Source organism: Pelatocladus sp. BLCC-F211, from assembly GCF_041928655.1.
Taxonomy (GTDB): domain Bacteria; phylum Cyanobacteriota; class Cyanobacteriia; order Cyanobacteriales; family Nostocaceae; genus Pelatocladus.
The window spans coordinates 1-84246 of record NZ_JBHFLM010000159.1 but is presented as its reverse complement, the minus strand read 5'-3'; the positions used below and the strand labels follow the sequence as shown (position 1 = coordinate 84246).

Sequence of the window (84246 nt, the reverse complement as noted above, 5' to 3'; positions counted from 1 at the left end):
GTTGGGTTACTCTGCGATCAGCCGCGCAGGGCGCGTCTACGTTCCTCAAACGCCAGGTGCTACAACTCTTGGGACCCCCGCAACGCACTGGCTCCCCAACCTACGCTAGTTTTAGTTTTTAGCCTTAACTGAACCGTATTGCTTTATCTGTTAGATGAACTGGGGCGCTAGGATTCGAACCTAGGGATGGCGGGACCAAAACCCGCTGCCTTACCACTTGGCTACGCCCCATCGCGTTTTCGCTGTTTAACAATATAGCAGTTTTAGCCATGGTTGTGTCAAGTGGTTTCATCCAAAATTTTTGAGGAGTGGGAATTGGGTATTGGGGATTCTCAAGCGCGGAGACGCACTCACGTTCCCAGAGAAAACGGAAGGGAGACAAAACATTAAAAATACCTACGGTAGACGCGTAGCGACTTCACAGAAGTAGTCGCTACGCGTCTATGCGTCTACAAAATAAAAAATCTTTATTGAATACGTGAATGCGTGACTTGTTACGTCATCAACCACTAATAACAAACATTAGAGCAATGCTTGATTTGTGCCTGTGGGATTACAGTTGACATTCTTGAAATCTGGCTGCAATCTAAATGTGTGCATCCAGCAATTTTGGCTAGTTCCAGTGTCATTTACAAGGGGAAAACTAGAAGTATCAAGTTAAAATCAAATGTTCTTGATTATCTGTAGCTTGAGACTAGTTGTTCATCAAATTGTGCCTAGTTTGTAGTCAGCGCTTTAGCACTGATTTGAGTGATAAATCGCTCACTACGAACCTTCCAAACTTAGTTTGGCAAAGTACTAGTTGTCAGTTGAATGTTTACTCTGTGAACAAGATTAAAATTGTATATAAATTTTATTTATAAATCACATAGTTATGCCTTTTAGTCGGTCAGGGATGAACCTCAGTGTTATTTATGACTTCGTCATGCAATTGATCTTCACTACACCGACGTTCCAAAAGCATAAAATACATGACTTTCGAGGATTTATTTGTGGGCGGGACTATGTATTTGAGCCTATAGATGGTTTAAAAAAAGGTTATATGACAGCCCAGTGTAAAGGCGTCAAGCGTGGCGACTGGATTATTTTAGAAAATGATAGTCGCTTTTATCGATATCAAGTTGAGGAAATTGATTACTACTCAGAACCATCAGATATGTGGATAGCTTTACTGAGTCAAGCTGTGGTTGATAATTTTTAATTTTACAAGTAGTCGCTTGTAAATTATGAGTCAATACGGTTCAGTTAAGAAGAAATGTAGGTTGGGTTGAGTGCAAGCGAAACCCAACCAAGCCTTGATAATGTTGGGTTACTCTGCGAGAAGCCGCGCAGGGCGCGTCTACGTTCCTCAACCCAACCTACGCTAGTTTTAGTTTTTAGCCTTAACTGAACCGTATTGAATTATGAGTAGCATTACCCTTAAAATTTAATTTTGTCATGCCTCCGTTTCTATTCTCAAAAAAGCCAGGAATAGCGAAGACTTCTAGAAATTTACTTTTTTTTTGATTTAGTGAAACTTTACTCAAGATTAACGTGATTGTGTTTTTTTGATGAATTTTAAGTATATAGCGGCTATGATGTATATTATGGTATGAGAAAATACGTAAGCATCTTCCGCATTCAGGGTTGTTAATTTACCAGATATCTACCACTGCAAAATTTGATAACGCAGTTTTACGGTAAAGTCTCACAATTTTATACCAGGGTTAAGAGTAAAAGTAAAACTTGGTTCATAGTTTAAAGGTAAAAAAATACTTTAAAACCAAAAAAACAGTTACCCATAACTGTATCTTTGTTTTTGCGATGGATACCAATGGTAGATAGATGTGTGTGTTTGGAGCCGATACATAGAATTAGAGTTCAGACTATGGTTACTTGTGTAAAATTTTGAGCAATTTCTGCTTTTTTTACGCAAATATGCTGTTTTCTTGAGCTTGAAAATATAGTGACGTTTTAACAAACACAATTGCATTCACAAAAACAGCCAAAGGAAAATGAGAGAAGATGAACTCCAAAGCAGTAAAGCGAAAAATTTCAGAAAATTCAATCATTGTGGCATCTGTTGAGCAAATTTCCTCTGATCTGGGAGGTGAAGTTGTGATTCTCAATCTGAAATCTGGTATGTATCACGGTTTGAATGAGGTAGGATCACGGATTTGGAATTTGATTCAAACACCCACAACGGTGAAGGATATTAAAGCGGCGATTGTGGCAGAGTACGAAGTCGAAGCCAAACAGTGCGATCGCGATTTGCTTGCATTGCTTGAAGACCTTCTAGCTGCGGAACTAATAAATATTCAAAATGAGGCTACTGTTTAAATTTTTGAGGTTTGATGCAGGCGATCGCCACTTATTAATCATGACTTTAATTTTACTAGCGGCTATGCGCCTGGGGCTGTGGTTACTGCCGTTTCGCACTCTCTTAAAAGTGTTAGCAAAAATCAGTCAACCAGTCCATCCCCAAGCTACAAACCAAATATCCATCGGCAAAATTGTCTGGGCCGTAAACGTAGCTAGTCGTTACATGCTTGGTGTCAAGTGTTTAGCTCGTGCTTTGACTACGCAAGTTCTGATGAATCAATACAATCACCCTTGTCAACTGCGTATTGGTGTCGCCAAAGACGAGTCAGGAACTCTAGAAGCTCATGCTTGGATAGAACATCAAGGAAAGATTGTAATAGGTAATCTTAGTGACCTTTCTCGCTTCATTCCCTTGCCAACGCTAGAAGGAGTCAAGTTATGAGCGGGATAATGGGCATTTACTATCTTGATGACCGTTCTGTAGAGAAGCAAGACCTAGAAAAGATGGTAAATACTCTATCTCATCGTGGCCCTGATGGTGCAGATATATGGCATGATGTGAATCTGGGTTTTGGCCATAGAATGTTGTGGACTACTCCCGAATCCTTACTAGAAAAGTTACCTCTAGTGAATCAAGCTGGTGATTTAGTCATTACAGCCGACGCCCGGATTGATAATCGTGAAGAATTATCATCTATATTACAAATCAATAATTGCCCCCTCGACAAAATTACCGACACTCAGCTGATATTGGCTGCTTATCAAAAATGGGGAGAGCTATGTTCAGAGTATCTGCTTGGTGACTTCGCTTTTGCTATTTGGGATAAAAAAAAGCAAACACTTTTCTGCGCTAGAGACCATTTTGGGGTTAAGCCTTTTTATTATTACTATCAATCAAGTCAAGAGTTTATATTTGCCTCAGAAATCAAAGCACTCCTATGCTTGCCACAAGTACCACGCCGTCTCAATGAGATTAGGATTGCTGACTACTTGGCATTGATGATGGAAGACCAAACTATCACCACTTATAAAGATATACTGCGACTTCCTCCTGCTCATAGTATGGTGGTCAGTCAATCAGGAATACAACAATGGTCTTACTGGTCACTTGACCCTGAGCGTGAAATTCATTTAGCTGATAACGAAGCTTACGCCAAAGAATTTCGGCAAATATTCACACAAGCAGTAGAGTGTCGCTTACGTAGCGCCTTTCCAATCATCAGCCAACTGAGTGGTGGCTTGGATTCTTCTGCTGTTACCTGTGTAGCGCGGAATCTACTTGCTGAAGCCGGAAAAACCCCACTAAACACCATTTCAACTATTTTTGACAAAATTACTGAATGTGATGAGCGTCCTTTTATCAATGCTGTACTAGAACAGGGAGGATTTATTCCTCACTATGTTCATGGTGATGAGTTTGGCCCTTTGTCCGACCTAGATAGTATTTTTCAGTACGAAGACGAAGCTTTATTGGGTCCGAGTCACTTCTATCCTTGGATGGTTTATCGGACAGCCAAAGAACTGGGAATGCGGATTTCCCTGGATGGTTTTGATGGTGATACTACGGTTAGTCACGGTATAGCTAGACTCACCGAATTAGGACGTCAAGCTAAGTGGAGAACTCTGATCCAGGAGGCTAAGGCTATTGCGGTACATCATAATGTTTCGCCGTACACAGTATTTCGGGGTCATGGATTACCATATCTCCAGGATTTGGTAAAGAAGTGGCAATGGATAGAGTTTGTTAAAACCGTACAGTTGATTCATAAGCATTTTGGTGTTTCCCGGAAATTGTTGATTATCAATTATGGAATTAAACCTTTCTGGGAACAAATACGACTATTTTGGAGGAAACAAAACAGACAAAAAACATTTGTTGATTCGTCTTTGCCTGAGACTCCTTTAATTAAGCGTAACTTTGCTCAACGAATTCGTTTGGATGAACGGATTCAAACGTTAGACCCTCTACGCAAAGCGCCCCTGACCTTAAGAGAGGAGCATTGGCGTAGCTTAACTCAAGGAATACTAGCCTACACCCTAGAACAGATGGATCAATATGCAGCTATGTTTTCTCTGGAAGTTCGTCATCCTTTCATGGATAAGCGACTCATAGAATTCTGTGTAGCATTGCCTTCTGAACAAAAACTATATCAAGGATGGGGGCGGATGATTATGCGTCGTGCTTTAGACGGTATTCTGCCGGAGACAATACAGTGGCGTGGTGGAAAAGCAGACTTGTCACCAAACTTTAACAATGGCTTACTCAACCGCGATCGCCAAATTCTCGATCAGGTGATGTCCCAAAAAATCAAACACCTGGAAAAATACATTAACTTAGATTTTCTGCAAACAGCCTATCAACGTATACTCTCGGCAGACAATCAAGCCAGCAATGATGATTGGATGACAGTTTGGCAGGCAGTCATCTTGGCATCATGGCTGGACTTTAAAGGATTGGCACCCTAATTTTCACAACTTGGCAAATGTGGATTTACAGACACTTTTAACATTATAGTCACCGTAAATCCAATTAGCCGGTTGCATCACCACAAGTTTGAAGAGAATAGGCTAAACAAAAAAGGAGTTACAGCGATGAAGAAAACCTATGTTGCACCAATGCTAATTGCACACGGGAATGTAGAAACAATCACTAACTTTTCTGGCAAACAGACACGGAAGGATTTCGTATTCTTCAATGGTGATAACAATGCTGGTCTTTCTGGACCAGTAAATATTAATGGTAGCCTGGGTTCGGAGGACTTTTTTGCGGCTCCATGTAAGGAAAATCCAAGTAGATGTCAATAATAGTCACTGCATACTTGATAGCAAACTAGATCCATCAGACTGGATAAATGAGTGTCACTGACTTAAGAGCCTAGAAGGAAATTTTCGATGTAAATTACTTGAGCTTGAACTTGTAGCCTTACACTTACTTGGCAAGCATGAACATCTGTTACTTTTAGGGGCTTAAGTAAGTAACGCAAGCCTACATGCTGACAATATTTGCTGTGAGTCTTCTTAGGTTTGCAATTTAGATGAGCAGCATGTAGGCTTTTCCAATCTCAAATCTTGGCAGGTTGTAGCTTAGGAAGTTTGGTATAAATCATTAACTATGAAAATACCGTAAATTCAAGTTTCCGACAGACTTTGGTTACAGATACCCCAGTATCTATAACCACTAAGCTACGCTGTAAGTCCAATCGAGGTGTTCTACCTTCAACAACTACTACATACATCAAATTTACACTCAAAATCAGGAGATATATCATGAAAAGTGCATACAGCACTCCCACCCTCACTGTTCATGGTGATGTTGCCGAAATTACGCAAATTCTTGGTAGTAAGGACAGGGTAGATTTTCTGTTTTTCACTGGCGGTAATAGTTCCGTATCTGGTAATAATGACATCGGTTCAAGAGATGTATTCTGCAATGGTAATAGTCTTGAGAATCTGGGGAATTGCACATCTAAATAGTTCTACCACAGCAGAATATTGAAATTCAAGCAGTAGAAATTATTTGGACAGATGCAAACACAAAGAACATCAAGTTTGTTTTTTTGTTAAGCAATTAAGCTAAACTAATGTAGAAAAAAACAAATTTGATATTGCAGCTAATAGATAGTCTACTAAGAGTAAAATTTTTCCTGTTGTTAGGGAAAAATTACAATTTAGTAGGTTGGTTGAGGTTACTAAGCTCAATAAATTTTGATTGGGTTTGAATACCGTTAAATCCAACCTACTTTTACTTATTATCTAGGCTTGTCATTGCATAGATACATGTGCTTGGTTAATAGTATTAAATATTTTTTAGATTGCATTTGATAAAACCATAATATGAAATTATTTAAAGCCTACAACTTGTGTATTGCTTCTGAATTATCACTTCCCGAACTGATTGAAATTGAGGGTGAACCAGATGTAATTGTGCGGTTTGGCAAAGTAGATCATGCAAATACAGTACAACATGATGGAGGCAAAAATTTTGTTGGAGAAATACCAGAAGTATGTAGGTGCTTGATTCAAGGCGGACAGGAAATCGTTATCAATCCTTTACCGAATGTGGATGAGGCTCTACTTCGCACTGTACTTTTAGGTCCTATATTGTGTGTACTTCTGCGACAAAGGGGTTTGTTAGTTCTACATGCTAGTTGTATTAGCATCAATCACAAATGTGTGGCATTTATGGGTGGTTCCGGTTGGGGAAAATCGACCTTAGCTACTGCTTTTCACAACCAAGGCTACGATGTTTTAACCGATGATGTTATGCCCATGCAAATAGCAGCAGAACAAGTGTTGGTATTACCTGCCTATCCTCAATTTAAAGTGTTTCCAGAAGCTTTGAGTTCCTTGGGACACGATACCAAAAACTTATCACCAATTTATCAAAATGCATCAAAATTATCATACAAATTTACTCATGGTTTTCAGCAAACTCCGCTACCGCTACAACGGATTTACGTGTTAGATAAGGGAAGTGAACATCTAATTAGCAAAATGCAACCTCAAGAAGCGTTTTTAGAATTGATACGTCATACTCGTGCTATTAGTGTACTAACAGAAAAAGAGTTTGTTGCTAGCCATTTACGTCTTTGTGGCGAGTTAATTAAAAGTGTGAGTTTCTGTCGTTTTGCTCGCAAACCTTCTTTAGAAGATTTACCAAATTTAGTGAAGTTAGTTGAGGATGATATTACCCGAATAACAGCAGATAATGACATTAGTAATACTCTGAAAACTTCCTCTGATTATTCATTAGCTACCAAATCTTGAATTCACAGGGTCTTGATAACTTGAAGAGCAAATTTCGTAGTGCAAATATTATACTAAATCATTTAAGTAAAACTCTAAGTCTTGTCTGGACGGCTTCTGGCTACTGGACTGTAGCTTGGATGATAATGTTATTAGTGCAAGGATTACTTCCAGCTATTTCCATTACTTTCACTCGTCAGGTAGTTGATAATCTAGTAGTAGTTGCCGGAAATGGTATTTCTGGGGCAAGTGTTCAGAAGATTTTGATTCCAGTGGCATTTATGGCGGGTATCATGCTGTTGGGAGAGTTTTTAAATAGTTCTGGAGAATGGATTCGCACTGCTCAATCAGAATTGGTAAATGACCATATCACGGCTTTGATTCATGAACAGTCAGTGGCTGTAGATTATGGTTTTTATGAATACTCAGAATATAATGACAAACTTAATCGGGCCAGAGAGGGAGCAACTGGGCGATCGCTAGCATTGTTAGAAAGCATTGGGAGTTTGTTGCAAAATAGTGTCACATTGTTGGCGATGGCAACAATCTTAATTCCTTACGGTATTTGGCTACCTACAATATTAATTATCAGTGCTTTTCCTGCGTTTTACGTATTAATGTATCTCAGCAAAATTCAATATCAATGGTCACAAAGGACAACAACTGACCGTCGCTGGCTGATGTATTATGATTATCTACTCACAAACAGTTCTACAGCCGCAGAAGTAAGATTATTTGATTTTGCTAATTATTTCCAATCTTCTTACCAAATTCTACGTCAACGACTTGTCAAAGAACAATTTCATTTATTAAAACTGCAAACTATAGGTCGCTTTGTTGCTGCCATCATTGCACTGATCATTACTGGTGGGGCGTTAGCTTGGATGGGACGGCAAGTATTACTCGGCATTCTAACTTTAGGAGATTTAGCTCTATTTTTCCAAGTATTTAATCAGGGACAAGGTATTGTTAAAGAGTTATTGAGCAATATCGGAAAAATATATCGTAATAGCTTATTTATCGGTAATTTATTCGAGTTTTTACAGATCCAGCCGACCATTGTAGATCCTGAAAATCCAGTTTCTATACCTAGAAAACCTCAAAAAGAAATTCGATTTCGACAGGTTACTTTCCGCTACCCTGGCACTACAGAAGCTGTGTTAGAGAATTTTAACCTGACGATTCCTGCTGGCAAAATTGTGGCGATCGTTGGTGATAACGGTGCAGGCAAAAGTACACTAATTAAGCTTTTGTGCCGTTTTTATGATCCTGAATCAGGAAAGATTGAATTAGACGGTATCAATTTGCGTGACTTCGCTGTCAAAGAATTTCGTAGATTAATTACTGTTTTGTTCCAATCTCCTATTCCTTACTACACCACAGCAGGTGAAAATATTGCTCTGGGAGATATCACAGAATTATCAAATCAGACAGAAATTGAATCCGCAGCCCAAGCATCCGGTATTCATGATAAGATTATGCGCTTACGCTTGGGTTACAACACGATGCTGGGTAAGTTGTTTCCTGATGGAACCGATTTAAGCGGGGGTCAGTGGCAACGTCTGGCGCTAGCACGGGCATTTTTCAGACGCGCTCAAATCATTATATTAGATGAACCCACAAGTGCTATGGACCCCTGGGCTGAATACGACTGGTTAGAACGTTTCCGTACCTTAGCAGAAGGTCGTACTGCTGTTGTGATTACTCACCGTTTTACTCTGGCGATGCAGGCAGATATTATTCACGTGATGCGTGCTGGTCGGATTGTGGAGTCAGGGAATCATGAGCAACTATTGACTTTAGGCGGACTTTATGCTCAGTCTTGGCACACACAAATGGAGTCCAGTTCGAGTCAGAAAGTTGAAAACAGGATTGCTTAACAAACTGAAAATCATAGACTTATATCAAGTGAACAAAAGCAAATGCAAACTCTACCAAAGTTAAATACCCATATTTTAGGTATAAATGTTTCTCCTGAAATGCAGCTATTGCTTTGTTGTGCTTCTACTCAAATAGATGCAGCCAAAACCGAACAAATCAAAAGTTTGATTCAACAAGCAAATTTAGACTGGCAAAAGATTACCAGTAGTGCATGGAAACACGGTTTGATGCCACTTTTGTATACTAATTTGAATGCGATCGCATCAGATACTGTTCCAAAAGATGTTCTCAATCAACTTCGCAACCTTTTCTACACAAATGCTCAACGCAGTTTAATGCTGACTGGGGAACTTGTGCAACTCCTGCGCCTATTGCAAGAAAATGGAATTTCAGCTGTTCCTTATAAAGGGCCTGTTTTAGCAAATTTATTATATGGAAATATTGGACTGCGTCAGTTCTGTGACTTAGATATATTGGTGCAACAACAGGATGTTTTAAAATTCAAAACCCTGCTCATGTCTAGAGGATACAGACCAAAAGTTCAATTGACAGAAGCTGAAGAAATTAATTATTTAAAAGATAAAAGTAAGCATACTTATAACCTTATAAATGATAGCAAGGGAATAATGGTGGAAATTCATTGGCGAATTACACCACGCTATACATCTGCAATTGAAGTCAAGTATGTTTGGGAAAATCTCCATTCATCTAGCCTTGGCGGCATGAAAATCTACACTTTCTCGGCAGAAGATTGGTTACTATTACTCAGTAACCACGCATCAAGACATCGTTGGGAAAAGCTCAGTTGGTTAGCTGATATTGCAGAATTACTGAGACAGAACACCGAAATTAATTGGGAAAGAGTGATTCAAAAAGCTAATGATTTTGATTGTAGAAGAATGCTTTTTCTTGGTCTTTTTCTCACACGCCAGTTAATAGGAATAAATTTACCAACAGAAGTTATTAACAAAATTAATAATGATCAAAAAGTTACAAAATTAGCTTCAGAAATTAGTCTAGATATACTTAGTCAAAATAATACTAATCAGAAATTTATGCAAAATACTCGCTATCATATTCAGGTAAGGGAGCGTTTGCAAAATAAGATTTTGTACTTAGAATTATTCTGGCGTTGGTTAATCAGAGATAAAAGTGTTTTACTCGATGAATAGTATAATAAAACGAGAAAAAAAGTAATTTAAAAGATAAAATTTCAAAAATTTATCTTGATAATTCATGTTTCAGCCTTTAATTGTCTGTCTGCTTCTATATCCAATTGTGCGTGATAAAAGCGCGAGTGCTTTAAAATTTGCAACTCGTGCCATCGCATACCAATTAACATAGCCATTGAAAGCATATAACCAGGTTCTTCTAGCTGAGTGAAAACGAAACCATAAATCAACACAGTCAGCATTGTAAATTTGCAAAAGTCATCCAAGCAAATTCGGCGCCAGACGATAGACGCCAGATATAAATAAGCTCCTAAACCTGCAAATCCAAAATCTCCCCAAATACCAGCCCAACTCCAAAGCGGAGCGAAAAAGCTAGAGTCTAACCAAGAAAATTCACTCCAAGCATCCCAAACAGCCTGACTAGCAGGATGGGTAGTAGCACCCAATGGTTTCAATAAAAATGAGTAGTCCTTTAACATCCATCCGCCTAATCGTCCAACTGTGTGACCTGGGCCAAGACCAAGCAACCAATTTAAGGGTGATTTATAAAATGTAGGAATAATTCTAATTGGTGCTGATTTAAGTAATGTTGCTTGACCATCAGGACCATAAAGTTCTGGTCTGATCCAAGTATTAAAAGCGCTAAATGCTTCTACATTTTGTATGCACCACCACAGCCCGTAACTTATTAAAATTGCAGCGATCAAATACTGTATGGTTTTTCTCAGGTCTTGTAATTTAATCATGATCAGTATAAACCAAGCTAGCAGCCAGACTAAAAGCACCTGTTTAGCGTCTGCAAATAATAACTGAAAAAAGGCAGCCACAATCATGGAAGATCGTAGCAATATTGGAGCAGTCTTGGCACTGATTAAATAATACAAACCAAAAGACATAGATACAGAAGCAGCGACAACATGACCGGAGCCTGTCAGATAGAAAACTCCTTGAACATTGTCTGTTGGTTGCATTTCAGTGACATTCAAAATGCCGACGATGATCAGAAAATGCTGGGCAATAGCTAAGAAAATATGAAAACAACCGAAGCGTAATATCCAAGTTCTAAATTTTTTAAAGCTTTCTTGAGAAATAGGAATACAAATTATTGCCAGTAAGACTAGAAATGGCTCACTCAGCAACATCAACGATAAGAATATATTAATTAGCCCAGCTTTATTTAAAAAGGCGCTGGCGGTCATCATTCCCAGTAGAATTAAAAAACCAAATAAAAGTGCTTTAGCAATTGAAATTTGGTTTTTATTTCTTATCTTAGTTTTAGTGACTACAATTCCACAAGCGATGGGAACGATTAGGAAGTGAACAAAATTGATTGGCGCGGGGAAACCAATAGAATTAAGAATCCGGGGGAAAAAAGCGGTAGCAAAAGCTAGTATGATCAGAAACGAATTTTTAATGTATCCTTCTTGTTTTTTGTAAACTCCTATTCCAACCTTCATCTATCCCCCTGAATTTACTTAATATTTGCAACCAAAGTTTTGCATCTTAGTATAAATTTCCATGAGTCTTTGGTAATTTTTCTGGGCTGTGTACTTTGCTTCAAACTCTGCCCTTGCTTCCTGGCGCATATCAGCAAGCTTTGTTGGATTTGCTAAAATCCACTCTACCTGGGTGATTAAGTCATTTGCATCACCAGGACGGAAATGAAGCCCAGTTCGACCAGAATCTATCAATTCTGCTACAGCACCGATATTGGCAGCAATCACGGGAGTGCCTTTAGCAAACGCCTCGACTGCAACACGCCCAAAGGTTTCATACCATTTGGAGGGAAAGACCAAAAACATTGCTTCTCCCATCAAATCATGCACTTCTGACATTGCTCTGCGTCCTAGCCATTCTATATAAGAATGCCTTTTGACAGCTGCTACCACTTCGTGAGCTAAAGGGCCATCACCTACAATTTTGAGAGGTATTTGTAGACCGAGATGTTCCCAAGCTTTTAACAGGGTATCTAAACCCTTTTCCACAGAAAGTCTACCTACAAACAGAGCATAACCACCACTTCCGTTACCAATCGCAGGTTCGGGACTGACAAAGTTTGGTTTGACCACAATTTTATCTGCTGGCAGACCACCAGCAATAAATTTCTGACGAGCAAACTCAGTCAGAGCGATGTATAAATCCACCGTCTTGACCCAAGTACTCATCAGTCTATGCACAGTCAGCATTGTCGCAACACCAACACTTGCTACTTTGCTGTTGCGATAACAACCATGCAACACTCCTGGATAGGGAACAGATAGCCCCAAGCAGTCTTCACAAATATTGCCTTCGCGGAAAAATAAAGCGTTGGGACACAGAAAACGGTAATTGTGTAGGGTCTGGACTACAGGTACTTTCTGTGCTTGGGCTGCATAGTAAACTGAAGGCGAAATCAGGGGGAAAAAATTCTGGACGTGAACGATATCACAGGGCTGTTGTTGTAACATATGCCTGACAGTGTGATAAGCTTCATCTGACCAAACTGTTTTGGCGGCAACATTTAGCTTACTCAATTTGGTAACGCGATCGTTATTTTCTTCGTAGACATCAACTTGATGCCCCATCTCTCGTAAAAGTTTGACCTCAGCCTCGTGGCACTCGTCTTCTCCGCCGCGAATCTGGTAGCTATTGTGGATACTTAGAATATGCATACGAGGTTATTCCCACAATAGACTAGTTGGAGTTTAGTAATATCTGTTCAGTCTGAGGAGTGCGACGTCCGGCAATTTCTTCATAGAGTTGAGCTAGGGCTGCACCCATCACTTCTCGGTCAAACACCTCTTTGACTCTGGTTTGGGCGGCTTGGCTCATTTGACTTCTCAGTTCTGGATCTTGCGCTAAAAGGATCATGGCTGAAGCCAAATCCTGTGCAACTTGTTCAGGTGTGTGAGCAGGAACTTTAAAGCCTGTAGCGGATGTAACTTGCACAGTCGGTCCTCCTAAATCCAGACACAAAACTGGACGACCTGCTGCCATTGCTTCCAAGCACACCCAACCACCAGAGTCGTGCAGGCTGGGGTGAACCAAAGCAATACAATCACTTAATTTTTCTAAGCTTTGCTCTCGTGGTAGCCTACCCCAAAATTTCACCTTTTCGGCAATTCCCAGTTTTTCAGCCAGGTTTTGCAGGTTTTGACGCTCAGGCCCATCACCTAGAATCCAGTACTCCGCATCTGGTAGATTAGCTTTGGCAAAGGCATGTAATCCCAGGTGAAAACCTTTCCAGTGTAAGAGTCTACCCATACTAATAAATCTCACGGTAGAGTCAGTGGGCATAGGAAACTGAGCAAGATTGAGAATTTCTTCTTTGGGTAAACCTGATTCGCAAATCACTTCTACCTTATTGACACCCATTTTGCGAATACGTTTAGCTGTATCTTCTGTTGTAGCTCGGACTACAGCACTTTTTTTGGCAGTCAGGTAGACAAATGGATCAAGTTCACCCACGCGGCGAATCAAGCTGCGTGCAGTTTCGTAAGCTTTGGCACGCAGACTAAAATCTTGCCAAAAAGCTTTTGGTGCAGATTCTCCACCACCGACTGGCCCCCAAATAAAGGGTACAGGCAACAGTGATAGGAAACTGGGATTAGAATATTTCACAAAGGTGACATGGTGAATCGCATCAAAGCCAATTTGGCGATGCAGGCGACGGGCAACAAAATATGCTTGAATTTGCCAAAGATAGTAGTGAATTTGCATCGCCCCTGATTGGTTCCAACGCCAGAGGCTTCCCAGGATAGGTAAATTGAAATATACAAAGTGCAAGTTGGGAACTGGGTTACGAGCTAATTCTGCTTCAATAATGTCACCACTTTCATCAGGTCTAGTCAATACCCAGACCTCATGGTATTTGGCGACTTCTCGTGCAACACTCCAACCTACACCAGGCTCAGAACCCCTACCCGGTTCACATGAGTATGCAGATATCAGGATTTTCATACATTATTTCCCTCTATAAAATATCAAAATTTCAAAACACTCAAAATCACCACTATGAGCGGTTGGAGGTGAGCAACAGGTGTTGATACTCTTGCAGTGCTTTAGAGGCGATCGCATCCCAACGCAAATATTCAAGCGCATAGCGTCGTCCGTTGAGTCCCATTTCTTGCCAATGGGTGCGCCGTTCTAATAATTTCATCAAGCCTGCTTTGAGAGAGGATGGCTCTGGTTCGACGACAATACCACACCCACTAGCCTCAACATGTGGTGCAATACCAGCAACTTCGGAAATCAGCAGTACCCGACCAGCCAGCATTGCTTCTATGGCTGCTAAACTAAAACCTTCAAAACGAGAAGGAATACAAAAAATATCGTGTTTTGCAATCAATAAAGAGGGAGATTTGTTGTAATCAGGTTCTAAAAAAGTTACTCTCTCTGACAATCCGAGTTTATTAGTCTGTTCTTGTAGTGCTTTTTTATCTCCCCAATCGGGACCTTGAATAGTAAGTTGAAAATCTGCCACCCTGACAGTTTCTGCAAACCCATCTAGCAGAATATCTAGCCCTTTATTATAAGAATCTAATCGACCTAGAAAGAATATTTTTGGTTTACTATTTTGTTCCCATTTAATAGTCGATTCAGGATAGACATCATCAGGAAAAAAGCCGTTAGGTGTAGCGATAACCGGCGTATGAATTCCCAAATTTCTTAACCATTGAGCGTGACGAATATCTAGAATTTGTACAGCTTGTGCTTGCTTGAGCATTCGTTGCTCTAGTAGATACCAGTATGGCAATTTCAGGTATGCATTTTTCTTAAAAATTGATGGATGATATGGATCGTGGGGTGCGACTATATATGAAATATTTTTTTTTCTTAAAAATTGCGATAATGAATAAACACTACGATGAAATATACCATTGAGGATGACAAGGCTATCGCGAGATAGATTGTTGATATAATCTTTTAAGCCAGTTGCTATCTTGAAAGATGGATGCTTATGTTTGTCATTTGCAAAGCACTCTATTTTGTAGCCAGATTGAGCCTGAAAAGAACTGCTAGCTACACCTTCACACAAAACTGTAACATCCACGCCACAGCTAGCTAATCCAGAAGCCAGACCGTGTACAGCTTTTGTGGTTCCTTCATTGAGATTGTCACCCTGAGGAGGGAAATGTTTGAGGTACAGATAAAGTTTCATTTGGTTGCTTCTGCAAGAATATTAGCAACTGTTTGTTATTTGATTAAAATTACTTCTAAATTCCATGCTGGAAAAATCCGTAATGGAGATTTTTCATAATAATTCTGCATTCTTTTATTTAAATTTATGATTGGCTCTAAAAAAATATTGTAAAAATAAGCAAGTCTTTTTTGGAAATAAAGCTTTATTGATTCGATTTTGGAAAAATGAAAATCAAAATAATATGATCTTTCATCTTCTAATATGAAATAACGAAAGGTATGTATTGAAAAATAACGATGATGGGTGGGATCGGCATAAGCATCACTTGAAGAAAAGTGTGGAACTCTGATAGTAACTTTTCCTCCAGGTTTCAAAATCCGATGGATTTCTCTTAACACAGGAACATATTCAATATGTTCTAGCACATCTTGACATAAAACTTCGTCAAATGCATTATCTTCAAACGGTAGTGGAATTGATGTAAGATCGTGGACAATATCAATACCAGGAAGTTTTACGCAGTCTAAATTAATCCAGCCGGGTCGTATATCTTTTCCACAACCAAGATTCAGTTTCTTCATCAAATTCTCCTCACTTCGTTTGTAAAGATTAGTGCAGCAATAATCAACTATGCTTGTGCTGCTTGTAATACCTGCTGGGTAAGTTTAGCTGTGCGTTCCCAAGTAAAATGCTCGCTTCGCGCTAGGCCTCTAGAAATTAAAGTTTTCCTCAGAGTATCGTCTTCTACAGCAAGGCGAATACCCTCACTAATAGCTTCGACATCATAAGGATCAACTAACACTCCTGCATCACCTACCACTTCTGGAAGCGAAGTGACAGTAGATGTAACTACTGGAACACCACAAGCCATAGCCTCAAGAGCAGGGAGACCGAAGCCTTCATAAAGGGAAGGAAACACCACTGCTATGGCGCCCCGATAATATGCTGGAAGTTTTTCTTCGGGAATAAAGCCTGCAAAGACTACTTTGTCTTGCAAACCTAGTTGATTAATTCGTTCAATAATTGTGTTATCCGGATCACCAGACAGCATCAGCTTTACTTCTTGGCTGATTCCTGACTGTGCAAAGGCAGTCAATAGGCGTGGTAAATTTTTATGTGGTCTGCGGTTTCCCACGTAGAGAAGGTAAGGATAGCCAGGTGTATGGCGATCGCCACTAGGAATGAATTCTGCTCCGACTCCGCACCCAACGACAACAACCTTTTCTTCTGGTAAATCCGCCCATTCGATAATTTCCTGCTTGGAAAATTCTGAACAAGTCAGGACACAATAGGCGCGTCGAGCTGCTGGGCGCACTACATAGCGAAAGTAAGGTTGCATTAATTTACTTGCTTCTTCTGGGAAACGCAGAAGAATGAGGTCATAAATAGTAAATACAAAATGTACAGGACTCCATAGAGGTGGGTTAAAACCAGGGTTAAAGTAAACTTTTGGTCGTAAGTTGATCAACGACCAAGTTTGCCACAAAATGTCCAAACGGTGAAAAGGGTAAGGAGCAAACCCTGGAGGCAGATGTTTAGCCCCTTCTAAGCGATTTGTCATCTCATGGGCAAAACGTCCAATACCATGAGAGCCAATCCAACGAGTATCAATTAGTATTGAAGAATTTGCAGACATTGTTCTCCCTTTAAAAAATTTTTCTAATTGTTTAATTAATTGATAAAACTTCTATTTCAATGCTAACTTTTCATAAACTTCAGCAACTTTTTCTGCTGTTTTTTCCCAAGTAAATAACTTAACTCTTTCCAGCCCCTTTTTGACTAATTCCTGATAATAGACAGGGTTATTTTGTAGATGGTAGACGGCATCTGCGATCGCTTGTTCATCAGTGGGATTAACTAAAATTCCAGCATCACCTGCAACCTCCGGCATAGCTGAGACATTTGAGGTAATCACCGGGGTTCCACAAGCCATTGCTTCTAGGATTGTGATTCCAAATCCTTCATAGAGGGAAGGTGCCATTAAGATATCAGCGGCGTTGTAAATTTGCACCAGAGTTGACTTGTCTGGCTTTCCTAGAAAGCTTACATGATTTTCTAAACCTTGACTCTGGATAAATTTTTCATTATCTTCTGTAAATGGTGAACCTACTCTCCAAAAATGTATAGGTACATCTTTTTCTTTCAAGATTTTTACTACTTTCAGAATGGTATCAATATTCTTGCGAGCAAAATTCCCCCCTACGTTGAGTAGACAAGTTGTTTCTGATGAAATTCCCTGTTTCTTACGAAAAGATTCCGCTTGATTTTTGTTGGGCAAGGGTTTAAATATAGACTCAACGGCGTTGGGAATTACAGTAATACGTGTCGGCTCAATATTTAATATTTTAGTTGTATCTTTAGCTGTTTCAGAAGAAACGGTAATAATGTGATTGGCGTGCTGCATCGATTGCACAGAATGAAGCCACAAACTGTTACTAACTAGAGGAACTTTCACAGAACCTTGAATATGCTCGCTGTAGAAATAGTTGATTAAGTCGTGACAGGTGACAACAACTGGTTTGCCTTTATTTTTTAACCAATTAACGATATGACCTTCACTATGGTCGATGATATGAAATATATCTGCTGTTTGTTTATTAATTTGATTAGGAAAACCCCAGAAACGTTCATAGTATTTTTTGACTCTGAGAAACAAAGAATGATTGCTTCTATCAATCGGACGGGGTATTAGTTCAATAATTTCCCAATTTGGTCTGACGGTTTTGAGTCCTGAAATTAGACCATCGGCATAAACATCCATACTAAAATTGGGCATTGAACGCGCAATCACTACACGCATTACTATCTCGCTTGTATATTGTAGAACTTGATCAAAACTAATTGTCGAACATAGTATTTTCGCAAACCTCGGCAAAATTTTCAGATTTGCACAAAGAAAGCAGAGATTTTATCAAACAGCAGCTAACCCTTCTTTTTTCTGATTGAGCAGCATTTTCCAACAATTGATTAAGCGTTCTGCGATTCGTTCATGGGTATAATGCTGATTGACTCTGGTTATTCCGTAGCATCCTACTTCTTGATGCCATTGTGGTTCGCAAATCATGCGTTCTAGGATTGCTGCCAATCTCTGAGCATCTCCTTCTGGAAACACCAAATCAGAACGCCCAATGACGTTGGGAATTTCGCCAGAACTGGAACCAATCACTGGCACACCCATCGCCATTGCTTCAATTAATACATGACCAAATTGTTCTTTCCAAGTATCAGTGGTGCGTGAGGGCAGAACCAAAACATGAAATTTGCTAAGTTCCTCTGGTGCTTGATCGTGGCGTACTGACCCCCGCCACATAACTAAATCGTCAACCTGTTGTTTTTGTGCCTCTTGTCTCAGTGATTCTTCGTAGTAACCGGAACCACAAAGAATAATCTGAGACTTGAGTCCACGTTCTCTCAGAAGCCGAGCGGCTGCAAATATGGTATCAATACCTTTTTCTGGAACCAATCTTCCGAGAAAACCGATACGAAACTCTTGATTGTTGTCTGCTTCAGATAAGAGCGGACTGAATAAACTAGTATCTACTCCCATCTGAGGCATAACTTCCATCAAGCCAGTGTAACCCCAATGACGCAGCAAATTTGCTCCATCCTGATTGCCAGGAAGTATTAACTGCGAGGTATTGAGGACAAATTGGCACACCCAGTGGCGCGGTTTTGGTAGGATACGTTCCATGTTTTCCCAACCAAATACGACTAGTGGCTTACTGGTGAGTCGGCTCCATACTGCTAACTCAAAAGCACAGAGGGAAAAGACTTCTTCCTCAACTTGCACTAGATCGGGTTGAAAGTCATTGACGACTTTCCAGATTTGCCAAGGTGCATAAATGTGAGCGCCACCGCGACCTGTAAATAATACAGGTGCGGTATAAATTTTGATTTTGGGGTAGGGTTTTTCGACTTCAAAGAAGCGATTCCACTCCAGAGCTTTCCAATTACTAGGAGTTAGCAACCCTACTTCAACTTTACCGGTTTCGGCGATCGCATTCAATTTTCCCTGGTTCACTCCTACTACATAGGTGTGACTGATAAAAAGTACGCGTAGGTGTGAGTCCGTCATGAATTTGTTGTTTTATACTATACTACGGCTATATATAGCTGAATATTGTTTCGGCATACTTTCCAGCTGAGTGTTGTTGAGCAAAATTTCTAGCAGTCATCGAATCGAAAAATCTTTCTGGCGATTCCTGCAAAAACCGAGTTAAACCTTTGGCTACTTCACTTACTACTACCGAATTGACATTAAGACCTAATTTGTAATGGCGTGTCCACTCGCCCATCAGTCCGTAATCACTACATAAAACAGGTTTTTGAGCAGCAGCAGCCCGAATGAGAGTATTGCTTGTTCCTACATGGCGTTGATGGGTAGTCAATACCACATCCGATATCTGGAAATAAGACTGAATTTCCTTTTCCATGACAAACTGATCACGAGTGATGATTTGTACTGGTAGAAGCTGAGAGAGTTTAGTGATTTGAGCTTTTACTTTTGGTTTATCTGCGCTGCTGATACAACCAACTAGCAGCAAACAAAGTTTTTGGGACAGATGGAGCGGTAGCATCGCCACTGCATCTAGAACTTGATGAATGCCTTTGCGCTCATCTATAATGCCAAACATCAGAAATACCAGACGACCTGGTTCTATTCCTAAGTTCGCTTTGAAAGAATTAGCCTTAAATTCCCTATTGGGATAAGTTTGTACTGGATCGGGTAAGTAGACTACTTGGGTATTGCTGTTAGATTGGTTGAGGTGCTTGACTGAAAACTGATCTAGGCTAAATAGAGTTTTAAACTGGGGATGGCCTAGAGCTAGAGAAATGTGAACATGTTCTTGCAAATGGCGGATGTGATCTTTGCGAGAAAGAGTAATACCTTGAAAATCTCCATAGTGAAATCTCGGTCGGAAGTAGATACCAGAAAAAAGACAAGGGAGCTTGCGCCGTAACACAACTGATAACTGAAAGGTATCAAAGTACATTAACAAGCATTCTGTAGTACCTAGATTTTTGGCATACCGACTCATGAGGCTCCACTCGCGCAAAGCCCGTGTTTTGCGCCGCGCAAAGGTAGACCAAGGACCAAGGTCAGACTCTTCTTTGGCTGTAATGGGAACAAAACGCAGGCGATCGCTTCCATAAGTTGCTGCTAATTCCACTACGTCTTGATGTTGCTGCAAAAACTGGGGCATAACTACGATATCCATGTATCCTGGTAAGTTATGTTCACCCCAGTAGCGAATCAAATGTTGAATGAAAGCACCGTGATGACCACCACAAGACATATCAAACAGCATGATCCGACGCCGACTGAGTGCTTTGTGCTTCAACTGTGGCTCTGTTAGCTTATAAGATGTTGTCATCTTTTATCCTCTTGAGCGACTGTTTTTAGCTAAATTGCGCTTGTGGCAACCGCATTGTTTAACTTATCAAGTATATAAAAAATGTTTGCTGGTAATTACTTTATTTGGTCAATTTTGTTGACATCAAGCTCACCACAAACTTCAATCTTTCAGCAACTTTTATATATTCAATTAGCCCTGGTATTGCTTTTGAATCATTAAGTTACTCAAAAATTGGTTTTTTATATCCTGTAGATAATAATACATTATTATACATTGCAGTTTGATTTTTTCATGCCAAAAAATCGAGTTTAAATAAGTTTGTGTAATCACACTATTCTCCAAATCATTATTTCCGGTTTGCTGATTCCAGCACATACCAACAGCAAATATTTTATTGGCAAATTTACTAAATTGTGGAAATTCTTGTTTAATCCACAAACCAGTAAATAAATATTCCCTAGCTTGCATATGTTTTTTATCCTTCCTCAAAGTTCCCATGTTGCTGTTATGTATCCTTTGAAGTGTCAGATCATTCTTTAAGATGAAGCCTTTACTTAGTCCACTAGCCATGAATTTGACATAATGATCACTACCTGGCATTTTTTTGGTTGTAGGCATGGGAAGAATTTTTTCTAAGAGCGATCGCCTAAAACATAGTGCAGACGATGGAGGAAGACAAGGAGGAATTTTACCTGCTTTGATTATTTTACGAAAATCACACTCATGAGATATATAGTTATTTGTTGTAGTAAAATTTAAAGGATTACAATTTTCATCAACTAATTTAATACTATGAAAACACCAACCAATTTCTTCAGAAGATTCAAAAATTTTGACAATATCAGCTATTTTATTCGGTAAAAATACATCATCAGAATCTAGAAAGCAAATGATGTCGCCTCGGCTAGCAGCAAAACCTGTATTATAATTTGATGGTTGTCCACCATTTTCTTTAAATATGGGTAATATTTTCTCACCATAATTAGTGATAATTTCTCTCGACTTATCCTTTGAGCCATCATCTACAACAATAATTTCAATATTTTGATAAGTTTGCTTCAGAGCGCTATCAATTGCGTCGCCTATGAATTTTTCATAGTTATAGTTAGCAATCACAATACTAACTAAAAGTTGGTCTTTCACATTCTACTCCTTTGCAATTAATCAGGTGAGACTGTTTAGCAGTTTTGCTTTTGTTCTTGTAAAGATTTGATCTGGATGTTTTGCAATAAACTTGATTCTTTCCAGATTTCTCAATAGTGTATATTCAACTGTCACTAGAAAACGTTGGAATGGTGGAAGATTTTTGCGATAAGCTTTGAGTAAGCGGCATATCCGAGGTAAAGTTTGATTATTTTTCATATCATCAACAGTCTTGGTACCTTCTAGCCTGCGATGATTACCCCAAATCTCATCTACATATTTTACGTTTGCTACTTGCACCGCTCTAAATATAAAATCAATATCCATTGCATAATGTTCATCAAGTTTATACAAACCTATTTTTTGATGTAGAGAAGTATGATAAAAATAAGCAGCAGGATTTGCTGGGAATGGGTTTTTCCAAGGTCCTACTAATAATTGTGCTAGTGCCATATTTTTAGGCTTATTAATATCCTCAAGCTCTCCAGCATCATTCCAAATATTGCAATTAGCGACAAGAAAACTTGGTTCAGAAAGTTGTTGGAAATAGTCTAATACCCGATTCAGAACATTAGGTTCATAATAGTCATCTACATTTAAAAAACCTAAAATCTCTCCCTTTGCCATTGCAATACCTTTATTCATTGCATCTGACTGTCCCTTGTCAGGTTCCGAAATCCAGCGAATGTGTGGATATTTATCTGCATACTGTTTGATAATTTCTACAGTTCTATCTTTAGAACCACCATCGACGATGATATGCTCAATATCGGGGCAATTTTGGTCAATTACTACTTTGATGCAGTCTTCAATGAAGCGATCGCCGTTATAAACTGGGGTAATGATGCTGAACATGTTTATATATATTTGGAAATGTTAATTTTACGACTGAAATTAAGATGAATTGGTTGATTAAGTGCTTGAGGTTGAAAGTTCTTGGAGGCAATCAATAAAACGTTTTTCTGCTGATATAGGACGCTCCAACATCACAGGTGTATCCAAATTTTTAAATAACAAATTTGCCATCTCATGTTTATTGTCATAACAATAAATACCCGGATAGTCAAAAGCACTTCTACAAGTATTACTATTAGCAATTACAGGAATACCAGCAATAATCATTTCGGGAATACGAGTTAGGGCGCCAACTCCTGCCTTCTGATGTACTAATACTGCTTTAGCATTAATTAAGAGGTGATTTAGTTTTTTTTGTTCCACTGCTCCATGAAGAATAAATTTTGGACTTTTACAGTATTCTTGAAGTTTTTCTGTACCATAACCAGCAATATCAACTTCACAATCCAACAGTGTCTCGATTTCAGATAGCCACTGAATTTGTTCAATCATTCCCAAACGTGTAGGTGGGTTTTCAGCTGTTCCTACAATTAAAAATCTCCGCGGTTGTGAATTTTTTCTACTCTGCCTAATTTCTAGCAAATTTGATAATATAGATTTTGGTGGATAGTAAGGTAAAAAATCAGCATTTATTCCACGTAACTTAAGCAACCACTGCTCCTCACGAGAAATACAAAAGATTGCATCTGCTTTTGCAAGATGATAAATTTCACTTTCTAAACTGTCTGGTAAATATTTCCGAGTTAAAGGATCTGCGTGATCTGTTACCAAAGATTCAATATTATGGGGAAGGGCCAGTATCTTAAAGCCAAATTGTTTTGCGACGTAGGGTGCAATATAGTTTTCTGTTGCTTCCCAAACTAGGGCTTTTGCACCTTGATGTTCAGTCAAATACTTGTGATAGATATGATACTTTTGACCACAATCACCAATAACTTTATAGGAGGGAAATATTTTAAGTTTATATTTTGCTATACAATTGATACCACTAATATATTTATCTAATTTAGGAACAGGTGTAATTTTAATATCGTTAGCTTCTGAACCTGATAGATTAACTAGCTCTTTAATTTGAGCAGTTCTACGATGTCCACCATCGCCATTAGGAATTCCTGCAAATTTAGAATTGTGCAATATTGCTTTTATCATCTAAATATATATCTCCAAGACAAGATATTCACATATTTATCACTATTTAAGAGTGCAATGTTTATAATCAATACTAATCAATTTAATATTTTTGCTACTTTTGCCTTGAAGCTAGGCAATAACTCTTGACGATTGCTTGAAAAATATTTGAGTTTTTGCCATACCTTGGTTCTATAAAGTTTAGATTTTATAAATATTTTCCATTGCATGACTAAGGGCAGTTGTTTTCGATAAGCCTTTAATAGTTGTTTTGCACGATGGATACTCTGACCATTTTTCATATCAACTACTGTTTTAGTGTCCTCCAGTAATCGATAATTTCCCCAAGTTTCATTTATATAAGTTACTGTCGCTGCTTGAACTGCCCTAAGTAAGAAATCTAAATCCATTACAAAATGTTCTTCAACTTTGTAAAATCCTATTTTTTCATGTAGTGACTTATGATAAAAATAGGCAGCTGGATTTACTGGATGAGGATTTACTTCAGCACCTAGTAATAGTTCAGTAAACTTTAATTTAGCTGGCTTATTGATAAAAATTAGCCTACCTTCATTATCCCATACGTTACAGTTGCCAACTAGTAAACTTGGTTCTGTTAATGTCTTAAAGATTTCTGAGACTCGATTTAATACATTTTGCTCATAGTAATCATCAACATTCAAAATAGCTAATATTTCTCCCCTAGCCATTGCAATCCCTTTATTCATTGCATCTGACTGACCTTTGTCTTTTTCTGAAATCCATTGGATATGGGGATACTTCTGTGCGTACTCTTGAATAATATCTACAGTTCCGTCTGTTGAGCCACCATCAGAAATGATGTGTTCGACATCAGGACTGTTTTGATTGATTACAACTTTTATACAAGATTCTATGAATTTTTCGCCGTTGTAAACTGGGGTAATAACACTAATCATGATTCAATGTGTTTGAGAGGATAATTTTTTTGATGTTGAAAAATTCATCAAACTATTTTTTGTACATCGCCTTGTAGTATTTTGATACTTACTAAATCATCAGAATGAATCGAAAATAATTTTGTTCCAATTTAATAAAAATTTTGTATAGTTAAAATTTATCTTTCATTAATGATTTATTAAAAATTTTCTAAAATATTGTTGTACAAATCAATGTACCGTTTCGCCTGTAATTCTAGTGAATATTCCTCAAGGGCGATCGCTCGACATTTTTGACTAATTTGATCAGGTTTTATACAGCTTTTTTCATCCACAGACTACCGCCGGTATTGCGTAAACATAAAGGAATTTTACGCTCAAGTTCATCTTGATAGAAATGACCCATAAATGAGTTAAAGTATAAAATATTAAAAACGGAATTGTATTGAAGAAAAGCTCTCAAGAAGTAATTTTCATTCCATGCTCTTCCCTCTTCAACCCACTCTTTTGGATACTCGAAGGAACAAAAAACATCGTGAAAATGTACGATTACTCCGGGCTTGAGTCGAGGAAGGATCTCAAAGATGATATGTGCAACATCACTGCCAATTTTAACTACGTGTGACGAATCCACAAACAAAATATCACCTGCGTTTAGCATTTGAAACAATTCAAGTTCAACTTCTTGAACTGGTTTTTCAATCACTTTATGCTGATGCTTATCCTTTTCGTTTAATAAACTATAAAGTCGTTCAGGGTAAGGTTCGATAAACGTGAAATTTGTAACGTTAGCCAGAAAAGTTTCGTTTGTGTCCAACATAACTGCTGAGGAAAAACCAGAGCCAATCTCAATCACTTTTTTAGGCTTGAAATGACGTAGCATAGCATATAAGATGATTGCGTCTGAGTAGCAGAAAAATTGATTTTGGTAGTAATATCGGCTAGATGTACTTGGTTGTTCTGGAAAAGGTAATTCCTCATAGTAGAGAGCAAGTAACTCAAGCATTTTGAGTTGCTCTTCTTCTCTTAAGTCTATGCTAGGAAATTCCTTTTTATTTTGAAAAATTAAATCCTCTTTTTCTAGCACATCACTAAGATTGGGAATAGGTGAATAGAAATGACCAGGTGGAAAAGTGCGGAGAAAAGGAGAGGTGTATAACTTATCAATGTCGTAACCCTGTTGAAAAAAAATAGACAACTTACGAAGTCCAGGAATATTACCGACTAATGCTTTAACTTTGTTCATGTTATCTGTTTATAATTAAGACAATGGTTTATAAACAAGTGCTATATATTGAGAAATAGTCTAGAAATTTTGTTATTTCTAAAACTACTTACAAGCTATTTCCTCTGAATTTTGCAAAATTTGGTGATACAAATCAATGTATCGTTTAGCCTGTAATTCTAGTGAATATTCCTCAAGGGCGATCGCTCGACAATTTTGACTCATTGAATCGCGTAAACTTGCATCCTCCAATAGCTCTACAATTCCTTGGCAAAAATCATCAGTATCTTCTGGTGTGGCTAAATAGCCTGTGATTCCTGGACGTACCAAATCAGGAACACCACCTATTTTGAATGAGACCATCGGAGTACCACAAGCCATACTTTCCTGTAGTACCAGAGGAAGATTATCAGCACGAGTAGGAAAAATAAATAAATCTGCGGCAGAATAAGCAATAGATTTCAAGCGATCGCTGCTTACATAACCGAGATTGACCGCAGCTATTCCCACTGCTTCCGAAAATTTGTCATCACTATTACCTAAAGTTAACAATACTGTTTCAGCTTTGAGAGAAGCAGGTAATTTTTGCAGTGCTTTCAATAATAAATCTCCTCCCTTACGGGAATCCGTCAGATTGTCAGCACCAAACATTAATACTTTTTTATTCACAGGTATATCTAGCACAGAACGACATTGTTCTTGCTCTAATGGTTGATATGCTTGTGTGTCAATACCGTTAGGGATATGATAAATAGGAAAGTGGTTTAGTATACTTTGCTTGGCTTCCTCTGTTAGCCAATTACTGGGAGCGGCGATAGTCAGGTTTGAGCGGCTGTAAACCCAGCTTTTAAGTCTCCATTCAATATTGGTGTTATCTCTAACAACAGCAGGATAGCTATCTAGATGAGGACATTTACCGCAACCATTTTTCCAGCGACTACAATCATAGCTATAGGCGCAATGACCAGTAAAGCTCCACATATCATGGAGGGTAAAGACTGCTGGTTTGTTTTGAGTTAATGTTGGAATTGCCAGATAGTTGAAATAACCAGTGTGCAGGTTGTGAAAATTAAGAACATCTGTATTTTTGTAGAAACTGTGCTTGGGAATATCAAAGCTACTGATATAGTTGAGGGAGTTCAAGCCAAGACGTGAAGTAATACGTAAGAGTTGTTTCTCAATACGGTGGTTGCTTGGCATTGTGGCCACACAATCACTGTTAGTTTTAACTGTACCCACAAGTAGTCGTGAATCTACACCTTGAGCTAGCAAGCCTTGATGTAGTCGATAGGCTGCGATCGCAGCTCCACCAGCAATATCAGATTGGTTGATATGTAAGACATTCATGGTGCTGGCTTAATTGCTTCTACAAAGATAGAGTCTGGTTTATAAACTGTGCCATCAGCTTCTGTATCTAAATTGAAATCGACCCAGCCTGGAATATAGCTTTCAATTGCAGTTCGTTGAATAATATTTTGAAAACCACATTTCTCTAAAAGAATACTTAGGGAATAACGGTCATACATCCATTGGTGAACCTCTCCACCCTGACGGAATCGTCCAATTTGTAAAGCATTGTATTCATGACCAAGTAGAATCTTGAATAGTGACTCTCGGCGGTACTCTCGACAGCGCAAAAAGCGGTAAATCTGTTTTAAGAAGTACTTTGGTTGAGTTTCTGATGTTTGCTGAGATTTTTGCTTGTATTGATGTCCAGCTTCTATCAAACTTTTGGCTTCGGTACCACTACGTTTAAGAATAAATTCTTGATTAGGTATATTTTTTTGGAGGAGATATTTTGCCATATTTCCTCCAGGTTCGTTTCTCACAGTTTGATCATACATTTCTAGTAATGTCCATTCGTAGTTAGCTGCCCATTCTTTATCACCTAAACTAGTTTGTTCTAATGCTAGTAAATATGTTCGAGCTATTTGCTCTAAATCAGGCACTGCTACTCGTAAAATACCTTGTGGACGTAGGACACGATAACATTCTTTCAGAAATGAATCTGCGGCAGTTTTAGAAAAATGTTCAAGCAAATGGGAGTGGTAGACAACATCAAAGGAAGCATCAGGAAAGCAAATACCTTGAGTGAGGTTGTGAGCAATCACATCTTCGCCTGTCGAGATAAAATTTACGTTTGTCCATTCAGGATGAAAACGACGACCACAACCAAGGTTTAGATAGTTCATTTTTCAAAAACAAAAACGCAGAATTGTATATTTACACTTAATTTAGTCAAGAAATACTCTGTTTAAAATTAGTTACTCCAAACCAAAGTTTTTTTCATTTTTTGTTTTAACTTATCGACATATTGATGCATAAACTGACGTAATTTCCCAGGTAGGGTATCTGCATCTCTCATACCTTGACCACCAAAAACATAGTTAAAAGTATAGGCGTCAGCTTCTTGATGCCTAACAATAAATGGAGGATGAGTTACTTCCCAAATATTTGTTGTTGCCAATCTTGATATTGGACTATCAGCCACTGTATGAGCAGCATCTTCTCGGTTAAAACCAAGATTTGAAACAAGATTTTTATTAGGTGTTATTATCAAACCATTTTGAGACCAGCAGGCATATGTCCATTGATAGTCCCAAGTATCTATGACTTGAGGATCTACATACATTTGCTCAAGTATGTCTGTCCAATATTTTTCTTCGTATGGATCTTCACAAATATACTTAAGTAATCCTGCTCTCTTAAACTCAGGCCAAGTTTTCATGTAGTAATCATAATGTTGCCAAGCTCTTCTCCAAGAAGCCCAACCCCAAGCGTGCATATATTTTGAGAAGTAATAACTATACTCATTGCGGTTTTGCTTCTGGAAGTTATTACCCGTAATATGCATAATTCGATCATCATCTCGATATCGCTCTAGTAGGGTTTGACAAAAATGAAAGAAAGATGCAGTAGGCAGCGTATCATCTTCTAGAAAAATTGCTTCTTCAACTTGTGAAAAAACCCAATCAAACCCACTGGCTTCACGGCGTCCACATCCCAAGTTAGTATCTGAAAAATTAGTCAAAACCTCGCAATCCCAATCTACTTTTTTAATGACAGACCTAGTTTTCTCACATTTTTCAGCTTCTTCAGGAAAGCGTGGACCATCTGCAATTACAAATAGTTTTTTAGGTTTAGCTTGGGCAATAGCCGCAAACACTTGTTCCGTTAAATCAGGGCGGTTAAAAATCAGGAAAGCTACAGGAGTTGATAAAGACATCGGTTTCTCTATTGAAAAAAATACAAAAACTTAAACTTAATTTGCTTTGAATTATTTTTTATTCTGAATATGTCTTATTTTGCATAAAATAAAGATGAGAATACTTGGCAATATAATAAATAATCACTGTTATTTTTATAAATCAAAATAATGGAAATAGACATAATAACTCAATTGAAAATAAATCATAATAAATAGTTGTGATTATTTATGGCAATTTTTGTAGACCAATTAGCTTTTGCTAAAATCTTACAGTGACTTGGAAGACCAGAACTACCTGTACCAAAGAAATCACCACCATCTACATTTACAGAGGCAGCATCTTCAATATAATCTAGTATTTCTGTGTCAGAATGTGATATGAAAATAGAAAATCTATATGATCCATGAGTCAATAGTAAATTGTTTATCCCACAAAAAATATAACCTTTATCAGGATTTAAACTAACATTACTTTTGGTGAAATTAGTGCGTAATAACAGGATTCTGTTACCCTTTTCATCAAAAATATCCAAACTGACAACCACATCTTTCAGAGCAATCCCTGTATTATTTAAATAGCCAATCTCAAAATAATAATCCTCGCCAGATTTGAGAGAACTTTCTTGTATTCCTTCTGAATTTAATATTCTGAAACTGGAAGCTCTAACTCTACCAGAACCACTGCGATCAGTTCTTTGCCATAAAGGTGTCATTTCACCAAGACTATAAGCTTTTTCAAGATAAGCTCTAACAGCTTGCTCAGATGTGCCATCTATAGATATTGTTCCTGATTCAAGTAAAATGCCCCTAGTACACAAGGATTCGACAGCACTCATTTGATGGCTCACAAATATCACTGTTCTTCCTTCCTTACCTACATCCTCCATCTTCCCCAGACATTTCTTCTGAAACTGAGCATCTCCCACAGCTAGCACTTCATCAACTATCAAAATCTCTGGCTCCAAATGCGCTGCAACAGCAAACGCAAGACGCACATACATACCAGAGGAATAGCGCTTTACTGGTGTATCTAAAAACTTTTCAACTTCAGCAAAATCAACAATTTCATCAAATTTTCTTTTAATCTCTGCCTTACTCATCCCCAAAATTGCACCATTGAGAAAAATATTTTCTCTCCCTGTCAATTCTGGATGAAAACCTGTCCCAACTTCTAATAAACTAGCTACTCTTCCATTGATTTTGATTCTTCCGTTCGTAGGTTCCGTAATTCTGCTGAGAATTTTCAACAGAGTAGATTTCCCAGCGCCATTACGCCCAATAATCCCTACTCTATCACCCTGCTTAATCTCAAACGACACATCCTTTAAAGCCCAAAATTCTTCACGACTTGGACTATAGATTTCCTTCCCAGAAGGCTTGAGAAATTTTTGACTCAGTGATTTTGCTCCATTACTGATAACTTCCCGCAAAGATTTGTACCTGCTTTGTCCTTCTTGCTGATGACTCAGGACGTACTTCTTACTTAGGTTATCAACCCGGATTACAGTATCTGACATTTGCTTAACTCCTACTTCAACCACATACCTAAATTACGTCAGCAAAAGTACGTTCCATCTTGCGGAAATACCAAATACCGCTTCCTAGAAGTAGAAACACAATCACCAGAGATAGTGCAAACCCAGGAACATATACCTGCGACTCCCCACCCAAAATTGCCCAACGGAAACCATCGATTACTCCTACCATTGGGTTAAGGGAATACAACAAGCGCCATTGTTCTGGGACAATCTTGCTGCTAAAACCGACTGGAGAAATATACAGACCAAACTGGACGATAAAAGGTACTATGTAGCGGAAATCTCGATACTCGACAGTTAAAGCCGCTAGCCATAATCCCACCCCCATCGAGGCTGCAAAGGCAATGAGAATAAATAGGGGTAGTGTAAGAATGCGCCAATCAGGCACAAAGTTGTACCAAGCCATCAACCCCAGCAAAATAATGCCAGAAATCATGAAGTCTACAAAACTAACGATTACCGCCGAAGTTGGCACAATCAAACGCGGAAAGTAGACTTTAGAAAGAAGGTTGGCATTGCTAATTAAGCTGTTACTGCATTCACTTAGCGCACCAGAGAAAAACTGCCAAGGTAACATTGCCGCATAAACTAGAATTGGGTAAGGTGTATCACCTTCACTAGGAAGCTTTGCCAAATTACCAAATACAACGCTAAATACTATCATTGTCAGAAATGGGCGAATCAATGCCCAGGCCATGCCAATGACAGTTTGCTTGTAGCGCACCAAGATATCACGCCACGCTAGAAAGTAGAAAAGTTCTCTGTATTTCCACAGGTCTTGCCAATACTGTCTTTCAGTGCGACCCGCCTCAATAGTTAGTTCGTTTGTCTTCATCTACTTATCCGTGTGTGTTACATCAACTTGAACAAAGCTTGCTAGTGTGCAGCTTAGGTGACTTAACATTTCAGAAAAAATACTGTTTTTATTTGCCCCTTCAGTTACTTCTCTTAGGAATTCTCATATCAGGAAATATTTTGTAATCTATACCAGAGTCTTTCCGAAAAAAAATCTACTGAAGCAGATTTTCGCCAATTCAGTACAACAACACGAAAACACGAAATAAATAGCGACAGAACAATGATTATTTTTGGGCAGCTAGTTTTGAGGGTTCGTAGTAAGCACGCTTGGTGCTTAAAAATTTAGGACTAAAGTCCTGACTACGAACTTGATACGAACTTGAGTGGAGGTTGAACAGGAACTCTAGGCCGAGAATTTGATTTGGTCATACAACCTCCCTTGGGATCGGAATTTTCCTTGCAAGAATGGAAAAATGAAAAAGCTAGTTGGTCACAACTACTCAACTCTCCATCCCAAATAACGTTCGCGAATATGAAATGGAGTACTAAACGAACTCGACATCAATAATTGCTTCAAAGCCAGCAATACGAAGGGTGGGATTGTCGTCATATAGCGATTCCAAAGGCGCCGGGGTTCTTGAATCCATCTATATAACCATTCAAAACCTAAATCTCGCACCATTCGGGGCGCTCTTTTGTGAATCCCTGCATATACGGGAAATACCCCACCTAAGCCAATCATCACTGCCTGAATTTTACCCTGATGCTGATCCATCCACCTTTCCTGTTTTGGACAGCCTAAAGAAACAAAGACTATGCCAGCGCCACTGGAGTTAATCTTTTGGATCAGGGCTTCATCTTCTTTGGCAGTTAAGGGACGAAACGGTAAGGGTTCCATGGCAGCAATTTTTAAGTTAGGATATTCAGTCTCTAACTTTGTTCTCATACGAGACAAAATTTCGGTTTGAGAACCCAGAAAAAAAACACTTACATTAAGTGTTTGAGCTAGCTGACATGATGCTTGTAGAATATCCATTCCCGCTACACGGTCTTGGTATCGCGCTCCTTGTAGCCTCATCATCCACACTAAAGGCATACCATCAGGAGTGACTAAATCTGCATTATGCAGTATGCTAGCGAACTCTGGATTCCAATGAGCTTCCATGAGCATATGCACATTGGCTACACATACAGTCTTGCTCGTGCGCGCGATCGCCCACCTCAAGATTGTCTGTATTTGTTCATCAAAACGTAAGGCAGTAATTGGGAACTCCAGCACTTTCTGAGTAGGTAGAAAAGTTCTTCCTACCATAAGTCACTCCTTGTGTCACAGATAAAATCAAATAACTACATAACCATCCCCAACGTATAAAACCTCAAGCTTTGACTAAAAGTTTAGCTTTTGAAATACTTGGGAGTAACGTAGGTAGTTAACACATGGAGATGCAATGGTTATATACAGTAAATTACTGCTTCCCTGGTAATAATTTAATCAAGCTATCTGTATATTACCTTACTCCACATTGATACCTTGTCAGTAGCTTTTTAGTAAACTTCATACTTTCTTCATATTTGCTTTAAATTATTTTTGCAATCATTAATGAAGATTCTGTAAAAGCAAAACAAATTCTTTATGTAAAAACTATTACTGAGCAATCACAACAATTTTTTTGCTGTCTATACTACTTGTTATATGGATATTTGTCAGAAGTTAATTTATTTGAATCTGTAATTTTTCTTGTTAAGCAAAATATTGGCTAATTGATTGATCGCACTGTGCTAGTGCAATAACTGTCACCTATTAACACAAAACTAACAACTTTGTTTTTTATTATGCTGAGAAAGCCCAAAAAAAAAGGGGGAAGCTAACATTTTCTTCCCCCGTTCCCTGATTGTTATTCTTATTGATATCGTTGTCTGTCTTCAGCCTGCGCCTTAGCATCTGCTGCTGTTTCTTCAATTGTCGTTTTCTTGCAGAACCGCCTTTACCTTTATCATTCCTCCCCTCTCGACGAGGAGATTCCCATCTTTTGAGCCTCATAAATAATTTCCTTATCTGAAATAAAAACTCAATTTTTGATTACAAAATAAAACTTGTACTTGCCCTCTGCCTATAACCTGATTTGACAGCTTGTAGTACTATAATATAGTATAATTCATTTTTCTTGAAAGCGTCAAATTCAAATAAAATGTTTTTAGATTAATCTATACTTGCTTTGTGAGAATAAAGTCAGAAATATCACTACAATACTAAGTTGGGTCAGTTGTGTAAATTCCAGTCTTTAACTGTTACAGCTAGATTCACTTACTATTAATAAGTAGTTTTTTAAGTAAAAATCACACAATAACTTTTATCGAAAAAACACTTATATAAAATATAACTTGACAAAAGTATTTCTCAAGAGTGTGAAGTTTATCTGCTCTAAGCAGTATTCAAAATGTCGCAGATGGAATCCGGATAAAAACAAGAGAATCACGCACGAAATATATACTTTTATTTAATTAATAACTTAATTAATATAAGCTTTATAAATATCGTCTAATTTTCTGCTTCCATAGTTTAGCCTGGAATGCGCTACTATGAAGCTCTGCTTTCGATGGAGGTAGGATTAGTATCGACTAGAAATAAGTGCGATCGCAAGCCTGCATATTAAAGACTCCTACGAAAAAGAAGTTAAAATTCTTATACAGACATCAACTCTACATCATTTTTGCAGATGTCTCTTATTTACTATCTAAGTGGGCAGGAGGAGAATCGAACTCCTATGAGCGCAAGCTCGCCACATTTTGAGTGTGGTGCGTCTACCAGTTTCGCCACCCGCCCTTAATTGGCAACTTCACCATTATACTCAATTTTTTGATTTTGCAACAAGTTTGGCAAAAATTTTTTTGAGATGGCGTAAAACGAGCAGAAGGTAAGAGTCAACCGATTTTGGATTGACCCCACAGATAAATTTTAAATCAAAATTTAATCTTTTCTTAAAAATTGTCAGAATACTGATATGATGTCTACATGCTAATGGGAAATTTGACATCATCAGTTTTTATGCAACATTAAAGGTGCGATCGCATAAATATTACAAAATTAAGCCTATTGACTTCGCTGAAGATTCAGTAGAATGGTAATTTTTGCTAGCCTGTCAATTTCATTGCAGGTATTAACTTAATACTATTAAAACATTGGAACTATCGTGTGATCTCACCGTCTGATTTCAGTTCCTAAAACCGGTTAATCATTCCTTTAACTTTTTCGGATAACACTGAGATTTATTCCGGATCTACTGAGATAAATCTGAAAATCTGTGCAAGTAAATTATATGAATAACAAGATGAGATTACGCTTTTTATTACTTAGCGTCGTCAGTATTGTGTTGCTATCTTCTCCAATCAAAGCTGCTAGGTTGCAATCTTGGAACTTCGATCAGGCACGAAATCAGCTACATTTAACTACTGATTCTGGAGTTCAACCAAGAGCTTTTTTAATTAAAAATCCAACAAGACTTGTACTAGATTTACCTGGAACAAATCTCAATCGTGATACAGTTCGCCAAAATTTGGGTTCAGCAATCAAAGAAATTCGGATCGGACAGGTTGATGCTAAGACTACCAGAATGGTAATTGAATTAGCTCCTGGTTATACAGTTTCTCCAGATAAATTACTGATTAAAGGAGATTCTTCTTCCCACTGGATAGTAAACTTTTCATCTGTTGAACGTGTAAGTTCTAACAATTCATTTGAGCAAGTTGCAACTAATAAGTCTAGTGAAGAACAGTTTCCTATTCAGATAGGTAATGCTTCTTCCTTTGTTGGAGGAATTCGTTTAGGTCAAGATATATCCCAGTTAAATACTCAAGTTAAAGCATTGATGGCTCGCTATAGCTATCTTCAACCAGGAATGTTCTTTCTAGATTTGGATACAGGTAACTATCTAGATTTGAATGGAGAAAAGGTCTTTCCAGCTGCTAGCACCATTAAGTTTCCAATCTTAGTAGCTTTGTTTCAGGAAGTAGACGCGGGTAGAGTCAAACTGAATGAAACTTTGGTCATGCGTCGTGATTTAATGACTGGAGGTTCAGGAATATTGCAGTACAAACGCCCAGGAACTAAACTGAGTGTTTTAGAAACTGCCACTAAGATGATTACCATCAGCGATAACACTGCAACCAATATGATTATTGATCGTTTGGGTGGTAAGGCTAGATTAAATCAGCGGTTTCAAAGTTGGGGACTGCAAAATACGGTGATTCGTAATCTCTTAGGCGACTTTAAGGGAACCAACACAACTAGTGCAAAAGATTTAGTCAGACTAAGTGCTTTGCTGAGTAATAATCAGTTACTGAATGATGGAAGTCGTTCCCAAGCATTGGATATCATGCGTCGTGTCAAGAACAGAAGCTTATTACCAGCAGGTCTTGGTAAAGGTGCGGTAATTGCTCACAAAACAGGTACACTTGGGATTATTCTTGGAGATGCAGGTATTATTCAAACATCAACAGGTAAGCGCTACCTAGCTGGAATCATGGTTCGCAGACCTTTTGGTGATAAAAGAGCAAAGTCTTTTATTAATCAAGTTTCTCGATTAGTTTATAGCTATATAGAACAGAACAGCGTCAATGCATCTACGACTGCGCCACAAAAACTTTAACAGTTATCAGTTATCGAAGGTTAGGAGCAGTTTTTGACCATCGCAACAATTTAGTTAATACCCCAATTACCAATTACCCATTACCGTTTGTGGGTTAGTTTGGCGATCGCCAATTCAAAATAAAAAATTAAAAAACGAAAGTCGAGGTACACCAAACCTATAAACTGCAACAAGCAGAAAAAACTCTTTGAGGAGTCATTAATCAATAGTCCAGTGTCAAGTGTCTCGATTTTTCACTATTGACCATTGACTAATGACCAATAATTATCTGCCAAGGAGAACCAGATGACAGACTTTCAAGATTTTCTAAGACATCAATATGTTTATGTAGCGACGGGAGAGTTTAAACCAGGTAAGTTTGAAGAAGCCAAGCAGCTTTATGAACAGGCTGTCTCAATGTATACTAAAGGCTTCCAAAAAGCATATCTCTTGCAACAACCAGGGACTGACAAAGGTATCGCGGTTATTTTTTGGGAAAATATCGGTGATATGGAAGCAAACCACAGCGAAGCTTACCAAAATATCTTAAAAAAGATAAGTCACTTGTTTGCTCACAATCCAACCATCTCTTACTATGAACTCGTTTGTGAAATTGAACCAGCTTTAGATCAACAAATTCCGGTTCACTGACAAAAAATTTAGTGTAAGCAATTTCTGTAGATAGCGATCGCCCCCATTTCTTAGCTATATTTTCGGCTATGGTGGGCGATCGCTAAATTCACACTAACTTTTGTTCTGTATCCAAAGTTAACATGAAAAACCTTGAGTAAGGCTAGCCATAGCTAGCATTACCCAATTCAATAGACATCTCCAATAATTAAATATGCGTTATCCAGAAACCTTGTAGAGACGTAGCAGTGCTACGTCTCTACATTCTTTTTCACCAGATGTCTAATAGTTCATTCTCTGGGCAGTAGAGAATAAATCGTCAGTGTAATGATGTAATGAGGAGCGACCTCAAAAGGGCTTAGTGATCTCACCTGAGACCAAAATCTAGGGAGTAGTAGTAGTGGTAGGAGAAGGACTAGCAGGTGTAGTGGTAGTAGTAGCGGGTGTAGTGGCGGTAGCGGGTGGAGTGGTAGCGCCAGTATCACTGGGTTCGGCGGGAGTAGTGGTGGTAGTAGAAGGTGTTTCACCACCACCATTGCAGGCTCCGAGAGTAGCAGCTAGACCAAGTAAAAGAGCAAAACCAAAGATTTTTATTTTCATAACTCCTCTGTCACCAAATGCGGCAAAAACTATTTTAGGCCTGTTGAATAAGATACCTCATTTGTTGCTTAATTTTAATAATTTTTAGGTTAGATATTTTAAAGTCAACTTTTTGCTTTTTAGTTTATCCTAGAAAGCTAATTCTAGACATTCTAATTCACTGAGTAAGGAAAAATCGTAACAAACTATCTGTCCAAATCAACTTGGCACAGTACTAGTTTCTACTCTAACTACATTAAAATAAGCGTAACTTTTTATAATTTCTCATATTCTACCAAAAAAACAGCTTCTAGACAATCTCTTGCCGTTGCTACTTTGGGTTGCCATACTTACTAGGAATCGGGGATTGGGGATAAGGGGCAGGTGGGGTCCCCTCTGGGGAACTCGGGCCCCCCACTCCCCTCAAGGGAGTGGGGGCGAAGGGGCAACGGGGATCGGGGATCGGGCATTGGAAAGAATTTTGGATTTTGGATTTGCGATGCGTGGATTTCAATCTAAAATCCAAAATCTCAAATCTCAAATTTCTTGTCCCCCACTCCTCCTTGTCTTCCTTGTCCCCCACTCTCCCTTGTCCCAACTCACACAAAAAATATATATCTAAAAAATTATGGCTGTTGCTCGCAAATCAGATGTTTCTGCAAAACGCAGTTGGTTCCAGCGAAATTCTCTGATGATTAAAAATTCATCCACATTCCAGCAATCTAGATCAGCAGGAACTATCACAGACAAAACCTTCTCTCCTCCTGTTTCCTCTAGAATATCTAGGCGTTCGTCTGCCAAAAAACCAGTATCTACTTCTACACCTGTCCCAGATTTAAACAAACAAGGAACTATTCCGATGTGGTTGTTACGCTTTTATGCCATAAATCGTTATTCAGGAATTGTGGCATTTGTTTTAGTGGCAACCACCCTGGTAATTTATGGTTGGACTGTATATTCTCAACAACTTTGGAGTCAGTCATATCGGAAACTGCAAACCTTACAGCGAGATGAGCGACAATTAACAACAACAATCGAAGTGCTAAAAAATAAAATGGCACAGGAAGCACAAACACCAGGAGCAGGATTGGTATCACCATCTCCCGCAGGGGCAATTTTTTTGCCTCCAGTACCAGAGGATTCTAACTCGTCACCATCTACCACAACTACTCAATCAAACTTTCAACTACAAGAGCCAAACTCTGAACCACTGGGATATTAAAGTCAATCGATTTTGGATTGACCCCGACCACTGCTTGGGTGCAGGGCTTGAAGATTTTAAATTGACGATTTTAGATTTGTTCCGCCCACAAGGGGCGGGGCTTGAACCGAAAAAATAATCTAAAATCCAAAATCCAAAATCTAAAATTGGCACGGTCAATAGTTATTGGTTGTTGGTTGGTAGTTAGTAGGTAGAATAACCAACAACCAACAATCAACAACCAACAATCAACAATAATTATGCAAAAATCACCAAGTAGAAGAAGATTCAGAAATCTTCCGAAGACAGAATCACAAAAGCGAGGGCGTCAGAGAACAAGACGAAGATTTCTACCTGCGTTTACCTTGAATAGCGAACCGCAAACACCCAATCTTAAATACCGACTGCTAATTGTTTGGGCTGTATTAATTGTTGCTGGATTGGGACTGAGTCTGAAATTGTATAATTTGCAAATTGCACAAGGGCCTAAGCTGAAGGAGAAAGCGCGAAACCAACAAATGGTCAATTTGCGACCTTTTGTACCTCGTCGCCAGGTCATAGACCGCAATCGAACTGTACTGGCCATAGACCGACCAGTGTATACTGTCTACGCCCATCCCAAACTATTTAGTAAATCTAACCAAAAAGTTGCAGAACTTCTGGCGCCAATTGTAGATAAAGACGTTACTGAATTAAAGAATAAATTTGACAATAAAAAAAGTGGTATTTTACTGTCGTCGGCAATGCCTGAAGAAATTGCCAATCAAATTTTTGCATTGCGCCTCAATGGTCTAGAGTTGATTCAAAAATACTCTCGATTTTATCCACAACAAGATTTAGTGGCAGAAGTAGTTGGTTATGTTAATCTTGATCGTCGAGGTCAGGCAGGGGTGGAATATAGTCAAGAGAAATTATTAGAACGCTCCGTGCAAGCAGTGCGCTTAAGTCGGACTGGTAACGGTTCGTTGATGCCAGATTATGCGCCAGATGGATTTCCTCATTCTGAGGATCTACAATTACAATTGACAATTGATAGCCGCTTGCAACGAGTCGCTCGTGCTGCACTCAAAGAACAGATGGATAAGTACAGTGCTAAACGTGGGGCGGTAATTGTCATGGATGCTTGGGATGGTTCCTTACTCGCATTAGCTTCTTTACCTAGCTACAATCCCAATGAGTATTCCAAAGCTGATATTTCGCTATTCAAAAACTGGACTGTAGCTGATCTCTATGAACCCGGTTCTACCTTTAAGCCTCTCAACGTTGCGATCGCTCTCGAAAATGGTGTAATTACAGCTAACGATACTTTTAATGATTCAGGTTCTATTCAAGTAGGCGATCGCACGATCAAAAATGCCGAGAACAAAAGCTACGGACGCATTAATATTGCCCAAATTCTTCAACATTCAAGTAACATCGGCATGGTGCAAATTATCCAACGTTTGCAGCCTTCTGTCTACTACGGTTGGTTAGAAAAATTAGGATTAGGACAAGCTGTGTCTACAGATTTGCCCTTTATCGTAGCTAGTCAACTCAAAAGTCAAGAAAAATTTATCGCTTCACCCATCGAACCAGCAACGACTTCCTTTGGTCAAGGCTTTTCCTTAACACCATTGCAACTAGTACAAATGCACGGGGCATTAGCCAATGGTGGAAAATTAGTCACACCCCATGTAATTAAGGGTCTGGTCGATAGCAAAAACCAACTACATTATACACCAACAATACCCGAACCACGACAAATTTTTTCAGCCATCACCACCCAACAAGTAGTAGAAATGATGGAAACAGTTGTGGATGAAGGAAGCGGCAAAGCCTCACAAATCCCAGGTTATCGGATCGCAGGCAAAACTGGCACAGCCCAAATCGCAGGTCGCTCTGGAGGTTACGTAAGTGGTGCATATGTTACTAGCTTCTTAGGTATCATGCCAGTAGAAGCACCTAGATATGTAGTACTAGCTCTAGTAGATGAACCAAGAGGTGTCAATATATATGGTAGTACTGTCGCCGCACCCATAGCAAAAGCAGTCATGGAAGCATTAATTACCATTGAACAAATTCCACCAAGTCAAGCAATTAGGCAATAGTCAATAGACATCTGGTGATAATTAAATATGCGTCAGCCAAAATCCTTGTAGAGACGCGAAATTACCCTGCGGGAACGCTAAAAGCGAACGCGTCTCTACTCTTCCCGTCTCCCCCTTGGGTAGAATATTTGAACTACTGCTTAATATTTTCTTTATAACTGTAGAAAGAGGTAGAGAAAGCTACTAAATGAGAACCTAAGTGTATATGAAATGTAAGTCATTAACACTGATTGCAAAGCAATTAAATCATCCATGCAAAGCAACTTAGTAGAATTTCCTCACGCTTTTGCAGTGGGAGAAAGCGAGTATATAGAAGTAACAAAAGCTACTAATTATCAATCTGCTGAACAACAATTTATAGAATTGCTGGCAATAGATAATTTAGACAAAAAACTGGAGAAAGAACCTACACTCAGAAGTGAGTTTGAAAATGCACTTTTTGTGGCAATTAACGCCGCTTATCAAAATGATTCTAGTGATGATGCGGCTCATAGCTTTCTCCAACGTATACTTTACCGAATAAATCGCCTAAATTTATTTTGGTATGACGATTTACGGCATTATACGAATGAGCGATCGCTCTATTTATCTCAGATACGCAATCAAATAGAAACTGCTTGGCAAAAATGGGAACTTGACCAAATCGACGTGGTAGGATTACAAAGATTGGATGTTAAGCAAGCACTTATTGAGCGTGCTGCTGAAGATTTAGATCCACCACTATCTCCAGAAAGCCGTTATCTGCGTGAACAAATGAGTGAGGCTGGCTATCGACATTTGTTGGCTATTGCTTCATTTGACGGCTTAGTTGAAGGTAGTCGCCTTTCTCGCATTCTGGGCGGTACTGCTAATGAAGTGCAATGTACACTCATACGGGTACTACTAGAAGAATACGGCAATGGTCGCCTCTCTCGCAAGCATTCGACATTTTTTGCTCAAATGCTGAACGAATTCAGTATGAACACCGAACCAGAAGGATATTTTGACTTAGTACCTTGGCAAGTATTAGCTTGTGCCAACCACAACTTTTTGATGACAGAATGCAAGCGTCATTATCTGCGTTATGCTGGTGGGTTAACATACTTTGAAGTGGCTGGCCCTGCGACTTACAGAAATTATCTTGCAGCAGCGCAACAACTGAGATTATCGGATGCAGCAATGGGTTATTGGGAGTTGCATATCCGTGAAGATGAACGTCATGGTCGTTGGATGTTAGATGATGTGGCTTTACCTTTAGCAGATATGTACCCTGAACTGGCGTGGGAAATAGTTTTGGGGTACGACCAAGAAAAAATCATGAGCGATCGCGCAGCTAAAGCTGTTGTGCAAGCTATACGTCAAGCAGAACAAACTGATTCTTAAAATTCATCTCTGCAAGACGCTTAATAGTTTTATTTACATTTTGCAACCAAGTAGGTAAAGGATATGCCTTACTTACAGATATTCTATTTTCCTAATTTCACACACCAATGAAAGACATATTTTTCTGTCCAGAAGAATCTAACTTCTATGCAAATTGTTTAGAAAATTTTGCTCTCAGAAATTGTCAAAAATCTGAATGTATAGTTGAATTTGGCTCAGGAAATGGTAGTCCTGTCATCAATTCTCTATTGAGAAATAAATTTGATGGCATGATCCAAGGATTTGAATTAAACACCTCTGCTTGGAAAGCTGCTAATTCAACAATTGACGAATACAATCTTGCTCATAAATACGTCATTCACAACTCATCTTTTTTTGAATCCTCTCAACCAGAAGCGGAGTATCTTGTTGCCAATCCACCCTATATTCCTGCACCAGATAATGATATTTACATGCCACTGTTATTTGGGGGTATAGATGGAGCCACAGTTACCAATGAACTTTTGTCCCTTGACTATGAAAATGTTGTACTTTTAATTTCTAGCTTTTCCAATCCTAAAAGTACAGTAGATCATGCAAAAGCAAATGGTTATTGTGTGAGTAGTTTTCTGATTTTACCCTTGCAATTTGGCTATTATAGCTCTGAACCCAAAGTCAAAAAACACATAGAAGAATTACGCAAAAATAAAATGGCTTTTTATTCGGGCAATTATTACTTCTTAGCTGGTGTTTTATTCAAAAAATTCCAAGCAGTTAAAGTTGATTTATCTGATGAATTAATTCAAGCAATGACAAGCTTGTAAATATAAAAAAATGGTGCGTGCTTATAGGCAAGCACACACCATTGTTTATCTTAAAAATACAGGTACAAGTGAACAAGTACTGCATATGATAGAGGCTGTAAATCCCGTTCCTTTTTTTGTTGATGAAATGACTTAACCCGCTACAGGTTCCAACAACTGAATGTTAGAAAAGATAAATTCTTGAGTTGAGGGTTGGTTTTTGGTATCGGTGCTGATAAACCGACGATTCATAATAAAATAATTCCCAACCTTTTCATATTGATCGTCGAATTCACTTCTACCACCTTTTTGTTCACCTGTTTGCGGGTCGTGGTATACGGAATCATAGGTGTGAGGTAAGTAGCCTTCCGCAGTTTCATGAACGCTAAAGGTGTTGATTGTGACAACAACGCCGTGGATATGGCGGTGAACCAGGCTAACTATGTTATTGCGGACTTTGTATTTGTCGCCTATGGACTTACCACCAAGTATAATTTCAACTGCGCCTGTTTCATCGGTGTCACCATAGCTAAAAGTATTTGCACCATGGGTTTCTTCAAAGGTACGACGGACACGATGAACAGCTATTTCCCAAGCTTGATTATTAATCGCCTGTTTGGCTTGCTCATCTTCTACATCAAACACTTCTGCTTTGAGATTAGGGCTAACCTGAATTTTGCCTGTAAACACCTGATCATCTTGTTTGTAAGTGATATCTGCGGTGTAGCCAGGAAAATTTTTATCCCAAGTGTATCGGTTTTCGTAGGCAGCCCGGAAGAGTTCTTGAGCAGATACTTGTGTTGCAGTCACTGGTTTCTCCTATATTTGTTAGATTATGTTAGTTTTTTAGCTTTGCTGCTATTAGTTAGCATAGAAGTAATTCTCAAGCCCGCCTAGTCCCCAAGTGGGTACACTCTATGGTTAGTTCTCTCCACATTTTACTTGATGCGATCGCCAAAACTAATAATGAACAAGAACTGCTACTTGCTGTCAAGAACACTGTCGGCAAGCATTTTGGTGTCGAACGTTGGGGTCTATATCTCTCTAATGACCTGTCTACAGCAGAAAATATTGAAGTGCAAAAAATTCCAGAGGTCTGTTTAGAGGGAAATCCGATTGGGCGCTATGTAGTTGAACGCCATGCACCTGCCCATGAACAATTGATTTTAGCACCAGGAGACTGGCAAGATATTTGCCCACGCGATGATCACGCCCACGTCATGAGTGGGCCGATTGTCTGTGATGGGCGTTTGGTAGGAACACTCAATCTCGCCCGCGCTGATGGTCATCCTCCCTTTGACGCGAACGATTTAGCTGATTTGAGTGCTTTGTGTTTACATTTGTCAGCCAAACTTGCAACTCTCAGAGCAAAACCAAAAACCTTCAATTCCCCGTTAGTTGGTCGCCTGACACCACGAGAGTTAGAAATTGTCGAGTTAGTAGCTCAGGGGTTAACTAATGGGGAAATTGGGGAAAAGCTTTTTATCACCCAAAATTCGGTGAAGCAAGCGTTGAAGAGAATGTTTCGTAAGTTGGGGGTTTCAGCGCGAGCGGAGATGGTGGCAAAGTTGCAGGATGTGATTCTATAGTAATTAATCTCGGCGATTTCCAATCGCCAAGGCTTTTTAATTTCGAGAATACTATATTTTCAATCTTTTCTTTTGTGTGAGCAGAAAGCGATCGCATCCTCACAGCAAAACGCGATCGCTATTATTTCAGTTCTACATAAAGCTTCTTTCCTAAAGCCTTTGCATATTTTTCTAGTGTAATTATACCCACATCTTCGGCATGATTTTCTATGCTATCAATTGTAGAGATATGCAAATTTAAACGATGAGCTAAATCTTCTTGTGTCATTCCTGCTGCAATTCTTGCTTGCGCCAGCAATACTCCTATTTTAAAACTGGCATATCCAGAATCAAAATCTTCAGCAAATTCAGAGTCCGTTTGCTTGCGCTTGGCAATATATTTTTCTATATCATTCATCATTTTGTTTCCTGCTTACATAATCTCGTTTTCGCTGTTCTGCTAATTCAATCTCTTGAGATGGTGTTTTTTGTGTCTTTTTCGCAAATCCGTTTGTTAAAATAATCAAATTATCCTGAGCAAAAAAGCCAAGTAGACGAAATGTATTACTACCAACGTTAACTCTTACTTCCCAAATATCATCAGTGTTTACCAATTTCTTAAAGTATTGACTTGGCACAGAATCTATTTCTTGAATTAGGCGTAAAACCCAAAGCACTTTTTGCGCTTGTTTTCCAGATAAAGAATCTAGGAATTCTTCTATCGGACATCTTTCTGAATCTGTGCGATAAAAAATAATTTCTCTCATTCAATGATTTATAATTTCGCTGAACAAATATATCTATAGTTCATTAAAATTACCATGATTCTCTCTACCTGTCTTAATTGCTTCTAGTGTTTGTGCTGTATTGATAGCAATTTATTGGCGTCGTTATCCCACCTATATTTATATAAATCAGTTTTAGTCGCAACTTTTGCTCTTGGCTAGAAAGAGCCTCTACATACTTGACTATTCTTTGAAAAGATACTGATTTGCTCATCGAGAATTTTAATGACTCTTAAAAAGAGAATATTCTTGATCTTAATCTTTTTTCTTTATAGCAGAAAGCGATCGCATCCTCACACCAAGACGCGATCGCTCTATTGTATCGTTTGTAGTAAGGACTTTAGTCCTTAAATATTTCAGCGCTAAAGTCCTTACTACAAACAATTGGTCTTAGGTTACAGCATAAGCACCAGAAAAGACTTTTGCTTGCTTTGATTTCACGTAGACGCGTTGACCCTCTTGTAACTCAAGCCTGCGGAACTGTTCCCGACTGAGGAATGCATTGATTCTTTCACCAGATTGCAAAGCTAACTCGGCTCGAATTTCCCAACCTAGATGAATGATCCGATCAACTATCACAGAGGTAGTATCGTCGCTTGCTTCTATTTCAATTAATATATCATGGGGGCGTAAAAATACTTTGTCGCTGGGAGAAACTCTATCTCTGTTGGGTGCAATACCTGCATTACCTGGTAAAACATTCACTGGGCCGATAAAGCTCATCACAAAAGGTGTGGCTGGGTTGTCATAGATGTAAGCTGGGCTACCAACTTGTTCGACCCGTCCCTGATTCATTACCACGATTTCGTCTGCAACTTCCATTGCTTCTTCTTGGTCATGGGTGACAAATACAGTAGTAACATGGACTTCGGAATGCAGATTACGTAACCAGGTGCGTAAATCCTTGCGGACTTTGGCGTCTAATGCTCCAAAAGGTTCATCCAATAATAGAATGCGTGGTTGCACAGCTAGCGCCCGTGCTAAAGCTACTCGTTGTCGTTGACCCCCGGAAAGCTGAGAAGGATAGCGATCGCCAAATCCCCTTAACTGTACCAATTCCAAAAGTTCCTCGACTCGTTGGCGAGTACGTTGTTTGTTAGCTTTACGCAGTTCCATTGCAAAGGCGATATTCTCTCGCACTGTCAGGTGTTTAAACAGCGCGTAATGTTGAAAAACAAAGCCAATGTTACGTTCCTGGACGCTGCGATGGGTAGCATTTTCGCCCACTAACCAAATTTGACCTGCATCTGGTATTTCCAACCCAGCAATCATCCGTAGTAAGGTAGATTTTCCGGAACCAGAAGGCCCCAGTAATGCTACCAGAGATCCGGTTTTAATTTCCAAACTTACATCGTCAACTGCACGGAAATTACCATAGTGCTTAGAGACATTTTCAACTGCAATACCCATAATTACTTTATTTTGCTTAAGTATCTGTATACGTAATTCTAACTACTGTTTGCCTAGCAATATTTAGTATTTTTATAAAAAACTAAACTTTACTGTATTGCTTGATACAAAAAACTCTAAATAAATATTTTGTAAGATAGATTGCCAAACATAGATATAAACCTCGTCCATCTTGAAAAGAGGAGTTTTTCAAAAAGGACATTATGTAGGTTGGGTGGAACGGAGTGTAACCCAACCTACAAAACTACAGTTCTCAAAGTAGACGTGGTTTAGTATGTTAGCGCTTTGCTTGAAAATCTTAAAAAACAATCCCCGATCCCCGATCCCCGTTCCCCATTCCCCATTCCCCATTCCCCGATCCCCGTTCCCCGTTCCCCGTTCCCCGATCCCCGTTCCCCATTCCCCATTCCCGATTCCCCATTCCCCGTTCCCCGTTCCCCGTTCCCCGATCCCCAATCCCATTTGTAATTTTGATTACAACTATTTGTTACAAAAAAGTCCTCTATTGAGAGATTCACGATTGGAGGATTTATTAGATAAATTGCTAAGGAGTTGTTGCGATTCCTTGTAAGTGAAGGTTAGTCCTTCATGAAAATCCTGTTAGTTGAAGACGATCTCTCTATATGTGAATTTCTCTGTGCCACACTGACCGCCTATCGATACACAGTCGATATTGCAACGGACGGTAAACTTGGTTTGGAATTAGCTCTTCAAGGAGAGTATAGTGTCATCTTGCTTGATGTTATGCTTCCTAGACTCGATGGGTTAAGCATATGTCGTCAATTACGTGATCGCAGGTGTCAAACTCCAATCCTGATGCTGACAGCAAAAGATGCAGATGAGGATGTTGTCATGGGTCTGGATGTGGGAGCAGACGATTATGTGACGAAGCCTTGCGAAGCTTCTCAACTAATAGCGCGAATTCGTGCTTTGTCGCGTCGTCAAGTCAATGCAATGTCTTATTCAGTATTGATGTGGGGAAATCTGTGTCTCAATCCAAACTTGATACAAGTAACCTATAAGCAACAACTCATTGCTCTTAGCCCCAAAGAATATAGCTTACTGGAGCTTTTTTTACGGCATCCTCAACGGATCTTCAGCCGTAGCAACATTATTGATCATCTCTGGTCAATTGATGAATCTCCTACAGATGCTGCGGTGACAAACTTGATTAAAGACCTGCGACGTAAACTCAAGAGTGCAGGGATGGTGGAGGAGCTAATTGAAACAGTGTATCGCTTGGGATATCGGTTAAAGGTAGCGCCACAGAAAGAAAAACAAGAGGAAGCAGAAACAAAACAGCAGGAGCCAAGTGATCCAGAGCAAGAAGGCTTAGTATTGATTGAGGAGGCTACACAGGAATTTCAGGCTTCCTTACCAGAACGAATTAAAATTTTGGAAACCGCCGCGCGATCGCTCCAAGTTGATTATTTCGATTCTGTACAACGAGAGCGTGTAATAGAGGAAGCACATCGATTGGCTGGTGCTTTAGGGACGTTTGGATATGCCAAAGGGTCAGAGTTAGCGCGAGCGATCGAACACCTATTTAGTGATCAATCCGAGTTAGGAGAACAGCAATTTAACCAATTTCTGCAATTGTTAGCACAGTTGCAGCAAGAAATATTTCCTCCACCAACCACCCCACCCAGTCCCAAAGTCATGATTGTTGATGATGACCCAGTGCATCTGAAAACACTAGCACTTTTGTTACAACCTTGGGGACTTAAGGTGACATGTGTTGGCAATCCGGAGCAGTTTTGGCAAGTGCTAACTTCTACTGAGCCTGATCTGTTGCTGTTAGATTTGGAAATGCCTACCTTTAATGGAATTGAACTATGTCGTGTGGTGCGGCAAGATTTAAAATACGCAGATTTGCCGATAATTGTTGTTACTGCTCATACTGGTATTGACTCCATTCAACAAGTCTTTGCAGCCGGAGCAGATGAATTTATTAGTAAGCCGATTGTTGATCCAGAACTAGTAACTCGTGTGTTGAGTCGGATTGAGGGAGCCTCGCGAGTACAAGGAGCAAGATTAACCCGTATGCAGCAACAACTGCTGCAATCTCAGCAACAGCAATTGCAAATATCTCAAGGAAAAGCCAAGATAGATTCATTAACTCAAGTTGCGACTCGTTACCATTGTGATGAATTCCTCGAACGGGAATGGCAACGCCTGATCTATAAACAAACTTCACTCTGTTTAATAATTTGTGATATTGATCATTTTCAAACTTATAACGATCGCTATGGCTATCAAGCCGCCAATAGTTGTTTGCAACAAGTAGCTAATACAATTCGCCAATGCATTGACCGTAGTCATGATCTATTGGCGCGATCCGGTGGAGACGAATTTATGATTGCTTTGTCAGATACAGGCTTGGTTAGGGCGTTGCAGGTCGTAGAGCGAATTCAGCAAGCGATCGCAACTCTAAAAATTCCTCATCAATGCTCTTCTACCAATGGCTACATGACATTGAGTTTAGGCATCACAGGTGGTATACCAAGTCAAGATAAATCTTATAAAGATTTGATTGCGATCGCCAAGCAAGCTCTTTATACTGCAAAAGCAAGAGGATTTAATACCTACTGTTTATATTCGTTGTAAGTTAAAAATGTAAGTTAAAAAAATTTACTTTTTAGTTTCCCTATTTGACATGGCTATAAGAGGATCTCTCAAAAGCGTGATGAAGTTGTATTTTGACCAACCATTCCGAGCAGGGTACAGAGCTTCTCCCCCTAACCCCCAATTTGGGGGAATGGGGGCTGTGGAATAAATCCAAAATAGACATCTCCGAAAAAGAATATCAAAGCCTTGTGCAGTCAGGGTTGATACCTGATTTCTGGAGATGTCTAATCGTTCGACTGAGCGCTCACGGCGAAGTCCAAAATCCAAAATCTTCAACCCACAGGATTTATCCTGTGGTCAATCCAAAATCGGATGACTTCTCAGACATCCTCTAACAATCAAATTCTAGAAAAGCGCCAATTTTCTTGTGTATAGAATAGTTCAGTGAACATGATCACATTCTTATCACACTTAATCGTTGAAGCAGAGAAAGCGCGAGTTTTGGGACAAGTAATTGCAGCAGAAGAATATTATGAGCAAGCGATTGACGCAGCGAAAGCAAATGCTTATTTAGAAGAAGAAGCTTTAGCGTATGAATTAGCCGCTAAGTATTATCTAGAACGCGGTAGATCAAGGTTTGCTCAGAATTACATGCAAGAGGCGCACTATGCTTACACACGCTTGGATGCAACAGCAAAAGTCAAGGAGTTAGAAACAAAATATCCACAGCTACTATTTGAATTACCATCAGCTAACAACAACACTTCTAAGCGCTCAACCAGTCCCAAAGTCAGCAGTAGCTCATCAGTAGAAGCTTTGAAACTACTAGAGGCTGTTACTAGAGCAAATATCGCTATTTCGAGCGAAATTAACCTAGAACAGCTACTCAGAGTCTTGATAAAAATCCTGATTGAGAATACTGATGCACAAACAGGCTATTTAATTTTGTCTTCCCCAACAAATTTAGAAAATGGGGAAGAATGGAAAATAGTAGCCTCTGGCATTATAGATACCGAAGCTAGCGAAGATACTTTGGGAAAACCTGTCCTCAAAATCAGTGTGCAGTCTCTTCCCATTGATGATCATCTCCCGAAATCAGTGATTAATGATGTCATCCACACTTTAGAAAATGTAATTGTGGATGATGCTAGCTGTGAGGATAAATTTATTCATGATCCTTATATCCAACAACATCGAACTAAATCTATCTTGTGTGTGCCACTGCTCAATCAAGGGAAACTGATTGGAATAGTATATCTGGAAAATAATCTTACTAATGGAGTATTTACAAACAAGCAATTAGATATATTGCAATTATTATTTGCACAGGCAGCAATTTCGATTTCTCATGCCAAAATATATAGTCAATTGCGTAGGAGAAAAAAGCAATTACGCGCCAGGGAAAAGCGAGTAAATCAGATTCTCGATGCCATACCTATAGGGGTAACTGCACATGATCCCACTGGAAAATTCATTTATAGCAATCTGAAAGCACGGGAATTACTTGGGATTCCAGCTCCAATCGAAATCACAATAGAGCAGTTGTCAGAGGTTTTTCAAGTTTATCAAGCAGGAACTGACCAGCTTTACCCGATCGAGCAACTGCCTATTGTACGCACTTTTGCGGGTGAATCGGTGAAGATTGATGATATGGAATTGCGTCAAGCCGATCGAAATATCCCTCTGGAAGTTTTGACAGTTCCAATTTTTGATGAAACAGGCGCAATTATTTATGCGATCGCGGCTTTTAGGGATATTACCGAACGCAAACAAACTCAGAAACTCTTAGCCGACTACAATCACACTCTCGAAACTCAAATTGCAGAACGGACAAAAAAACTACAGCAGCAAAACGAAATTTTACAAGCTTTGTTTGATCACATTCCTGTGATGTTGAAACTTCGTGATCAAGCAGATCAAACGTTAGTCATTAACCGAGAATATGAGCGTGTTCTTGGTTGGACTTTAGACGAGATGCGAGATGTTGAGTGGTTGACAAAGTGCTATCCCGACACGGAACAACGTCAACAAGTGAGAGAACATATTCAAGCGGCGACTGGAAAATGGCAGGATTTCCGAACAAGGTGTAAGAACGGTCGCTATATAGATACGACTTGGGCAAATATTCGCCTCAGTACAGGTCAAATAATTGGCATTGGACAAGACATCAGCGATCGCAAGCAACTAGAAAAGGCTTTGCAAGCATCACAAGCGAAACTCAACGATATTCTGAACTCCGCAGGTGCTTCAATCGCCAGTTTCCGCGTTTACCCTGACCGTAGTTGGGAGAATGAGTATCACTCTCTGGGTTGTGAAACCGTTTTTGGTTATACTCCCCAGGAATTAACTCACGAACTTTGGTTATCACGAGTTTCTTCAGAAGATTTAACAGCCATTACTGAACATGCTTTTACAGCGATCGCCCAAGAACAAGCAATTACATTCGAGTATCGCTTTGCCCACAAAAATTGCTCTCTGCGTTGGATTGCACACACATTAACCTCTCGCTGGGATCAAGCTGGGTGTTGCTGGATAGTCACTATGGTTGGAGTTGATATTACTGCTCGCAAACAAGCCGAAATGGCGTTGCGAGAAAGTGAAGAACGATTTCGTGAAATAGCAGAAAATATCAATCAAATTTTCTTTGTCTGGTCTGCTAATTCCGAACAGTTTCTTTATGTCAGTCCTGGGTATGAAAAAATTTATGGATTGAGTTGTGAGAGCCTCTATCAAAATCCCAAATCTTGGCTAAATTTAGTACACCCAGATGACCTGCAATCAGTATGGCAATCTCTGAATCAACAGTCTCAAGGTCAGCCTGCTCGGCGTGAATATCGGATTATTAAATCCGATGGCACAATTCGTTGGATGTTTGCCGAAGTGTTTCCAATTTTTGATCCAGCTGGAAATCTTTTACGCTACATCGGATTAACAGAAGATATCACTGAACGTAAACGCATTGAAGATGCTCTGCGCCAACGTAAGCAAGAATTTCGGACATTAGTGGAAAATGCCCCAGATGTGATTTCTCGCATAGATCGAGACTATCGCTTCCGCTATATCAATCCTCGTGTCGAGACAGAAACGGGCATTGCAGCAGCACAATGGATCGGTAAGACTGAGTTAGAAATGGGTTTTCCTGAAACCATTGTCAACCCATGGCACGCGATCTTAAATCGCGTCTTTGAGACAGGAGAGGAACAAATCTATGAAACCGAGTTTCCCTCTCCTGAAGGAAAACAGTATTGGTTTTGTCGTCTGGTTCCAGAATTGGCTGAGGATGGTTCGGTTGAGACTGTTCTGAGCATTGGGCGCAATATTACCGAGCGTAAACACACAGAAGAAGCCCTGCGAGAAAGCGAACAGTTTTTACGGAGTATATATGAAGGCACAGCAGCTGCAATTTTTATCGTTGATGTCCTAGAAGATGGCAGTTTTCGTTATGTTGACATTAACCCCGCTCATGAGTGGATGTCTGGACTTTTACCCTCAGAAATTGCTGGTAAAACCCCTGAGCAGATTTTCCCACCAGAAGATGCACAGGTGATTAGTGCGAGGTTTGTTGCTTGCACCACAACCAGAAAACGCATCACTTATGAAGAACGTCTGTTAATCAAAGGCAAAGAAACTTGGTGGATTAATGTTTTAACTCCAATTCACAGAGAAAATGGACAGATTTATCGTTTAATCGGCAGTTGTTTCAACATCACAAGACGCAAGAAGTTGGAGCATTCTTTGCGATCGCAAGCAGATCAGGAACGCTTGCTGATCACCATTACGCAGCACATCCGTCAATCACTGGATTTGGAGCAAATTCTGGCGACTACAGTAGTTGAGGTACAAAGAACTCTCCAGGCTGATCGAGCATTGATTTTCCAGTTAAATCAGGATGGTTCGGGACAGGTGATTAAGGAAGCTGTTGTTCCAGAGTATCCCGTTACAGAGCAAATGCGCTGGCGCGATGAGCCTTTGCCCGATTATTGTTATGATTTCTATCGTCAGGGTAATCCTCGCATCGTACCAGATGTGGCAATATATGATTGGGTGGCATGTCTGTCTGAGTTTTTACAGCAAGTCAATGTCAAATCTAAAGTGGTTGCGCCCATTGTTCAAACCTTAGAAGACTCCTCAATTAGGGTTTGGGGATTGCTCATAGTTCACGCCTGCTCAGACTACCGCCAGTGGCAAGCATCTGAAGCAGAGTTTTTGCAGCAAATCAGCAATCAGTTAGCGATCGCCCTTCATCAAGCAAATCTCTACCAGCAGTTGCAAACTGAACTAGCTGAACGCAAGCAAGCCGAAGAATATTTGCGTGAGAGCGAAGAACGCTTCCGTAAGGCTTTTGATGCTGCACCAATTGGTGTGGCATTAGTTTCACCGCAAGGACAATTCCTCATGGTGAATCATTCCCTATGCGAAATTGTCGGATACACCAAAGCAGAAATACTCAATCTCACCATGAGGGAGATCACCCATCCCGATGATTTAGAGGCTGATTTAGAACTCATGCAAAAATTGTTGGCGAATGAGATTCGTGTTTATCAGGTAGAGAAACGATATTTACACAACCGAGGAGATACGATCCATACTCTCTTAAATGTATCGCTTGTCAAAGATCAACACAGACGACCATTGTATTTTATTGCTCAAATTCAAGATATTAGCGATCGCTACGAAGTGGATCGGATCAAAAATGAATTTATTTCGATTGTGAGTCACGAACTCCGCACCCCATTAACGGCTATTCGCGGTTCTTTGGGAATTTTAGAAACCGGTGTCTTTGATCATGAACCCGAACAAGCCAAAGAAATGTTGCAAATAGCCTTTAATAATAGCGATCGCCTCGTGCGTTTAGTCAACGACATTCTTGATCTCGAACGACTAGAGTCTGGCAAAATTCAACTTGTGATGGAAACATGCGAGATCGCTAATTTAGTACAGCAAGCAATTGAAACTGTGCAAGCGATCGCTAACGAAGTCGGCGTTAAAATTTCCGTCATGGTTCCAAATGTGCAAATTTCGGCAGCAGCAGACTCAATTATTCAAACATTAATCAATCTGTTAAGTAATGCGATTAAATTCTCACCTGCGGGTAGTACTGTTTGCTTGAGTGCAGAGTTGCTGAGTCCAGAAGAGGACGCAGGGATGGGGGGACAAGGGGGACAAGGGGGACAAGGGGGACACGGGGGACACGGGGGACACGGGGACACAGGGAATTTCGATCAATTACTCTCCGCGTCCCCGCGTCTACCACTCCCCGCGTCTTCTTCCCACACTCCCCAATCTCCCAAAATCCTATTTAAGGTTCGCGATCACGGACGTGGTATTCCTCCAGAAAAGCTGGAAAGCATTTTTGGACGCTTTCAGCAAGTAGATGTCTCTGATCGTCGTCAAAAAAGAGGAACAGGGCTAGGATTAGCCATCTGTAAGAATATTGTTCAGCAACACGGTGGACGCATTTGGGTAGAGAGTGTGTTGGGAGAAGGAAGTACATTTTATTTCACATTGCCAATCACTAGGGAGGAGGCATGAACAAACGTATCCTAGTTGTAGACGACGAAAAAGACATCCGTAGAGTGGTTCAAATCTCCCTGGAAAATTTTGCAGGCTGGAAAGCAGTCCTAGCTGAGTCAGGAGAGGAAGGGTTACTCAAAGTCAAGACTAGCAAACCTATAGACGCTATTCTCTTGGATGTGTCTATGCCAGATATGGATGGATTTCAGGTTATTGATCGCCTTCGCTCGAATATCGCAACACAATTCATTCCAGTGATACTGCTTACAGCTAAAGTGTTACCGAGCGATCGTCAACGCTTTTCCAAGATGGGAGTTGCTGGTGTCATCACCAAACCGTTTGATCCCATGACTGTTTGGAAACAAGTGACTGAAATTTTGGGCTGGTAGGAGAGGACAAGGGGAGCCACTGCGCCCTTGCGGGTTAAGAGCGTTGTAGCACGTGGCGTGGACAAGGAGGACAAGGGAAGGGGGAGGGAGGATTTTGATCAAGAATTTTGTGGAATGGTATGACCAAACCATAGATTTTATTCAAAACTAACCATAAACCTCGTCCATCTTGAAAAGAGGAGTTTTTCAAAAAGGACATTATGTAGGTTGGGTGGAACGGAGTGTAACCCAACATTAACCAGACTATAATGTTGGGTTTCGCTGTCGCTACACCCAACCTACAAAACTACAAAACTACAGTTCTCAAAGTAGACGTGGTTTAGATCCTATCTAAAGAATAAATATTAGGTACTCTTATACGGTGCTTATAAGTGTCTTACTTTTCGGTTTTATGCTCTGTCTTGAGTGAGTTCAATCTTGGAAAAACCCAGTGTCAGAGTGTAATATATCTTCCAAATCTGCTTTTAGGTGCGCTCTTAAACGCCCCAAAGTTAATTTAATCATGCCCCGCAAGCTGATTTTGCTTATCGATCACGAAATTTCTATCCGAGCGATTTTACAAGTTTGCTTAAATCGTCTTGGTGGTTGGGATGTGCTGTCAGTTTCTTCTCTTCATCAAGGGCTTGAAGTTTTAACGATTAAAGAAGCATTATTGCTCAGAAAACCTGATGCTATTGTTTTGGATGTGCCAATGCTGGAAACAGATAGTCTTGGGATTATTCAAAAATTTATCACACATCCACTCATTAATGATATTCCAATTATTTTGATCACCGCAAAAGCAAGTTGGTTTTCGCGTCAACAACTGCAAGAGATGAATATTGTTGGAGCGATCGCCAAGCCTTTTAACCCGACCCAACTACCAGAACAAATAGCTGAACTACTTAAATGGAAATCTGATTAAAATTAAAATATATTGATGATTATTTCATAATAATATTATTTTTAACTTTTTTTATTAATTACTTATTTCCTGCTTATTTTTGGCTGCTAAATTGATCATAGATTTGGCATGATCATCTTTTTAAACTGTCTTTTGGTTAATTAGTTTGCTAGGTGTAATTAACCTGATTTATGACAGTTTAGAGATGACTTTTTTTCATGCGAAATCAGAAATAAGTAGAACGGCGTAAATAATTAAAAGTTTGTAGTAAGGACTTAAGTCCTTACTACAAACTAGATTTCGATAATTTTACATTACTTCACATAGTTTGGTTTTTTGAAGTCGTTCTACTTACATTTAATACATTACTTTTCATTAGGGGTATCTGCAATGGACAAGCTAATTTCATCTTTTAATCAGCTAACTGAAAAATTGCTTTGTAACAATGAGGAAACGCAAATGCAATTGCTGCATGATTCCCCAGACAAAGAGAATATTAATGACTGCGATGACTATGCTCAACAGGTAACGGTTGATCTTACTCAAGAATATAAGGACGATGCTGAGTTACTAAATATTTTCCAGCAGGCGGTGCTTATGCGAATACGCAACGCAAACAAGATTGTTGGTTTTACCAACATTCGCCAGTTCAAACAATAAAAAGACTGGGAATTGGGGTGAGTGATGGGGATATAGGGAGATTTCTGATAGATTCTCCCCGTCACCGCGTCTTTAATGTCTCCCTTGTCTTCTTCCGAATGCAAGTGCGTCTCCTTTAGGAGAATCGCTGTTACCTATTTTCAAACTAGGGCTTTTTATCAGGTTACTAAAGTGTTAATTATCTTGTCACTAAGTCCTAAGCTAGTTTAACATTATCTCAATATTAAGTATCATAATATTTGCTGTATTTAATTGCAAACTTGATTGCAATTAATACCTTGATAATTAAAAATTTAAGTTGAATATTAAAATGGTGATATTCACTAGTAAAATTTTTTCTTATAAGAGATACTTTCCTGATAAGTAACTTGAAATTGTTTAGCAAACTCCCAAGCCAAAATCAGTTTGAAGTAAAACCTAACAGACAGGCTAACAGATTGACGATATTACAGATTAGCGCTAGTATTAATGCTTTCATAAGAAAAACCCCAGTGTAACTGGGGCTGGTTTGAACGTTTCCTATGTCACTATAGTCACGTAGTGATTATTCCGAAACAGTGAATTTCACCTATAAAGATGGGTAAAAATTAACCCCGGTCACACCGGGGTTAATTGTGAGACTAGTGCTGAAAAGAGTTATAAACAAAGGATATAACGGCATTTTGCAGCAAAGACCTGAAGTGTATCAAATATTTTTTTGTCATTTTTCAATAAAATCTCAACACGAAAAAATGACAAACCATAGCATATGGTTATCGTACACAGCCGATACAACAGCGAAATCAACAAAAGTAGACAAATCAAAGTTTGGAGGGTCTAGGAGGGATGTGAGGGTGTGAGGGTGTAATGCCAATTCTCCAAAAGATGGCTACAGATGATGACACAAAGACGCGGAGATTGATCTGTTGCGAGATTATAGACAATTTGTATGAGAGGGAAGAAGAATTTTTATAAATTTCATATCTTTGAAATTTAAAACCGTTTTTTCTAAAAGCGGAAATTTTTAACTGAAGCGTATTGAGATTTAACGCAGAAGATTTTTAATTTTTAATACTAAAGTGATGATCATGAGGATCTTTTTCTGAGTTGTAGGGTGATACCCCTCATCAATTTGCAAATATTCTTAGAATATTAACCAAGTACTTATAAGTCATATTCTTCTATTTTTTAGCAAAACTATCATGTTATTTTGTCCTTATAAATTTATTATTTTACTCTTATTTTTATAAGCTAGAATGAAACTGAAAATCAATAATCAATGTAGTTTATAGTTTAATCTAAATTTAATTTAGAAACAAAGAGTCTGATAAATGATACGCATTAGAAAACTTGATGACTATAATTTGATTGGTTATTATCCAGCTATACAACTAGTGTAATATCAGCCAGTAATATTTCAGCTTAATTGTCTTATTTGGCATGAAATTGAGTCAATGAGCCATAGGTTTTGATGTCTGGAGTGAGCCGTGAGGAGCAATTAAACCTCTCAACCAACACCATTAGATACGGTCATACGTTATGAAAAATCCTGCTGAAAATCCTATTGACCTAATTGTTGCTAGATTTGGAAATCAAGAACAGGCTGTTGAAGTGCTTGAGGAACTAAAGCACCTCAAACAGGAAAGAATGGTCGGGCTTTGGAATGCAGCAGTTATAACTAAGGATGAAAATGGTAAGCTGTTGTTCAAAGAAACGGTTCAGACAGTAGGAATCAAACGGAGTTTAGGTATTTGTGGGATATTAGGGGCTATTATCGGTATTTTGGCTGGTGGACCGATTACCGGTATTGTGCTGGGTAGCGCATCTAGCACTCTCACCGGAAAATTCATCGATTTGGGCTTTGACGAACAAGAACTTAAGGAAATCGGTTACTCTCTGGGTGCTGGTAGTTCTGCCATCATTGCCATTATTGAACACAAGTGGGTCAGAGAACTGGTTGATACCCTCACCGAATTAGAACCCAAAATTACTTGTCAGCGTCTAAAGGACGAAGTAGCTATGGCGATCGCTATTGATGCTGATTTTGAGAACCTGACAGTAATAAATAGATGAAGGAACCTATTCCTGCTCGCAAAACACCTAATATCCAAACCGAACTTGCCAAAGAGCGCAACCGAGCTGCCGCTGAACGCACACTCATGGCATGGATTCGCACCAGCCTTACCCTGATCAGCTTTGGTTTTGGGATTGATGTCATCGTCAGTGCTATCCGTAGCTTTCAAGTTGTTCGAGACATCAATCCTGTACGTCTTTCTCGCATTTTAGGTCTTGCTTTCATTGGCTTGGGTATTTATGCCATGATCATGGCAATGATCCAACACCAGCAAGAATTGTATCATATTCGACGCGACGAGGAATATCTCTACACTCCCCGTCACTCTCTAGCATTGACAGTTGCGATCGCTCTAGTTTGCATTGCTGTCTTTGCGTTTATTGGTATTTTGATAAGTGCATTCACTCACAAACATAGCATGTAGAGACGCAAAATTACCCTGGGGGATCTTGCTACGCGTCTGGTACAAATTTATATGTATCATGATTAACGTGAAATGTTATCAATATGTGAGTTTGAGTCCCTCTAAAAAACCGACTACTACCACTAACGAATTAGCAAAAGAGCGTAATCGCGCTGCTGCTGAACGCACATTGACAAGTTGGATTCAAAATTGCTTATCTTTGATTGGTTTTGGTATCGCCTTTGATCGCATTTTGAATGCGCTGAATGAGTCGATTCCCAAACATAATCCACGTATGGCTATGCAACTGACTCACATTATTGGCTTGAGCGCGATCGCTTTAGGCATTTTCCTGTTAGTTTTGGCAATAATTGGATACTTAATCAAAGTCAAATCATTAGAGCAAGAGGAATACTCATATAAATCAACTTATATTGTTAATTTATCTGTCTTTGTCGTTTCTGTGATTTTATTTGGTTTGGTTACACTAGTTGCTGTTTTTACTGTAATTTCCTCGCAATAGTACTTATCTTTAAGGTAATTTTCTGATTTTGATTCAGTCGCCTTTAGTCCTAATGGTAAATTATTAGCCACTGATGATATACCCATAGACCCTGAAATATGAGTTACATTTTGGCATTAGATTTAGGGACAACAGGCAATCGTGCTTTTGTGTTTGATGCTCTTGGCAAAATTGTTGGGCAAGCATACAAAGAACTCACACAGTATTATCCCCAACCGGGATGGTTAGAACATGACGCCGAGGAGATTTGGCAAGATACTTGTTGGGTAATACAAACTGCGATCGCCAATGCCAAAATTATCCCTAGTGAAATTGTGGCAATGGGAGTCACCGTACAACGGGAAACCTGTTTAATTTGGGACAAAACCACTGGAAAACCTCTACATCAAGCGATTGTTTGGCAAGATCGTCGCACTGCTCCTTTGTGTAATCAATTACAAGCCCAAGGTTATGGTGATGAGATTTACGATCGCACTGGTTTAGTTATCGATGCCTATTTTTCCGCTACAAAGCTCAGATGGCTGCTAGATCATGTCGCAGGTATTGATCTCAAAAATGTTTTAGCTGGGACAATTGATACCTGGATATTGTGGAAACTCACAGGTGGAAAAATTCACGCTACCGACCACAGCAACGCCAGTCGGACAATGCTGATGAATCTGACAAGCTGTACATGGGATGACACTTTACTGGAATTATTGCAAATACCCGCTCATATCTTGCCCCAGATCCAACCCAGTTTAGGAAAATTTGGTGTGACTGATAGCACTTTACTCGGTGCGGAAATTCCGATCACTGCCATTTTGGGAGATCAACAAGCAGCTTTATTTGGTCATGGATGCGATCGCCCTGGTTTAATGAAATGTACTTACGGCACTGGTAGTTTTTTAGTTGCTCACACTGGCTCAGAAATTGTCCGTTCTCAAAATCGGCTTATTTCTACTGTGGCATGGACACAAATTCGTAATGGTAGTTTAGATGTGGGCTATGCCTTGGAAGGTAGCATGTTTACCAGTGGGGCGTGTATCCAATGGTTGCGGGATAGCATGAAGTTGATTAAATCAGCTGCCGAAACAGAAGCGATCGCTAATCAAGTTACAGATAACGGTGGTGTATATTTTGTTCCAGCATTTAGTGGATTGGGCGCACCTCACTGGGATATGAGCGCCAGGGGAGCCTTTTTTGGCATTACCGCCGCCGTCCAGCCACAGCATTTAGTCAGGGCTGTCTTAGAAGCGATCGCCTACCAAGTCAAAGAAGTTGTGGTAGCCATCAGTGGGTCTTGCAGTGCAGCAGTAAATAAATTAACAGTAGATGGTGGAGCCTGTGAAAACAACTTCCTCATGCAGTTCCAGGCAGATGTGTTAAATATATCAGTTCAACGTCCAGTGATGCGTGATACTACCGTGCAGGGTATCGCCATGGCTGCTGGTTTGGCGGTGGGATTTTGGGATAGTTATGAAACGTTGGTGCAACAGCGACAAATTGATCGTTACTTTTCGCCTGGCGTGGGTAGTGAATATGCAACAGCTAATTTCGTCATTTGGCAAAAGGCGGTAGAACGGGCTAAATATTGGGCAAATTGACCAATCATTCCGAGCCGGGGCTGTGGGGACGGTACTCAATGTGGCGATGCTCTTTCGCCACCCGTGCCTCGTCAATCCAAAATCTAAAATCCAAAATCGATTCACAGGCTATTGTTGAAGCAATACCGTAAAGATACCACCCCGTGGATGATTGTCTTCGACTCTGATAATGCCGTGATGTGCCTCGATCGCCATTTTGCAGAAAGCTAATCCTAAACCAATTTGCGAAACTTCTTGAAGCAGAGTTCCAATCTCATATTTCTCAAAAATTCGTTGTCGTAAGTCTTTACTGACTCCGGGACCTGAATCAACTACTTGGACTTTCGCACCTGGTTCCAAATACTCTGCGCGTAAAATCACTTGCGAGTTTGACGGCGAGAACTTAATCGCATTAGAAAGCAAATTATCCAGGACTCGCCGAAAGATCGCTGCATCTACTTTCACAACTCCACCAGGTTGGGGTAGTTCACTGACAAGGGTGAGATTTTTTTGAGCAGCGATCGCTTCAATATCTGCCACAGCTGAAATACAAATAGCACTCAGGTCTACTTCTGTGTAGTTAAGAGACATTTTGCCAGATTCTAACTTGGCCATGATCAGCAAGCTATTGATCAGCGATTGTAGTTGTTGTCCAGCGCTGGCAATTTCCTCGATCTTTTGTTGTTGCTTTTCGGGTGACAAACCAGGAAGCCGGAGAATTTCAGTCGATAGGACAATACTCGCAAGGGGATTTCGCAAGTCATGGACAATCATGTTAACCATGTCTTCTCGCAGTTTGAGCAAGTTTTGGACACTATCGTACTGCTGTTTAATCCGCAACATGGAATGAACTCTGGCTCGTAATTCCACACCGTTGACGGGTTTACTAATGAAGTCGTCTGCACCCGCAGCAATACATCGAGCGAGGTCTTCTTTCCCAGTTAATGCCGTCACCATGATAATCGGAACTGCTTGCCATTGCGAATCAGCTTTGATGCGCCGACAAATTTCCATCCCATCTAGATCGGGCATCATCACATCCAGCAAAATCACATCAGGCTGAAAACTATGAAGGCGATCAAGAGCTTGTTGACCACTAGGGGCGTAGTGTAGCTGATAGTTTTCACCATCCAGCAACGTTTCAAGAACATCGAAGTTATCCGGTTCATCATCAATTACTAAAACAGAGGGTTGAGTGTCCATCAAATATCTTCGCTATCTGTCTAAAAGTAGTTGAATTTTTGTTGCCAGCTGTTTGAGTTTTACAGGTTTAGTCAAATATTCTTTGGCTCCAGCAGCTAAACAAGTTTCGCGATCGCCCTGCATGGCTAGCGCTGTTAGAGCAATAATTGGAACATGCATCAATTGTTGATCGCTACAGATGTGATGCATCGCTTCCAGTCCATCCATGATCGGCATCTGAATATCCATCACAATTAAATCAGGGCGATGAGCTAGGGTAAGCTCTATTGCTTGTTGTCCATTTTTCGCTAAAACCAGACGATATCCTCGACTCTCAAGATAGCCAGACATTGTATCGATGTTTGCCTGATTGTCTTCTGCTAGCAATATTAAAGGAGATTCGCCCTGTGGATTGAGGACGGTTTGCATTCCCATTTCGTTGAAGTAGGGAGTAATCTGGTCTGTAGAAGGAACCGAACCTTCGCTCATCCAAACTTGAGCATTTTTGTCAGGTAAGAAAGTTGAAATATAATCGCTTGTACAGTAGGGAATACAGACGGTGAAACAACTGCCTTGCCCAAGTTTACTACTAACCGATACTGTTCCTCCATGCAGCTTGGCAATTCTCTTTACCAGTGCCAGCCCTAAACCCGTGCCGTTATACTGGCGATTGAGACTGCTGTCAAGCTGGATAAAAGGCTGAAACAGCTTACCGATATCTTCAGGAGCGATGCCGATACCAGTGTCTGTAACACTGAAACAAAGATGAGGGGACGACGAAACAGCCACAGAAAAATAATCTTCCTCTCCTCCCCCATGTCCCCCATGTCCCCGTACTCTGTGAGAAGCCGCTTGCGCGTCTACGCGAAGCGTCTCCTCTGGAGAATCCCCGATCCCCTCCACTTCTTCCACCCAAACTTCTAGCCTCACAGATCCCTTTTCCGGTGTGAATTTGATGGCATTGCTGAGTAAATTGATTAGTACCTGACGTAGACGGCGCTCGTCCACTTGAATAGTGCCAATGTTCTGGGAAATATTTGTGCTGAGATGAATATTCTTTTTCAGCGCCATCTGTTTGATAAAGGTGAGGCTGCTATTACACAGAGTCTTCACTGAAACGTCACTCAGTTGTAGTTCCAGTTTGCCAGACTCGATTTTAGACAAATCTAGAATGTCGTTAATTAGTTCCAGCAGATGTTTACCACTGCGTTCAATTGTGGCGATCGCTTTTGCTTGTCTTTCATTAGTTGAACCAAACACACCTTCCAGAAAGCCTTCAGACATCCCCAGGATAGTATTCAAAGGCGTTCGTAGTTCGTGGCTCATGTTTGCCAGGAATTCATCTTTGAGACGAGTAGCACGAGCAAGTTCGGCGTTGATATTGGCAAGCTGTTCATTTGTCTGCTTTAGTTGCTCCTCAGCTTGTTTGCGATCGCTGATATCACTCACGCGCACTAAATTCAAGGTACGTCCGGCTACAGTAATCGGTTTGGCTGCAATGTTACCCCAAAAGATGTTGCCTTGCCGAGTTACATATTCTATTTCTCGGCTCCAAAACCCTTTCACATCAAGTTCTGCGACAATTGCTGCCATCTCATCAGCAGAAAATTGATGACGCTGGAGTATATGCCCTTCAATACCGATCAGTTCTGCTTTATCAGCCACACCAAACAGTTCCACCGCTCGCCGGTTACAATCAAGAGTCAGCAGGGTTTGGGAATCGACTAAAAACAGGGCATCGGTAGACTCATTGAAAATTGCCTCCCGCAAGTGCCTGTTTTGGATGACTTCTTGTTCTGCCTGTTTACGTTTTGTAATATTAATATGACAACCAATCATCCGGAGTGGATTACCATCTTGATCCCATTTAATAACGCGACGTGAACAGATGACCCAAACTGTAGAACCATCCTTATGCTGATATCTCACCTCGTTGTAACAAGGTATTTGACCACGACTTTTGATGTGTTGCTCAAAGCTTTCGAGAACCCCAGGTAAATCTTCCCTGAAAATCAGACTGTGCCAAGTCTCTGATGTATTAGGCAACTCGTGATCCTCATAGCCAAACATCTGCTTAAAGCTGGGGCTTAAGTACACCTGATTGCCTGGAATATCCCAGTTCCAGTAACCTGCATGTGCTGTTTCTAAGATATCTTCAAGAAGTTGTAGTTCAATTTGCAACCTCTGTGCTTGCCGTAGCCTTTCCTCTGCTTGCTTGCGTTCTGCTAGTTCTGTCTGTAGCTGCTCATAGGCACTAGCTTGCTGAATTGCGATCGCTATTTGTACCCCTAGTTGATCTAACAAGTCCAATTCTACAGATTGCCATTGACGGGATGCTGAACATTGGTGGACAATTAAAAACCCCCATAACTGATCTGTAACCAAAATAGGCACTACTAACTTAGCTTTGACTTCAAATTGTTCAAGCAACTGTAAATGGCACTCAGTTAAGTTTGCTTGATAAATATCATTGATTGCGCGTTTTTTTCCCTGTAGATAGTCGGTTCCGCCTCCCTGTTGAAAGCAGGTATCTGCAATTTGTGTCCCCAGAGCAACTGTCCAACCTGGAAGAACTGACTCTGCAACAATAGTACCACTCATATCTGGGTTAAATTTATACACCACTACCCGGTCAGCCTTGAGAAAATGGCGTACTTCTGTTGCGGTTGTACGCAGAATCTCTTCTAGCTTCAGTGTCTGACGAATCCGTAAAGCGATCGCACCAATCAGTTGTTGTTGTTCTCGACTTTTTTCTAGCTGTCGAGTCAGATGCATTTGTTCAACTGCATGATGAATTGCACGTTGTAGAATTTTAACCGTAAGGTGGTCTTTAACCAGATAATCCTGAGCATCATTTTTCATCGCACTGACAGCAATCATTTCATCCCCTTGCCCTGTCAACATGATCACAGCACATTGGGTATTTTTCAGTTGTTCTCGAATTTGCTGAAGAAACTTTAGCCCATCCCCATCGGGTAACAAAAAATCCAGCAAAATCACATCTGGTATTTCTTGCTCACACCATTTTATTGCCTGCGTTCCTGTCTCAAACTCCACAATACGGTAGCTATACAGGCTGTCACGTTTTAAAAAGCGACAACATGCTCTACGATCATCGGCGCAATCATCAATCAGCAGGATGGTGAGGGAGGAGCAATGAGTCATAAGTCAAAAATACAAACGCGATCCCATTCCCAAAAAAATTGTATCTTTATAACTATGATGTTAAAAAGCTCTTGTAAATTAAATAACTTTTTTTTAAGAACTAAGAGCAGAATAAATTATTTTGCGATCGCACAATTTTGGATAAACCTAAAAAGTCATAACAAAACCATCGAAAAAATCACAAAGCTGAATAAAATCAATCTAGCTAGCTGGGATTGAATATGGTATCAACTTCTACTCGCTTTTCGGATATTCAAAATCATTGGGCCCGTGCTTTTATTGAAGCTTTAGCCCAGCGTCAAATTTTAAACGGGTATCCCAATGGCACGTTTCGTCCCGATAACTCAGTCACTCGTGCAGAGTTTGCTGCCATCATTACCACAGTTTTTAACCTACCTGGTAAGCGGGAGTATGTGCCGTTTACTGATGTTCCTGCTAACCACTGGGCAGCAAATGCCATTCAAAAAGCTTACGAAATCGGATTTCTGTCTGGCTATCCTGATCGCAGTTTCCGTCCCAATAATAGAATTGCTAAAGGTGATGTTTTGGTATCTTTAGTCGGTGGCTTAGGTCTGAGTGCTAATGTGAAGGCTGATTTATTACCAAAACTTCCCCTCATCTATAACGATGCCAGTAGTATTCCTGAATATGCCAAGAATGCAGTAGCGATCGCTACTCGTGCTGGTATAGTTACTAATTTTCCTAACGTGAAAATACTGAATCCCAAGGTCGCAGCAACCCGCGCTGACGTCGCAGCAATAGTTTATCAAGCATTGGTATATCAGGATAAGGCCGAGAAAATTCCCTCTAACTATATAGTGGTTGCTCCTGAACCAGGAAATGAACCGGGAAATCTACCGTCACCGTCAACACCTCCGACAATTGTCAGTCATAACCGGGAGTTTCGAGGGGCTTGGGTAGCTTGTGTGTGGAATAGTGATTGGCCTTCTAAAACAGGACTTTCTGTTGCACAGCAAAAAGCCGAGTTAATCAAAATTATTGAAAAATTAGATGCTCTCAATTTTAATGCCTTGATATTTCAGGTACGACCAGAGGGCGATGCTATGTATGCTTCCCAACTGGAACCGTGGAGTGCTTGGTTAACAGGAACCCAGGGCAAAGCACCAGATCCATTTTATGATCCTTTGGAGTTTGCGATCGCTGAATGCCACAAGCGCAATATCGAACTTCATGCTTGGTTTAACCCTTACCGAGCTAGTACTTCCACGAATCCAGCTAAAACTGTTCGTCCCCACATCGCAGCTACCAATCCAGAATGCGTCTACGTTTGGAAGACTCAACGCTGGATGGACCCAGGACTGAAAATCGTTCAGGATCGAGCTTACAATGTGATCCTAGACGTAGTGAAACGCTACGATGTTGACGCTATTCACTTAGATGATTATTTTTACCCTTATCCCATAGAGGGTCAGTCTTTCCCCGATGATAAAACCTACGCTGCCTACAAAGCTGCTGGTGGTACCCTCGGCGTTGGTGATTGGCGTCGGGACAATGTGAACAAAATGGTACAGCGTCTATGGCAAGGGATTAAAGCAACCAAACCCTACGTTCAATTTGGTATTAGTCCCTTTGGTATCTATCGCCCCGGACAACCCCCTGGGATTACTGGGTTAGACGCTTATAATGTGCTGTATGCCGACTCGAAGAAATGGCTAGAACAAGGTTGGATTGATTATATTGCTCCCCAGCTTTACTGGCGCACCGACCAAACACAACAAAATTATTCTGCCCTGTTGAAGTGGTGGACAGAGGTTAACACCAAACAAAGACACGTTTATGCAGGTAACAATCTTACAGAACCAAGCAACAAGAGTCGGGAGAGTGGCGAAATTGAAAAGCAGGTGAAAATTAGTCGTAGCCAAGCTGGACAGTTGTCACTAGGAAATATTTTCTTTAACGTCGGCGTTTTGATGGATAATAGTCAGGGTATCGCTGATAAATTACAGTTGCTTTACAACAAACCTGCCTTACCTCCGACTTTATCTTGGCAGAACACCACACCACCAACACCACCTACAGCCCTACAAGTTAGTAACCGTAAACTGACTTGGAAGCCAGGTGATAACAGTCAGATTCGTTCTTGGACAGTTTATAGACAGAGTGGTGATAATTGGACACTCCAGCGGGTTTTACCTGCTAACACCACCTTTGCAACCGTTGAACCGGGAACCTATGCTATATGTGCAGTAGATAGATTAGCGAATGAAAGTGTAGGAGTGGCGATCGCGGTTAGTTAAAACCTAGAAGGGAAGGGGGACAAGGAGGCATTTTTTCTCTGAGTTTCCCCAGTAAAACCTAGATGCTACATCATATCAAACCTGGTACGTCGCGATCGCCCCGTTAAGATTTGAGATTATCAAAAAATTTAGAATACTACCGTTGCAGTTCAGCATCATCAATGATTCTCCGTTTTGGTTGCATTGCTGCTTTTTGGATACAAAACTGAACTTCTGTTAAATGTAAATTCATATATGAGAGCAAGGCATATATGAAGACGACGATACCAAACATCTCGCAGAACTCTTCAAATGCTGTAATCATTGCATAGTACCAGCAACAAAAAATAAAAGCCTTATCTGTTCTATTTAGATTGTTATCTATCCAAAATCTTTAAAAAATATTAAAATAAGAAATAATAACCAAATTTTGGGGTAAGCAAAAAAGCTAGCCCCAATCATGCAGTTTAACTAGCACTTTATTGAAAATCTCATTGTTTGGAGTTGTTATTAACTAGTCACGACGATCTCAGTTTTAACCCTGGCTCGATCCAGCCCCATGGTGTACTTTTAGCACTAAGTACACAATTGGTGATATTACAAGTTAGCAGCAACACCCAAGATTATTTGGGTAAACAGCCAGAGGAGTTACTTGGTCAACCTCTCAGTTCTTTGCTCGATGCTTTGTGTTTAGAAGCGATCGCTCAACTTCCAACAGACGAAATTGACACTGTTAATTACCTGAAGCTATCAATCCGCACAAATGAGGGTGAGCGAGACTTTGATGGTTTTGTGCATCGAGTAGAAGACACCATCATTTTAGAGCTAGAACCAACATCATCACCAGTTCAAGTAAATTTTTTGAACATTCACACCTTAATCAAAGGAGCGATCGCCAAACTCAAACGCACAAATAACCTGATAGATTTCTTACAACTTGCAGCCCAACAAACCCGCAATATTACAGAATTTGACCGGGTGATGGTCTACCAATTTGACCATCAAGGCGCAGGGGAAGTGATTGCTGAAGTCAAAACAGAAGAGTTATCGCCTTATTTGGGACTCCACTATCCAGCAACAGACATCCCACAAGGAGCTAAAGATTTATACAGACGCAATGCGTTGCGAATTATACCATGTATCAACGCCCAACCTGTGGAATTAACTCCTACAACAGATGATACTCCCCTTGATTTAAGTCTGTCTGTGCTGCGGAGTGTTGATCCTTGTTGTATAGAATTTCATCAAAATATGGGTGTGGCAGCTTTGATGGTCATTCCCCTAATTCAAGAGGGAAAGCTATGGGGATTAATTTCCTGCCATCATCAAACTCCTAAATATGTCCCTTATGAAATCCGGGCTGGCTGCGAATTTTTGGGACAAATTGTGTCATCGGAGTTGGCGAATAAAGTTATTCAAGAAGAAGTAGACTATAAAATTAGATTGGAATCTCTGCGGTCTGGTGTTGTAGAATCAATCTCTCAAGCAGATAACTTCAGAGATGCATTAATCCATCCTGAACCTCGCTTACTAGGTCTTGTAGGTGCGACAGGGGCGGCGGTTTGTTTGGATGGTGAAATTTCTCTGGTGGGAGCAACACCAAATACCGAAAATGTGCGATCGCTAATTACCTGGGCAGATGCTCAGGTGAGAGACAATATATTCTATACTGATTCCTTACCCAAGCTTTACCCAGAGGCTGAGACATTTAAAGATACCGCTAGTGGGTTGTTGCTATTGCGGATTTCTAAATTGCGACATTATTATCTTCTCTGGTTTCGCACCGAAGTGATCCGCACGGTAAACTGGGCAGGTAATCCCAACGAATCGATTCAAGTTAACTCAGATGGTAGTCTCACCCTTTGTCCCAGAAAGTCCTTTGAAAAATGGCAAGAAATTGTCAGATTAACATCTTTACCTTGGCTAGAATGTGAAATTGATAGTGCTTTGAGTCTGCGAAATGCGATCGTTGGGATTGTCCTCAAAAAGGCAGAAGAATTAGCCAAGATCAATCAAGAGTTAGAAACCAGTAACCGCGAATTAGCTTCTTTTGCTTATGCAGCTTCTCATGATCTCAAAGAACCATTAAGAGGTATATATAATTACTCAGTAATTATCCTTGAAGACTATGCATCCGTCCTAGATGAAGATGCAACAGATTATCTACAAACTGTCATTTCCTTGTCGGTACGCATGGAAACCCTGATTAATGGTCTACTACGACTATCGCAATTAGGGCAAGCAGCACTACATTTACAAGCAGTTAACTTAAATGAATTGCTCGATCAAGTGATCAATGTCTTTCATGCTAGCCATCAACAACATAATCTCGAAGTTCGTATTCCCAGACCTCTACCAACAATTCACTGTGACCCAGTTCTCCTTAACGAGGTTTTTAGTAACCTGATCACTAATGCTTTCAAATATAATGATAAATCAGAAAAATGGGTCGAAATTGGTTATTTGGACAGGGAAATCGGGGAGCGGGGAGCGGGGATTCTCCAGAGGAGACGCTACGCGAACGGGGGACAGGGGGACGCTGATCGACAAATCTCTGCGTCTAATTCTCTGGGCGTAACCGCGTCTTCTGTTGATTCCCAGTCTCCAATCACTTTTTACGTACGGGATAACGGTATTGGGATTCCAGTCCATCACCACCAAACCATCTTCAAGCTTTTCAAGCGGCTGCATACTCAAGAAAAATATGGCGGTGGAACAGGTGCGGGACTGGCGATCGCCAAGAAAATCATTGAACGCCATGGTGGTCAAATTTGGGTTGAATCTACACCAGGTGAAGGATCAACATTTTATTTGACACTTATGGTAAGTTAAGATATATTACAAAACTTTTTAAGAAACATAATTTGATCAGATAGATGAACTAATGGCAACAAAACTTAATGAACCACTATTGGTTGTTGAGGACAGCAACGAGGATTTTCGGATTCTCCAACGCCTGATGCGCCGGATGGCTGTCCAAAACCCCATCCATCGTTGTACTAGTGGTGATGAAGTTTTAGACTACCTTTACCAAGAAGGAAAAAACATCGATGGATTGTCGCGACCTTCAGTGATTCTGCTAGACCTAAATCTACCAGGAATCGATGGTCGTGACATCCTAGAACAACTTAAGCAAGATAAAACTTTTAAAGAAATTCCTATAGTTATCTTCACGACTTCATCCAACCCCAAGGATATTGAATTTTGTTATCAAAAGGGCGCAAATGGCTATCTCGTCAAGCCAATGGATGTCCAAGAACTGCAAAAAACCATTCAAGCCTTTGTCGATTATTGGTTGCAAGTTAATATTCCACCGATTCCTGGATAACGGGGAACGGGGATCGGCGATTGGGGATCGGGGACAAGGGAAGGGGGACGCATCAATTAAAAATTGGGAAGAGAACAAGAAAGACAAGGGAGAAAATTCTCTCAATGCTCAATCCACAATCCCCGATTCCCGATCCCTGATCCCCATTGACCAACACTTATATTTTTTTTACATTTTTTTTAGTTTTTCTTAATGTTTTCGTAATTTATGGCAATGTTGAGGAAGGAGTTTTGCACCCCTGCCCCTTTTTGTTATGCCGAATGCCTGGAAGCTGCTCATCATTGATGATTGTGCAACGGATCGGAAAATCTATCGCCGCTTTCTTTTGAAAGATCCTCACCATTATTACCAAATTCTGGAGGCAGACTCAGCAGAAGTTGGACTTGGCTTGTGCCAAAATATGCCTTGTGATTTGATTCTGCTGGATTTTTGCTTGCCAGATATGAGCGGAATCGAATTTCTAGATCAGCTTAGACAGAAAACCTTTGGTTCTTCCGTACCCGTGATTATGCTAACTGGACGGGGTGACGAAGAGATTGCTGTGGAAGCGATGAAAAAGGGTGTCCAAGATTATTTAGTTAAGCAACATCTGAAAGCGGATGTTTTGCAACTAGCAGTTCGTAATGTGATCAAGCAATTATGTCTGCAAACTCAGTTACAAAAGACTCAAGAACGACAACGCTTGATTGCTACGATGTTGCTACGAATTCGCCAGTCTCTTGATTTAGAAGAAATTTTATACACGGCTGTCAGAGAAGTGCAACAAATGCTCAAGTGCGATCGCGTCATAGTATGTCAGTCTTCTCCAGAGGCAGATTCTGATCAAACTGGTCAAAATTATACAACAGATCAAAATAATCCTTTATTATGTTATTGGGCAGGCTCGGATGATTGCAACTTCAACCCGCTAGAGCTATTAGATAATAAGGCAAATCTAATGGTTCCCATTACTTTGAGTGATCAACAAACAGTATCAAAACCTTGGGGTTTTTTGATTGCTCATCAGTGTACAGGAAAACGAGAATGGCAATCTGACGAACTAGAGGTACTTTGTGAAGTTTCTGTACAACTAGCGATCGCAATTCAACAAGCAGAATTACTCACCAAAACTCAAGCTGCTCTAGAAAAAGAAAAACAACTCAATGCCTTTAAATCTCAAATTATCACCACTATTTCCCACGAGTATCGCACACCGTTGGCTTCGATTTTAGCTGCTGCTTCTACACTCAAGCAATATGGCGACCATCTTGAGGAATTGAAAAAACACAAGTTTTTGCATATCATTGAGCAAAAAGCACGACACATGTCTAAATTGATAGATGACATGCTAGTCATGAATCAATTTGAACTCAACAAGACCAAATTTAAAACGATTCCCCTCGATTTAGAGCAATTTTTCTCTAGCCTAATCAGCGAACAACAGCAATTAGTTAGCGATCGCCATGAATTCATTTTTCAGAGTACTGGAAATAATAAAGGCTTCTGGGGTGATCAAGGACTTTTGCGCTTGATATTTAGTAATTTAATGTCCAATGCGATTAAATATTCACCAAAAGGAGGCAATGTAGAATTTCATTTAATTGGCAAAGAATCTGAAGTTATATTTTTTATTCAAGACCAAGGTATAGGTATACCAATAGCAGACCAAACCAACCTGTTTCAACCCTTCTGTCGTGGAAGTAATGTTGACACACTTCCTGGAACAGGTTTAGGATTAGCAATTACAAAAGCTTGCGTAGAATTACATGGTGGCAGTATTACTTTAGATAGTCAACCAGATCAAGGTACAAAAGTTACTGTTTGCCTACCAAAGCAACATATACAAAAAAGTAGTCATTAGTCATTGGGGATCGGGGATCAGGGATCAGGGATCAGGGATTGGAGAGACAAAACAATTGATTTGCCAAACCAAAGAGCCAAACGAGATATATAAATAATTTTGCCTAAGTAGAACGGCGTAAATAATTAAAGGTTTGTAGTAAGGACTTTAGTCCTCGAATAAGGACTAAAGTCCTTACTACAAACTAGATTTCGATAATTTTACATTACTTCACATAGTTTGGTTTTTTGAAGTCGTTCTACTTAAATACTTACACAATTCAAGAACTTGTTGCCCAATCCCCGATCCCCAATCCCCAACACTACGGTTCATATTTAACTACAGCTTGTCGCGCCAAAATTGAGTTCACACAATCTACGCTACCTGTAAATAATTTACAAGGTTCTCTTACCTCCGATAGTCCAACTACAACCCGAACATATAATCCATCATCTAAATCAATTTTTGACACTTCATATAGAAATCTCTTGCGAGGATGTATGGCGAGTGCGACTGATAGTGCAGGTGTTGCACAAATAATGGCTTTTTTCCCAGGAGGTATGTAATGATCGATGAAAAAGTCATGGTCTTTAGGATCGTTACTCCAACCGCTATATGACAATTTTGACGGCCAAGTTAGACATCTGGGATCTATTCCTTTGTCACTAAATCCTTGAGAAAAAATTACTTTAGTAGTCCCTAAATAATTATTTTCTTTTTGCTTTTTTGCTTCTATAAGCTGATTTGCTTTATCGATATCTATAACTCTGGCTCTGAAAATGTCAAGTGAAAAGAAACTTGTCAATATGAGCGAAACTCCCAATAAGAATATAGTTAGTATCAGTAAGCTACTTGGAAAATAAATAGGCAAATTTTTTCTTTTCATACTTAATATAGCGGTTTGCAATGAGGTTTAGTGTAGGAAAAAACGTAGACCTGTAGCAACTTGGTACAAGTAGCTACTGCGTGCCTAAGCGCAGGGTACACCGATGCACACCGATAAAATTAGCCCTGTATCTGAAAAATACGACGACACATGACTTAATTCACAAATGATAATGTAGATACCAAGTAAAGTTAGTAATTTTCGTGATATATTTTGATTGATTTGGAAATCTAAATACTTTCCAAATTTTGATATAAATGCTAAATATTCCCAACCTAGAACTCCGTGAGCAAACTATTTATTTTTTAGATAAAAATCATGACCAACGTTTGCAAATACTCAAACAATTAGGAATAGCACGCTATGATTTTTTAGCGAAAATGCGCTTAAATGAAACAAATATTGTTTGCGTCAGCCGTTTTTTTGCTCATCCTACTCAGCTAAAATTCCCTAATTTGATAGGAGCAGATTTATCTGACTTAGAATTAGAAGGAGTAAACTTGATTCGCGGAAATTTATCAGGGGCAAATTTAAAAGGAAGTAGTTTAGTTGATGCTGATCTAATTTTTGCTAACTTTACAGGTGCAGATGTTACAGATGCAAATTTAAGAGGATCTACTCTCAATGAAACTATATGGTTAAAAGCTTTAGTAAAAAAATGCAATTTTGGTGAAGGAGTTGGTTTAAGCAATCAACAACGTCAAGATTTACTAATGCGTGGAGCAGTTTTTAATTGTTAAAAATAATATTAAAAATAGATGCAGAGTGTTATGGATAGTAATATTAAATTGCCACAAAAACTAATGTTACTTGGTTCGGGAGAACTAGGAAAAGAATTTGTGATTGCTGCTCAACGCCTTGGTAATTTTGTAATTGCTGTTGATCGCTATGAAAATGCTCCAGCAATGCAAGTTGCCGATTGTGCGGAAGTAATTTCCATGTTGAGTGCTGATGATTTAGAAAGAATTGTTAGTAAGTATCAGCCGGATTTTATCATACCGGAAATTGAAGCAATTAGAACAGAAAAGTTGCTGGAATTTGAAGAAAGGGGAATGACAGTTATTCCAACCGCAGCAGCGACTAACTATACAATGAATCGCGATCGCATCCGGGAACTAGCACACCAAAAATTAGGTATCAGAACTGCAAAATATGGTTATGCTTGTACCCTAGAAGAGTTAATTGCTATTTCTGATGAAATTGGTTTTCCGAATGTCGTCAAACCTGTAATGTCTTCTTCTGGTAAAGGTCAGTCAGTTGTCAAAGATAAAAGAGAAGTTGAGAAAGCATGGAATTATGCGATCGCAGGTTCTAGGGGTGATACTCAAAAAGTCATCGTAGAAGAATTTATTGATTTTGAAATTGAGATTACTTTACTGACTATTAAGCAATGGAATGCATCGACAATGTTCTGTTCTCCAATTGGTCATCGTCAAGAAAGAGGAGATTATCAAGAATCTTGGCAACCTGCGGGAATATCAGAAGCAATGATAGCACAAGCCCAGGAAATCGCCAAAAAAGTTACTGATGCTTTGGGTGGTGCGGGAATTTTTGGTGTGGAATTTTTTATTACTAAAGACGAGGTAATTTTTTCAGAACTTTCACCTAGACCTCATGATACGGGAATGGTAACTCTGATCTCACAAAATTTGAATGAATTTGAACTGCATCTGCGAGCAATTTTAGGCTTACCAATTCCCCACATAGAACAGTTCGGGCCTTCAGCAAGTGCGGTAATCTTGGCTTCCGAAAAATTGGATGCGATCGCTTACACAGGTGTAGCTGAGGCGCTATCAGAAAAAGATGTAGATATTAAGCTATTTGGTAAACCCACTGCTCATCCTTATCGTCGCATGGGAGTTGCTTTAGCAAAAGGTAACAATATTCAACAAGCACGAGAAAAAGCCACAACAGCTGCTAGTAAAGTTAAATTGACACCAATAGTTCTCGGTTAAAGAGGAAAAAGAGAAAGAGACGGATATTCATTCATCTCTTTCTCAATTCTACTCAAGCGTCGCGTTTGGTAATTTGCAATCACAACAACTGCAAGCCTAACAACTTAATATGCTCAAAAATCTTTACCTTTAAGATGTTGACTACGCCATTTTTGAAAGGCTTGCTCATAGGCTTTTCCTTCATTTCGATAAACGCTCAAACCGTGAAAAAACAAACCTATACCCCATCCCAATAATGGAAATATTGCCCAAAAATAACTAGGTGTAGTGAATAAATTTAACAATATCAAGAATGAATTGACTGCCAGAAAAGAAATCAAATGTGCCGAGAAACCTTTGCGTCGAAAATTATTAAATGTTCGTCGTTGGTGTTGTTCTGATCGCTGAGTGAGCCATTGTTGTTCAGCTTTTTCCAACATGTGAGGAGAAATATTTAATTCGGATGCCATTTCTACAAGTTGTTCTCGTGAAAATTCACCTTCCTGTTTTTGAGCAAATGCCATTTGGAGAATTTGTTGTATGTCTTCCGAATCATAAGTCATAAAAACCTCTCCTCTGAGGATCTTGATAATTTAGCCTTAGACAAACTTTTATACAGAAAAAATCGTAACTTGAGGCAACAATAGCTATCAAATTGATCTCAGTTTAACGAAGTGGAGTAGTTATATTATGTCAGCTTAAACACTTATGCTATAAATTGGGGTCGCTAATGAGTTTAAGGGCGTACAGCCGCCAGCCGTACGCCCCTACTCATGTATTTGTATGATTACAAAATATCAAAAAGTGAAACGGTATCAGCGTTTCTCAAATTGAATAATAAAGCGGAAAAGATTTAGCATCCTTCGGCTTGACATACACCTTTTGTTGCGGTTCTAAATTCAATTGATCAAAGCGATCGCGTGTCAAATGTGCTGTCACCACTTGTCCATCATCTAAAGTCAATTCTGCTTGAATTTCCCAACCCAGATGTATCAATCGGCTCACCCTTGCAGGTACGGTAGTACCGTTAGGAGATGTTTCGATAATCACGTCTTGGGGACGCAGGAACATTTCTGGATTTGCCGAATCGAACCCATTATTTTGGAAAATATTTGAGGTACTCGGTAATACGTTTACAGGCCCGATAAAACTCATCACAAATGCTGTAGCGGGATGATCGTAAATATCGGCTGGTGTTCCGACTTGTTCTACACGTCCTTTATTCATCACCACGATTTCATCAGAAACTTCCATCGCTTCTTCTTGGTCGTGGGTAACAAAAACAGTCGTCACATGTACCTCATCATGCAAACGTCGCAACCAAGCGCGTAGGTCTTTACGGACTTTAGCATCTAGCGCCCCAAAAGGTTCATCTAATAACAACACATTTGGTTCTGCTGCTAAAGCTCTAGCTAAGGCTACTCTCTGGCGTTGACCACCGGATAATTGTGATGGATAGCGATCGCCTAGTCCACTCAGTTGTACCAATTCTAATAATTGTTCTACTCGCGCTTTCACTTTTGCTTTTGGTAACTTACGAATCTCCATACCAAAAGCAACGTTTTGCCGCACTGTCATATGCTTAAATAAAGCATAGTGCTGAAATACAAACCCGATATTGCGTTCCTGCACACTTTGATTAGTAGCATCTTTGCCAGTCAAAATTATTTTGCCACTATCTGGCATTTCCAAACCAGCGATTAGCCGTAGCAAAGTTGACTTTCCTGATCCTGACGGTCCCAACAAAGCAACCAGAGAGCCACTTTTAATTTCTAGACTCACCTGATCAACCGCTTGGAAACTGCCAAACTGTTTGGATACATTTTCAACTACTATGCCCACTGCTAGGAACCTCTACAACTAATCTACGGTTGTTTGATGGGGTTTGTGTATTTCAATATATATCATAAAAGTGAAGCACTTTAAAAATTTTGATTAGCTAAAGTGGCTTGAAAAAGGGGTGTAGGGGTTTAGGCGTCTAGGGGTATAAGAAGAGTCATATATTTAAAAAACTATTTCACAACAATGAAATAACTTAGACATAACTTATTCACAAGTTTTGATTATAGTTTAATCATCAAAATAAATGAATCAATGTATTCACTCAGTTTCAGATATCTCAAAAGAGCTAATAAAACATTAGTTCATATTTTTGATGAGTGTGTCATTTTTTCTGCCATGAATAAATATTGCAGGAAGTTAATTTTATGATGAAGAAGCTTTTTTTCAGCACTATAACTTTGATAGGAATCACACCATTACTGTTGTCTGGAATTCCCGCTAATGCTAAGACTGCTATGACTGCTGCTAATCAAAAAAATCAGCAACCTATGCATACAACTGCTCAACATGCTTCATCAAAAACGACTTCGCATATGAATCAAGCGAAGAACACTTCTTCAGCAAAAACCGCAAATCTTCATTTCGGTAGCCGAGGACAGAATGTTAAAAATCTGCAAGCATTTTTGAAAAACCAAGGATACTTTAAAGGTAATCTTGATGGTGTTTTCGGTAAGCAAACACGTTCAGCAGTCATAGCTTTTCAACGTTCACAAAAGTTACCGACTAACGGAGTAGTTGATTCTAAAACAGAACTTGCGATGAAAAAGATTCAGTAGTGTTAACTAATTGAAGTAGCAGGGGAAAAAATTTCCCCTGCTTTACCTTCTGAAAGTTATCAGCAACCACCAGCCCAAGTTACCCATTTATGTGATAAACCAGTGTGCATAACTAACCCACTCATTTCTCTTTCAGTGATGGTTGCTCCAGTTATATTTACACCATTGAGTTCAGCTTCATTTAAGTTTGTATCAGTCAGATTTGCTTGGTTGAGATTAGCACCACTTAAATCTGCACCACTCAATTCTGCTTCACTTAAATTTGATCTTGTCAAGTTGGCTCTGATTAAATTTGCACTTCGCAAATCTGCACGACTTAAATTAGTTTGCTTTAAGTTAACATTAATTAAGTCTGCTCCAATCAAGTTGATCTCACTCATGTTTGCACAGCTCAAATCTGCTCCAGTTAAATCTGCATCAGTCAGATTTGCTCGGGTAAAATTACATCCGCTTAAATTAGCTTGGCTGAGGTCTGCTCCACTTAAATCTGCTCCACAAAAATTTGCTCCACTCAAATCTGTTTCATGAAGGTTGGCTTTATGGAGATTTACACCAACGAAATCGCGTTCTCCTGTTTTATAGCGACTCAGGAGCATATTAATATCCATATTGTTTGCCTCGCAATGTTTACTAGTGAGCAAGTTTAGTTATGAGTTTCACTCCATCCAAACCACGCAACTATTGAGTTGCTAGCAACTGAAATTGTTTTAGCTATATCTTATTCTATTATTTTGCTAGAATTTTTCGGAAATGACACACTTGCTTAATGGAAATATGCATATAGAAACACTTCCACTAATCAGTTAACAGTTGACAGTGAACAGTTAACACTAAGCAATTATCTCTGAATAACTGATCAGGATTATTTAATTCTCGTCTAGTCCGCCAAGAATTAAAACTCTTGGCTTATAGCTTAAGTCGTTTTTAGACGACTCCAAAGTCTTTTAGTCCACTTTAAGTAGAGTTTTGCTGTTAGCCCGGAAATTTATTTCTGGGCAGGTTATACTAGGAGTAAAATCCTAATTCATAATTCTTAAAATCTCAGCTAGCTTTTGTTTAATTACCTTACTCACCAATTGATTTCCTTGTAAGTTGAGGTGAATGTGGTCGTGATATAGAGCTTTTGGATTTTTAGTAGTATTAAATTCCGGTAAAAAATCTATATAAGCTATTTTCTGGGTATTAGCAAATTCACTCAGGCGTTGACGTGCTTTAATTTCATAATCGCGGGAACCTGGCGAACCAATTTCGCGGAGTAAGGGAGTCATAACGAGTAGAAATTGGCTATTATTTTGACGCGTCAGTGCTTGAATTTTACCAATAGCTTCCAGATTTCTAGCGACACGATCGCCATCTTCTTTATATATAGGTTTTAGTTCTGCTATCGGCTTAGGCTTCAAAATATAATTGCGAAATACTTCCACCAGCGCGAAAGGTGGTTTGCGATCTGGATAGTTGCGATCGCGTCCCACTGGTAAAGATGTCGGAGCAGTAGCAAATAAGTCATCTGTGTTAATTAATAACACTACTACTTGAGCCTGAAAACTACCAAACTTATCTAAATATGCTAGTTCATTTCTCGGCCCCCAAGAATTAGCCGAAGCATTTAATACTTGAATCCCTGGGTATTTACTAATATTCTCTGATATCAAAGAGCGTTGAATCAGGCTAGAAATAGTATTATCCTGGTCTGTCCACCAACCACCATTGGTAATTGAATCTCCCAGCAGCAACACGCGCAGCGTAGAAGACGAAGGTGTTTGTTCTATGACTTCACTCCGCATAGAGTATTGATTTATTTCAATCCGATTACCGTAACGACGGGTACGCTGATTGGGAGCCAGTAAATAGCCAATTTTCTCGTCGGCAATGTAAATCAAAGGATTACCAAAACCAAAAAGCGATCGCATTCCTATTTCTATTACCAAAATCAAACAAAAAAGAAATGTAAAAATTAAAACTAGTGTTTCTTTCACCGATCAATACCTCACACATCATCCATACTTGGTTTTTGACACCACTAACTATGAATTACCGACTGACAATACTTGCAATTATTGTTATAGCTTATACATAATTGCCAAGAGGTTAAGTAATTTTTTGTATAAAATTAGATAGTATATATTTTGGTATAAGTAAGATTGAGGATGTTTCATTAACAAAGCTTAAACAAAATATTAGTTAAGAATCACGTACCAGTTGCGAACCGAAGATTACAATCGAGACGGGTTAAACTGTCACTCTCACAAAGGAAGATTACAAAGCTATGTCCGACTTAAATCGAGGAATCATGAAATTTGAGGGAGCAGACTCCCCTAAAATAGTCACTATTTCCACCGTGGTAATTTTAGGAGCGATCGCAGCTCTCATTATTTGGTCACTGCAAGCAGCCTATGCAGTAAATTAATTTCCATAGCAGCAACAAAGAATATCTAAGGTAAATCAACTTATTTTTAATAGGAATCAGGGATCAGGGATCAGGAATAAGGACAAGGACAAGGATAAGGACAAGGACAAGGGAGACAAGGAAGTAATTTTTCTTCCCACACTCCCCACACTCCCCACACTCCCCAATCTCGAATCCCCGATCCCCGATTCCCAATCTCCAATCTCTAATCCCCAATCGTGAAGTATTAAGAAAAAGTCCCAGCATATACTAACAATTAAGTATTTGAGATTTTAGATTTAAATAGGAATCTAAAATCCAATATCCAACATGCTTGAACTCTGGGGTGTCTTAGTAATTGTAATTATCTGCCCATTATTAGGGTCATTACCGTTAATTGCTTGGATGACGCAAGCTCTGACGGGGCGGCAATTAGCGGAAGTCGGTACTGGTAATGTAGGAGTATCCGCGGCTTTTTATCACGGTGGTACATTGGTGGGAATTTTGGCAGTCTTATCAGAAGCAGCCAAAGGAATTGCCGCCGTTCTGATTGCTCGTGCTTATTTCCCTGATGGTTCGGCTTGGGAATTGGTAGCTTTAATTGCTCTAGTCATGGGCAGATATTCGATGGGAAAAGGTGCTGGGACTACAAACGTAGTTTGGGGATTTATAGTCCACGACCCATTGGCAGCAGGATTTATATTATTAGTGACAGGTGTCAGCTTTACGATTTTACGCGATCGCCAGTCAGCAAAATACGTAGTTTTGGTCACAGTTCCGATCATTGTGGCAATATTACATATGGAAGATCCATTTAGGATCTTGGCTGCGATTGGGCTTGCTGCTTTACTAAGCTGGATTTACAAACAAATACCTGATGACTTGGATCTGCCAGTGCAGAATGCAAAACCTGATTCCCAAGCAGTGTTACAATTTTTGCGCGGAGATCAAGGGATTCTTTCGCTAGATGACGAATTAGATCCGGCGATTGTGGGAAATAAAGCCGCAAAATTATCTCAGATGAAGCGTTGGGGTTATCCTGTACCTAAAGGATGGGTACTCATGCCCTATGAAGATCCGCAACAATTGATTGACTTTTTACAACCATCAGAATTATCTCCTTTGGTAGTGCGTTCTTCCGCAATTGGCGAAGACTCAGAACAAGCCTCTGGTGCAGGACAGTACGAAACTGTTTTAAATGTTACTACTAGACAAGGTTTAGAAAGTGCGATCGCCAAAGTCCAAGCATCCTACAACGAACCTCTAGCAGTCCAATATCGACGCGATCTCAACGTCACAGATACTGCGATCGCAGTATTGGTTCAGCTACAAGTGCAATCAGTGTTTTCCGGTGTGGCGTTTAGCCGCGATCCGATGACGCAAGAACAGGATGCAGTCGTAATTGAAGCTTTACCAGGAAGTGCAGTTCAAGTTGTATCTGGACGGGTGACACCAGAACAATATCGAGCTTTTGTTGTGGATACAGACAATTTAGCGCTGATTCAATTAGAAGGACAAGGACGAGTACCAGCAGCGTTAATTAAACAAGTAGCATACTTAGCCCGACGTCTCGAAGATCGTTATTACGGCGTTCCCCAAGATATCGAATGGAGTTACGACGGCCAAACTCTTTGGGTACTGCAAACCCGCCCAATTAGTACTTTATTGCCAATCTGGACACGCAAAATCGCTGCGGAAGTTATTCCTGGGTTAATTCGCCCTTTAACTTGGTCGATTAATCGTCCTTTAACTTGTGGTGTGTGGGGAGCAATTTTTGCTCTTGTCTTAGGCGAAAAAGCCGTGGGATTGAATTTCAATGAAACAGCAACACTGCACTATTCTCATGCTTATTTTAATGCCACTCTCTTAGGACAGATATTCCGACGGATGGGATTACCTCCGGAAAGTCTGGAGTTTTTAACGAGGGGAGAAAAGTTAAGCAAACCGCCGTTAAATTCTACATTAGAAAATTTACCTGGATTGCTGCGGTTGTTAATGCGGGAGTTATGGTTAGGGAGGGAATTTCGGCGGGATTATCGTCAGCATTTTGCTCCTGGGTTATCGCGGTTAGCTTCAGAACCACTCGAAGAATTAGACTCGCCAGAGTTATTCGCCAGAATTAACTATATTTTAGATTTGCTGCACCGTGCCACTTTCTACAGTATTATGGCTCCCTTGAGTGCAGCCATACGTCAAGCCATATTTAAAGTTAAAGACAGCAAGCTTGATAATAGTCTCACACCAGAAGTAGCAGCATTGCGATCGCTCCAAACTTTAGCCGCCAAAGCCAAGCAGCAATTTCCACACTTTAAACCCGATACTGTGTTTGCAAAGATGGCTGAGTCTGAGTCAGGACAAGAGATTCTAGCTGAGTTTGACCAATTGCTGCAACGCTATGGTTACTTGAGCGAGGTAGGGACTGATATTGCGGTTCCCACTTGGAAGGAAGAACCCCAAGCAGTAAAACAGTTATTTGTGCAATTCATGCAGGGAAATGAAGCACCAAAAGGAGAAGAACGCCAAGAACGCCAAGGGAAAAGAAATAAAGGTGTTGTCCAACGACGTGTGGATTTGAAAGGGCGAGTCACAGACATATATTCTCAGTTATTAGCCCATTTGCGTTGGTCATTTGTCGCACTCGAACAAATTTGGTTAAATTCAAGTTTGTTGAATGAACCTGGAGATATCTTCTTTCTGGAATTTGCAGAAATCAAGCGTTTGATTGAGGGGATTGACACAGATTTAGTTGAGCAGTTATCTGAGATCGTAAAATTGAGGCGATCGCAACTTGCAGAAAACGGTCAAATCAATCCAGTCCCCTTGTTAGTTTACGGCAATACTCCCCCGGCTCTACCTTTGCGAATTGCACCTCTGTCTCCTGATCAGGTATTACAAGGTATCCCCGCTAGTCCTGGACAAGCAGTAGGACGAGTGAAGGTGTTGCGAAATTTACAATCAATGACGGAGATTGACAAGGAAATAATTTTAGTAGTTCCTTATACAGACTCTGGTTGGGCGCCCCTACTAGTCAGAGCCGGAGGATTAATTTCCGAAGCTGGTGGTAGGCTTTCTCACGGAGCTATCCTGGCTCGCGAGTATGGCATCCCAGCAATAATGGATGTGCGAAATGCTACCTGGGTTTTACAGGATGGTCAGAAAGTACGGATAGATGGTACTAGGGGTATTGTGGAAATATCCAATGACCTAAGACCAGAATGAAATTGACATCCCTGGGCAAAATACCACAAGAGCCTGTTTCTCATAACCCTGAAATCAAGAAACAAGTAATGTTGCGGCTTGGTGAATTACCTGGTTTGACCAATTTTTCCCAAGCACGTTTTGCTCCCGGACAAATAGCCTCAGCCCACGCACATGAGGATATGTGTGAAGTATTTTTTGTCGAAGCTGGTTCGGGGATTATCCGTATTAATGATCAGGAATATGATTTATTACCTGGAACTTGTGTAGCTGTAGAACAATCAGAAACACACGAAATTGTCAATAATGGTACAACTGAATTAGTTCTCACTTACTTTGGTTTGCGAGCCTAGAGGGATTGGGGATTGGGGAGCGGGGACAAGGAGAGCCACTGCGTTGCGGAGCCAGTACGTTGCGGGGGTTTCCGAGCCAGCGCGTTGCGGAGGTTCCACGCCACCTGCTTTATGCCGGGGAACCCGTCCACCGCAGTGGCTCCTCCGTTGTAGCGACTGGCG

71 protein-coding genes and 2 tRNA genes are annotated in these 84246 nt (G+C 39.8%); 35 read left to right on the top strand and 38 right to left on the bottom strand.

Annotated features, from left to right (window positions below; translation table 11 throughout):
• Positions 1–159: 159 nt before the first annotated feature.
• Positions 160–231, bottom strand: a tRNA-Gln gene (locus ACE1AT_RS20090).
• 643 nt (positions 232–874) lie between these two features.
• Between ACE1AT_RS20090 and ACE1AT_RS20085 the strand changes: the two genes are divergently transcribed.
• From ACE1AT_RS20085 to ACE1AT_RS20045, 9 genes are all read left to right on the top strand, one after another.
• Positions 875–1201, top strand: a complete 327-nt coding sequence (locus tag ACE1AT_RS20085; protein WP_374871495.1) for a hypothetical protein — start codon at positions 875–877, stop codon at positions 1199–1201.
• 803 nt (positions 1202–2004) lie between these two features.
• Positions 2005–2319 (top strand): PqqD family peptide modification chaperone, encoded by a 315-nt coding sequence (locus ACE1AT_RS20080; RefSeq protein ID WP_374871493.1) that lies wholly within the window; start codon positions 2005–2007, stop codon positions 2317–2319.
• The gene (locus ACE1AT_RS20075) at positions 2303–2743 is read left to right on the top strand and encodes a lasso peptide biosynthesis B2 protein (protein WP_374871491.1); all 441 of its coding nucleotides are present in this window, start codon (positions 2303–2305) and stop codon (positions 2741–2743) included. The genes ACE1AT_RS20080 and ACE1AT_RS20075 overlap by 17 nt, the downstream gene beginning before the upstream one ends.
• Positions 2740–4767, top strand: a complete 2028-nt coding sequence (locus tag ACE1AT_RS20070; protein WP_374871489.1) for a lasso peptide isopeptide bond-forming cyclase — start codon at positions 2740–2742, stop codon at positions 4765–4767. The genes ACE1AT_RS20075 and ACE1AT_RS20070 overlap by 4 nt, the downstream gene beginning before the upstream one ends.
• Positions 4768–4893: 126 nt before the next feature.
• Positions 4894–5106 (top strand): lasso peptide, encoded by a 213-nt coding sequence (locus tag ACE1AT_RS20065; RefSeq protein ID WP_374871487.1) that lies wholly within the window; start codon positions 4894–4896, stop codon positions 5104–5106.
• Positions 5107–5568: 462 nt separating this feature from the next.
• A complete protein-coding gene (locus ACE1AT_RS20060; RefSeq protein WP_374871485.1) occupies positions 5569–5775 on the top strand; it encodes a lasso peptide in 207 nt (68 codons plus the stop codon).
• Positions 5776–6135: 360 nt separating this feature from the next.
• Positions 6136–7068: a hypothetical protein gene (locus ACE1AT_RS20055; RefSeq protein ID WP_374871483.1), complete on the top strand. Its 933-nt coding sequence runs from the start codon at positions 6136–6138 to the stop codon at positions 7066–7068.
• On the top strand, positions 7065–8927 hold the full coding sequence (locus ACE1AT_RS20050) for an ABC transporter ATP-binding protein (RefSeq protein ID WP_374871481.1): 1863 nt from the start codon (positions 7065–7067) through the stop codon (positions 8925–8927). Before ACE1AT_RS20055 ends, ACE1AT_RS20050 begins: the two co-directional genes overlap by 4 nt.
• Before the next feature lie 42 nt (positions 8928–8969).
• A complete protein-coding gene (locus ACE1AT_RS20045; RefSeq protein WP_374871479.1) occupies positions 8970–10100 on the top strand; it encodes a nucleotidyltransferase family protein in 1131 nt (376 codons plus the stop codon).
• A 62-nt stretch (positions 10101–10162) separates the two neighbouring features.
• Here ACE1AT_RS20045 and ACE1AT_RS20040 read toward each other — a convergent pair whose 3' ends face one another.
• The 23 genes from ACE1AT_RS20040 to ACE1AT_RS19930 all read right to left on the bottom strand — a co-directional run bounded on the left by ACE1AT_RS20040 (position 10163) and on the right by ACE1AT_RS19930 (position 34215).
• Positions 10163–11557 (bottom strand): hypothetical protein, encoded by a 1395-nt coding sequence (locus ACE1AT_RS20040; protein ID WP_374871477.1) that lies wholly within the window; start codon positions 11555–11557, stop codon positions 10163–10165.
• Positions 11558–11575: 18 nt separating this feature from the next.
• Positions 11576–12751 (bottom strand): glycosyltransferase family 4 protein, encoded by a 1176-nt coding sequence (locus ACE1AT_RS20035; protein ID WP_374871475.1) that lies wholly within the window; start codon positions 12749–12751, stop codon positions 11576–11578.
• Between the two features lie 22 nt (positions 12752–12773).
• On the bottom strand, positions 12774–14039 hold the full coding sequence (locus ACE1AT_RS20030; RefSeq protein ID WP_374871473.1) for a glycosyltransferase family 4 protein: 1266 nt from the start codon (positions 14037–14039) through the stop codon (positions 12774–12776).
• 52 nt (positions 14040–14091) lie between these two features.
• The gene (locus ACE1AT_RS20025; protein ID WP_374871471.1) at positions 14092–15240 is read right to left on the bottom strand and encodes a glycosyltransferase; all 1149 of its coding nucleotides are present in this window, start codon (positions 15238–15240) and stop codon (positions 14092–14094) included.
• A 35-nt stretch (positions 15241–15275) separates the two neighbouring features.
• Entirely contained in the window at positions 15276–15803 is a 528-nt protein-coding gene (locus ACE1AT_RS20020; protein WP_374871469.1) for a methyltransferase domain-containing protein, read from the bottom strand.
• A gap of 47 nt (positions 15804–15850) precedes the next feature.
• A complete protein-coding gene (locus ACE1AT_RS20015) occupies positions 15851–16858 on the bottom strand; it encodes a glycosyltransferase family 4 protein (protein ID WP_374871467.1) in 1008 nt (335 codons plus the stop codon).
• Between the two features lie 51 nt (positions 16859–16909).
• Entirely contained in the window at positions 16910–18022 is a 1113-nt protein-coding gene (locus tag ACE1AT_RS20010; RefSeq protein ID WP_374871465.1) for a glycosyltransferase family 4 protein, read from the bottom strand.
• Positions 18023–18133: 111 nt separating this feature from the next.
• Positions 18134–19297 (bottom strand): glycosyltransferase, encoded by a 1164-nt coding sequence (locus tag ACE1AT_RS20005; RefSeq protein ID WP_374871463.1) that lies wholly within the window; start codon positions 19295–19297, stop codon positions 18134–18136.
• A 28-nt stretch (positions 19298–19325) separates the two neighbouring features.
• On the bottom strand, positions 19326–20597 hold the full coding sequence (locus ACE1AT_RS20000) for a glycosyltransferase (RefSeq protein WP_374871461.1): 1272 nt from the start codon (positions 20595–20597) through the stop codon (positions 19326–19328).
• Positions 20598–20768: 171 nt separating this feature from the next.
• Positions 20769–21722 carry a glycosyltransferase family 2 protein gene (locus ACE1AT_RS19995; protein WP_374871459.1) on the bottom strand — a complete coding sequence of 318 codons (954 nt, stop codon included), beginning with the start codon at positions 21720–21722 and terminating at the stop codon, positions 20769–20771.
• Between the two features lie 21 nt (positions 21723–21743).
• The gene (locus ACE1AT_RS19990; protein ID WP_374871457.1) at positions 21744–22577 is read right to left on the bottom strand and encodes a glycosyltransferase family 2 protein; all 834 of its coding nucleotides are present in this window, start codon (positions 22575–22577) and stop codon (positions 21744–21746) included.
• A 57-nt stretch (positions 22578–22634) separates the two neighbouring features.
• The gene (locus ACE1AT_RS19985) at positions 22635–23726 is read right to left on the bottom strand and encodes a hypothetical protein (protein WP_374871455.1); all 1092 of its coding nucleotides are present in this window, start codon (positions 23724–23726) and stop codon (positions 22635–22637) included.
• 77 nt (positions 23727–23803) lie between these two features.
• The gene (locus ACE1AT_RS19980; RefSeq protein WP_374871453.1) at positions 23804–24643 is read right to left on the bottom strand and encodes a glycosyltransferase family 2 protein; all 840 of its coding nucleotides are present in this window, start codon (positions 24641–24643) and stop codon (positions 23804–23806) included.
• Positions 24644–24822: 179 nt separating this feature from the next.
• Positions 24823–24957, bottom strand: coding sequence for a hypothetical protein (locus ACE1AT_RS19975; RefSeq protein ID WP_374871451.1), 135 nt, complete (start codon positions 24955–24957; stop codon positions 24823–24825).
• Entirely contained in the window at positions 24936–25868 is a 933-nt protein-coding gene (locus ACE1AT_RS19970) for a class I SAM-dependent methyltransferase (RefSeq protein WP_374871449.1), read from the bottom strand. The genes ACE1AT_RS19975 and ACE1AT_RS19970 overlap by 22 nt, the downstream gene beginning before the upstream one ends.
• An 84-nt stretch (positions 25869–25952) precedes the next feature.
• The gene (locus ACE1AT_RS19965) at positions 25953–27194 is read right to left on the bottom strand and encodes a glycosyltransferase family 4 protein (protein ID WP_374871447.1); all 1242 of its coding nucleotides are present in this window, start codon (positions 27192–27194) and stop codon (positions 25953–25955) included.
• Entirely contained in the window at positions 27191–28039 is an 849-nt protein-coding gene (locus ACE1AT_RS19960) for a methyltransferase domain-containing protein (protein WP_374871446.1), read from the bottom strand. The genes ACE1AT_RS19965 and ACE1AT_RS19960 overlap by 4 nt, the downstream gene beginning before the upstream one ends.
• Before the next feature lie 68 nt (positions 28040–28107).
• On the bottom strand, positions 28108–29073 hold the full coding sequence (locus ACE1AT_RS19955; protein WP_374871444.1) for a glycosyltransferase family 2 protein: 966 nt from the start codon (positions 29071–29073) through the stop codon (positions 28108–28110).
• A gap of 185 nt (positions 29074–29258) precedes the next feature.
• Positions 29259–30572, bottom strand: a complete 1314-nt coding sequence (locus tag ACE1AT_RS19950) for an ABC transporter ATP-binding protein (protein ID WP_374871442.1) — start codon at positions 30570–30572, stop codon at positions 29259–29261.
• 28 nt (positions 30573–30600) lie between these two features.
• A complete protein-coding gene (locus ACE1AT_RS19945) occupies positions 30601–31428 on the bottom strand; it encodes an ABC transporter permease (RefSeq protein WP_374871440.1) in 828 nt (275 codons plus the stop codon).
• Positions 31429–31887: 459 nt separating this feature from the next.
• A complete protein-coding gene (locus tag ACE1AT_RS19940; RefSeq protein WP_374871438.1) occupies positions 31888–32703 on the bottom strand; it encodes a WecB/TagA/CpsF family glycosyltransferase in 816 nt (271 codons plus the stop codon).
• Between the two features lie 519 nt (positions 32704–33222).
• Positions 33223–33432 carry a hypothetical protein gene (locus tag ACE1AT_RS19935; RefSeq protein ID WP_374871436.1) on the bottom strand — a complete coding sequence of 70 codons (210 nt, stop codon included), beginning with the start codon at positions 33430–33432 and terminating at the stop codon, positions 33223–33225.
• Between the two features lie 699 nt (positions 33433–34131).
• Positions 34132–34215, bottom strand: a tRNA-Leu gene (locus ACE1AT_RS19930).
• Between the two features lie 505 nt (positions 34216–34720).
• Between ACE1AT_RS19930 and ACE1AT_RS19925 the strand changes: the two genes are divergently transcribed.
• Together ACE1AT_RS19925 and ACE1AT_RS19920 are read left to right on the top strand one after the other, a co-directional pair.
• On the top strand, positions 34721–36037 hold the full coding sequence (locus ACE1AT_RS19925; RefSeq protein WP_374871497.1) for a serine hydrolase: 1317 nt from the start codon (positions 34721–34723) through the stop codon (positions 36035–36037).
• Between the two features lie 285 nt (positions 36038–36322).
• Positions 36323–36667: an antibiotic biosynthesis monooxygenase gene (locus ACE1AT_RS19920; protein ID WP_374871434.1), complete on the top strand. Its 345-nt coding sequence runs from the start codon at positions 36323–36325 to the stop codon at positions 36665–36667.
• A 363-nt stretch (positions 36668–37030) separates the two neighbouring features.
• On the opposite strand, the gene ACE1AT_RS19915 is transcribed toward ACE1AT_RS19920, so the two are convergent.
• Both ACE1AT_RS19915 and ACE1AT_RS19910 read right to left on the bottom strand, forming a co-directional pair.
• Positions 37031–37246, bottom strand: a complete 216-nt coding sequence (locus tag ACE1AT_RS19915; protein ID WP_374871432.1) for a hypothetical protein — start codon at positions 37244–37246, stop codon at positions 37031–37033.
• 597 nt (positions 37247–37843) lie between these two features.
• Positions 37844–38068 (bottom strand): hypothetical protein, encoded by a 225-nt coding sequence (locus tag ACE1AT_RS19910; RefSeq protein WP_374871430.1) that lies wholly within the window; start codon positions 38066–38068, stop codon positions 37844–37846.
• 16 nt (positions 38069–38084) lie between these two features.
• Between ACE1AT_RS19910 and ACE1AT_RS19905 the strand changes: the two genes are divergently transcribed.
• The 4 genes from ACE1AT_RS19905 to ACE1AT_RS19890 all read left to right on the top strand — a co-directional run bounded on the left by ACE1AT_RS19905 (position 38085) and on the right by ACE1AT_RS19890 (position 42678).
• Positions 38085–38447 (top strand): hypothetical protein, encoded by a 363-nt coding sequence (locus ACE1AT_RS19905; RefSeq protein WP_374871428.1) that lies wholly within the window; start codon positions 38085–38087, stop codon positions 38445–38447.
• A gap of 239 nt (positions 38448–38686) precedes the next feature.
• Entirely contained in the window at positions 38687–40513 is a 1827-nt protein-coding gene (locus ACE1AT_RS19900; RefSeq protein WP_374871427.1) for a peptidoglycan D,D-transpeptidase FtsI family protein, read from the top strand.
• A gap of 252 nt (positions 40514–40765) precedes the next feature.
• Positions 40766–41875, top strand: a complete 1110-nt coding sequence (locus ACE1AT_RS19895) for an iron-containing redox enzyme family protein (RefSeq protein WP_374871425.1) — start codon at positions 40766–40768, stop codon at positions 41873–41875.
• Positions 41876–41982: 107 nt separating this feature from the next.
• A complete protein-coding gene (locus ACE1AT_RS19890) occupies positions 41983–42678 on the top strand; it encodes an SAM-dependent methyltransferase (protein ID WP_374871423.1) in 696 nt (231 codons plus the stop codon).
• 132 nt (positions 42679–42810) lie between these two features.
• Here ACE1AT_RS19890 and ACE1AT_RS19885 read toward each other — a convergent pair whose 3' ends face one another.
• On the bottom strand, positions 42811–43467 hold the full coding sequence (locus ACE1AT_RS19885) for a DUF3386 domain-containing protein (RefSeq protein WP_374871421.1): 657 nt from the start codon (positions 43465–43467) through the stop codon (positions 42811–42813).
• A gap of 107 nt (positions 43468–43574) precedes the next feature.
• Here ACE1AT_RS19885 and ACE1AT_RS19880 point away from each other — a divergent pair, with 107 nt between their 5' ends.
• Complete coding sequence (locus tag ACE1AT_RS19880; protein WP_374871419.1) at positions 43575–44246, top strand: LuxR C-terminal-related transcriptional regulator; 672 nt, start codon at positions 43575–43577, stop codon at positions 44244–44246.
• Positions 44247–44367: 121 nt separating this feature from the next.
• Here ACE1AT_RS19880 and ACE1AT_RS19875 read toward each other — a convergent pair whose 3' ends face one another.
• The 3 genes from ACE1AT_RS19875 to ACE1AT_RS19865 form a co-directional block, all read right to left on the bottom strand.
• Positions 44368–44646, bottom strand: coding sequence for a helix-turn-helix domain-containing protein (locus ACE1AT_RS19875; protein ID WP_374871417.1), 279 nt, complete (start codon positions 44644–44646; stop codon positions 44368–44370).
• Complete coding sequence (locus ACE1AT_RS19870) at positions 44636–44992, bottom strand: type II toxin-antitoxin system RelE/ParE family toxin (protein WP_374871415.1); 357 nt, start codon at positions 44990–44992, stop codon at positions 44636–44638. The genes ACE1AT_RS19875 and ACE1AT_RS19870 overlap by 11 nt, the downstream gene beginning before the upstream one ends.
• Positions 44993–45400: 408 nt before the next feature.
• A complete protein-coding gene (locus ACE1AT_RS19865; protein WP_374871413.1) occupies positions 45401–46420 on the bottom strand; it encodes a sulfate/molybdate ABC transporter ATP-binding protein in 1020 nt (339 codons plus the stop codon).
• A gap of 588 nt (positions 46421–47008) precedes the next feature.
• Between ACE1AT_RS19865 and ACE1AT_RS19860 the strand changes: the two genes are divergently transcribed.
• From ACE1AT_RS19860 to glpK, 9 genes are all read left to right on the top strand, one after another.
• Complete coding sequence (locus tag ACE1AT_RS19860) at positions 47009–49027, top strand: response regulator (protein ID WP_374871411.1); 2019 nt, start codon at positions 47009–47011, stop codon at positions 49025–49027.
• A gap of 411 nt (positions 49028–49438) precedes the next feature.
• Positions 49439–54520, top strand: a complete 5082-nt coding sequence (locus tag ACE1AT_RS19855; RefSeq protein ID WP_374871409.1) for a PAS domain S-box protein — start codon at positions 49439–49441, stop codon at positions 54518–54520.
• On the top strand, positions 54517–54891 hold the full coding sequence (locus tag ACE1AT_RS19850; protein ID WP_374871407.1) for a response regulator: 375 nt from the start codon (positions 54517–54519) through the stop codon (positions 54889–54891). Before ACE1AT_RS19855 ends, ACE1AT_RS19850 begins: the two co-directional genes overlap by 4 nt.
• Positions 54892–55393: 502 nt before the next feature.
• Entirely contained in the window at positions 55394–55795 is a 402-nt protein-coding gene (locus tag ACE1AT_RS19845) for a response regulator (protein ID WP_374871405.1), read from the top strand.
• Positions 55796–56164: 369 nt separating this feature from the next.
• A complete protein-coding gene (locus ACE1AT_RS19840) occupies positions 56165–56434 on the top strand; it encodes a hypothetical protein (protein ID WP_374871403.1) in 270 nt (89 codons plus the stop codon).
• Between the two features lie 1518 nt (positions 56435–57952).
• Positions 57953–58486 (top strand): DUF1269 domain-containing protein, encoded by a 534-nt coding sequence (locus ACE1AT_RS19835; RefSeq protein WP_374871401.1) that lies wholly within the window; start codon positions 57953–57955, stop codon positions 58484–58486.
• Positions 58483–58911, top strand: a complete 429-nt coding sequence (locus ACE1AT_RS19830; protein ID WP_374871399.1) for a YidH family protein — start codon at positions 58483–58485, stop codon at positions 58909–58911. Before ACE1AT_RS19835 ends, ACE1AT_RS19830 begins: the two co-directional genes overlap by 4 nt.
• A gap of 58 nt (positions 58912–58969) precedes the next feature.
• Positions 58970–59413, top strand: a complete 444-nt coding sequence (locus tag ACE1AT_RS19825) for a YidH family protein (RefSeq protein WP_374871397.1) — start codon at positions 58970–58972, stop codon at positions 59411–59413.
• A gap of 98 nt (positions 59414–59511) precedes the next feature.
• Positions 59512–60999 carry a glycerol kinase GlpK gene (glpK, locus tag ACE1AT_RS19820; protein ID WP_374871395.1) on the top strand — a complete coding sequence of 496 codons (1488 nt, stop codon included), beginning with the start codon at positions 59512–59514 and terminating at the stop codon, positions 60997–60999.
• Between the two features lie 108 nt (positions 61000–61107).
• On the opposite strand, the gene ACE1AT_RS19815 is transcribed toward glpK, so the two are convergent.
• Positions 61108–62181 (bottom strand): response regulator, encoded by a 1074-nt coding sequence (locus ACE1AT_RS19815; RefSeq protein ID WP_374871393.1) that lies wholly within the window; start codon positions 62179–62181, stop codon positions 61108–61110.
• Between the two features lie 12 nt (positions 62182–62193).
• The gene (locus tag ACE1AT_RS19810) at positions 62194–65325 is read right to left on the bottom strand and encodes a response regulator (RefSeq protein ID WP_374871391.1); all 3132 of its coding nucleotides are present in this window, start codon (positions 65323–65325) and stop codon (positions 62194–62196) included.
• Between the two features lie 221 nt (positions 65326–65546).
• On the opposite strand from ACE1AT_RS19810, the gene ACE1AT_RS19805 reads away from it, so the two are divergent.
• Positions 65547–67583 carry a family 10 glycosylhydrolase gene (locus ACE1AT_RS19805; protein ID WP_374871389.1) on the top strand — a complete coding sequence of 679 codons (2037 nt, stop codon included), beginning with the start codon at positions 65547–65549 and terminating at the stop codon, positions 67581–67583.
• A gap of 136 nt (positions 67584–67719) precedes the next feature.
• On the opposite strand, the gene ACE1AT_RS19800 is transcribed toward ACE1AT_RS19805, so the two are convergent.
• Positions 67720–67887: a hypothetical protein gene (locus tag ACE1AT_RS19800; protein ID WP_374871387.1), complete on the bottom strand. Its 168-nt coding sequence runs from the start codon at positions 67885–67887 to the stop codon at positions 67720–67722.
• Positions 67888–68060: 173 nt separating this feature from the next.
• Here ACE1AT_RS19800 and ACE1AT_RS19795 point away from each other — a divergent pair, with 173 nt between their 5' ends.
• The 3 genes from ACE1AT_RS19795 to ACE1AT_RS19785 all read left to right on the top strand — a co-directional run bounded on the left by ACE1AT_RS19795 (position 68061) and on the right by ACE1AT_RS19785 (position 72730).
• On the top strand, positions 68061–70394 hold the full coding sequence (locus tag ACE1AT_RS19795) for an ATP-binding protein (protein WP_374871385.1): 2334 nt from the start codon (positions 68061–68063) through the stop codon (positions 70392–70394).
• 52 nt (positions 70395–70446) lie between these two features.
• The gene (locus ACE1AT_RS19790; RefSeq protein WP_374871383.1) at positions 70447–70890 is read left to right on the top strand and encodes a response regulator; all 444 of its coding nucleotides are present in this window, start codon (positions 70447–70449) and stop codon (positions 70888–70890) included.
• A gap of 253 nt (positions 70891–71143) precedes the next feature.
• A complete protein-coding gene (locus ACE1AT_RS19785; RefSeq protein ID WP_374871381.1) occupies positions 71144–72730 on the top strand; it encodes an ATP-binding protein in 1587 nt (528 codons plus the stop codon).
• 301 nt (positions 72731–73031) lie between these two features.
• Here ACE1AT_RS19785 and ACE1AT_RS19780 read toward each other — a convergent pair whose 3' ends face one another.
• Positions 73032–73595: a hypothetical protein gene (locus ACE1AT_RS19780; protein WP_374871379.1), complete on the bottom strand. Its 564-nt coding sequence runs from the start codon at positions 73593–73595 to the stop codon at positions 73032–73034.
• Between the two features lie 257 nt (positions 73596–73852).
• Here ACE1AT_RS19780 and ACE1AT_RS19775 point away from each other — a divergent pair, with 257 nt between their 5' ends.
• Both ACE1AT_RS19775 and purT read left to right on the top strand, forming a co-directional pair.
• Positions 73853–74335, top strand: a complete 483-nt coding sequence (locus tag ACE1AT_RS19775; RefSeq protein ID WP_374871377.1) for a pentapeptide repeat-containing protein — start codon at positions 73853–73855, stop codon at positions 74333–74335.
• A 30-nt stretch (positions 74336–74365) separates the two neighbouring features.
• Positions 74366–75550, top strand: a complete 1185-nt coding sequence (gene purT / locus ACE1AT_RS19770; protein WP_374871375.1) for a formate-dependent phosphoribosylglycinamide formyltransferase — start codon at positions 74366–74368, stop codon at positions 75548–75550.
• Between the two features lie 113 nt (positions 75551–75663).
• On the opposite strand, the gene ACE1AT_RS19765 is transcribed toward purT, so the two are convergent.
• Together ACE1AT_RS19765 and ACE1AT_RS19760 are read right to left on the bottom strand one after the other, a co-directional pair.
• Positions 75664–76092 (bottom strand): 2TM domain-containing protein, encoded by a 429-nt coding sequence (locus tag ACE1AT_RS19765; RefSeq protein WP_374871373.1) that lies wholly within the window; start codon positions 76090–76092, stop codon positions 75664–75666.
• Between the two features lie 262 nt (positions 76093–76354).
• Positions 76355–77371 carry a sulfate/molybdate ABC transporter ATP-binding protein gene (locus ACE1AT_RS19760; protein WP_374871371.1) on the bottom strand — a complete coding sequence of 339 codons (1017 nt, stop codon included), beginning with the start codon at positions 77369–77371 and terminating at the stop codon, positions 76355–76357.
• Between the two features lie 365 nt (positions 77372–77736).
• Here ACE1AT_RS19760 and ACE1AT_RS19755 point away from each other — a divergent pair, with 365 nt between their 5' ends.
• A complete protein-coding gene (locus tag ACE1AT_RS19755; RefSeq protein ID WP_374871369.1) occupies positions 77737–78147 on the top strand; it encodes a peptidoglycan-binding protein in 411 nt (136 codons plus the stop codon).
• Between the two features lie 59 nt (positions 78148–78206).
• Here ACE1AT_RS19755 and ACE1AT_RS19750 read toward each other — a convergent pair whose 3' ends face one another.
• Together ACE1AT_RS19750 and ACE1AT_RS19745 are read right to left on the bottom strand one after the other, a co-directional pair.
• The gene (locus tag ACE1AT_RS19750) at positions 78207–78755 is read right to left on the bottom strand and encodes a pentapeptide repeat-containing protein (RefSeq protein WP_374871367.1); all 549 of its coding nucleotides are present in this window, start codon (positions 78753–78755) and stop codon (positions 78207–78209) included.
• A gap of 411 nt (positions 78756–79166) precedes the next feature.
• Positions 79167–80123, bottom strand: coding sequence for an SGNH/GDSL hydrolase family protein (locus tag ACE1AT_RS19745; protein WP_374871365.1), 957 nt, complete (start codon positions 80121–80123; stop codon positions 79167–79169).
• A 290-nt stretch (positions 80124–80413) separates the two neighbouring features.
• Here ACE1AT_RS19745 and ACE1AT_RS19740 point away from each other — a divergent pair, with 290 nt between their 5' ends.
• The 3 genes from ACE1AT_RS19740 to ACE1AT_RS19730 all read left to right on the top strand — a co-directional run bounded on the left by ACE1AT_RS19740 (position 80414) and on the right by ACE1AT_RS19730 (position 84084).
• Positions 80414–80554, top strand: a complete 141-nt coding sequence (locus ACE1AT_RS19740) for a hypothetical protein (RefSeq protein WP_016862926.1) — start codon at positions 80414–80416, stop codon at positions 80552–80554.
• Positions 80555–80863: 309 nt separating this feature from the next.
• Positions 80864–83752: a glycerol-3-phosphate acyltransferase gene (locus tag ACE1AT_RS19735; RefSeq protein ID WP_374871362.1), complete on the top strand. Its 2889-nt coding sequence runs from the start codon at positions 80864–80866 to the stop codon at positions 83750–83752.
• Positions 83749–84084 (top strand): cupin domain-containing protein, encoded by a 336-nt coding sequence (locus ACE1AT_RS19730; RefSeq protein WP_374871360.1) that lies wholly within the window; start codon positions 83749–83751, stop codon positions 84082–84084. The genes ACE1AT_RS19735 and ACE1AT_RS19730 overlap by 4 nt, the downstream gene beginning before the upstream one ends.
• Positions 84085–84246 lie beyond the last annotated feature (162 nt).

Bases quoted from the DNA above. Each gene is read 5' to 3' on its own strand.
- ACE1AT_RS20085 (WP_374871495.1), top strand. From the start codon at position 875: ATGCCTTTTAGTCGGTCAGGGATGAACCTCAGTGTTATTTATGACTTC.
- ACE1AT_RS20080 (WP_374871493.1), top strand. From the start codon at position 2,005: ATGAACTCCAAAGCAGTAAAGCGAAAAATTTCAGAAAATTCAATCATT.
- ACE1AT_RS20075 (WP_374871491.1), top strand. From the start codon at position 2,303: ATGAGGCTACTGTTTAAATTTTTGAGGTTTGATGCAGGCGATCGCCAC.
- ACE1AT_RS20070 (WP_374871489.1), top strand. From the start codon at position 2,740: ATGAGCGGGATAATGGGCATTTACTATCTTGATGACCGTTCTGTAGAG.
- ACE1AT_RS20065 (WP_374871487.1), top strand. From the start codon at position 4,894: ATGAAGAAAACCTATGTTGCACCAATGCTAATTGCACACGGGAATGTA.
- ACE1AT_RS20060 (WP_374871485.1), top strand. From the start codon at position 5,569: ATGAAAAGTGCATACAGCACTCCCACCCTCACTGTTCATGGTGATGTT.
- ACE1AT_RS20055 (WP_374871483.1), top strand. From the start codon at position 6,136: ATGAAATTATTTAAAGCCTACAACTTGTGTATTGCTTCTGAATTATCA.
- ACE1AT_RS20045 (WP_374871479.1), top strand. From the start codon at position 8,970: ATGCAAACTCTACCAAAGTTAAATACCCATATTTTAGGTATAAATGTT.
- ACE1AT_RS20040 (WP_374871477.1), bottom strand. From the start codon at position 11,557: ATGAAGGTTGGAATAGGAGTTTACAAAAAACAAGAAGGATACATTAAA.
- ACE1AT_RS20035 (WP_374871475.1), bottom strand. From the start codon at position 12,751: ATGCATATTCTAAGTATCCACAATAGCTACCAGATTCGCGGCGGAGAA.
- ACE1AT_RS20030 (WP_374871473.1), bottom strand. From the start codon at position 14,039: ATGAAAATCCTGATATCTGCATACTCATGTGAACCGGGTAGGGGTTCT.
- ACE1AT_RS20025 (WP_374871471.1), bottom strand. From the start codon at position 15,240: ATGAAACTTTATCTGTACCTCAAACATTTCCCTCCTCAGGGTGACAAT.
- ACE1AT_RS20020 (WP_374871469.1), bottom strand. From the start codon at position 15,803: ATGAAGAAACTGAATCTTGGTTGTGGAAAAGATATACGACCCGGCTGG.
- ACE1AT_RS20015 (WP_374871467.1), bottom strand. From the start codon at position 16,858: ATGTCTGCAAATTCTTCAATACTAATTGATACTCGTTGGATTGGCTCT.
- ACE1AT_RS20010 (WP_374871465.1), bottom strand. From the start codon at position 18,022: ATGCGTGTAGTGATTGCGCGTTCAATGCCCAATTTTAGTATGGATGTT.
- ACE1AT_RS20005 (WP_374871463.1), bottom strand. From the start codon at position 19,297: ATGACGGACTCACACCTACGCGTACTTTTTATCAGTCACACCTATGTA.
- ACE1AT_RS20000 (WP_374871461.1), bottom strand. From the start codon at position 20,597: ATGACAACATCTTATAAGCTAACAGAGCCACAGTTGAAGCACAAAGCA.
- ACE1AT_RS19990 (WP_374871457.1), bottom strand. From the start codon at position 22,577: ATGTTCAGCATCATTACCCCAGTTTATAACGGCGATCGCTTCATTGAA.
- ACE1AT_RS19985 (WP_374871455.1), bottom strand. From the start codon at position 23,726: ATGATAAAAGCAATATTGCACAATTCTAAATTTGCAGGAATTCCTAAT.
- ACE1AT_RS19980 (WP_374871453.1), bottom strand. From the start codon at position 24,643: ATGATTAGTGTTATTACCCCAGTTTACAACGGCGAAAAATTCATAGAA.
- ACE1AT_RS19970 (WP_374871449.1), bottom strand. From the start codon at position 25,868: ATGAACAAAGTTAAAGCATTAGTCGGTAATATTCCTGGACTTCGTAAG.
- ACE1AT_RS19965 (WP_374871447.1), bottom strand. From the start codon at position 27,194: ATGAATGTCTTACATATCAACCAATCTGATATTGCTGGTGGAGCTGCG.
- ACE1AT_RS19960 (WP_374871446.1), bottom strand. From the start codon at position 28,039: ATGAACTATCTAAACCTTGGTTGTGGTCGTCGTTTTCATCCTGAATGG.
- ACE1AT_RS19955 (WP_374871444.1), bottom strand. From the start codon at position 29,073: ATGTCTTTATCAACTCCTGTAGCTTTCCTGATTTTTAACCGCCCTGAT.
- ACE1AT_RS19950 (WP_374871442.1), bottom strand. From the start codon at position 30,572: ATGTCAGATACTGTAATCCGGGTTGATAACCTAAGTAAGAAGTACGTC.
- ACE1AT_RS19945 (WP_374871440.1), bottom strand. From the start codon at position 31,428: ATGAAGACAAACGAACTAACTATTGAGGCGGGTCGCACTGAAAGACAG.
- ACE1AT_RS19940 (WP_374871438.1), bottom strand. From the start codon at position 32,703: ATGGTAGGAAGAACTTTTCTACCTACTCAGAAAGTGCTGGAGTTCCCA.
- ACE1AT_RS19935 (WP_374871436.1), bottom strand. From the start codon at position 33,432: ATGAGGCTCAAAAGATGGGAATCTCCTCGTCGAGAGGGGAGGAATGAT.
- ACE1AT_RS19925 (WP_374871497.1), top strand. From the start codon at position 34,721: ATGAGATTACGCTTTTTATTACTTAGCGTCGTCAGTATTGTGTTGCTA.
- ACE1AT_RS19920 (WP_374871434.1), top strand. From the start codon at position 36,323: ATGACAGACTTTCAAGATTTTCTAAGACATCAATATGTTTATGTAGCG.
- ACE1AT_RS19915 (WP_374871432.1), bottom strand. From the start codon at position 37,246: ATGAAAATAAAAATCTTTGGTTTTGCTCTTTTACTTGGTCTAGCTGCT.
- ACE1AT_RS19905 (WP_374871428.1), top strand. From the start codon at position 38,085: ATGTGGTTGTTACGCTTTTATGCCATAAATCGTTATTCAGGAATTGTG.
- ACE1AT_RS19900 (WP_374871427.1), top strand. From the start codon at position 38,687: ATGCAAAAATCACCAAGTAGAAGAAGATTCAGAAATCTTCCGAAGACA.
- ACE1AT_RS19895 (WP_374871425.1), top strand. From the start codon at position 40,766: ATGCAAAGCAACTTAGTAGAATTTCCTCACGCTTTTGCAGTGGGAGAA.
- ACE1AT_RS19890 (WP_374871423.1), top strand. From the start codon at position 41,983: ATGAAAGACATATTTTTCTGTCCAGAAGAATCTAACTTCTATGCAAAT.
- ACE1AT_RS19880 (WP_374871419.1), top strand. From the start codon at position 43,575: ATGGTTAGTTCTCTCCACATTTTACTTGATGCGATCGCCAAAACTAAT.
- ACE1AT_RS19875 (WP_374871417.1), bottom strand. From the start codon at position 44,646: ATGATGAATGATATAGAAAAATATATTGCCAAGCGCAAGCAAACGGAC.
- ACE1AT_RS19870 (WP_374871415.1), bottom strand. From the start codon at position 44,992: ATGAGAGAAATTATTTTTTATCGCACAGATTCAGAAAGATGTCCGATA.
- ACE1AT_RS19865 (WP_374871413.1), bottom strand. From the start codon at position 46,420: ATGGGTATTGCAGTTGAAAATGTCTCTAAGCACTATGGTAATTTCCGT.
- ACE1AT_RS19860 (WP_374871411.1), top strand. From the start codon at position 47,009: ATGAAAATCCTGTTAGTTGAAGACGATCTCTCTATATGTGAATTTCTC.
- ACE1AT_RS19855 (WP_374871409.1), top strand. From the start codon at position 49,439: ATGATCACATTCTTATCACACTTAATCGTTGAAGCAGAGAAAGCGCGA.
- ACE1AT_RS19850 (WP_374871407.1), top strand. From the start codon at position 54,517: ATGAACAAACGTATCCTAGTTGTAGACGACGAAAAAGACATCCGTAGA.
- ACE1AT_RS19845 (WP_374871405.1), top strand. From the start codon at position 55,394: ATGCCCCGCAAGCTGATTTTGCTTATCGATCACGAAATTTCTATCCGA.
- ACE1AT_RS19840 (WP_374871403.1), top strand. From the start codon at position 56,165: ATGGACAAGCTAATTTCATCTTTTAATCAGCTAACTGAAAAATTGCTT.
- ACE1AT_RS19835 (WP_374871401.1), top strand. From the start codon at position 57,953: ATGAAAAATCCTGCTGAAAATCCTATTGACCTAATTGTTGCTAGATTT.
- ACE1AT_RS19830 (WP_374871399.1), top strand. From the start codon at position 58,483: ATGAAGGAACCTATTCCTGCTCGCAAAACACCTAATATCCAAACCGAA.
- ACE1AT_RS19825 (WP_374871397.1), top strand. From the start codon at position 58,970: ATGATTAACGTGAAATGTTATCAATATGTGAGTTTGAGTCCCTCTAAA.
- glpK (WP_374871395.1), top strand. From the start codon at position 59,512: ATGAGTTACATTTTGGCATTAGATTTAGGGACAACAGGCAATCGTGCT.
- ACE1AT_RS19815 (WP_374871393.1), bottom strand. From the start codon at position 62,181: ATGGACACTCAACCCTCTGTTTTAGTAATTGATGATGAACCGGATAAC.
- ACE1AT_RS19810 (WP_374871391.1), bottom strand. From the start codon at position 65,325: ATGACTCATTGCTCCTCCCTCACCATCCTGCTGATTGATGATTGCGCC.
- ACE1AT_RS19805 (WP_374871389.1), top strand. From the start codon at position 65,547: ATGGTATCAACTTCTACTCGCTTTTCGGATATTCAAAATCATTGGGCC.
- ACE1AT_RS19800 (WP_374871387.1), bottom strand. From the start codon at position 67,887: ATGATTACAGCATTTGAAGAGTTCTGCGAGATGTTTGGTATCGTCGTC.
- ACE1AT_RS19790 (WP_374871383.1), top strand. From the start codon at position 70,447: ATGGCAACAAAACTTAATGAACCACTATTGGTTGTTGAGGACAGCAAC.
- ACE1AT_RS19785 (WP_374871381.1), top strand. From the start codon at position 71,144: ATGCCGAATGCCTGGAAGCTGCTCATCATTGATGATTGTGCAACGGAT.
- ACE1AT_RS19780 (WP_374871379.1), bottom strand. From the start codon at position 73,595: ATGAAAAGAAAAAATTTGCCTATTTATTTTCCAAGTAGCTTACTGATA.
- ACE1AT_RS19775 (WP_374871377.1), top strand. From the start codon at position 73,853: ATGCTAAATATTCCCAACCTAGAACTCCGTGAGCAAACTATTTATTTT.
- purT (WP_374871375.1), top strand. From the start codon at position 74,366: ATGGATAGTAATATTAAATTGCCACAAAAACTAATGTTACTTGGTTCG.
- ACE1AT_RS19765 (WP_374871373.1), bottom strand. From the start codon at position 76,092: ATGACTTATGATTCGGAAGACATACAACAAATTCTCCAAATGGCATTT.
- ACE1AT_RS19755 (WP_374871369.1), top strand. From the start codon at position 77,737: ATGATGAAGAAGCTTTTTTTCAGCACTATAACTTTGATAGGAATCACA.
- ACE1AT_RS19750 (WP_374871367.1), bottom strand. From the start codon at position 78,755: ATGGATATTAATATGCTCCTGAGTCGCTATAAAACAGGAGAACGCGAT.
- ACE1AT_RS19740 (WP_016862926.1), top strand. From the start codon at position 80,414: ATGTCCGACTTAAATCGAGGAATCATGAAATTTGAGGGAGCAGACTCC.
- ACE1AT_RS19735 (WP_374871362.1), top strand. From the start codon at position 80,864: ATGCTTGAACTCTGGGGTGTCTTAGTAATTGTAATTATCTGCCCATTA.
- ACE1AT_RS19730 (WP_374871360.1), top strand. From the start codon at position 83,749: ATGAAATTGACATCCCTGGGCAAAATACCACAAGAGCCTGTTTCTCAT.